Source organism: Parabacteroides bouchesdurhonensis, from assembly GCF_900186615.1.
GTDB classification, from domain to species: domain Bacteria; phylum Bacteroidota; class Bacteroidia; order Bacteroidales; family Tannerellaceae; genus Parabacteroides; species Parabacteroides bouchesdurhonensis.
Genome location: NZ_LT896588.1, coordinates 2535215 through 2650557 on the forward strand (window position 1 = coordinate 2535215; position 115343 = coordinate 2650557).

Genomic DNA, 115343 nt, shown 5'->3' on the forward strand with positions numbered 1-115343 from the left:
AGAAGCCGGCATCCGCCGTATCTTTGGACGTAAGGGCGAAGACATTGTAAATATGAACCTAAAGGCATTGAAGGCCGGTTTCGATGTGGCCCAAAGTGTGCAATAGTGTTGTTAGGGCAGGTAAACTGCCTGTTGTTTTTGTTTGAAGCGTCTATGGCTTTTGCCATGGGCGCTTTTTGATTATAACCGGTACGCCTTTATGTGAATAATTCCAGACCTTGGAGAGTTATAACTCCAGACACTCTGCAAGCATAACTCCAGACACTCTGCAGTTATAACTCCAGACTCTCTGTAAGCATAACTCCAGACTCTCTGGAATTGTATATCGTTAAAAAACACCGCCGCCACACTCGTTTATTCTCACAGGAAAATGTATCTTTGCCTTAAATATTAAACGACAAATGATTATGAAGAAGTACTTGCTATCCTGTATCATGCTCCTGTCCATCCTGTCTGCCGGAGCGCAAAATAACGGCGATATCGTAAAAGTTGGAGATACGATGCCCGCTTTTACAATCGTTTCGGATGACGGAACCCAGCTCCGCTCATCCTCCCTCAAAGGCAAAGTTGTACTGGTGAACTTTTTTGCTACCTGGTGTCCTCCATGCCAAAAAGAACTGGCTGAGATACAAAGCACACTATGGCCTAAATACAAGGATAACGATAAGTTCAAACTGCTGGTGATAGGCCGTGAACATTCCGATTCCGAACTGGCCAAATATAATGAGAAGAAAGGCTTTACCTTCCCTTTGTATCCGGATAAAAACCGTGCCGTCTATGGCGCGTTTGCAACGAGCCTGATTCCCCGCAGCTACCTGATAGGTAAGAATGGGAAAGTGATAGCCGCTACATCCGGCTACACCGAGGAAGAGTTTGCCGGTTTGATGAAAGAAATAGAGGATGCTTTAAAATAACAGCCATGCATTACAACAAAGTCCACTTAATCTACTTTTCTCCTACCCACACCTCGGCAAAGATTGCCTATGCCATTGCCGAAGGACTAGAGGCCGACACTTTTTTTGAAACGGATATAACACATGAAGCTCCGGAGCATATCGAAAATATTGAAGAAGAGCTAACCATTATTGCCGTCCCCGTTTATGGCGGAAGAGTGGCGGAAACAGCCATTGAACGTTTGCAGAAGTTCAGTGCCCATAACACGCCGGTAGTCCCGGTGGTAGTATATGGCAACCGCGATTATGACGATGCCTTGAAAGAGCTTTGCGATACGGTTTCCAAGCTGGGATTTATCCCCGTTGCCGCCGGAGCGTTTATCGGTGAGCATTCCTACAGCCGGGAGAATATGCCGATTGCTGCCGGCCGTCCCGATGCCGCCGACTTGCAGAAGGCTACGGAGTTTGGCAAGGAAATCATGAAGAAGGTCAGCTCCATACAGTCTCCGGAAAGCATATCTGCGGTACAGGTGAAAGGCAATTTTCCCTATAAGCAGAAAGGGCCTTCTACTCCACAAGCCCCTGTTGTCGACGACAGTTTGTGTACACTGTGTGAATATTGCATAGATGTATGTCCTACCCATGCCATTTCAGTTCGAGACGGAGAGATGTTCAGCAACCCTGAATACTGTATAAAATGTTGTGCCTGCGTAAAAGACTGCCTCGAAGGCGCTCGCACGTTTGATACCCCTTATACGGCAATGCTCCATGCCAATTTTAGTGCACGCAAAGAACCCGAACTATTTATTAAATAATCATGAAACAACTTAGACTTCTTTTCTTACTGTTACTTGCGGCATGTACTGTTTCGGCAGCTACACGCGAAGTGAAACTAAAGTTTATAGAAACAAGTGACATACACGGCAACTATTTCCCCTACAACTTTATCAACAAGCAAGAATGGGGCGGAAGCCTGGCCCGGGTGTATAGCTTCGTTCAGGAAGAACGTAAAACCTATCATGATAATCTTATTTTAGTGGATAACGGTGATATCCTTCAAGGGCAGCCATCCGCCTATTATTATAATTATATAGATACAGTATCTACCCATATTACTGCCGATATGATGAACTACATGGGCTATGTTGCCGGGAATATGGGAAACCATGATGTTGAGACGGGCCACGACGTATATGACCGCTGGATCAGTCAATGCAACTTCCCCGTGCTAGGGGCTAATATTATACGTACTTCCGATGGCAGTTCCTACCTGAAACCTTATGAGGTGATAGAGCGGGAAGGCGTTAAAATTGTCATTCTCGGCATGATTACCCCCGCCATTCCCGCGTGGCTTTCCGAGAATCTATGGGCAGGGCTTCATTTTGACGATATGGAAGCTACCGCGCGTAAATGGATGGAGATAATCCGTGAGAAAGAAAAACCGGATGTTGTAGTAGGTCTTTTTCATTCAGGGAAAGATGCCGGTACGATGATGAATAAATATCGTGAGAATGCTTCGGAAGAGGTAGCCCGCAATGTGCCCGGCTTCGATTTCATCCTGATGGGGCACGATCATCGCCGTTCATGCAAGAAGATTATGAATGTGGCGGGAGATTCCGTTCTTATTATTGACCCTGCGAGCAACGGAAATGTTGTTGCCGACGTGGATATGGTACTAACCGTAGATAACGGACGCGTTACAGGGAAAAAAGTGCAAGGTGCCTTGTCTGATATAAACAAGTATACGCCTAGTCCGGATTTTATGCAGAAGTTTGCAAATCAATATAGTGAAGTGAATGATTTTGTATCTCGTAAAATAGGAACGTTTACCGAGTCAATTACCGTACGGCCTGCTTACTTTGGCCCGTCTGCATTTATAGACTTTATCCATACGTTGCAATTACAGCTTACCGGTGCGGATATCTCTTTTGCCGCTCCTCTCTCTTTTGATGCGACAATTCATAAAGGGGTTGTGGAAGTGTGCGATATGTTTAACCTGTATAAGTATGAGAATATGCTTTATACCATGATGCTTTCGGGTGCTGAGATAAAAGGCTTCCTGGAAGAATCGTATGCCATGTGGAGCAACCGGATGAAGTCTCCTGACGATCATCTTTTGCTTTTGAAGAAAAGGGAGGGAGAAGCTAATGGCTACATGTTTGCTAACTTTAGCTTTAACTTTGATTCGGCGGCAGGTATTTTGTACACGGTAGATGTTACTAAACCGGCAGGAGAGAAGATAACGATATTGAGTATGGCCGACGGCACTCCTTTCAAGATGGATAAAATGTATAAAGTGGCTTTGAACTCATATCGTGGGAATGGCGGTGGCGAACTGCTGACGAAAGGCTCGGGCATCCCTGTTGAACAACTGAAAGACCGTATAGTTGCTTCAACGGATAAGGACCTCCGTTTTTATATGATGAAGTATATAGAGGAGAAAAAGACACTTTCTCCACAGCCTTTGAATCATTGGAGGTTTATCCCGGAAGAGTGGACAGTCCCTGCTGCTCGTAAAGATTCTGTATTATTGTTTAGAGATAGCTATAAGAGATAGAAACTGTTATAAAATTCTTCTTGAAAAACATCATGATGGAATATATCAAAACCATCGTGATGTTTTTTTTATTTAGTTACCTTTGGCATTAATTTATCAACAAAATAATTTATGTATGAATTTGAAAGATAAGATTGAAGCGGAATCTACAAACGATGCTATTGTTTTCTTACACAAGGAAGGGATGTTCTGGAAAGCCTATGAGTGGTCGGCTATGCGTTTTGTGAAAGAGATAAAAGCCTATAAGCTGTTGAAGCGATATATTAAGACGTTAAAGACCGATATCGTTTCGCTTGGCTTTCCCAGCCATTCGCTGGAAGATGTTTTGTCCGGAAAAGAATATACGCAGATAGACGATCATTTGGTATCCGTTAAGACAGAGTTTGTATATTCACTTGAAGAATTTGAAGAGTGGAAATCTCTGATACCTTTGATTGAAGACACAGCGGCTACCGGTATCCCTCATGTGCCTTCTTCCGGTCTGACCGCTACGGAGCGTGAGGTTATCAACCAGTTAATGTCTTTTAGTGTTGAGACTGCCTCTCCTATACAGTGTATGATGTTGGTTTCTAATTTGCAAGTTTTGTTGAAAAAATGATATACGATAATCTTCCTGTATATAAAGCCACATACGATTTACTATTGATGATTTTCCAGTTGAACCGGAACTTTCAGCGTGATTATCGTTATACATTAGGAGAGAATATAAAAAATGAATTAATAAACTTGTTGGTTTGTATCTATAACGCCAATTCAAACTCGCAAAAAGCTCCTATACTGGCAAAAGCACGTGAACATGTAGTCATCATCAAATTACAGATACGTTTACTTATGGACTTGAAGCAAATTAGTATAAAGCAATATGCTGCTGCTGCCGAACTCATAGAGTCTGTATCGAAACAACTAACGGCGTGGCATAAGTCCAGTGATAAACTAGTCAAACAGTAATAGTCATAGTTCTTATTGATAGGGTAAAATGTTCAGATGGAATTAATAGAAGATGTTTTTAAAGCCTATTATGATGCTCGTAAAGGAAAACGGAATTCTACCAATCAGCTTCGGTTTGAAATGAATCTGGAAGAAAATCTGGTGGAACTTTATCATGAAATAAAAGAACGTCGATACCAAGTGGGGCGTAGTATCTGTTTTATGGTAGACTATCCTGTTAAGAGAGAAGTTTTTGCTGCGGACTTTAAAGACCGTATAGTTCATCATTTACTATTTAATTACATATCTCCTATCTATGAACGGATTTTTATAGATGACTGTTATTCGTGCCGTAAAGGGAAAGGAAACTTATATGGTATTAAACGGTTGGAAAAACATATCCGCTCATGCTCATTGAACTATACACAAGACTGCTATATATTAAAGCTGGATCTGGCGGGATATTTTATGAATATCAATCGACAGAAACTATATGATATATTAGTCAGGATTCTTAATAAGTATAAAGATTTTCCCATGCCGAATGGCATACATTGGGGAGATTCTGATGAGTTTGATTTAGTAATGTATCTTTTGCCAATAGTTATCATGAACGATCCGGTAAAGAATTGCTATCGTAAAGGTTCTTTGTCAGAATGGGAGGGGCTACCCCCAAACAAAAGTCTTTTCCATTCTCCCGAGGGCTGTGGAATACCTATTGGGAATCTTACATCACAGCTATTCAGCAATGTCTACCTGAATCAGTTTGACCAGTTTGTAAAGCGTACCTTGTGTATGAAGCATTACGGACGTTATGTAGACGATTTCTATTTGGTGCATGCTGATAAACGTTTTTTACTCTCTTTAGTTCCTTTGATCCGTGATTATTTGTGGAACGAACTCGATATAACACTTCATCCTAAAAAGATTGTATTGCAATCCTATCAGAAAGGCGTTGTTTTTCTGGGAGCTGTGGTTAAACCATATCGTACTTACATACATAACCGTGCAACCCGTAAATTTAAGAATGAGTTGTATTTATGGGAGAAACGATTGGCTAATACCCCCGATCCTCCTAAATCCATGCTGTTGCAGATGCGGGCTTCCATTAATTCGTATCTTGGCATTATGCGGCATTTCCGAACAATGAACCTTAAGCGGAGAATACTGGAAAACCGTCCATTCCTTTATAAATACGGATATTTCAACAATCGGATGGAGAAGTATATATTGCTTAAAGAGCATTTGATTAAAAAGTCTTATCCTTTTGAACCCTGACTGTTTCCGGTCTGTTTCATAGGCAAAACAGACTGGATATACAGCAATGAGTGATAAAACATCTGTGCAGGACGGACTTCCTGTTCCTAGCCGTTACTGGGCTATTTTAGCAATTGCTTTAGGAATAACCGTATCTGTGTTGGACGGTGCAATTGCGAATGTTGCGCTTCCTACAATCGCAGGCGACTTACATACAAGTCCGACACTTTCTATATGGGTGGTCAACGCCTATCAGTTAGCTATTACTATATCTTTGTTATCCCTGTCATCAATAGGCGAGATATGGGGATACAGGAAAGTGTACACGTACGGATTATTGCTGTTCAGCTGTACCTCATTGGCGTGCGCTTTGGCCGATTCATTGGTTACATTAATTATTGCCCGTACGTTACAGGGGTTTGGTGCGGCAGCGATCACCAGTGTTAATACGGCGTTGATACGTATTATTTACCCCAAACGTTTTCTTGCACGGGGAATGGGTTTAAATGCACTGGTTGTATCTGTTTCTGCTGCTGCAGGACCTACTATTGCCGCCGGTATCCTGTCAGCTGCCAACTGGCCCTGGCTTTTTGCCGTTAATATACCTGTCGGATTGACTGCTCTGTTATTGAGCTATAAGTTTCTGCCTCCGAATCCGGTAGTAGTAAAGGGAAGACGTTTCGATGTGCCCGGCGGCTTGCTTAATGCTGTAACTTTCGGCTTGCTGATAGCCATTATAGAAGGATTCACGCATGATGTCAACATCTTTATAATCCTGGCAGGGGTGCTTATCGCTGCTTTTTCGGGGTATGTGTATATTCGTAGGGAGATGAAGGAAGACTATCCATTATTCCCCGTAGATTTGCTAAAGATACCTGTCTTTTCCCTCTCTATCTTAACATCTGTATTCTCCTTTATTGCCCAGATGCTGGCAATGGTATCTTTGCCGTTCTTTCTCCAGCGCGTGTTGGGCAAAGACGAAGTAGCTACCGGATTGCTGTTAACCCCCTGGCCTCTGGCTACCATGTTGTTTGCTCCTTTAGCCGGTATTCTGTCTGATAAGATTAAAGCGGGATTATTAGGTGGTATCGGAATGATTATCTTTGCCATTGGTCTGTTTTTATTGGCTACCATGCCAACACACCTTTCCGATACGGAGATCATTTGGAGAATGGCGGTATGCGGATGTGGCTTCGGTTTGTTCCAGACTCCGAACAACAGCACTATTATAGCATCTGCCCCTGATAATCGTGGCGGAGGAGCCAGTGGTATGTTGGGCACAGCCCGTTTGATGGGACAAACCATTGGCGCCTCGCTGGTTGCTCTGATGTTTAAAGTATTTCCCGGACACAGCATGCACACCTCTCTTCTTCTTGGCTCTTTTCTTGCTGTTGTTGCGGCTGTGATAAGTATGTTAAGGGTTAGTAATCGGATGAAATGACAAAGTAACTGCCGTTACTTCTTTTTCCCCTGGTTGGCTACGGCCTCCATCAACTTGCGGATTTCTTCCGGATCACCGAGGAAATAATCATTTACCAATTTCAGGTCATCGTCAAATTCAAAGACATACGGAATGGCTGTCGGTAGATTCAAGCTTACTATATCTTCATCGGATATATGTTTCAAATATTTGATAATACCTCTCAGGCTATTGCCGTGTGCTGCCACGAGGATTTGGTTTGCTGTTCTTAATGTTGGGAAAATAACCTCTTTCCAGTATGGCAGGATACGTTCCACCGTATCTTTCAATGACTCCGTACGGGGAAGCTCTTTTTCGGGAACATTCCGGTAACGGACATCAAACAACGGGTTACGCGGATCGTTTTCCAACAAAGGAAGAGGGGCTATATCATAGCTTCTTCGCCAGATAAGGACTTGTTCGTCTCCATATTTTTCGGCAGTTTCTGCCTTGTTAAGCCCTTGCAACATGCCATAATGCTTTTCATTTAAACGCCAGCTTTTCTCCACCGGAATCCAATCCTGATCCATGCTGTCAAGTACGCAATTCAGAGTTTTCACGGCGCGTTTCAGGTATGAAGTGTAGGCCTTGTCAAACAAGAATCCTTTTTCCCTCAATAGCGCACCTGCCTTATAAGCTTCCTGTACACCTTTTTCTGTCAAATCTACATCCGTCCAACCTGTGAAACGGTTTTCCTGATTCCATATACTTTCGCCGTGACGAAGCAATACTATACTTTTCATATTTACTTTGTTTTAATATTAACCTTATATAATGTAACAATATAGAAGCCTGAAAAGATTTCCGTTCGGATTTGAAAAAATCCTTATCTTTACATCCGGTTTCTAAATAAATGATGTTATGGCATTAAAACGTTTTGGTGTATCACTGGAAGACAACCTGCTGGAATCTTTGGACCAGTATGTGGAAGAGAACGGTTTTGCAAATCGTTCACAGGCAATCCGTTTCCTGATAGAGAAAAACGTAGCAGAGAAGAAGTGGCAGTGTAATCACATTGTAGCCGGTACTATCATTATTATGTATGATCAGGCAAAGAAAGACATCTACTCTAAAATGATTACCATCGAGCAGGCATACAAAGACGTCATCCTCTCTTCTTCTCAATATTACATCAACCAGAATTTCTGTTTACATATCGTTACGGTTATGGGAACAGCTCACAGTCTTACGGAATTATCCGACCGCTTAACTACGCTTAAAGGAATTAAACATGGAAAATTAGTAATGAGCCGTGCTGATTGATTCCTTTTTTTATCTCAAAAGTAACACGAATAACTAAAAAGGTGTTACTTTTGTCTTCGTGTTAGACCGTTAATCACAAGAAACAGATGAAAAAAGAACTTTTACTTTGTGCCGGACTCTTGTCCGTAGTAGCATCGTATGCTACAGATATAGAAAAAATCGACAGTCTGGTTAATTTACATGGGGTCGTTGTAACGGCAAACCGTATACAGGTAAACCGCAATAGCGTTCCTTTATCCATCTCTGTTATAAATCGCGCGGAGATAGAGTCCAGTAGTGAATCGGCTTTGCTTCCTGTCCTGTCGCAGAAAGTGCCGGGACTGTTTGTCACCCAGAAAGGTATCACAGGTTTTGGTGTCTCCACAGGCTCGGCCGGTGCAGTAAATATCCGTGGAGTAGGCAGTGGCAATAAAGTCTTGATGTTGTTCGACGGTCAGCCGCAATGGGCAGGCGTGTTCGGACATGCGTTGCCCGATACATACGTAGCGTCGGACGTTGAGAGGGTGGAAGTTATCCGTGGACCGGGTTCCCTTATCTACGGATCGAATGCGATGGGAGGTGTCGTTAATATCATTACCCGTCAGCATACTCAGGAAGGCCGACGCACGCAAGCACGTGTGATGTTCGGTTCTTACAACACCCAGAAATATATGGTGAACAATGGTTATAATGTTGGAAACTTTAGCAGTTTCATATCTATCAACCACGACCGTACAGACGGTCACCGTCCCAATTCCGAGTTTCATATCACTAATGGCTTTGTGAACTTGGGATATAAAATAGACAAGCATTATAATGTCTCGGGCAACCTGAGCCTTGCTAAGTTCAAGAACCACAATCCCGGAGAGATTACCGCCCCGAAGATAGACAACGTAATGGATATCCTTCGTGGAACTACCTCTTTAGGTATAGAGAATCATTACGATAAGGTAAGTGGTGCATTCCGTGTATTCTATAATTGGGGAGACCATGATATCAACGACGGTTACAGGGAAGGCGCAACTCCCAGTCCTTTTATTTTCCGCTCGGACGACCACAACACAGGCATTCAGTTTTATCAATCGTTCCGTCTCGTGGAAGGAAACAGTTTCACGGCAGGCGTAGACTATAAGAACTGGGGAGGGCATGCCTGGAACGACAGTATCAAAGGGCCGCGCGGAGAAGTGGTAGACAAGACGGTTAACGAAGTTGCCGGATATGTAATCATGCAACAAGACCTGTTCGACAAACTGAGCCTTAATGCCGGCGTACGTTATGAGCACAGTTCGGCATACGGCAACCAGTGGATACCACAGACCGGTTTCGCTTTACGCCTGTTTGAAGGTAATACTATTAAAGGATCATTTTCCAAAGGTTTTCGTAGCCCTACGCTACGGGAGCTATACATTTCGTACCTGCCATATTCAAAGGCAAATCCGGACTTGTTGCCCGAAAGCATGCTTAATTATGAGCTGTCGGTAGGACAAAGTTTCCTTGACAACCGTTTTTCCGCCGAACTTACCGCCTTCTATATAGACGGAAAGAATATGATAAGCGCGGTAAGCGGCCAGTTGCAGAACATAGGCCGTTTCTATAATAAAGGAATAGAAGTGGAAGCACGCTATCAGATTCTCTCTAACCTGGGTTTCGATGCCAATTATAGCTATCTATACACAAACCAACCCATCGAAGCAGCCCCGTCGAACAAGTTTTATGCCGGAGCTACCTATTCACCGGGCCGGTTTACCTTTAACCTGAATGTGCAGTCGATATCCGGATTGTATGTCCGGGTAGATAATAGAGATGCCTCCAATAATTTAAAAGAAAATTATACCTTGTTAAATGCACGGGCGGCGTATCGTTTCGGCACGGAACAGAAGGGCTTGAATTTATTCGTGAAGGGAGAGAATCTTACAGCCGCACGTTACCAGATCAATTTTGGATACCCAATGCCAAAGGCTGTTTTTATGGGAGGAGTGGAAGTAACTTTCTAAACCTTTTCACTTCATAGTTGTTCAAACTAGGTAATAAATCTAAACAATGAACATCTATGAAACTATTTTTACAAGGAGCAGCCATGCTGCTGGCCGCCGGACTGGCCGCCAACGCCCATGCACAGGGCAAGACTCAGAAAGTGATTATTGAAGATGATGATCCGAATGCAATTATGCTGGTCACCATTGATAACGCCGGGGATGAGATCGTGAAGGTAATGAACGAAACTCAACCCCAGCGTTTTCACGATCCGAAAGCACCCCGCTTTATTCTTACGGATCAGAAGGGACGCTTTGCTCTCGGTATTGGCGGATACGTGAAAGCTACCGCCGAGTACGATTTCAACGGTATCTCGGACGATGTGGATTTCTATCCTTCTCTTATTCCCAACAGGGGACAGACTAACGCACGCAATCAGTTCCAGATGGATGCTACCACCAGTACGGTTTTCTTGAAGCTGGTAGGACGCACCAAGAACCTGGGAGACTTTGTAGTATATACCGCAGGGAACTTCCGTGGAGGTGACAAGGTGTTTGAATTGCAGAATGCCTACGCATCCTTCCTCGGGTTCACGCTCGGATATGACTACAGCCTGTTTATGGATGCTGCCGGAGCGCCTCCTACCATAGACTATGCCGGTCCTGCGGGGATGGCCTTCCATCGTGCCACACAGTTCCGTTACGAACACACTTTTATGAACTGCTTGAAAGCCGGAGTAGGAGTGGAGATGACCGTTGTAGACGGTATTACCAACGCTAATGAGCATATCGGCGTACAGCGTGCACCGAGTGTTCCCATATATCTGCAATACAATTGGAACAAAGCTAGTCACCTGCGTGTTGCCGGGATATTACGCGGTATGTCATACGATAACCTGTCTGCCGATAAAATGGAATCGGAAACAGGTTGGGGTATATTGGCTTCCACTACTTTCAATCTGGGTAAGCGTGTACAGTTATTCGGACAAGGTGTCTATGGAAAAGGTATCAGCCAGTATATGAACGACATCAGCAATCTGAATGTAGATATTGTACCAGATCCCGAAAAGCAAGGCAAAATGCAGGTTTTGCCTATGATGGGATGGTATGCCGGTATGCAATACAACATCACCCGGAACCTGTTTGTATCCGGAACTTATAGCCAGTCCCGTCTTTACAGTGAGAAGGATTATCCGCAAACTCCGTCCGAACAATACCGCTACGGACAATATCTGGTAGCTAACATGTTCTGGAATATTACGCCAAACTTGCAAGCCGGTGTTGAATACCTGCGTGGATGGCGTACGGACTTCGACGACATAACCCGTCATGCAAACCGCATAAACCTGTCTGCACAATTCAACTTCTAGACCGGTTCTACCTCCTGGTTGCCCGGAACAAAAGAAACTGCCTGCAACAGCATCCCCACTATCTGAGGGATACCGTTGCAGGCAGAATTGTTTATAGGAACAGGCAAACAATGTAATCTCCACTTATATTGATTACCGTAGATTGCCATGTATCATTCTTGAATCAATAAATATTGGCCATGCTTACCAGCGGTTCATATAACTTCTCGATGTCTTGAGCATCTATTTCTATTTCCACCTGATCTCCCGGAATAAGTGTAAGTCCTTGTGTAGGCAGGCTTTTTCGGTCACGGCGTACGCTTTTGATTATGCAATGCTCAGGAAGGGTGAGTTTATCCACCAGCTTTCCATCAAAATAAGAACCATACATGATCTCCACAGCCAGACTGTATCGCTGCTGCTCGCGATATTGAGGCATGGAAATCATCTCGTCATACAACACGACGTTGAAAGGCTTTATCTGCAACAGTTCCGTGAAGTAATAAGTGAGGCCGCCTACAATAATGGAAGGGTAAAATACATCCAGATGCCCTGTCATTTCAGTAATTAATACAATCCCGGTAAGTGGGGTACGTACAACGGCAACGAGGAATCCCACCATGCTTATCAACATAATATAGCTGATGTTCTCCTGACCTATAAATCCATGGCTCACCAGCAACAATGCCACTACCTGTCCGAACAATCCGCCTGTCACCAGCGTAGGAATGAAGTTTCCGCCCGGTAATCCGGATGAGAAGGAGAAGGCGGTGAATACCAAATGGATCATCATCATAGCCATAACCCATAACACAGGCTTGTAGCTGTCCATAGCCTGAGCAATAAGAAACTGTTCTCCGCCGCCGGTCAGGTTTATTTCAGTTAGTGAAATAACATAAGCCATTATCAGCAGGTAAAGCAGTTTAATATATACAGGTTGTTTGAGGCGCGGGTACATCTGTTTGCTCCATAATGTGAATGTAGAGTATAACTTGGCGAAAACGGATATTACTACCGCCAGCAACAGAAACAATTTGAATTGTTCCAGCATCGGCAGCGAGGGAGCAATGGCGTCTATTTTAAAATAAGGATTCACAGGAAAGAAGAATCCGGCAACGCCGCCTGCCACTACGCCTGCCAGAAGTGTAGTAATAGCGGTCTTGGGTGCATCGAACCGTTCGATAGATTCGATAACGAGCAACGATGAAGCAAGCGGAGCTGCAAAGGCGGCTGCCAGTCCCGCTCCTGCTCCTGCAGCCAGTAATTGCTTACGTTCGCCGGACAGTACCCGTCCCCATTTGGACACAAGATTGCCTATGTATGAGCCGATCTGTACGCAAGGACCTTCGCGTCCCAATGATAGCCCGGCGCTCAACGCCATTACCCCTCCGAAGAATTTGGCAATAAGTTGTAGCAAAGGATTCTTGTATGTAATGCGTCCGTTTATTACTCCACGTGTCTGCGGAATGCCTCCACCGGTGATAAGCGGCATCTTTTTAACCAGCCATGCTACGAACAGGAGGACTCCCCAAAGCAGGGGAAACAGCAGCAGGTGCAGATACCAGTGAGGATTAGAATCGAAGAAAGCCTTACGGCTGTCGAAGAAAAGTTGCAATAAATAGCGATAGGGCACTGCTACCATACCGGTAAGCAGTCCCACAAAAATACTCACGAAGTACAGACGTGCGTCAATGAGTTTCAGTTTTAATATACGCCATTTGCCGAGCTTTTTTAAGTCTGAGATCTTCCAATCCATTCTTGTTGTACTGTATTTCAGTATGATTACGGTAATACAACAATTCCGCGCGGATTGGGTTTGCCGGCTTCACGACAAACAAAGATTATTAACAGAAACCAATATGGAGCAGTGGCCTGTACTATTGGATCAGGTCTGTAAGTTTTACTGCCTGAAAGGTCATGTGCGCTACGCTGGATTCATAGAAGATTCCTACGGTTTCTTTATCTATCATCGAGAGGCAGGTGTAGCCCCATCCTTCACCTTCATCCAGCATGACCTGGTGCTCGGCAGGCCATGTAAGTCCGCCGTCCAGACTGGCTTTGATGGTGATGTGGTTGCGTCCCTTCGTCGTGTTGGGGTTGGAAAAGAGCAGGAGCTTCTTGCCGGTGACGTTATCTTCGGCATCTACTTTGATAAGGCTTGCCATACAGATAGGCTCCTGTAACGCATGACGGCTGGAGGGATGTTCTTCCCAAGTCTTTCCCAAGTCTTTGGTAATGGCAACTGCACGGCTGCCTCCACGGTTATCGCGCATGTTAAGCATGATAACTCCGGACTCTACTTCCACTGCTTGAGCTTCGGTAGTATTGGTACGTGCCAGGTTGTGTAGATGCCAGGTTTTTCCGTGGTCTTTGCTGTACATGATGCCGGCATTGGGTACGCGGGTGGCGTCGATAAACTGAACGGGGAAAACCAAAGTCCCGTCGTACATGGTAATACCTCGTCCCGGACCTTGCAGAAGAAAGTACCAGGAAGGGTCTTTTACCTGTGAGGTGATGTTGATGGGTTCACTCCATGTTTGTCCGTCGTCTTCGCTTTTTACGAGCATCAGTTGTGCGGTTTCATCCGGACTCATGCCCGGCATGGAGTTCCACCAGGCACGTTCATTTCCCATACCATGAGTCCATGCGGCAACAATCCAGATGGTGTTTGTTTGTTCGTCTACCAGAATGGAAGGATCGCCTACGCCGTTTTGTGCGTGAGGAAGTCCGCCTGCTTCTCCCATAGTCATGGCTACGCGCATTGGCTCCCAGCTTTGTCCCTTGTCGGTACTGCGGCTTATGCCTATGTCGACCTTTTCCTGAAGATCGGTGCTGCTGTTATAACGGATGTCGTAAACACCTAGCAGTGTTCCGTTGTTAGTTGTAACAAGTCCCGGTATACGGAAGGCTGCCGAACCATCGTCTCCTGCCTGGCGTACACCGATACCAACACGGCGCAGGTCTGCTTTTCCTTTCCAGGAGATTACAGCCGGCTGATTGTTGATGATAGCTTTAGGTAATGTTGCCGATATTTTGGTCAGTAAGGAGGTCTGCGGATTCATCTCGATGCTTATCCAGTAGTAGTTTACGCCGTTTATCATGGGCTGTGTGGTGGTTAGGGTAATGTCGTTGGAGGGATGTTTCACTTCATCCTTGATAACCGAATAAGAAGGGTTGGCCTTTCTTGTCCAATCACGACTGTGGCTGGATATGTAAGTAACCGGACTGAAATGTTCTCCGCTTTTTGAAGGCGCTTCCACTCCTGCATAAAAAAGGCGGACGGATTTAATATCTTGTGTGTTTACCTCTTTGCCGAACTGCAAGGTAAGTTTGTTCAATATATCTCCCTTTTTGGCAGGAATGCGTATCTCGAATAATACATTGTCCGTGCGGTCTGTCAATAGGGGAATTTGCGGTTCGTGTACAAACAGAGTATCGGTTGCAAACGAGAACAGACGGAAGACGGTTAAGAAACTCAGTAGTAGAAAAAGTTTTTTCATGAATTCAATGTGTTTGATGATATTAGTACATGCGTTCGATATTATGAGGCTAAAGATAAGTTATTTCAGACAATTGCCAAAGAAAAGACGGAAAGTGTCTAAACCTTTTCCGTCTCCTTGTGTTATAATGATATAGTGTTTTTCATGGTATTAGAATTAAGTTAGATTAGGTTATCCGTCTTGTTCGTGAGAATAGGGCGGTTTTCCTTTTTCCGGGATTATGGTTTGTATTTGGATGCTTCCAGAATACTCTGGGCATCGTTATTCTGCATAAGCGCTTCCGGAGTGCTTCCTGTTTCCTTCATATATTTATTGATGATTTGCCAACCTATCCAGCTTCCCAGATTACCGGGCGCTTCATTGGTTAGATAAGTGGAAGGAGAGTCTTCAAAGTACATGGAAGTCGTCATATGGTCGGGGGTATACAAATGCTTACGCTCTATCATCGCTTTCCAGATCGATTCTTCATGCTTCTGACACCATTCCAGGTTCTGTTCGGTATAACCCAGCAGGTCTGCCGGTGCTAAGTTGGGTAAAGCCTGGCTTAACAGGTACTTTATCTTGCCTTCATATATCATACGGTCCAGCAATACATTGTCTTTTCCTACAAAAGGATATTCGGACATGAGCCATCCCGCCAGGTAGTCCGGAACGATATTACTGCGTTGCATCTTTTGCAATTGGAAGTTATAGAAGAAGTCTTGATATAACGGATAGTCTTTCCCCATATATTTATCAATGGAAATAGACAGCAGGCTATCTCCAACCAATACGTTTTGGTTAAGTCCGGAGATGTGCATATAAACTGCCGGTATTTGCATTGTCGGGAAATTAGTATGCAAATAGGCAAAACCTTCGGTTAGGCCTTCTTCTATATCTGAAACAGTATCGTATTGAGTAATTGCATCTTTGTACAGTTCCTTCAAAGTTGGTTCCGAATAAAAACTGAGGAGCTTCGGAAAAAAGTTGGGATCATCCGGCGTTTGTAAGTTCAGGATTCCTTTGCCTAATACATCCAACATTTGAAGATAGGTTTGTTTTAGCTCCTGTTGTTGCATAGTATCGCCCGAATTGATGAAATCGAACAGTTCTTTATCAAAACGCTGAATGTGTATGGGGGTGGCAATCGTATTGGTTGCCGTATTCTGTCCGGTACAACTGAGCAGGGCTGCCGAAAAAAGTATTGTCAGAAAAGTCTTTGCTATCATCTTTTTAAATATATAATATGATATATGTGAAACGGTTCTATTTCTTTTATATTGTATAAACAGTATCAAATCATTACCTTTGCGTCCCTTTTTAACAGACACTATCATGCAGTATACGAATAAACAAATATTACAGATTACCTATCCGGTATTAATCAGCTTGCTAATGGAGCATCTTATCGGGCTGACGGATACGGCTTATCTTGGGAGAGTGGGAGAGGTGGAGTTGGGTGCTTCGGCTTTGGCGGGTGTCTATTATCTGGTGATTTATATGCTGGGCTTTGGTTTCAGCATAGGGGCTCAAGTATTGATTGCCCGTAGAAACGGCGAGCAGGAGTACTTGAAAATAGGCCCGGTATTTACGCAAGGAATCTTGTTCATGCTTTTGTTGGCTGCTATATTATTTACTTTATCAAATGTATATTCGCCTGTATTGTTACATAAGCTGATAGGTTCGGAAGATATTTACCAGGCTACGATGAAGTATATAGACTGGCGCGTGTATGGCTTCTTCTTTTCTTTCATGGCCGTTATGTTCAGGGCTTTTTATGTGGGTACTACGAATACGAAAATATTGACGGCCAATTCCGTAGTAATGGTATTGACAAATGTTATCCTGAATTATATCCTGATATTCGGCAAGTTCGGATTCCCGGCTTTGGGAATTGCGGGGGCAGCTATCGCTTCTTCTGTTTCGGAAGCTGTTTCAGTACTCTTCTTTATTCTGTATACATGGCTGAAAGTGGACTATAAGAAATATGGGCTGTTCCGTTATACAGGAGTGGATTTCCGGATGCTCCATCAGATTCTGGGCGTTTCTATTTGGGTGATGATACAGCATGGCATTGCTTTTTTCGGTTGGTTTATCTTCTTTATCGCGGTGGAACATTTGGGTGAACGTCCGCTTGCTGTAACGAATATTGTACGTAGTATATCTTCTTTTCTGTTTATGTTTGTGAATGCTTTTGCCTCTACCAACAGCTCTTTGGTAAGTAATTTGATTGGTGCGGGAGAAACGGAACAGGTAATGAAGCTTTGCCGGAGAATGATACGTATCTGTTACTGCTTCGTGTTGCCTATTGCTTTGATATTTGCCCTTTTCCCTGAGTTGGTGTTACGTATTTATACCGACAACCAGGCTTTGATAACGGATTCGGTTGCTTCTTTGTGGGTGATGCTGTCTTCGTATCTGCTGGCTGTTCCGGCATTTGTATTCTTTCTTAGTGTCTCCGGTACGGGAAATACGCGTGTTGCTTTGATTATAGATATAGTGAGCATATCGGTATATGTACTTTATACATTCTATATAGCAGTATGGCAAAAAGCCGATATTGCTGTGTGTTGGACTACTGAATATGTTTATAATCTGCTGATACTTTCTTCCTTCTATTACCTGTGGAAAGGAAATTGGAGAAACAAGAAGATTTAATATAACCGGATACATATTACTGTTTGCCGTTAAATAGCTAAGGAATTAATGCCAACGTCACTTCTTTTTAACTGAAAATAGATATCCTGATACCTTTTTCACCCGGGTAGACAAGCTTGTTGACCTGGATGCGTAAGCTTGTTTACCCGGCTGAAAAAGCTTTTCCGGCAGGGTAAACAAGAGAAGATGTGCTATCTTCGTATCTAAATTGTATAATGGATCGTACTAAGAGATGCCCTCTAACTCCTTTAACCATAGGGTGGCCATTGCATCACTCGGCATACGCCAGTCTCCACGGGGAGAGAGGCTGATAGAACCTACCTTAGGACCATCAGGAAGACAACTGCGTTTGAATTGCTGCTGGAAGAATCGCCGGAAGAAGACAGACAGCCATTTTTTTATCGTAATCTTATCATACGTACCGTTAAAGGCTATTTGTGCCAGATAGTATATCTTTGACGGACAAGAGCCAAAGCGTAGAAAATGGTAAAGGAAAAAGTCGTGTAATTCATAAGGTCCTACCAGGTCTTCTGTTTTTTGCTTTATATTTCCGTTCTCATCCGCCGGAATCAATTCCGGACTGATAGGAGTATCTACAATATCCAACAATGTATGCCGGGAGGCATCATCTACTTTATTATAAGCTACCCACTCAACCAGATATTTTACCAAAGTTTTGGGGATGCTGCCGTTTACACCATACATTGACATGTGGTCGCCGTTATAAGTGGCCCATCCCAAAGCCAGTTCGGATAAATCACCAGTGCCTATCACCAGTCCGTTCTCCTGATTGGCTACATCCATCAGTATCTGGGTACGTTCGCGAGCCTGGCTGTTTTCATAGGTCACGTCGTGTGTGTCTATATCATGCTCTATATCTTTGAAATGCTGGATGCAAGCATATTTAATTGAAATCTCTTTTAGGGTGACACCTAAAGAACGAATCAGATTCACGGCATTGTTATAGGTTCTGCCGGTAGTACCGAAGCCCGGCATGGTGATTCCTGTTATTTGATTGCGTGGCATGTTAAGTGCATCGAATGTCATAACCGTAACCAGCAGCGCCAATGTAGAATCCAATCCTCCGGATATACCAACCACCGCCGTTTTCGCATGCGCATGACGGATTCGTTTTGCCAGTCCGGCTACCTGGATATGGAATATCTCTTCGCAACGTTCTTTCAATGCATCGCCGGCAGGAGTGAATGGATGTGGGTCTACAGCGCGTGTAAGATTGCCGGAGAAACCGCGTAGCTTTACAGGTATAACCGTACAGCTTTTTTGTGAAAGTTCTGCAATCCCTTGCATAAAACTGGTGTTTATCAGCCGGTCGTTTTGCAGGTTTTGGATGTCAATCTCACTGATAATAAGTTGTTCATCCATGCAGAAACGTTCCGATTCATTCAATATGTTACCATTCTCCGCAATAATACCGTTGCCTGCAAATACCAGGTCGGTGCTCGATTCGCCGAAGCCTGCCGAAGCATAGATGTAACCGGCCAGGCAGCGCGCGGATTGCTGTGTAATTAATGAACGTAAATAATGATGTTTACCTATCAGTTCATTACTTGCGGATATGTTGAACAGAAGGTTAGCCCCCTGCATTGCCAACCCGCAACTGGGAGGTATCGGTACCCATAAGTCTTCGCATATTTCAATGCCTATCTTGATGTCGTCTTGTCCGAAAATAAGATGCCGGCCTAGCGGATACGTTTCATTGTTGATAAGGATGGCATCGTTGTTCAGGTCGTTTGCCGAAGTGAACCAACGTTGTTCCTGAAACTCTTTATAGTTAGGAAGGTATGTTTTTGGTACAACGCCTAGTATTTTCCCCTGCTGAAAAACAACGGCCGCGTTGATTAACCGATTCTCTGTTACCAGCGGACAACCCACGATAGTAAGCAGGGCCAGTTCTTTTGTTTTGTCTATTAATTGCAGTAATGCTTGCTGTGCGTTATATAGCAGTGCCTGTTGGGCAAACAGGTCGAGGCAGGTATAGGAGGTGACGGATAATTCGGGAAAAGCGATGATCTGTACTCCTTCTTCCGAAGCTTTACGCATCAATCCTTCTATTTGTTGAATATTATAGAAACAGTCTGCTACCTGTACATGTGGTATGGCAGCGGCTACTTTAACGAATCCGTAATTCATAATCTTATCTTTGTTTAGCGACGCTCAAAGATAATGGTTTTTACCGAATTAGGCAGTAGCCCTGACTTATTACTTGTGTAAAGTAAGTTTGTTGAATCTTTTCCAAAGTAAAATGCCTAGTGTTGTAAGGCTGACAGGAAAGCCGCACCAGATGCCGAATGCTCCCCAATTGAATACAAACCCACATAGATAACCGATAGGCAAGGCTAATCCGAAATGGCAAACAAAAGCCATGTAGGCCATATATTTAACATCCGAGATGCCACGTAAGGCATTGGCGAATAATATTTGTAGCCCGTCGCCAAACTGATAGAGTATGGCCGAATAGGCCAGAAGTGCAACCATCCTGACTACTTCGTCTTCGGGTGTAAACAAATAGCCCATGTTATTACGGAACACGAATATAAGTACTACAACCATTATTGCTACAGCTGTGATGAGGTGTAACCCGGCAAAAGACGCTTGTCTGATATTCGTGTAATCATGCCAGTTCTTATATCTGCTTACTCGTATTGTTACAGCAGCGGCAATACCGTAATATACCATGAAACCTAATGTTGTTATTACTCCTAAAACCTGATGTGCTGCCAATGCCGTACTTCCTATCCAACCCATCATTATAACGCTTAAACTGAAAGAGCCGGTTTCTACTCCCATCTGCAATCCAACGGGAAATCCTAACCGTATCAAGTTCCGTAGATTGGTACGGTTAATAGCCCCCTTCCGGAATCCTTCCATGTATTTCCGGTATCTGTTATGGTGGGTGAACAGATAGAAGAAAACTGCAAAAGTGATGATACGGCTTGCCAGGGTAGATATCCCGGCACCGGTTAACCCCAGCTCTGGTATTCCTGCATGACCGTATATCAAGAAGTAATTGCCTATGATGTTTAGCACATTTGCGCTGAGCATGATCCACATAGGGGTTAGAGTATCTGTTGTCCCATCGCTGAATTGTTTAAAGGAATTGAACAACATAGCAAAGAGTATGGAAAATAATTGCAGTATATAATAGGGTATAATATAAGGTATCAGTTCTTCGGGTTGGTTTAACATGTCGATGTTAAACAGCAAAAGCAACATACAAAGACTGAGTAATACGCCGACTATAAAATTAATAAACAGACTGTTCTTTAGGGTCTCGCCGGCTTTGTGGTAATCTTTTCCTGCGAACAGGCCTCCGATAATGGGAGTTAGTCCGTATGAAAACCCCATGCCGAAGATAAATGCCAGGTTGAAGAAATTGTTTACAAAGGATGCGGCAGCCAGTTCGTTCGTGCTGTGATGGCCTACCATGATATTGTCGGCAAATCCCACGATGATAATACCCAGTTGTCCCAACATAATGGGAACACCCAAACGAATGGTTTCTTTGTAATGCTCTTTGTAAACGGATTGCATGAGGAATGGACGTATATACATATTTATGGCATACAAATGAATAAGGCTTTGAGCCGGTATTATCTGTATGCCATTATAAATGTCGTGTTACAATATTTCAACGGAATTGATAATAATATTTTCGGTAGGACGGTCTTGTTTGTTGGTTTTTACATGCTGGATATTATCTACAATGTCCAATCCGTCTACAACTTCTCCGTAAACTGTGTATTGATTATCCAGAAAAGGTACGCCTCCGGTTGTTGTATACACTTTGCGTACTTCGGGAGTCAGTTTTGTTTCATCCTTACGTTTTTCAGCTTCTAATTCGGTCTTGCCGATCAATGTATCTTTAAGGATTGCCAATTCTTCTTTGTTTCCGCTACGGTAAAGCTTCATAATCTTCGATTTGTTTTCTGCTTGCAAGCGGGCAAAAATAGATTGTTTCAGATGATTCTCCATTTGCTTTTCCAGTTGCCCCAGTTCACTCTCTTTATATACTTTACCTGTTACGATGTAGAATTGGGATGCGGAAGAAGCCTTCTCAGGGTTTACTTCATCACCGGTACGGGCTGCACATAGCGCTCCTTTTTTATGGAAGTACTTCGGATAAAGGAATTCTGCCGGAACGGTATAGCCCAAGTCTCCTGCACCTAATTGTTTGGTAATGGGGGCATCTTTTGATGTTATATCACCGCCTTGTATCATAAAGTCTTTAATGACGCGATGGAACAAAAGCCCGTTATATTGTCCTTCTTTCACCAGTTTGATGAAGTTGTCACGGTGCAATGGCGTGTCATTATATAATTTTAGTTTGATATCTCCTTTGCTGGTGTGCATTACCACCCGTGTTTCTGTTGCTTGATTTTCCATGTTTATTTTACGCTCTTTATTTATCAACAATAGTCATCGTTTTAATCTTGATGTTTTTTAAAGGGCGGTCGTCTTCATTTGTTGCTGCAAATTGTATTTTATCTACCACTTTCATCCCTTTAACTACTTCTCCAAATACGGTATAGTTTCCATCCAGATGGGGTGCTCCGCCTTCCAGCATATAGGCTTCTTTCTGCTCGGGGGTAAGCGTAATACCGTTTTCTTTCTCCATTTTATCCAATTCCATTTCCGTATAAAACTTACCTGTTACGATATAGAACTGGGTTGCGGAGGAGGCTTTCTCCGGATTGATATCATCACCGGTGCGGGCGGCGCATAGAGCTCCGCGTTTATGAAAATATTTAGGATAGACAATTTCCGCAGGAATCGTGTATCCGGCATCACCGTCACCAAGATGTTGCTCTATCGGCGCATCTTTCGAGTTAATATCACCTCCTTGAACCATGAATTGTTTTATTATACGATGGAATAACAATCCGTCATAGCGTTTTTCTTTTACATTTTTAATAAAGTTATCCCTGTGTAAGGGTGTGTCATTAAATAACTTTACTTTAATCTTACCCATATCCGTATCAATCAGCACCAATGTCTCAGTCTCTTGCGCATGTATGGGATACAATGACAACATGAATACTGAAACAAACATCATTGTAAGAATCCGTTTCATATTAAATATATTAGGTTTATTGGAGGACAAATGTAAAAATAAATAAGACAAAACGAGCACAGATGAATGCGTATTTTAAATCCGCTCATCTGTGCTCTACTATAAATATTGTATATATATCTGCTTAAAACAGTTTGTTAGGATATTCTCCGGCGTCAACTAATGCCTGTATTTTATTAACTACATCTTGACGATCCGCGGCATATGTAACGCCAAACCATTTGGAAGTCGTATCCAACACTTTTACCCGTGCCGTGTTTTCGGTAATCAGTTTGTTTACCATCAATGGGATAAAGTATTCACTTTTTAAATTGCCCATGTTTGCTTTCAGAAACTCTTTGAAGTACTCTTCCGAATATTCAAAATAATCAGGAGTGAAGCCCCACATATTCATGGATACAGGGGTGTTTTCTTCCAATATGACTTTTTTACCGTTCTCGTCGATGAACTGGATATTTCCATCTATACGTTCGATGGCTGTGCGTTCAACAACTCCTGTAAGATAGCCTTCCGCATTTGTAGAGCAGACACCACGTGCAACAGAACCGCTTTCGCTTAGTGTATTACCTACACGATAGCCTACCATACAATAATCGTTTTTAGTCCCTGCCATTCCGGATAGCTGCTTTCCTAGTACGGCAAAACTATCTCGGCCATAGAAATCATCGGCATTAATAACGGCAAACGGCTCTTTGATCACATCCTTACCCATTAGTACGGCATGATTAGTTCCCCACGGTTTCTCACGTCCTTCCGGACAGGTGAAACCTTCCGGCAGGTCATTCACGTCTTGAAATACTACTTCTACCGGGATATGGTTCTCATATTTGGAAATGATTTTCTCACGGAAATCTTTCTCAAATGATTTACGGATAACGAATACCAACTTACCGAATCCACCACGGATAGCGTCAAAGATAGAGTAATCCATGATTGTTTCACCGTTAGGGCCTAAACCGTCTAATTGTTTTAATCCTCCATAACGGCTACCCATGCCGGCAGCCAAAACAAATAATGTTGGTTTCATAATGTTTTATTTTTGTATTTTTTATTTTGTTGGCAAAGTTAATAATTAATAGATATAAGATACCTTTAATGTTCACCTATTTTGTCTAGAGGGACTAAGGTAGCTTGACTGTTACAGTCTCTCCTTCATTTATTTTTTTATTCAGTAGCGTTTTGCTTCCGGCACATATATTTATGTCTATTTTATTGTTCTTGCGACTTATCTTTATATCAAAAGAAGAACCGAATGCTTTTACGTTCCTTAAATTCATTGTATCCCATTCTACCGGTAGGCGAGGGGTAAGTTTGAATGACTTCAAGCCGGTGGGTCGAATGCCAAACAGCCCTTCCGTTATGACACGGCAATATAATCCGCTTTCTGCTGATAAATGACGTTGGCTACCTTCCGGCCAAGCTTCAATGGCATATGGCACGTGTTCTCCTAAAAGCCGTTGGTTGGAATAGAACTTAAGATATTCTGTAGCCTTTTCGGTTTCTCCGCAGGCATATACGCCCCGTAGTGCATATAAAGTGGAACGATCCCAGTACGTTTCGCTGCCAGCTTGTGTCAACAGTCCGTCTTTTGTCCACAAACGAGGTGAAAACAAGGCTCGGATTGTTTCGTCCTTTCTGTCATAAATACCGACGGTAAGCGGTATGCAAATCCAGGAACGTAATACATCGTTGCCTTCATAATATTGGTAAGTGTCGAATCCTTCTACTTTAGCGCCGAAATATTCTTCAATGTTCTTACGGAGAGTCTTTGCTTGTTTCTCGTATGTAGACAATTGAACGGATGGCTTATGCAGGTCTTTTCCCAGATAAGCTGCCGAGATGAGGGCATCGTAATATAATGAAGAGGTACACAGGTTTGCTTTGCCGGCAGGAAAACGGTTTTCCAATTCATCGGCATCAGAGGCCACAACTCCTTTATCGTTAACTTGGCGACGGCAATATTCGAGGCACCATTCGATCAGCGGCCATAACTCTTCCGCCTCTGCTTTATCTCCTTTTGCTAAAGCATACCGGGCTGCTCCGTATGCAACCATTGCTGCATCACCCCGGTCTCCGGCTCCTCCCCAAGTGTCAAGTCCTTCTGCAATGATGGAACTGGGTATCTTATTATACGCCGGATTCATGAAACGGGCAAAGTGTTTAAAAGAGTTCAGAGCGGAAGCATTCCCTGTTTCATAACCCAGATAAGGGAAGAACGGATTAATATATTCAGCTTGGTCGTTTGCCCAGATGGCGGCATAATAGGATTCTCCTCCCGGACCGTGCAGCAATCCGCCCTTTGTGTCGTAGATACTTTCCGAGCCTCTAATCTTTGCAAATGCGAACATGGTGTTGATTTCCGTATCGGGAGTTTCCAGTATTAAGTTATTCCATAACTTGTCAATAAGGCTCTTGCGCGCTTGCAGTTCTTTTTCTATATCGGGCTTTATTTCGTTTTCTCCGGTTTTATATCCGGAGATGGAAGCATAGAAAATGATTTCTTCATTCGGTTGAAGTTGCCTTGCTGTAAAACCGATAATTTCTGATATTAATTTATAACTGCCGTTTACCCCTTTTGCAGGGTCTGTATTTATGACCGAACGTGAAGCCGGTATTTCTATGGAAGCACTGGCTGTTCCTGTGTTTTTCAGGATATATTTTTCATAAATAGCCGGATTAGATACGGAAGGGAAAATAACTCGGGTTAAGGTTATGTGGGTATTTCCGGGTAAAACAAATGAACTTTCTACGGTCATTGTTCCGTCGAGCGTTATTTTATTCACCTTTTCGTTTAATAATGATAGCCCGTTTACGGTAACCATCTCCGGTGCATTCCACGCAGAACGTCTCATCAAACTGGCATGGGTATTGTTGGGAATGGTGCGAAGCATAGGCCATACCATGCTTTTGTTTAATTCAAAAGAACCGTCCTTATTTACACCGTAACGCAGAACAGTTGAAACTTTTAATCCACTCATTTCAATATGATCGTAGTGAGGTAGACGATCTTTAATGTTCCATGAGATACTTCCATTGTCGTTAATCGCCCAACGATTTTGTGCAAAGAGCATACTTGAACATACACAAAAATAGAGAAATACAATATAAAATTGTCTTTTCATAATAATACTATTTATAGGCTATCTTTTATTTATGTATGCAAAAATCGTGAATTATTTAATGATATGCAATATCAAGGTTGGGTTTAGTGGAAAAATGTCCGGCTTTCTGTTGATCAGGTTAAATAACCATATCCAAATAAACAGCAAGTTATTTAAATAGGTAGAAAAACGTATTTCGGATAACCCCAAGTCACCTCAGAGTAACCAACAGAAAGCTTATGGACATTCGTCTGGTTTATGTTTGGAATATTCGTATTATTTAGTTGTATTCCGAAGATTCCTCTTCTTGAGAAGCTTGCCGGATTTGTATTATGCGTAATATGATCATAACAATGGAAAGTACACCTAATCCGCCCATTATTATGTTCTTTTCTGCCGCATTTGTAAAGTCACTGCTCCCTACTAATACTAAAATGATAAACGACAGCATCATAACTGCATCTACCAGATCTTTATTTATCTTCATCTTCTTAAAGCTTTAAGTTGCGTTTTCTATTTTGTTGCTTCTTCATCAACCACTGCTTCTTCTTTCGAAGTTCCAGTGTTACTGAGACCTTTCATGATACCATATAATCCTACGCAAAGAGTACCCATTACGATGACAAGTTTAAGGTAATCATTTGTAATGATTGAACTGCAAGCAAGTACGCAACCTGCTATAGTAAGAAGAACATAAATATATATACGAGTTTTACCTGATTTGTTATTAGACATAATTGTATGATTTTATAGTGAATAAATGATTTGTTTCGTGTCGGAAAGACACAATTATAGCTGTATAGAAAATATCTTCTATACATACATAAAAGCAATTAGTTCACTATAAATCAAATAATGAGTTTCCGGAAGACATAAATATGGCGTCCCATCCGGCAGAAAAGTGTAGATAGATTAATGGTGTGACAAACAGAATTGGTTGCGAATACTTTACACAAAGTATTCTCACCCTTTATGCGGATAAAATGTAATGTTTTTTCGGCACCTTGCTGTATACGCAGGTTGGATGTATAGCTGGACGTTTGGATGTTCCGGCGAGGAGTAAGGCAATTGCTGCCTTTTAGATCGCTGCTTAGAATCTCCAGGCGATGGTGGACATCCGTAGCGGTTTTCTCTTTCATAACAGTTTCCTGCTTGGAAGCCATAAGCAAATTGTCATTATTCACTCCTTCTTCCGGAACAAATAAGAACATTCCAATCAGCAGACCTACTATGAATAGAATATTTTTCATGTTGCAAATATAAAGGAAATCTTAATAACGTAATGAATTATTGTGCTTTTTGTTTTTACTTTTGCAAACAATTTTATGCGAAGTGAGAGATATGGAAAAAGAAAAGAGCCTTTTTGGTGTTTGGGTAGAAGCTGCAAGGCCTAAGACGCTTCCGGCATCGTTTAGTCCGGTGCTATTAGGAACAGCATTGGCATATAGAGATGGAACATTTCAATTAATACCTGCCATACTTTGTTTGTTGGTCGCTTTATTAGCCCAAATTGCCAGTAACTTTGCCAATGATTATTATGATTTTAAAAAGGGAGCCGATAAAGAAGACCGCTTAGGACCGGAGCGCGCGGTGGCTTCCGGGTGGATATCTCCAAAGATGATGTTGAGAGGTACTTTGGTTACACTGGCCTTTGCCTGTCTTAGCGGTTGCATGCTATTATTTTATGCCGGTTGGGAACTGATCCCTGTAGGTGTGGCCATAGCCATTTGTGTATTGGCCTATTCTGCCGGTCCGTATCCTTTGGCATATAATGGATGGGGAGACGTTTGCGTACTATTGTTTTATGGAATTATCCCGGTATGTTTTACTTATTACGTACAAGCCCTTTCCTTTTCTTTGCTCTCTTTTCTGCTTTCATTGGCATTGGGCTTATTATCCGTGAATATTTTGATCGTAAATAATTACAGGGACTATAAACAAGATAAAGCAGCTGATAAACGAACTACTATTGTTCTATTTGGCCGTACTTTCGGAAGGGTTCTTTATTTGATAAATGGTGTGATAGCTCTTCTTATCGTTGTTCCGTTACTTCTCAACGATATATGGTGGATGACATGTTTGTTTGGCCTTTTTGCTATCCTTTTTGTTTCAACCTGGTTGGAACTGGAGCGATATGAAGGACGCGAACTGAATAAGACTCTGGCGCATACGGCACGTAATGTTTTTATATTTGCTATCCTGCTTTCGGTGCTGTTGCTCTATACCCGTTTTCATTAATATATACTGCTGTTTTTTTTGTTAAAGGCAATAATTTATTGTCTTTATGCCTTTGCTTTGTCGTTAAACATAGGATGATTTAGTAAAAAGTATATGAATATTTATTCTTTTGACCTAGGGCAAAATCAATTACGACCTAGGTCAAAATTAATTTCGAGCCAGGTCAAAAGAATAAAAATGCGGGAATTTTTGCTTAAATAGTCGGGACAAAAGAATTAATATGTGCTATGTTTATCGATAGATGATTAAGTATTATCTATGGTATTGCAGTGGAAGTCATTAAGTTTGATAATGCGGTAACGGCTGTTTTTATCCTTGTATTTGGGGGGTGTTTTACTGTAGGATGATCGTTGAAGGTTATACTCGTTTTCAGTGAAAGTCTATAAAACAAAAAAGGCTATCTATCCCAGACAGCCAATCTCAATAGTTAACCTTAAATCTAATACCATGAAAAACACATTGCAAATATATTATATTTATGTTATATAGCATAATTATACGATATAAATAGTATTGTATTTAACATTATTTTATTCTTGCGTCGGCTCCCCACATTAATTTCTCCCTTAATGTCTGGTAGAAAGTATGGTTATATCGCTTAATAACTTTCGTGGTGTAATCGGCTTTTGTTATTTTTAATTCTATCCCGACCGGAAATACTTCGGAATGACCGTCTAATGCGATTAGGAAGTTGCGGCTTCGGCTTTCAACACCTAAAGTAATTGTATAAGAGTCCGGAATAACAAGTGGACGGACATTCAATGAATGGGGAGCAACAGGACTTAACACAATACTGTTGCTTTGTGGAAGTATGATAGGCCCGTTTACACTCATGGAATAAGCCGTAGAACCGGTTGGGGTGGCTACAACTAGTCCGTCGGCCTGATAAGACGTAAGATATTCATCGTTTAATGAGGTGTGTATGGTTATCATTGAAGATGTATCTCGTTTTAGGATAGCAATTTCATTCAAGGCATAGTTATATCCTTTAAATGTACGTTCCTCTGTGTGTAATCTCAATAAAGTCCGTTCTTCTATCCGGTAATAATTTTTGAAAAGTTCTTCCAGGGTGTCTTCTATTTCGTTGTTACTAACGTCTGCCAGAAATCCCAGTCGTCCGGTATTTATACCGAGGATAGGTATGTCTTGTTTATTTACGCGGGCGGCAGTACGCAGAAATGTCCCGTCGCCTCCGATACTCAATACAACATCCAGGTCGAATTCATCTCCTGTGATTTGCCCTTTCATAGGAGGTTCGTATCCTAGTGCATCAGTAAGGAAAGTGTAGAAAAGGCTGTCTACGTATATCTCCGCTCCCAGAGAACGGAGCTTTTCAAACAAACGTTTGATAAGATTTTGTTTTTCTATCTGATATTCGCTGCCAAATACTCCTACTTTCATTTTCTTTTCTTCTTACATATTCATATAATGCAATAACTCATTCATCCGTTGCTGTAACAAATTGTCTACCATTCCTTTTTCCATGAAATGATATAGAACCGTATAATTAAAACGTTCAAAACTACGTATTACAGGAGATGCATCTTCTAGATCAATCTTGATGGAGATAAGGAGGCGGCCAGTCTCTTTATCTTGGTGTGATAACAGATTCAATACATGAGCATTGTTGGATTCTACCAAACGGGCAATGTCTGAAAGGACGTAATCTTGCGGCATCATTTCAAGAACGATAATACTGCCTTCCGCTTCCGCATTGCATAATTCGGACAGTGCATCTATCAGTTTATCTCTTGTGATAGCTCCTGTGTATACACCGTCTGTTGTTACAACCGGTAAAAGGCTTAACCCATAACGTGTCATTATGGAGAGCGCTTCGTGTAAATGGCTGTTTTTACGTATGCTTGGAGCAAACAGAACGGGTTCGCCGATAGTTCCTGACGGCTCAGGTATCGTTAACAGGTCTTTTTCCGATATTAAACATCTATATATTCCTCCGTCATTCACTAACGGAAGATGTTTGAGTTTATAATCATCCATTATTGCTAACGCATATTCCACTGTGTCAAAACTTTTTAACACCGGAAGTTCTTTCATTATGAAATCTTTTACTAACATTTCTCTATAAATTCACCAAATCCTGCTAAATTTGCCGATACATTTGTGCAAATGTAATCAAGAAAAAGATATAACGATATACGATGACAAATTTAAGTGTAAACATTAACAAGATTGCAACTATCCGTAATGCGCGTGGAGGAAATATGCCGGATATATTGAAGGTCGCACAAGATTGCGAATCATTCGGTGCACAAGGGATTACGGTTCATCCGCGTCCGGATGAAAGGCATATTCGCTATAGTGATGTGTATGCTTTAAAACCGTTGATTAAAACAGAGTTTAACATTGAAGGTTATCCTTGCGATAAGTTTATTGATTTAGTATTGAAAGTAAAACCTTCTCAAGTAACATTGGTACCTGATGCTCCCGATGCTATAACTTCTAATGCCGGTTGGAACGTGAAAGCACATTTCGATCAATTGAATGATTTGGTAGATACATTTACAGGACAAGGTATTCGTACATCTATTTTTGTGGGAACGGATTTGCAAAATATAGAATTGGCGGCTAAAACGGGAACAGATCGTATAGAGCTTTATACGGAACCATATGCCACAAATTACGCAAAGAACCGGGATGAAGCTATTGCGTCGTTTGTTGCTGCGGCAAAACTAGCTAAGAATTTAGGATTAGGAGTAAATGCCGGACATGATTTGAGTTTGGAAAACTTGGCTTTCTTTAGCCTGAATATTCCTTGGTTGGAAGAAGTATCTATTGGACATGCTTTAATTTGTGATGCATTGTACTACGGATTGAAGGAAACCATTTCACTTTATAAAGCTTGTTTGCAAAATAATAATAGATGAGTATTAACTTGAAATAAAAGTACAGAAACAATGAGTATTTTACTTTCTCTCCAGGCTGCAGGAGCACAAGCTGCGGATCAAATGCCTGATTTAACGGCAGTAACACCACTTCCTACAGAGGCTGAAATTAATGTGATAGACCTAGCGTTCAAAGGGGGATGGATCATGGTCGTATTGTTGTTATTGTCTTTGATGGCAATATATATATTTGTACAGCGCCTGATGGTAATTCGTCGTGCTGGTAAAGAAGACGAGTCGTTCATGAATCGTATTAAAGATTATATTCATGAAGGTAAAGTGGATTCGGCTTTAAATCTTTGCCGTAGTACAAATACTCCTTCTGCCCGTATGATAGAAAAAGGTATTACACGTTTGGGACGTCCTATGAATGATGTACTGGTTGCTATTGAGAATGTAGGTAACTTGGAAATTGCAAAACTGGAAAAAGGTTTTCCTTTGATTGCAACAACAGCGGCAGGAGCTCCTATGTTGGGTTTCCTTGGTACGGTAACCGGTATGGTGCGTGCTTTCTTTGATATGGCAAATGCCGGGACAAATGTGGATGTCTCTTTATTGTCTGGAGGTATATATGAAGCTTTGGTTACTACAGTTGGTGGTCTTGTTGTGGGAATTATCGCTTTGTTTGCATATAACTATCTTGTTTCACAGGTTGATAATGTGGTAAATAAGATGGAAGCTCGTACAATGGAATTTATGGACTTGTTGAACGAACCGGCCAACTAATAAAATTATGGCACTGAAAAGAAGAACAAAAGTAAACGAATCTTTCAGCATGGCTTCTATGACTGACGTTATATTCCTGCTGTTGATATTCTTTATGGTTACTTCTACGGTAGTTATTCCGAATGCAATTAAAGTCACTTTACCGCAAGCACAAAAGCAGACAGCTGCTAAACCGCTTACCCGCGTGACAATAGATGCTAATTTGAACTATTACGTAGCATTTGGTAACCAACGAGAGAAAATGGTTTCGTTTGAGGAGATCACTCCATTCTTGCAAGATAGTTATGCGAAAGAACCGGAGATGTTTGTAGCTCTTTATGCAGACGAAACCGTTCCATATAAAGAGATTGTAAAGATTCTGAATATAGCGAACGAAAATAAGTTTAAGATGGTGTTGGCTACTCGTTCGCAGAAATAATATCTATGAAATTAAATAAGGATGACATATACGGTATAGTTGGTACGGTTATTTTCCATTTAGGACTGTTCCTTATTCTTTGGTTTACAGTAATGAAGACTGTTGTGCCCGATGAGGATGGCGGTATATTGGTCAACTTTGGCAATGTAGATGCTGCTTCGGGGACTTTTGAACCTAAATATACCGAACAAGAGCTTCCTCAGGAAACAACTACTCCGCCTCCTCCGGAATCTGCTCCTAAAGTTGAAGCTCCTAAAGAAGAATTGATAACTCAAGATGTTGAAGAGAGTGTAGCTATTCAGGAAGCAAAGAAAAAAGAAGAAAAACGAAAGAAAGAGGAAGCTGAGAAGAAACGTAAAGAAGAGGCTGAAAAAGAACGAATCCGAAAAGAAGAAGCTGAAAAAAAACGATTGGCAGAAGAACAGCGTAAGAAGGAACAAGCTATTAGTAACAAAGTAGCCGGTGCCTTTGGAATAGGAACAGCTGAAGGTAATAGCCAGGGTGATGCTACATCCGGTGTTGGTAACCAGGGAAGTCCGTTTGGAAATTCTGATCATGGAGCTAATGAAGGGGTAGGAGGTTATGGCTCGTTCAATTTGAATGGTCGTTCTATCGGAGCGGGAGGATTACCTCGTCCGGCTTATACTATTCAGGAAGAAGGACGTATCGTGATAAATATCACTGTAGATCCAAAGGGAAATGTGATTTTCGCGGAAATAGGCAGAGGAACTAATATCGATAATGCTTCTATGCGTAAGAGTGCGTTGGAGGCTGCCCGTCGTGCTAAATTTAATAGTATTAACGGAACAAATAATCAGAGCGGAACAATTACTTATGTTTATAAGTTTAAATGATATAAGGAATGGAGCTGTTTCTGTTTCTGCTTAAACTCGGATAAGATCATGAAAAAAGCGTATGTATTCTTAGCAACCGGCTTCGAGGAAATGGAAGCCATTGGAACAGCAGACGTACTGCGTCGTGGCGGTATTGATGCGAAAACCGTTTCTATCACTGGAGAGAAAAATGTAACCGGATCACATGGTATGGTGTTTGTAGCTGATCTTCTGTTTGCCGAAACAAGTTTTTCTGATGCGGATGCCTTAATTTTGCCCGGTGGTATGCCAGGCAGTACGAATCTGAATGCTTTTGAACCATTGAAAGAACTGTTATTGGATCAATATCGGAATCATAAAATTATTGCTGCTATTTGTGCTGCTCCGCTTGTGTTAGGTGGATTGGGGTTGCTGAAAGGACGTAATGCTACGTGTTATCCCGGCTTTGAACCTAAATTAATAGGGGCTAACGTAACCGGTGGAGCTGTGGAGGTGGATGGCAATGTTATTACAGGAAAAGGGCCCGGTCTTGTTTACAATTTTGCTTTGACATTGGTTGCCGCTCTTAAAGGTGAAGCTGTTGAAGAAGAAGTATCGGCAGGTTTGCTTTTGTAACGTAGAATTTATCTGTTAAACACATAAAAAAGTCAAGCTTAATGAACTATTGAGCCTGGCTTTTTTTATACAAAATATTATATACAATGGGTATGAAACGTAAATCAAGTATCTGTATTTTTTGTATGTTTGTAGCCATTTTATCAAAGAGGTTTTTATGAGTAATTTTAAAGGTTTTGCCTATGGTCTCGTAACTTCTGTAACGTTTGGTTTGATACCTCTGTTTACCTTGCCGCTAATGGCAGAAGGAATGCGTTTTGATTCCATCCTTTTTTACCGTTTCCTTTTTGCGACTTTTGCTCTGATAGGAGTGATGATGGTGGAGAAACAATCGTTTCATGTAGATAAACGGGATATTCCCGTCTTTATCTTATTAGGAGGTTTGTATACTATTTCTGCGATGTTTCTGTTTTGGGGATATAGTTTTATGGCTGCCGGAATTGCTACTACATTGCATTTTACATATCCTGTTTTTGTAGCAATTATCATGATGACGGCATTTCGGGAAAAGACATCATGGATTACAGTTGTAGCTATATTGTTAGCCGTTTTGGGAGTAGCCCGTCTTTCAATTGATGGAGGGAAATTATTTGTAGATCCGATAGGTGTGATGATTGTTCTATTTTCTGCTGTGGGCTATGCGCTTTATATCGTGACGGTAAATAAATCGAGAGTGCATGACATGAATGGTAGAAAGTTAACATTTTATGTTTTTATTGTCAGTACTTGTCTGTTCTTTTTTAAAGCGCAGACAAATGGTGGGGTACAATCCATACCGGATGGACAGTCATGGATTAATCTGATTTTATTGGCTGTTGTTCCGACTGTTATTTCAAATATAACATTAGTACAGGCTGTGCACAATATAGGATCGACTCTAACGGCCGTTTTAGGGGCAATGGAGCCTGTAACTGCGGTTTGCGTAGGCGTATTGGTCTTTGGAGAACCGTTTACTTCGCAAATTGCAACAGGTATACTATTGATAATTGTGGCTGTTACTCTTATCATTCTTTCCAAATATATACAAAAGAGTTTACGGACAATAAAACATAAGTTGTTAATGCATCATTAGATTGATTAAGTTTTTCTGCTTGAAAGTTTGTTTTATAAACGAAAAGTCTTAAATTTGCACCCGCTAATACAAACAGCTTAAATTAATTATTCAAACATGGCAACAAAAATTAGATTGCAAAGACACGGTCGTAAAAGCTACGCTTATTATCAGATCGTAGTTGCAGACAGCAGGGCTCCACGTGATGGAAGATTTATTGAAAGGATAGGTTCTTATAATCCGAACACTAATCCTGCTACAGTAGATTTGAACTTCGAAAGAGCTTTGTATTGGTTACAAGTGGGTGCACAACCTACAGATACAACTCGCAATATTCTTTCTCGTGAAGGTGTTTGCTTGAAAAAGCATTTGCTAGAAGGTGTTAAGAAAGGCGCATTCGACGAAGCCGCAGCTGAAGAAAAGTTCCAGGCTTGGTTGAAGAATAAACAAGCTTCTGTTCAAGCTGCAAAAGACAAGGATAGCGAAGCTGCAAGAGCTGCAGCTAAAGCTCGTCTGGAAGCTGAAAAAGAAGCAAATAAGGCAAAAGCAGAAGAAGTAGCTAAGAAGAAGGCAGAATTGGCAGCCGCTGCTGCCGCTGAGAAAGCTGAAGAGGCTGCAGTTGAAGAAGCTCCGGCTGAAGAGACTCCAGCAGCAGAAAGTGCTGAATAATTCATGCAGATGCCACATAAAAAAAGAGAACATTGAAAAATGTTCTCTTTTTTTTATTGCTATAAATCTTATTTCTTACCAAGTAAGAAGCTGTCAATTTGCTTTACGAATTCTTCTCTTGGAAGTGCTCCTTGTGCAACTTGAGGCTGTCCTTTTGCCGGAATAAATAAAAAAGTAGGAATGCTCTGTATGCCGAAAGCTGTGGCCAGTTCTTTTTCTTTATCTACATTGATTTTATAAATAATAATGTCATTCTTGTATTGAACTGCCAAGTCGTTTAAAATAGGAGCTACTTTTTTACAGGGACCACACCAATCTGCATAGAAATCGATAATACATGGCTTATTTCCTTCATAAACCCATTTATCAGGATTCTTTTCGTAATTAAAAACTTTTGAAAGAAATTCTGCTCTATTTAAATGGATAACTTCTCCCTCTGCGGTATTCTCTGCATTATTTCCTTTCGGGTTGGCAGACATTGTGCAACTGATTGAAAGAAGTGCTACCAGAATCATTAATAGACTTTTTAATTTTCTCATATAAAACTATTTACTATATAATTAATACTATCTGCAAAAATAGTAATAAATTACCTATGAGATTCATTTCAATGATTAAAAGAAAGATAATAATAGAAAAAGAAAAAAACAACTTCATATAGTAGGAAATAAAAGAAATATTGCTAACTTTGCACCGCAATTAAGAATATGATTCAAAATATTGGAGAGATGGCAGAGTGGTCGATTGCGGCGGTCTTGAAAACCGTTGAACCGAGAGGTTCCTGGGGTTCGAATCCCTATCTCTCCGCTGAACACTAAAGACAAATGGTGGAAAAGCTAAGACAAGTCCCGTAAAATCAAGGTTTTACGGGACTTTTTCATTTTGTCGGCAGACAAGCAAAAGACAAGAAAATGCCCCGTTTGGACAAAGTAGTGTTACTAAATCGTTACTGAAAATTGAGCGAAATAAAATAATAACGATTTTAATGCTAAGTTGCTGATTTGTCGCTCGTTGTATCTTGGATGTCCGTTCATAAACTAATTGTTAATCGTTCCTTTGCGGTGGGAATTATAAGCCCATTGTTACGGACATAAAAAACAAGGTATATGAGCAAGAGTACATTTAAGATTCTCTTCTATGTTAGAAAGAATCAAGTAAACAAGGATGGAACAGTCTGCATAATGGTTAGACTGACTGTAAGTGGTGATGTTACACAATTCAGTTCAAAATTGAATGTGAATCCAAAAGCGTGGGATGTGAAGTTGGGTAAAGCGGCTGGCAATTCTTTAAAAGCACGTCAGTTGAATGATTTATTGGAGGACATGCGTACTTCTTTGAAAAATCACTATCGTGATATTGAAGTACATGAGTCGTTTGTTACAGCGGAGAAAGTAAGAAATGCGTTCTTGGGTTTTACTGCCAAGCAACGGACTCTTTTGGAATTATTCAAGAAACATAATGAAGATGCACAAAAGTTGGTTGGTATCAGTAAAACAGCTGCTACTATGGCGAAGTATGACCGATGCTATAGGAGAATGGAAGAATTTATGAAAGCAAAGTATAATATCACGGATATTGCTTTGAAGGAAATCAATCATATGTTCATTACGGATTTTGAAACGTATCTGCGTACTGTTAGTTTATGTAATGAGAACACAACCGCCAAATTTATGCAGACTTTTCGAATGATTGTCATTATGGCAAAAAATAACGGTTGGATTTATACTGATCCGTTCATGAATTATAAGATTCGATTGAAACGAGTGGATAGAGGTTATCTGACCGACCAAGAGATACAGAAAATATTGAAGAAGAAGTTTTCAACGAAACGACTGGAACAGGTGCGGGATGTATTTATTTTTTCTTGCTTCACCGGTCTTAGTTATATTGATATAAAGACGCTGAAAGCAAGTGAAATTTGTATCTCGTTTGATGGTAAGCCGTGGATTATGAGGCATCGCCAAAAAACAGATACTCCTGTAAATGTTCCACTGCTGAAAATTCCATTGGCTATATTGAAGAAGTATGAAGGACAATTACCTAAAGGTGAATTATTGCCTGTATTAAGCAACCAAAAGTTAAATTCTTATTTGAAAGAGATTGCGGATTTGTGTGGAATCAATAAAAATATTACTTTTCACATGAGAAGGCATGGCAGTTTCTGTTTCTCCTTGAAAACAAGCAATTTACAGAATTGGAAATCTTGATAGGTAACGATTTAGAAACGAGCAAAATTCCCTTATCTGCTTTGTTTTGCATTATTAATAAGAACGCTTTATTCTAAATGCAAAGATAATACTTTTTCTAATTATGATACTATATCAAGTGGAACTATTGTTTGTTGTAATTACATACAGCCATGCTGGTTAAAATAATCATCAAAATGAGTTCCTAATAACTCATAAAAATAGGTTAAACAATTATATTTCCCGAATAATATTGTCATATCATTGAGCCCTCCTCCTCTGAAACAAGAGAACTCTCGGCCATTGAACATCACTGATTCTTTCCTGAATAAATCCGATGCAGAAGATAAATTATTTTCTTTCATTATCTTCGAATCACTAATATCTTCAATTATAATAACCTTTTCATTAGATGGTATTATGCTTCTAAAATAATGAATGTAAAATATAAATTTATGTCCTGGATCAGAATAGTCTACCAAGACAGAGATAAGATTTCCACCATAAAAAGCATCAAGGTCATTAGCTAATAAAGGGAACTCTGACTGTATAAAATTCTGATATGCTCGTATTGTATTTAAAATTACTATTCGAGATTTATCCAACGCTGTTGTTGGAGAGTAAAAATCATATACCATCCCCGTGTTTCCATAAGAACCTTTAACGGGATAGAGATATGGTATGGTCGTATACCCAATCTCGGATAAAAACTTAATAGCATCATATACAGTGTTTACATATAGAGATTTCCCTCCTGACACTAAGTGTACTGGCATTTTGTCAATGTATGGGTATTTTGATTGAAAGTGTTGAATCAACGAGTACACATTCAATTCAGAATACTTTTTTAAATGTAGGTGCCTCCAATTTGCTTCAATAAACTCATGAATATATTCTACCAAAAAGCTCTCATCTAATGGGATAATTCTCTGCTTTTTGATAAAGCCCTCTACGTGCTTCTTAATGATAGAAATAGAATATAAATTAGGATTTTCTTTGAGCTTATTTTCGGCACAAGAAAATGAAGCATAGTCATGGTCGTGTTTAATCTCAAAAATTGAACACTTGGGTATTTTAACTATTGGTGCGACAAGTTCTCCTACATTTACATTGTATAGAGAATATTCTAATGAACTATCCGAATATGTATATATTGCAATCCCACGTTTCCACACATTAGGGAAAAGAACACTTTTAATGTACCTGAAATCAGATTCTAATAATCCGTTATATGCATCTGTGAAGTTTTGAATCTCCTGAATATCACAAGGCCTTAAATCTGTCGCCATTTTAGGCATGTTTAGAAGATATGACTTTAGTTCGCTATTCTCCTCTAAAATGGCTTCGCCATGAGTTAAGTAATATACACGGCTACTGCATATACTTAACCAATATTTTAATACGGTGTCAATATTATCTTCACGCAGTTCCTCGTTTTGGCTGAAATGTAATGTAATAGTCTCTTGTTGCTCTTTGTCACGATTCTCATTTAAAAGTTTTGGTGAAATATGTTTATATAAGACTTTATCCTGAGAATGGTCTACTGCTAAAAGAAAGACATTATCAGTTGTTGTTTCAGCATATGCAAATAAAGATGTAGGACAAGGGAACTTGTTATGTCCTTTATCCCTTTGAGATACAGTTTTTACCTGAACAGTAATTTTGCCATTAATTCTATTTGATGAATCAAGCAACTCAATATAACCGTCAATATTAGATTGTGTAGTCCCTTTATCAATATTATTTTTAGTTCGGCCAAGTAAAAGAGTCTGTATAAATAGTACCGAACGTTCTTCTTTCACACCGTTTGCATCTATAGAAACTTTAGCTTTAAATGACATAATCTGCACTATAAATTAAACATTTGAGGACTAATATTATCTTCCACAAAGTTAAAGACATTTTCTCTAATCTTTCATATTCAATGGAGAATGTTTACCTTTGTAAGTAAAGAACGTAATTTTCAAGTTATCAATGGATAATATTAATAAGACACCTGAACAGCAAATTGACGAAGTAGTAGAGAGTTTAAAGGCACTACTTCTATCGCAAGCTCGGAACCAGCAGGAGGCAGAAGAAATTAAGCGTAGATTAGATTCTTTGGGACTGTCTTGTATTGATTGTAATTGTCTGAAAATTATTAATCTTTATATAGAATGAAAAGGAGATTTTTGAATTTAGCTTATTTATTGTTAGTTGTTGTATTCGTAACTTCATGTACGGAAAAGAAACAAGCGGAATTTCCCGATTGGGCATGGACTAATTTTCAGCGTCCGGAGGGTATCAATCCTATTATTTCTCCCAATGCGACGTCTGTCTTTTATTGCCCGATGAGACAAGATTCGGTGGCATGGGAGGCAAGCGATACTTTCAATCCTGCTGCTACAATCTATGATGGAAAAGTTGTTGTTCTATACCGGGCGGAAGACAATTCGGCTGTTGGTATCGGTTCACGTACTTCCTGTTTGGGATATGCTTACTCTGATGACGGCTTGCATTTCAAACGAATGCCTGCTCCGGTATTCTATCCGGCAGACGATAGCCAGAAAGAACTCGAATGGACGGGAGGTTGCGAAGATCCGCGTGTAGCTATGACTGAAGACGGGCTTTATGTGATGTTCTATACGCAATGGAACAGAAAGCAGGCACGTCTGGCAGTTGCTACTTCCCGCGACCTGCAATCTTGGGAAAAGCACGGGCCGGCATTTGCCAAAGCATATAACGGCCGTTTCTTCGATGAATTCTCCAAGTCTGCTTCTATTGTTACCAAATTGATGGATGGAAAACAAGTAATTGCCCAGATCGACGGGAAGTACTGGATGTATTGGGGTGAGAAATTTGTAAATGTAGCCACCTCTATAGATTTGGTGAACTGGACGCCTATGCTGGATGAAAAGGGAGATTTCCTAAAAGTAATAACACCCCGTAAAGGCAAGTTTGATAGTTCGTTGACGGAGTGTGGTCCTCCGGCTGTCTTGACGGATAAAGGCATTATGTTGTTTTACAACGGAAAGAATGCCGATGGCACGGAAGGCGATATGCTTTATACGGCCAATTCTTATTGTGCCGGACAAGCCCTGTTTGATGCCAAAGATCCTGCCAAGTTAATAGACCGTCTGGATAGACCTTTCTATATGCCGGAATCCGACTTTGAAAAGAGCGGACAGTATCCTGCCGGAACGGTATTCATAGAAGGACTTGTGTTCTTCAATCAGAAGTGGTATTTGTATTATGGCTGTGCCGATTCGCGCGTGGCTGTTGCTGTGTATGAACCGGAGAACTATTAAATAAAAAGAAGAAGAGCCGGCTAATAAGTTCTTATTAGATACTTTAAGTACCTGGAATAACTTGTTAGCCGGTCTCTTCTCTTTTGTTGTAACCTAATTTATTCTTGTCCTCCTCCTAATACCCTATAAAGATTGACTATACTCTGTATTTCCGTAAAACGGTTTGCCGTTTGTGATAGTTGTGCGCTAAGTAATGTCTGCCGGGCTGTCAATACTTCCAGATAAGTAGTGTTACTATGCTCCATCAGTAAGGACGTGCTTTTCAGAGCTGTTTGCAACGAAGCAACTTGTTTATCGAACAGGATGCTTTTTTCCTTGCTTGTCTGATAAGCAGTCAGGGCATCATTTACTTCACTGCCTGCATTTAGTAACGCTTGCTGAAAGGCAAGAGCGGCTTCTTCCTGTTGCGCGCGGGCTATGCGGTATTGAGCTATGACTTGCCCACGGTTGAATAGTGGTTGTGTCAGTGAGCCTACTGCCGATGCAAGGAACTTACCGGGGTTGACAATCATCATTCCTGCTGAATTGGTCCAACCGGCGCTTCCACTTAAAACAATGGAAGGATAGAAGGCCGAGCGTGCCTGATTGGTCCCATAAAAAGCTTGCTCCAACGAGCGTTCAGCTATGCGTACGTCCGGACGACAGGCAAGCATCTGCATTGGAATGCCTACGGAGAAATTCTCCGGTATTTGTTGTAATTCCAGCTTGCTGCGTTCATAACGCCGTGGTGTTTCAGCCAGCAACAGAGCCAGACTATTCTCCACTTGATTAATCTGTTCTTTCAAACTCAATATGGAGGTTTTCACTTGATAATAGGTGGCTTCCATTTGTGATACGGCAGCCTCATTAACCATTCCTGCGTTCATCATCGCACGGGTTGAAGCAACTGTTTCTTTCCATGCTTCTTCTGTTTGCTGTGAGATGGTCAATTGTTCATCCAGCATCAATAATGTATAATATGTATTGGCTATACCGGATATTAACTGGGTACGTACAGCCTGCCGGTAATCTTTGCTTTGAGCATAAAGGGCCTTAGCTTGCTGTTTTGCGTTACGCATACGACCGAAAACATCAAGTTCCCAACTGGCAGTAACCGGCAGCGAATAGGTTTGTGTTGCTTTATGACTATCAAAGCTGCTTACCGTACCTTGTGGTGACAGGGCAAATGCCGGCAGAAAGGCCAAACGGGCGGAAAGCAACGCTGCTTCTGCTTCTTCTACGCGGAGCTGTGCGGATTGTAAATCGGTGTTGTTCTGCAACCCTTGCTCGATGAGGGATTGCAGGTATGGGTCATTGAAAAGATCGCGCCAGTCCATACTACCCAGACTAGTGGTATCTTCCGCTGTTATCGTCGTCCCATACAAATTGTCCGGTACGGTGGTGGCGGGCTTATATTTACTGTATATGCCGCAGCTACTCAACATGACGGTTGCTGTGACCGATAGAATTATCTTCTTCATACTTTGGTATTTATTGAAATTGATGCAACTTCTCCAATTCTCCTCACAAAAAGAGGAGAATTGGAATAGTTGGACTAAATATATTGAAATCTTATTTTTCCGTTCCATGTTCGGTTTCACTCTTTCCTTTTTCAAGTAATACCTGCACATCAGCCTCTATCTTTTCCGGCTTACGTATTTTCTCCTGTAAGAACTCGAAGATGATGTAGAATACCGGGACTACAAAGAGCAGCGCCAGTGTTCCGATGGCCATACCGCCTACTACACCTGTGCCTAGCGAACTGTTGCCGTTAGCACCTGTACCGGTAGAGAACATCAGCGGAAGCATGCCGAAAATCATCGTAAGGACAGTCATCAAGATAGGACGCAAACGGACCTGAGCTGCCGAATAAGCCGATTCTATAATGCCCATGCCTTTGCGCCGCCGCTCTATAGCGTACTCCGTGATCAGAATGGCGGTTTTAGCCAGCAATCCAATCAACATAATCACACCTGTTTGTAAATATATATTATTCTCCAGTCCGAGTATTTTGGCAAATAAGAAACTACCCATCAGTCCGAACGGTACGGAGAATATAACGGCAAACGGAACCAGGAAGCTTTCATAGAGACAAGACAGGATCAGGTAGATGAGTAATATACATACTCCGTAGATGAAAAGAGTCTTTGCTCCGCCCATGCTTGCTTCCTCACGGGCCATACCTCCATACTCAAAACTATAGCCGGTAGGCAACATCTGTTCGGCCACTTCGCTGATAGCTTTTTGCACTTCACCGCTGGAATATCCATTGGCAGGGTTCACATTTGCAGTGATAGCAGTAAACAGATTGAAACGATTTGCCGATTCTGGACCAAGTACTTTCTTTAACGTTACAAATTGACTTACCGGAGCCATTTCTGTGCCGTTGCGTACAAACATATTGTTCAAAGCCTGTTCCTCCAAACGGAATTCCGGTGCTGCCTGCATCATTACGCGATACACTTTACCGAACTGGTTGTAATTGGAGATATAGGCGCCACCGCAATAACTGCCCAGCGCATCGAGCACCGTAGCCGGTGATATGCCGGCACGTTTACACTTGGCCGCATCTACATCTACCGAAACCTGAGGGAAGTTCATGGCATAAGAAGTATAGGCCATTGCTACTTCAGGCCGTTGGTTCAATGCACCCAGGAATTGCATCACCGACTGGTAGAAGGCTGTCATGTCTCCGCCGGTACGGTCCTGTAAGTTCAGTTCGATGGAGTTCCCCATACCGTAGCCCGGAATCATACCCGGCTGGAAGCTGAATACCCGCGCATCCTTTATATCATAGAACTGTCCGTTAAGTCGTGTTACTACTGCGTCGGAAGAATGCTCCTTTCCCTTACGGTCGTTCCAATCTTTCAGACGGATGATGATGGTGCCGTAAGACGTACCTTGACCTGATACCAGGCCATATCCGGCTACGCGGGCATAATGTTCTATTTCAGGTGTATCTTTTAGAATATTTTCCAGTTTGTCTATTACTTTTGTCGTTTCTTGCAGTGTACTGCCCGGTGCTGTACTCACGTCCACCATGATAACACCTTGGTCTTCCTGTGGCACTAGTCCGGTCTTAGTCGTAGACATCAAGTAAATAAGTAATGCCACCGACACTGCTAATGCCGTCCATACCATCCAGCGATGGTGTATGAAGAACATTACACCTTTCTTATATTTACCTAATACAGCATTGAATGAAGCATTATAAGCAGCACGTACACGTCCGTTGATACTCTTCTCGCTTTTTGTACCGTCTGATGGGCGCATCATCATGGCGCATAAGGCCGGACATAGTACTAATGCCGAGATCATGGAAATACCTACAGCTGTTGCCATCGTAATACCGAACTGCGTATAGAAAATACCGGAAGTACCTCCCATGAATGTTACGGGGATAAATACTGCCATAAACACACAAGTACAAGAAACGATAGCCATTGTTACGTCACCCATTGCATCTTTAGTGGCAAGATAGGCTGACTTATATCCGGTATCGAACTTGGACTGCACCGCCTCCACCACCACAATGGCATCGTCCACCACCGTACCGATGGCAAGCACCAATGCAAATAATGTCAGGATATTTATACTGAACCCGGCAGCTACCAGGCAAGCAAACGTACCTACTAATGATACGATGATGGATATGGAAGGAATGAGCGTACTTTTTAAGTCCTGCAAGAAGAAGTATACCACCAGGATAACCAATATAATGGCAATAATCAGTGTCTCCACTACATTATGGATAGAAGCGAACAAGAAATCGTTTGAACTCATCATGTTGACGAATTCAACACCTTCCGGCAGCGTCTTTTCCATCTCTTTCATTTCTGCAGAGATTTGTTCGTTGACGGCAGTTGCATTGGAACCGGCTGTTTGGAATACGATGAACATTACAGCCGGTTGACCATCCATTTCACTCTCGAAGCTATAGGTCAGTGTTCCCAATTCTACGCTTGCTACGTCTTTCAGGCGAAGCACAGATCCATCAGGTTGGGAGCGGATGACTGTATTTTGGAATTCCTCTACCGTTTTCAGTCGTCCGCGATACTTCATCGTGAACTGGAAAACATTCTTCGAGTTTTCGCCTAATGAACCGGTAGGTGCTTCAATGTTTTGTTCTCCCAGCACAGCTGTCACATCCGAAGGTACTAGTCCGTACTGTGCCATCAGTTCCGGCTTCAACCAGATACGCATACTATACGTATCACCCATTTCCATCACATCACCCACACCTTCTATACGTTTTATCTGCGGAATGACGTTTATGTCCAGGTAATTCGCAAGAAATGTCTTATCATATCGACCGTTCGTACAAACTAAAGAGTTGATTTGCAGAAAACTGGTCTGACGTTTCTGTGTGGTCACGCCAATTCTCGTTACTTCGGCAGGAAGTAATCCCTGTGCTTTGGTCACGCGATTCTGCACGTTGACCGCCGCCATGTCGGGGTCTGTTCCCTGTTTGAAGTAAACTTGTATAATGGCCAGACCGGCATTGGTGGCGGTAGATGTAATGTACATCATATCTTCCACACCGTTGATACTTTCTTCCAGCGGCATGATGACACTATTCAACACAGCCTCTGCATCAGCTCCCGTATAACTGGTAGTAACGTATACCGTAGGGGGGGCAATGTCCGGATATTGTTCTACTGGCAGTGTGAAAAGCGAAATAAGTCCGATAGTCAGAATAAGCACGGAGATGGAAATAGCCATCACCGGCCTTTTTATAAATATGTTTCCTTTCATAATCTTCTATGCTTTATTTTACCACTGTTCCTTCACGCAGCAATCCGGCACCTTCCGATACAATTTCATCGCCCGGTTTCAGTCCGTTCAGCACTACGTATTCGCGTCCGTCGCTTACACCAGCTACAGTAATTAATGTAGAGACTGCTTTACCATCCACGACTTTGTATGTAATAGTTTTATCTTGCATCTGTACAGTAGCTCCCTGAGGAATTACGATGCAGTTTTTATAGGTACTGGGTACCAAAATACTACCGGAAGCTCCGCTATGTAATAGCCGTGATTCGTTAGGAAAAACCGCGCGCGCTACTACCGTTCCTGTCTGTCGGTCGATAACTCCACTGATAGATTCAATAATACCTTTCTTGTCATATATGGAATTGTCGTTCAATTTCAATTCTACTTCCGGCATATTCTTTAAAGCGTCGTCCATATTCCCGTATTGGCGCGTTAATGCTAATAGCTGGTTTTCGGTCATGGAGAAATAGACGTACATATCAGAATTGTCACTTACTGTTGTCAGTGGTTGCGGAATGTTTGGACTAACCAATGCGCCTGCACGAAAAGGTAATGCTCCTACCACACCGTCACTGGGACTTTTTACTTCTGTATATGAAAGATTATTGCGCGCGTTCATTTCCTGAGCTTCTGCCTGTGCCAATTGGGCTTTGGCAGTAAGATAATTGTTTTCTGCGGTTTTCAGGCTGAATTCTGAAACTACAGCCTGTGCATGCAATTCTTTATTGCTGTTGTAGGTTAATTCCGCAGTAGCCAATGTTGCACGGGCTGCTTCTACGTTAGCGGTGGCAGTTTTCAATGCTGCCTTGTAAGGTACTTGGTCTATGATGAACAACAATTGTCCGCGTCGCACTTTCTGCCCTTCGGTCACACAAAGTTTCTCAATGGTACCTGATACCTGCGGATAAATATCAATATCTTGCCGTCCGCGTATCGTTGCCGAATACGAAGTAGAAAGCTCTTTGTCCACCGGAGACACTTTCATTATCGCATAAGAGGGTTTAACCTGAGCATCCGGTGCCTGTTTACAAGAAGCCAACCACATTGTACAACCAATGACAGTCATCAGTCGTATCCATTTTCTGTTTAATGTAATCATATTATTGTTCTTTGATAATATATTTTGGACAAAAGTAGGAGAAAGGGACAGTGGTATTGTGATCAATATTCCTTCAAGGATGTTCTATTTTCTCCGTTTGTGTATTTTTTTGCTAAAGTCTTGCTTATAAATGATATATAGACTAATGAATGAGTGTTTTAGAACATTTTATTTATCCCATTATTCGCCAACTTTGCAAAAAGAAAAAAAGAATATGGGAAAAGAAGAAATCAAAATCATCAATATTGAAGATTTTAAAGCGAACAGAAATGCTATTGACTATGTGGACGATGACTTTGTTGTAGTAAACAGCCTGGAAGAGGTCCCTCATGGTAATGATACGGTAAGACTGGGTTGTTTTCTTCTTGCGTTTTGTATGGAAGGATGTATCCAACTGGATATAAACAACAGAACTTACCAGTTGCAAGCCGGCGATTTGTTGTTGGGACTTCCTAATACGATTGTAAGCCATACAATGTTGAGCCCTAAGCATAAGATAAGGTATGCAGGGTTCTCCACGCGTTTTTTACAACGTATTGTCAGAATAGAGAAGGAGACATGGAATACTGCCATTTATATCCACAACAATCCGGTGAAACATGTTGGCGATGATAATAATGAAGTCTTCAACTATTATAGGGACCTGATTATGATGAAGATTGTTGATACTCCACACTGCTACCATAAAGAAGTGATGCAATATCTGTTTGCCGCTCTTTTCTGTGAGATGTTGGGTGGTCTTAGTAAGGAAGCTGCCTCTCCCGACAGTACGGATGAAATTAAAGAGAATATAAAACAGGCCGATTACATTCTCCGGAAATTTGCGGAAAAATTATCAGAAGATAACGGCATGCATCGTTCTGTTACTTATTTTGCCGATGAACTTTGCTATAGTCCTAAACATTTTTCAAAGATGATCAAACAAGCATGTGGCAGAACTCCATTGGAGTTGATTAACGAGAGTGCTATTGAACACATTAAATACAGGTTAAAGTATTCGGATAAATCCATCAAAGAAATTGCTGAAGAATTTAATTTTCCCAATCAGTCTTTTTTTGGTAAATATGTAAAGGCGCATATTGGTATTTCTCCGGCACGATATAGAAATATATCGGAAGGGTAAACGACTGTTTTCAGCATATTCGTTTAATCAAAACAGTCAGACGTAATGATAAATCAAAGAATACCATTTTGGCATTAACATTCTGCGCAATATCTTTTTCTGCTTTGGCCAGTTCATCCATAATATCGATTACATTTCTTTCATTTACGAAAGGAGCGAATTTTATGGCAAAACTTGCTTCATCCAGATTCATGTAATTCAAATCAGGTGATTGAAAACGATACATGAAGTTTTCCCGAATCAAGTGTTGACAATAAGCCAGAAAGTTTTTCTGGCGTTCACGGCCAATTCCGGCTATCGTGTCGGCCATTGTTTTCATTCCTTTTACATTACGGGCCCATGAATTACGCATCATTCCTTTAAACTGTTCAAGGAAAAATTTATTTTCTTCTCCAAGGCTGATTGCTTCCACCGCTTTTAGAAAGCTGCCGCGGGAAAGGTGGCCTACATGTTTCGCATCATCCGGCGATAATCCGAATTGTGAAATCATGGCTTGCGTAATAGCTTCTGTTTGTATTGCCCGTACGTTGATACGTTGTGCCCGTGATAAAATGGTTCCCAATACTTGATCGGGTGTTTCTGAAACCATTAATATAACGGTGTTTGCAGGAGGTTCTTCTATAATCTTCAAAAGTTTGTTGGCACAAGTCGGATGTAATTTTTCCGGTAACCAAACTAGTAATATACGGTAAGTGGCTTCATATATCTTAAGATTGAGCTTATGGATTATTTCATCACTTTCCTTTGAATAGATCAAAGCTTGTGAATTACCGGCTTCAATATATTCCAGCCAATTATCCAAATTGAAATAGGTATATTCTTTCAGGAAAGACCTCCATTCGGTGAGGTAATCGTCGCAAATTTCTTTTTTTTTCTCTTTTTTTGAGACGATAGGAAATACGAAGTGAAGGTCTGGGTGTGCAAGCTCGTTATACTTCAAACAAGAAGGACATTTTCCGCACGCATCATTTTCTGTACGGTTTGTACAGTTAAGATAACGGGCATATGCAAGAGCTAAGGGGAAAGCACCGGCTCCACCTTGTTCGGTAAAAAGCTGTGCATGCGGCACAATATTCGTTTGCGCCGATTTAATTAATTGCCGCTTTATTTCTCCTTGTCCAATAATATCTTTGAAGTACATACATCCTTATTATTTCGAAAGCAAAGCAAAGGTACAAATAATATCCATTTGCATAGACAAAACAAGCCGAATAAGATGTATAAAACAAAGTCCGTTACAAAAAATACAATATACTTCATGTCTGTAAAATATAATTACGACCTTAAGACATGAACATAACAAAATACCCCTATCGGAAAATGAGATATTTTTGAAAAAAATGAATTGCTGGATAATGTCCTTACTTCTTACTCTATATTCTTCCTTATTTTTGTCAAATATTCTTTCATCGCGCCAGAATCTTTGTCTTTGATAATTTCCTGCAGAATATTCAATTCTTCTTGGATGCGTGATATTTGTTTTGGTGTACGCGGATTGAAAAGGATTTCCGTTAATAGGTAATCGTCTTCGGAAAGAAGCCCACGGGCAATTTTCATGTGACGTTTGAAAGTTGTACCCGGTGCATCCTGGTGTTTCATGGTTGCAGCGAAAACCATTGTCGACGCAAAAGGAATACCTAAAGAATAAGCTACAACTTTATCGTGTTCCTCAAACGTATATTCACAAATATGCAAACGGAGACTTGCATATACGTCTTTGAAAAATATTTTTCCTAAATGATCACCTTCGGAAATGATGATGGTATTTTCCTTTTCCAACTGTCCTAAATTGGCGAAAGTAGGACCGAACATAGGGTGAGTGGATACATACGGAAATCCACATGTTTCATAAAATTCTTTCAAGTAGGTTTTTACTGATGCGATATCCGAAATTATACAATAAGGTTGCAGATAAGGCATAACCGATTTAAATGCTTCAATAGTGTAACTTAATGTAACGCAGTTAATAACCAGTTCGGGATTGAAGTCGGCTACTTCTTCCGGCTTTTGCAGACGAAGAGCATTATATATGAACCGCATTCGTTTTGGATCGCTTTCTAAAACAGCTACTTCATGATCGAAGCTAAGCAAATCGGTGAAGAAAGATCCCATCTTTCCGGCACCTAATATTAATATTTTCATTATGAATAATTATTTAATTGGCTAATGTGCCAATATGCCAATTGCTTTCGTTTATTATTGGCATATTAGCAATTAGCCCATTGGCGTATTATTGTTCGTTCATAATAATCATCTGTTGACGTACAGATTCTTCATGTATCTCTTTTAATATCTCCTTTACAAAGTCTGTGTTAAGATCCATTTGTTCCCCCATGCTGGAACGCTTTTCAAGGATTTCGCTGTAGCGCGGTGATTGGAGGATCGGCATATTATGTTCTTTTTTATAAACACCGATCTCACGCGAAATGCGCATACGTTTTGCCAGTAATTCCAGCAATTGTTCGTCTATGCCATCGATTTGCCGGCGTAAAGCTGCCAAGTTCTCTGTTGTTTGGTTTGCATCACGTATAACCAGAAGGTTTAATACATAGTCCAGAACATCAGGAGTTACTTGCTGGGCCGCATCGCTCCATGCGCAATCCGGATTGCAATGAGATTCAACAATCAGACCGTCGAAGCTCAAGTCCATAGCCTGCTGACAAAGGGGAGCTACTAATTCGCGCTTTCCACCTATATGACTAGGGTCGCAGAATATAGGAAGTTCAGGCATGCGCCGGCGCAGTTCGATAGGAATGTGCCATAACGGAAGGTTACGGTAGATTTTTTTATCGTATGAGCTAAATCCACGATGGATAGCTCCTAGGCGATGGATACCAGCTCCGTACAAACGTTCGAAAGCACCGATCCATAATTCAAGGTCCGGGTTTACCGGGTTCTTGATTAAGATAGGAATATCAACACCCTTAAGGGCATCTGCTATCTCTTGTACCGCGAATGGATTAACCGTTGTACGAGCCCCGATCCATAGAATGTCGATGCCGGCTTTTAGCGCTTCAAATACATGGTCTTTTGTTGCAACCTCAGTAGAAACATACATGCCGGTTTCTTGCTTTACGTGTTTTAGCCATTGTAAGCCTTGTGCTCCGATACCTTCAAACCCTCCCGGTTTTGTACGGGGTTTCCAGATTCCGGCACGGAATATCTTAATACCTTTTGATGCAAGATCTTTAGCTGTTTCGATGACTTGCTCTTCTGTCTCTGCACTGCAAGGTCCTGCTATTACGATAGGACGTTTGGGGTCTACGCCCGGCAATGCAATGGATTCAATTTTCATTTCCATAATTATAGAGTGTTATTTGATTACTTTTTTTATTCTGTTTAAAGCATCTTCCAATGTTTTGTTTTTACAACAAAGTGAAATACGGATGTAGCGTTCTCCGCAGCTACCGAAGATAAATCCGGGAGTTATGAATACATTGGCTTCATACAATACTTTATCTGCAATGACTTCACTGCCCTTTGCATCATCCGGAATACGTCCCCAAAGGAACATACCGACTTGTTTTTCGTCGTATGTACAACCTAAAGCATTCATAATTTGTCCTGCTAAATCCCTGCGGCTCCGGTAGGTGCGATTCATATTGTCATACCATTCTTTCGGGGCTTTCAAGGCTTCTACGGCAGCGTGCTGCATCGGTTTGAACTGGCCGGAGTCGATATTGCTTTTTACTTTCAATATCCATTGCACAAACTGAGCATTTGATGCCAGCATTGCCATACGCCAACCGGGCATGTTGTGGGCTTTACTCATGGAGTTAAGCTCTATGCAAATATCTTTGGCTCCGGGTATGCTTAAGATGCTAAGCGGATGTTCGTTTAATATAAAGCTATAAGGATTGTCGTTGCAGATAATAATACCATGTTTATGTCCGAAAGCAACCAGCTTTTCGTATAGTTCTATACTGGCATTAGCCCCGGTAGGCATATTGGGATAGTTTGTCCACATCAGTTTAACATTCGACAAATCCATTTTTTCCAGTTCTTCAAAGTCCGGTTGCCAGTTTAAATCTTCTTTTAGTTCATAATATTTCAAGTCTGCTCCAACTAATTTGCAGACAGAACTGTAAGTCGGATATCCGGGATTTGGTACCAGAACGCCGTCTCCCGGATTCAGGAATGCCAGCGAAATATGTAAGATACCTTCTTTTGATCCGATTAATGGCTGTATTTCCGTTTTTGGATTCAACTCGACATTATACCATTTCTTGTACCAGTCGGCAAAACCCTGACGTAATTCAGGTATGCCTACATATGGCTGATAACCGTGTTCGTTGGCATTATGTGCATGTTCGCACAATGTTTCGATAGTCTGTTCAGACGGAGGAAGATCCGGACTGCCTACTCCGAGATTAATGACATTTTTGCCTGCGGCATTCATCTCGGCTACTTCTTTTAACTTCTTAGAGAAGTAATATTCCTGTACGCTGTTTACGCGTGCAGCCGGTGTAATATTACACACTTTGTTTTCCTTCTGCATATTCGCCTAATATTTTTAAGTCTTTTGTTAACGGTCTGATAGCATCCAAAGCCTGCTTGTAACGGGTAAAATCTGTAAAGGTCAGATTGATGTAGAACAGGTATTCCCATTCGCGACCGATGATAGGCAAGGATTGTATTTTGGTAAGATTCATATTGTAAAAAGAAAGGACTGAAAGGACTTGCGACAGGCTGCCGGCTGTATGGGGAAGTGCAAATACGAGGGATGATTTGTTTTTATCGACTCCCCGTAGCATCTCATCGGCAGTCCATTGGTCTGCAATGGCAAGAAAACGGGTGAAATTGCGTTTGTTGGTTTCTATTCCTTCGGCAAGAACTTCCATCTTGTATATCTTGGCAGCCAGTTTCCCGCAAATGGCGGCATGTCCTTTTAATTGATTTTCCGATATCCAACGGGCGCTCATAGCTGTGTCTTCTTTCTCAACCACTTTGGCATGAGGTAATGTATCAAGGAAATCGGTACATTGCATCAATGCAATAGGATGAGAATTGACTTCCTTTATATCATGAATGTTGGTTCCCGGAAGAGCAACAAGGGAATGGGAGATGCGTAATTTGTATTCGCCAATAATATTCAATCCGCTTTCCCGTATCAATTCATGATTTTGCAAAAGACTTCCGGCAATTGTGTTTTCGATAGCCATCATACCGAGAATAGACGGGTCTTTCTTGATTGTTGTGATAACATCTCGAAATGTATTACAGGGAATGATTTCTATCTCTCCGTCTTCGAAATAATTACGGGCGGCAATATCGTGATATGAACCGTCTATTCCCTGAATTGCTACTTTCTTTTTCATCTTCTTTCTTTTTACTCAAAACTTGTTTATACAAAAAAAGTCCCACCGAATTCGGCAGGACTTTATATTGTTTTATTGATACATTCAATTAGTCATCATCAATTCTTTACATACAAACTCCTGCCTTCACTTTGCTAAAGTAAAAGTAATAAAAGAAGTATGTAAAGCTAAATCGATTCATTTGTTCTGTTTGTTTTAAATGATGCAGCAAAAGTAACGCTTTTTTGGAAACTACAAACAAAAAGTGATATTTTTTTTACGGATACACTCTTTTTTATACGAGTTTTTGAAAAGCTTGTAAACTAAGCATCTCTTTAGGCACTGATTTCTTGATACTTTCTATTAAAATACCGGCGATGGTATGCCGGATAAAATCTTTGCGTGTGACCCATACTATTTCTCTGGTAGGTTTAGGGATGGCAAACGGGCGAATCAATTCTTTCTGTTCATTGCTGAGCTGGTAGGTGGCCAGTTGAGGAATGAATGTGATACCGTTTCCGCTTTCAACCATGCGCATAAAAGTTTCCAGGCTTCCCAAACGGTAAGAGGCTTGATGTAGTTTTACTTTTTCCATTTGGCAAAAACGCATCAGCTGGTCGCGGAAGCAATGTCCTTCATCCAACAGCCAAAGGCGTTCATCACTGATGTCAGATGTACGTATCAGTTCTTTTTTGAAAATAGGCTCACTCTTCGCTACGTAACCGAAAAATTCCTCATAATATAATATATCGCCTTGCAGTTGTGCTTCTACAGGCTGGTTTGCGATTATTGCGGCATCTATTTCTCCGTTTTGCAAAGCGGCCATTGTAGGAGCGGTTTTCATCTCCAGAATACGAATATCCATATCCGGATGTTTTTCCGTTATCTGTTGAAAAAAACGGGGAAGCAGATAAGGCGCGATTGTAGGCAACACTGCCAGGCGAAAAGTTCCTTTTAGAGTCTGTTCTTCTTCGTTTACAATGTCTTTTATTAAAGAAGCCTGATATAATACATTACGGGCTTGTTCTATTACTTTGCGCCCGGCGGGTGTAGGACGTACGGGTTGGAGATTACGGTCGAATAATTTGATGCCAAGTTCATCTTCCAGCTTTTGTATCATCATACTTAAAGTGGGTTGTGTTACGCGGCAATGTTCAGCAGCTTTGGCAAAATGACGATAAGTATCGACAGCCAGTATGTATTCAAGTTGTTGTATATTCATAAATGTTTATCATATATTGAATAATAAAGCCTAATTGTACAAAGATAAAAATAATCCCTGATATATTGACATGCTCTTTCTGAAAACAACTTGCCATACTTTGATAAAGTGTGTCTATAGTGATATAGAAATTATCTGTTTGACAACGGTTTATTCGTGTCGTATATTTGCAATACAAGAAAACGGAATATATAACAATTAAAAAAAAGTAATAGTATGAAAACATTAGATTTTATCCATTTAAACGAATCAGCAGCAAATAACGTAGTATCAGCTTTACAGCAACTTTTGGCAGACTACCAGGTATTCTATACAAATCTTCGTGGTTTCCATTGGAATATCAAAGGACATGGTTTCTTTGTTCTTCATAGTAAATTTGAAGAATTATATGATGATGCGGCAGAAAAAGTTGATGAACTGGCAGAGCGTATCTTAATGTTAGGAGGAACACCTGTAAATAAATTCAGTGAATATTTGAAGGTTGCGAGAGTCAAAGAAGTTTCGGACGTTTCATGCGGAGATGACGCATTGAAAAATATTCTGGATACGTATAGCCAGTTTATTGCGGAAGAACGTAAGTTGCTTTCTCTTGCTTCGGAAGCAGGCGATGAAGCTACAGTTGCTTTGATGAGCGACTATTTGAAGGAACAAGAAAAGTTGGTTTGGATGTTAGTAGCATATTCTTCTTGCGATTGCAAGAAATCTTAAGTTTATTGGTTACACTATTCATTGTGTAGAGAAAGGGCTGTTTAACAATAAAAAAGTTATTCAGCCTTTTTTATATAGAGTTAAAATATGTATACATCTTTGTTTTTATGAAACCATAAAGAATTTACTTCGATATGGTTTTTTTATTCTCCTTGATTTAAAAAGTCTGAGCTTACCTGTTTCTTTTGTATTTTCAAAATAACTTTCGGTTTTAGGATGAGAATTCCAGTAATGATATAGATTAACTTATTCATATATCATGTTTTACTTGACAGAATTAACGCCATAAAATGAGGTATTTACATATATATATCTTTCATAAAAATTTTTATATTTGTAACATTGGTATCTGTAGAGAATGAACTTTTAATTGTGCTAATCTTAAAAAAATAGTTTGTTTGGGACAAACTGGGCTATTGTATGAAGAAATACAAACTAATTTCGCTTTTTGAAGCGTATTCTAAGAGTAGAATAAGATGGAGGTATATAAACATTCGTTGGCTTTCTTTCAATTTACGGTTGTTATTTGAAGCCAAAGGTTGTGCATGGCCGGTTTATAAGCGGATTGAATCCTTGTTGATGTTTATTTTATGTTCTTCTTTTATTTTTACTCAGAACTGTTTTTCTTTGGATATTGCATTTACGACAAAAGCAATATTTGAAAGAAATATAATAGAAACCAATTTATTTCCAGCTTTAGATGTTCCGGAGCCTCTTTCTCTGAACGAATTATCACAATCTCATAAAATACATTTTATTAAATCTTCTCGAATATCAGTAATACAACAGATTGGAGAAGTAACTTACGATTCAACAAAAGTTGAGTCGGGAGATAGTTATTTGTTTAAATTAGATTATAGTTCTATTGCCGGCATTACAAGTGATAAGGTTATAATGCAAGGAGAGGGGAGTGAAACAGAGTTATATCCTGATGCTAATGGCGTATACACATTGTCACAAGTAAATAATGATATTATAATAAAGATAGCTTTAACTCCATCTATTGTCGTAACCACAGAAGAGTCTGAGTTTGGAGTTTTATCAATTACCCGCCAAAGTGATAAGTTAAAAATACCGGATGGAACGAATAAGAATAGTATAACTGTATATGATAATGAATTTATTCGGTTGGATACAGTTTCTTTTCCCGGCTATTATTGCGATGCTGTTTTTATGCAATCAAAAGAATCATCAGATATTCCGGTAAAAGATAAAGTAGGGAAAGATAACGGAATTCAGGTGAAGGAGGATGTATGTTATAAAGCTGAATTTAAACCTTGCTCTTATCCTGTAATATTGCAGGTAAACGATCCGGATATGGGGCAATTGACTGTAAAGAACAATAAGGATGCAGAAACGTATACATTGCCTCTCGGGTCTGCGAATTTTCAAAAAGCAGTGGAATATAGTGCAGATAAGACATTTTCGATAACCGTTGCTAATAATCCGGGATATGGGATAAAATCGGTCAAAATTTATGATGCCGATGGAGTTTCTAATCCTAAAGACTTAACTTCCGCTGTTGATAGGGTAGCGGATATACGGGTAGGTGGTCTGGTCATCGATGTCGTTTTTGAACCGGTTCAATATACGGTGTACTGGAATTGCAGTAACGGTGACTTGAAAGTTACCCCGGGAACGGAAATAAACATCGATGGTGGTGGCAAGAAAATAGAAACTGCTTACGGAGAGGTGATCACGATACAGCCTTTGGCCAATGTGGGATATGAATACAAGCCTAATTCATTAAAAGTACAACTTGGCGATGGAAGTCAGCAGGCTGTGCCTGATGGTACCAAGCAATGGACCGTATTAGAGAATGTTATCCTTTCCGCACAATTTTCTCGTTTGAGACCTTTGGTTACGATTGAAATTGATCAGCCGACTGGTGCTACTAATGGGGTGAACACCACTCCGGTGTTAGGAGCGGATCAGCGGGTAAGCTATGGTTCTTCACTGACTTTAGAGCCTGCGGCTAAAACGGGTTATCATTGTTCTGAGATTTGGGTGGATGGAGTGAAACAGGTTGGTAATAGTTCTGTAGGCTTGCCGTCGATAGAACAGGATGTGACTGTCAAATTTGTGTTTGTCCCGGATGAATTTCAAATTACTTATGTGAATACTACTCCTTCTTTTGGAACATTGCTGGTGGAAAGACAACAAAACGGAGAAACAGGCTGGACATCTTATACTGGTAGTCCGGGGAAGGCGAATTATTTGGATAAAATCAAAGTCACTGCTACTCCCACCAATGAACACTGTTTGCTGGACGTATTGACTTTGACTTCTACTTCTGCCGGACAAACGAATATTGTTTCAGGGACGGAACAGGAGGTGAAAGAGGCTTTAACCGTGAATGCTTCTTTTAAGCCAAAAGAATATCCGGTTACCTTAAACAAAATTGGGACAGAGAGAACGAGTGGAAAAATTCTTTTAAAGGATATAGCAACGGGAAGTGTGCTTATTGAATTGGATAGAGCGGAGGAAACCTCAACAGCTTATATTCCATATGGTACGGAAATCCTGATCGAATGGGAGTGTGACCGGAGTTATGGAATGAAATCCCTGGATAAGATTACAACAGGGACGGAATCGGTATTAGCTTCCCGTGCGTTTACCGTGGAAGGTCAAACGGAGATCCAGGCTGAAATTTATCAGTCGACGAAAACCTATTCCGTAAAATGGGAGATCGTTCAACCTAACGGCAGTATCGGGAATGATTTAAACGTTTATGAAACGACGGAAGGAGATATCGCTCAAGGAGATACCCGGGTGGAAGGTTCTTTGTTAACAATTAAAACGGAAACGGCAGCGAGCGATACTTTAATATCCTTAACAGACCAAAATGGAAATGCATTGTCTTCTCCATACAGCTTAAATCAAGATTTGGAAATTACAGCGACCTTCGTCAGAAAGTGTACAGTACGGATTGTTTCGCCGACAGGGGCAACTGTGGTGGTAAGTAAAGACGGGGTGAATCTTCCGGACGGTGCTATTGTTCCGACAGGCTCTGTCTTACAAAGTGTAATTACTGCAAATAATAGCTCTATAGGATGTAAATCGCTTACGATAAATAGTGTACCGCAGTGGACAGGGACGATTACCACCACCTCTCCGCCTCCCTCTACTTCCGGGAATATTAGCTATGTCATCTCGACTGCACATAGCGGCGGAGAAATTTGGTTTGGTGGAACAGTGGATACCTATTATAGTGTGAAATATACCGCCGCAAATTTTGGTTCGTTTGCCGTGAAGGTTGAAGCCGATGGTATTACGGAAGAGCTTGTTCCGGATCAAGAATATTGGTATCCCGGTGCTGGTGCGAATTTGATGTTGGAAGCTAGGGAAACCGTTGCCGGTTATGTGTTTAATGCAGACAGGAAGATTGTAAATAAAGCTGTTATACCTAATGAGGATATTAATTTGCTAGAGAACAACGAGGGATATTCATGGTCTGAGCCGTTGAATAAAGATATGGATTTGGCGACTGCCTTTGAAGTAGATCGTTACGAGGTCGCTTTGAATGTGGTATTACCTTCCGGAAAGACATTGGCGGAAGTCGGTAGTATGACTTTAACTGGGGGGACTTCGTCTTTGTATGATAGAGGAAATACGAAAGTGAATTATAATGGGGTTTTGACTTTGAATGTTACTTCTCAGGCCGGATATGCTGTTCGTATCAAGGAGGGAGATATCATAAAACAGTCTGGCTTTTCAGGGACATATGTGTATAGTACACTCCCGGCGAGGGCAAACATAGCATTGGAGGTGGAATATATTCCGCGGTATCAGGTAAATTATGGGACGGACATTGCAAATGGTGAACGGGTGTATGCGGGTGAAATATTAAAGGCTTATTCCGCTGTACCGCCGGAAACAGGGAAAGAATGTAAGGAGGTAGCGGTAAAAGATGCGATATCGGGAAATACTTATGGTTCATCTACAACCCCTCTTGCTAATGGTACGATTGAATATGAATTTCCGATGCCAGGGGCGGATGTCAAGGTAGAAGCCCGATTTGACTGGGTTAATTATGACCTTTCTTTAAACGATCCTGGTAATGCTGCTGTTTTGAAGGTGGTAAAAATTGTGGGAGGAATAGAAATTCCTGTTACCGCAGGGACGGATGTATTGTCTTACGGGGATAATCTGAAAGTTATCATTACTATGCCGTCAGTAGGTGGATCATCGGATACCTGGTATGAAGTAAGTTCTTTTTCTGCTGTTATGGGAGGAAATAATGTACCTGTTCTTTCTTCTGTATCGGGTCTGGATTACGAATATACATTTAATATACCTGTTTCTGGCGATGTTGATATTACCTCGGTGGTTGTACGAAAGATGCGGGATTTGATTGCCAGGGTAACTCCGGCAAACTCAGGTCCTACTATAAAAGTTCAGGTTGAGGATGAAATACCTGTGGAATATGATTCTTATCAGTCCATTCGAGTACCAGTGGGAGTGTCGGTTGAAGCATGGGCACAGCCGGCCATAGGACATGAATTGACTTCTTTTCCCGGAGTAGGAGAAAGAAATACGCATGTATCAAAAACGGTTTCTTTGGTGGATGATTTGTATTTGTCGGCAGTATTCTCCCTTAAACCGTGTACGTTAATCGTAGTACAGCCGGATAATGGGATAATCCGCGTAGAAGTATTCAATCAGGGTCGTTGGGATCCTCTTGATATATCTTCTCTTCGATTCTTAAATTACGGTACACAAGTTAAAGTCCATGTAATTGCAAACTCGGATTATGAAGTAACGAGGGTAACGGCAAATAATATAGATATAGCAAACGGGGGAAGTTTGATAATGGAAGAAGATGTTACAATTGCGGCCGAATGTAAAAGAATGACCCCTCCGGTTTCAAATGAGCGCATTTTAAATCAGAATGTTATATCATTTAATAATAACAAGGTTGAAATAAATACTATAGAATCTTTTATTCAAATAAGTCTTTTTATAATAACACCTGATGGGAGAGTTATTTATAGTAATAGAGATTACAAGAATGATCTTGACGTTCAATGTATACCCAAAGGTGTTTTCTACTATGTTGTCGAAGGAATAACAACAAACAAAATGAAAAAGACGATTGCAAAAGGTGCCAGTGTCATCTGGTGGTAAGATATTGTTTGGGCGTTTGAACTATTTTTAAGGAAATGATTACATTTGCAAGAGTTTATGTATGCATTGCATGATGGAATTGTAACTGAAAAAGAAATAAATGGAAACGAAAATAATAGTACCGGCAGAATGGCATTGTCAAAGCGCCGTGCAACTTACCTGGCCGCATCAAGGCACTGATTGGGCTCCTGTGTTGGATGAAGTAATACCCTGTTTTGTTTCAATCGCAAAGGAGATTATAAAGAGGGAAAAACTGTTGGTTGTTTGTCCGGACGAGGCTTCTGTCCGTAGTCAATTAGGCAATGTGGATTATAGCCGGATTGTTTTTCGTGAAATGGAAACCAATGATACATGGGCTCGAGACCATGGCGGCATTTCTATCTTTGATGATGGAAAACCAATCGTCTATGATTTTGTATTCAATGGTTGGGGAATGAAATTTGCAGCCGGTCTGGATAATCTGATTACCAGAAAGCTATTTCATGCCGAAACCTTTGCAGAGGAAGTTGTCCCGGTAAATATGCAACCAATTGTATTGGAAGGAGGAAGTATAGAATCCGATGGGGAAGGAACTTTACTGACTACGGTGGAGTGTCTTTCTTCCGTCAACCGGAACGAATATTTAAGCCGGGAACAACTTGAGTACCATTTAAAAGAAATTTTTGGCCTTGACCGCATCCTTTGGATTGAAAGTGGTTATTTGGCAGGAGATGATACAGACAGCCATGTCGATACATTAGCCCGTTTCTGCGCTCCGGACACAATTGCGTATGTGCAGTGTACCGATGAAAAAGATGAACATTTTGATGAATTGCAGGAAATGGAATATGAGTTAAAGTCTTTTACCCAAAAGAATGGTGCACCTTATAAACTGATTCCGTTACCAATGGCAGATAAAGTGGAGTGGGAAGGAGAACGTTTGCCGGCAACGTATGCCAACTTTTTGATTATTAACGGTGCCGTACTTGTCCCTTTCTATAATTCTCCCAAAGATGAAGTAGCTAAAGCTGCATTACAAAACGCTTTTCCTGATCGCGAAATTGTTGGCATTAATTGCTTGCCGTTAATCAAACAACACGGATCACTTCATTGTGTAACGATGCAATACCCGGAAGGATTTATTAAATAATTGGAGTTTAAAGTGTAGATAAAGAATGAAAGTAGGATTAATTCAACAGTCGAACGGCAGTGATATAGCTGCAAACATCGAGAAGTTACAGCAGAATATTCGCAAGGGTGCTATGCAAGGTGCGGAACTGGTAGTATTGCAGGAATTGCACAACGGCCTGTATTTTTGCCAAACGGAAAATACGGAGTTATTTAATCAGGCAGAAACGATTCCCGGACCTTCAACGGAAACCTTCGGCGCTTTGGCTAAAGAATTAGGCATTGTTCTGGTCTTATCTCTCTTTGAAAAACGAGCTCCCGGACTTTATCATAATACAGCGGTTGTTTTGGAGAAGGATGGCTCTATTGCCGGAAAATATAGGAAAATGCATATTCCCGATGATCCTGCTTATTATGAGAAGTTCTATTTTACGCCGGGCGACTTGGGCTTTGAACCTATTTCTACATCCGTAGGAATGTTGGGCGTGCTGGTTTGTTGGGATCAATGGTATCCCGAAGCTGCCCGGTTGATGGCTATGCGTGGAGCGGAAGTCCTTATTTATCCTACGGCCATAGGCTGGGAAAGCAGTGATACGGATGATGAAAAGAAACGCCAGTTGGATGCTTGGGTTACGGTTCAGCGAGGGCATGCCGTTGCTAATGGCTTGCCGGTTGTTACGGTCAATCGTACAGGATATGAACCCGATCCTTCGGGGCAGACAAAAGGTATTCAGTTTTGGGGGAATAGTTTCGTTGCCGGTCCGCAGGGAGAATTGCTTACCGTATTTACGAATGACAGGGAAGAAGTACGCATTGTGGATATAGACAAGTCCCGTAGCGAGAATGTACGGTGCTGGTGGCCTTTCTTCCGGGATCGCCGGATAGATGCTTTTGGTGGGCTGACCGAACGTTTTCTTTTATAGGTTTTTATGAATTTATATACGAAACAGGAAGCTGTTTCCCGGATGAACCATTTGGGAACATTGGGAGAGCCTTTTGTATTTATAATAGATTATAAGCAACAACAGGTTTACGTGGAGAAACAACAACAGGTTAATCCCGGAGACTTGTTGTACGATTTGAATGGCTTTTCAAATAGCCCGGATAAAGAAATGAAACCTTTATCTCACCCTATTGTGTGGCATCCTCATCCGATGTCTTTTCCCGCTTATTCAAATTCATTTTGTATTGTTAAACGGAATATTCATGTTGGTAATTCTTATTTGGTTAACCTGACTTGTGAAACACCGGTAGAAACAAATCTTTCACTGGAAGAGATCTTTTATCATTCCGTCGCCAAATATAAACTTTTGTGGAAAGAACGTTTCGTCGTTTTTTCTCCTGAAATATTTATACGGATTAAAAACAATACCATTTGTTCGTATCCGATGAAAGGAACTATAGATGCAACCTTGCCAAACGCACGGACGCGTATATTGGACGACAGCAAGGAAACGGCAGAACATGCTACAATTGTAGATTTGATACGGAATGATTTGAGTACGGCAGCCCGGAAAGTATCTGTCCCCCGCTTTCGATATATTGATGAGCTGCAGACAAATAACGGATGCTTGCTGCAAGTAAGTTCGGAAGTAACCGGCTTGTTGCCGGAAGATTGGCATAGCCGGATAGGCGATATTCTGTTTAATCTGTTACCTGCCGGTTCTATTACCGGTGCGCCTAAGAAAAAGACCATGCAGATTATAGAAGAAGCCGAAACGTACGAACGTGGTTTCTATACAGGAGTGATGGGCTATTTTGACGGCTCAAGTCTGGATAGCGCGGTGATGATCCGTTTTCTGGAACAACGGGATAATTCTATGTTCTTTAAAAGCGGAGGAGGCATTACCGCCCAAAGTGATTTGCAGAAAGAATATGATGAAATGAAACAGAAAGTATATGTACCCATTTATTGAAACAATACGTGTTGAAGACGGGAAGATCTATAATCTTCCGTATCATAACGAACGGATGAACCGGACGCGGAGTGAGGTGTTGGGTGTTATGGACTGTAATTTGGATGTATCGGATTATATCCGTCCGGAGGCTTACGGCGAGAGAACCAAATGCCGGGTTGAATATCTTGAAGATATTGTAAAGGTAGAATATTTTACGTATTACGTGCGTCCTGTCCGTTCATTGCAATTGGTTGTTTGCGATGATGCGGACTATAGATATAAAAGTACGGACCGGCATTTGCTGAATGATTTGTATGCGCAACGCATGGGAAGGGATGATGTTCTGATAGTCCGTAACGGCTTGCTGACGGATACTTCTATCTGTAATGTAGCTTTATGGAATGGTGAAAGCTGGCTGACGCCGGCTCGGCCTTTGTTGCTGGGGACGAAAAGAGCCGCTTTGCTTGACTCCGGGATGATAACATCCAAGGATATTACAGCAGAGGAATTGCGTGAATATTCATCTATTCGCCTCTTTAACGCTTTGATAGACTTTGGAGAAATTGAATTGGATATGACATCGGTTATAGTTTGATGCCTGGTTACCAAAACTTATTATGTTCTTCGCTGTATTCAAAGCCTGCATCTTTCAATTTGTTGATAAGGGAACTTTTGTTTATATGCATATCATCGCACAGCTTATCTAAAGAAGAATAATTATCTCTGAGTTTCATATTGATAACGCTAAAAAGCATCATCGGGTCGTTAGGTAATTCCATGATAAAATAACAATCATAAATTTGCGAATAGAAGTTACGAAAAGAGTGTAATTTATTGGAAATGAGCGTAGGTTAATTGCTCTTGATAGTAATAGGTTACGATTTAGTTAGTTATCTACTGCATTATCCTTCTGCGCGTTGCGTAACCTTCAAAGAACTCTTCGTATGCAAAAGTAGCTATTTAATTCGAGATTTTGATATAAACTCCCGTTTTTTATCCCCTCATTCATAAGAATTTTCCGTAAAAGCGGTATTGTCCGTCGGCACACCATTGCCCAAAACGAGTTTGGAACAAACGTGTGCCGACTACCGCATAGCTGGAGAAAAGGGCATTGCCTCACGCCTAAACGATGTTTAGACAGATGAAGCAATGCCCCTTTCTTTTGCGCCTATGCCAAGAGGTGCTTTTACGGGTTTTCAAATGATTTTTCTTTTTTCGCTGTCTCTTTTGCCGGAAGCGGAAAGTGAATGCAGAGTGTGTCAGCCTGCCCCATGAATGAAACAGGCGCCCACACACAGCCGGACAAACCGGGAAGAATGATTGTTGCCACCCGGCTGAACAAGTTCCGTCGGATCGGAAACAATCATACTTCCTTTGTTGTGGTTTGCCCTTTTCACGCTTCCGGTGATGTCTTTTTCCTTTTGGTGATTCTTTTTTTTACGGATTTTCCCCTGAAGTTTTTTTCTACACAATCTGCCTCTGTTTTCGTTTACCTCCATTTTGCGCCTTTCAGTAAGCCGCATCAGTCAGTCATTTTCGTTCTGGGCGCAAAGGTAATTCCGGGATTGGACGGGAAAGCAAGGTCAAGCCTCCTGTTTTCGGTAAAAATCTCCAGCCCTGCGGGTAGTATTTTGACCGAAAAACCTTGCATTCCCTAATCCCTACCTTTTCAAGCACCCGAAACGAAAACGACCGATGCGACAGAAAGACGCATAAAAAAAATGTCGGATAAACGAGAGGCAGATAAGATAGTTTGAAACTCAACTCCCTCAGCTCTTGAATCCGCATTAAAAACAAAAAAATCAAAAACAGCGAAGATATGACGGCAACGGCAAATTTCAGACAAATGGCGCAACACATCGGGTTGGCGATATGCGGCTTGATGATGCGCACCGCCTTCGGGGTGTTCGGCATCCTTTGGGGCATCATCAGAGAGATTGTAAACGGAGTGTTCCGAGTGGCGATAGGTGTAATCGTGGCTATCCTTTCCACCATTGCCTTCTTTGGCTTCATCCTTTGGTTATTCACCCTTTAACCCTTACCGACATGGCAAAAAGAAACAGCAAGACGGCAGCGCAGCAGTGCAGATATTACGAGGTGGACAACATCTTCGTGTATATGGTGGAAACGTACATCAACGGCAATTTTGAAACTTTCCGAAGATTGTACCACGAACTGAACAAGGACGCACGGAGGGATTTCATGGACTTCCTTCTCAGCGAGGTAGAGCCGACCTATTGGAGAGAGATACTGAAACAGATAATCTAAAAATGACAGCGATATGAAAGGAACAGACCATTTCAAGAGAACGATATATATGTACTTGGAACAGCGTGCGGAGGAAGATGCGCTATTTGCAAAGAAGTACCGCAACCCTGCCAAGAACATGGACGAGTGCGTGACCCACATTCTGAACTATGTGCAGAAAAGCGGTTGCAACGGTTTCACGGACGGAGAGATATTCGGGCAAGCCATCCACTACTATGAGGAAAACGAGATAGAGGTGGGCAAACCGATGGACTGCCAAGTGGTTGTGAACCACGTTGTGAAACTCACGGCAGAGGAAAAGGCGGAGGCACGTCAGAACGCTGTCCGCAAATACCAAGAGGAGGAACTCCGCAAGTTGCAGAACCGCCACAGACCGTCAGCGAGAAAAGAAAACCAACCCCAACCCTCATTATTTGATTTAGGCTTATGAAACCGAAGACCAAGATACAGAAAGAGGTGGCAAGACTTTCCGCCAACCTTCGCCCCATATCAGCGACACAAATAGATTGGGCATACCGCCACTGCGTTGAGCATATCGGCTACCGCACCAAGAAAGGGAACATCACCTGTTCCGACTGCGGTCACGAGTGGCACAGCGACAGCGGACTATGCGACACCCTTGAAGGCTGCACCTGCCCCAAATGCCATGCCGAACTCAAAGTGCAGGACACACGCAGACGCATCTACAAGGAAACGCAGAATTTCAGCGTGATAACCACCTGCAAAGGGTATCAGGTAATCCGCGTGGCGCAGGTCAGATGCGAGAGCAGGAAAGGCGAACCGATGCGTTTCTACTGCCACGAGGTCGTGCAGCGTTGGATTTCACCCGACGGCAAGGTTACGGACATGGCGTTGCTCCGTGGCTTCCTTTTCTGCTATTGCGATGTGTGGGCATTAGGCAGCGATATGGAGGTAAGACCGCACAACAGCCTATACGATGATGTGGTGGCAAGAAGCTGTGCATATCCAAAGATGAGGATATTGCCCCAACTCAGACGTAACGGCTTCAAGGGCGATTTCCACGGCATCTCCCCCGTGCGTCTTTTCAAAGCCTTGCTTTCAGACCCAAGAATTGAAACCCTTATGAAAGGCGGTGAGATTGAGGTCATGAAACACTTTCTTTTCAATACCCGTACTGCCGATGAATGTTGGGCATCATATCTGATTGCCAAGCGTCACAAGTATCAGATAGACAACCTCTCAATGTGGTGCGACTATCTGCGTATGCTCAAAAAACTCGGTCAAGACCTCCGTAACCCGAAGAACATCTGTCCCGAAGATTTCATGGCGGCACACGACAACGCAACCCGAAAAATTGAAGCCATACACGAGAAGGAAAGAGCCGCAGAGCAACGCCGTTGGGAGATTGAAAGGCGTGAGCGTGAGCAACAGCGACAACTCCAACGAAAGAAAGATGCGGAGGATTTCATCGCCAACAAATCCAAATTCTTCGGCTTGGTAATCACGGACGAGGAAATAATCGTCAAGGTGCTTGAAAGCATAGACGAGTATTACAACGAGGGCAAGACGCAGGGCATCTGCGTGTTTGGCAGTGGATACTACAAGAAAGCCGACACCCTCATACTATCGGCAAGGATTGGCGATGAGATTATTGAAACCGTAGAGGTGGACTTGCGAACCCTCGAAGTGGTGCAGTGCCACGGCAAGCACAACCAGGACACCGAATATCACGAGCGCATCATAGACCTTGTGAACAAGAACGCCAACCTTATCCGTGAGCGGATGAAAGCGGCATAGCATAACCCCTAAAACAACATTGATATGGAAGTAAGAATTGAAAGTATGATTTGTGTGTGGGATGATGCAATCCCCACGATGTTCCTTGAATTTGTGAACCTCCTCACTCTCACAACGAGTGAGGGGGAATTGAGAAAGAGCGTAAAGGAGTTTGCCGAGAAGCACGAACTTGACAAGTTTTTCCTTTACGGCTTCGGCTCACACCATTTCTACCTGCACCAACGCTACACAAGCAACCCCGAAATGGTGATGAAGAACAGAGTTCTGTCAGTACATTTTTAACCATCTAAAAAGCAACATTATGACAACACGAATGACCATCAACGGAGTAAGCACCTGCGCGGAAGCAGGTACGGAGAAATACGAGCGTTTCCAATCGGGTATCGGAAGACGCAGGCGGACACTTGTGCAGTACGACTACCGCCACCCCATAGACAGAGAATTGTTCTCTTGTGTCAAACCCACGTTGGACGAGTGCCGAGCCGCACGGGACAAGTGGCTGAACGCAAAGAAGGGAAAGGAGGACAGACTATGAACACGACCTATCAAACGCTGATAGTCAAGTTCAGCGAACCTATCACGGCATTGGACGGTATCTTTGACGATACCGGAGCGTGGGGAACGGACACCCTCAAGGGGTGGATAGATGATTACGAAAGCACACGTTTCACCGCCACCGACAGCCATACGGCAGTCATCACGAGCGAGTACAATATGGAATGTGTGAAAGAGTGGCTACAACGGCAGACCCCCATTTCCGAAATGCGAGAATTTTGAACGGGATGGCGGTGTCCGCACCGCCAATACTTAAAACCCTAAAAACAAAAGATATGATAGCCAAGACGATATTACAGCAGATAGGCGGAAAACGCTTCACCGCCATGACAGGTAGCCGTGATTTCATAGATATGGGCAACGGCTTACGGATGAGCCTTGCAAGGAACAAAACAAGTGCCAACCGCCTTGACATCATCTATGACGAAGGGGCAGACCTCTACAATATGCGCTTCTACCGCAGGACGTTCAGCAAAAAGACCTTTGAGTGCAAGACAAAGGACATTGCCGTACACGAGGGTATCTATTTTGATATGCTGGAGGAAATGTTCACGATGGTGACGGGACTTTACACACGCTTTTGAGTGGCGGGGCGGCGAGAGCCGCCCTACTTTCTTTCAGTGAGCATGATGGCGGACAAAGAAAGTAGCAAAGAAACCTTTGTCCAATCTGCGATAACTAAAAAATCCGCAAGTAAAACTTGCGGAGGCTATATATTGGGTCGTTATTTTTTGGTGGAGGGGAATGATAATCTCGAACCGTTGAACTACACATTTCTGCTTCGTCTCCATTTCCCCCAACGATTTGATACGTTCAATCATTTTTGTTGTTCCTTTCTGAATTTTCCTAAATACTTTCTTCATAATTTCGCTATACTTTTTATGGTTAATAACTATGTTTTGTATTGCTCTCACAACACTTACAACTTGAAGTGTTATTTGGAAACCGATAGGCAAAAATGGCTCAACGATGTCAATTAACGAGAAAATCCTACGATAATCTATCAAGTGATAGAGCAAAAGACGTGCCAAGTTAAATATGGCACGTCTTTTGCCAGTTTTGTCAGTCCTTTTATGGGATATACAACAGCGCAAACTCCGCCTTTCTCCGTTTGAGCAGCATGGCGTGGCGTTTTCCTTTGTAGTTGCAGAAGGCTATATACTCACGGTAGATGTTCCTGTCACCAGCTTCCAGCTTCTTGATTAAGGTGCTTTTGGGGATTGTTTTGCTGCCTAACAGCTTCGCCGGTCCCACATTGTAAGCTAACGTGCCAAGCAAAATCGAATCAACCCCGAATTTACGGAACATGGCGACAAATTTGCGCAGGTCTTTCCGCAAAAGTTCATCCGCATCCCGTTTTGTCATGGTTCGTGCCGAATACTTCTCGTTTGGCAAAAGTTTGTGACCCCAACCGACGTATGGGTAGTGTTTTTCTGAGTGCCAGCCTTCAAAGTAGCGGCAGCATAAAAAAGCACGTTCCATAAGCGGCAGTCGGTAGATTGCCGCCTGCCCGTCCGTTCCCTCTTGGCGGCTGATCTGCGCGGACACAGAACAGACCGTCAGAAGTGAACAGAGCATTGTCATGAATACACGCATCATTTCAACAAGGGGCTGAAGTTGCCGATGGGAACGATGGTAAGATCGTCGTCCTTTACATTCCTGTTGTTGAAGTCAAATTCCAGTTCGTAGGAGTTGCTAAAGTTATCCTCCACCACCACGATGAAATTATGCGCCTCATCACCCGCCGCCGTGTAGTACAGGCGGAATTTTTCGTTCTCCAGCAGGTAGCGGTCGTTAGGCAGGAAGGTGATGCCGTTATCCATTTTGAGCGAGCCTTCCCCCTCGAACTGGAAATAGCGGATGGTATAGAGCGTACCCGAAAAGTCGCCCTCCTTTTTCAGTTCACAGCGGATTTCCACTGTCTGCCCCTTTACTACCTTGTTCGGCACGGGCATGACCTCCACCGTGAAGGGATAGGACTGCTGGATGTCCATGTCATCGTCACATGACACGAGGGTGAATGACATGGCGGCTATCAGGCATAACGCCACTGCCTTGAATATTGATGTTCTCTTGTTTCTGTTGTTCAGTATGTTCATTGTTCTTCGATTTTTAGATGGTTGTTTTTCTGTTTTTTCGTTGTCAGTTGCAGGTACTCGTTCAAGTCCTTGCAACCGTCATAGAGGGAGGAACGGTCGGTGACACGTTCCCCGTATCGCATGGTAAGTGCGGCAAGCGTCCGCCGTCCGGCTTCGTCACGGTCGAGGAAGCAGCCGATGCGCCCGTATCCGTCCAGCAATCCCGCCGCCTTCTCCACGTTGGCGACTGAGTTCAGCACAAGACAGTCAGCGTTACCGGTTACACCAAGCGTCACGGCAGAGAGAAAGTCCATGAAGCCCTCGAACACGAGGCACTCGTCAGCCGGGATGTCATTCGCCTTTACCAGTGATACAGACTTCGGAGGTATGCAACCCTTGAAATATCGGCTTCTGACTTCATAGCCACCTGCCATGTTCGGAAAGCCAACGGCAAAATACCGTTTCCCACGCACACCGTAGTTCAAGCGGCAGCAGTGACGGGATGCGATGGCGTAAGGGATGCCCCGTTCCTCTAAATACTCCGTCAGCAGTGAGCGGAGCAGCGGAGCGACCTCCACATCCTCAAAAACGGATTCGGTCGGCTTCGAGAGATAGACGGGCTTTTCCCATCCGGCAACCGTCATATTGGCGGCTTCCGCTATGAACTTCGCTTGCTTCATGAAGTCATCGCTTTGCAGAAACTCCCCGGCAAGCGTGAAGATGTCGCCGCCCTTGCCCAAACCGAAGTCGTACCAGAGCTGTTTCGCCACGTTCACACGGAAAGAGGATGTGCGCTCGCCCCTGTACGGGGCAAGATACCACAGCTCGTTACCGCTCCTTCTGACAGGCTCATGCCCCAGCCGTGCGAGAAAATCCGCAAGCGGCATCCTTCTGACAGCATCTATTTCCGTCCTTTCCATGCCCGTGTCAGTTGATGATGAACTTGATACCGACCCCGAACTGCGTGTGGAACTTCCGTGTGTCGCCACCCCAAAGGCAACGCTCCCGCAGGTTGGCAAGCAGGGCGATACGGTCTGCCACGTAACACTCCACATCGAGCGTCAGCGCACCGCCGTAGATGAAGGCGTCCCGGTCGTGCAGCGTGGAGCCGTCATGCAGCACCTTCTTCCCCCAATTTACCGCCTCATATCCGGCGAGAGCCGAAGCCCCGGCATAGACGAAAACAATCTTTCGGGCGTCCGACAGTATCTTGAAGTAATAGCCGCCCTCCGCCGTGAACTGCGCCACGGGTATCTTGGTGTCCTTGTAGGGATTGTTCTTCAACAGGTATTCGCCACCGAACACCCACTTGTTCCCCTTCTTCGTGTAGGTGGAGAGAGCCGCCCCGAAGCTGTACCCGCCGTCCTTGCCGCCGAGATTGAAGCCGTCCGCCATGTCCGCCCTCACCTCGATGCCCTGCATCTTCGGCAGACACCGCTGGGCGTGCGCCTGCCCTGTAAAAAGGGCAAGCGACGCGATGATTATTGCGATGTACTTTCTCATGGTCAGCGTACTTGAAGTTCGTTGATGGTACCCGCGCGTACCAAATCCTCGTTCTCAATCACGAAGGACTGGTGACGGCCGCCGTTCTTCTCGTTCAATTCCACCACGAGGCACTTGTCATCGGGGATGGTGAACTTCGCCATCGTGAAGACCGTGCGCTCGCTCTTTTTGCCCGGCACGAGGGTGGCGTAGTTCTGCGCGCGGAGCGGCAGAATAATCTGCTCCTGCACGGCAGTACGCTTCGCAACCTTCTTGTCCACGATTTTCCAAGTGATGTAGTCCACATCGAAAGGCACGTTGCTCTGGTTCTTTATCTCCGTGTGGAAATAAAGCAAGCCGTTGTGCGTGTAGATGCCTTTCAACAGGTATTGGATGCCGAAACGCTTGCAGCCGATATGCTTCACCTCGCGCTTGTTCTGTTTGTGGATGGACTTCATGATAAGGCGCACCAGCATCGGGCTTTCGCTGCCCAGCTCTTTCAGATAGATTTCCTGCGCGTTGTTCGGGCGGTTCACCGTGCTGCCGTCATGGATGAAGTCGCACATCTCCACGTTGAGCAACAGCGGTTCGGCGGCGTACTTCACGTTGAAGGTGTAGAAACTGCCGTCCTCCGTGATGACGGACATATTCGTTTCGTTGGGAAAATTCCTTACGGTAGCCTTCACACGGATGATGTTCTCCGCTCCGTCGGCTTTCCCGGCAATCAGGTCGGGCGAGCCTAAATCGACATAGCGCACCTCCGCCGGAAAAATGACGTGGACGGTCTTGTCGTAGGTCACTTCCAGACCGTGCGGCGGTATCATGCGGTCGAAGGTCAGCTTGCGTGACAGCCCGTGATATAGGTCGCCGTCCGCCTCCTTCTGCGGATAGACCTCCTTCGTCAAGGTCGGTTGTTCACTTCCGTTGGTCGTTTCAACGGTTACATTCTCCTGCGCGTTGGCAGTTATGATGCCCATAGCGAGGGCAAACATGATGATTACTTTTCTCATTACTTTTGGATTTTAGTGGTAATTTTTATTGTTTTCAATATTTTTCTTGGTAAAGCATGACCCTGTACCCGGCTTTCAGATGCACCTTGACGGTTCGCATCTTTTTGGCGATGTACTGGCTCGTGCCTTGTATCAGCCCCTTGCCCAAGTCGGAGGCGAGCTGCGCCCCGGCATTGGTGGAGATGTTGATGCTGCTTCCCAGCGAGCCGCCCATGTTGGCGGCGACCTCCCGGACGGCGTTCATCTCCATCGAGTTCGGGATGAAGATGCCGGGCTGTCCGTCCGTGTCATAGACCGCAAGCTCCACGGGGATAATCGTGCCGTCGTATTCCAGCGAGGTAATCTCGATGTCGAGCCGCTCACCCTGTATCTTGCCCGTGCCGACCACCACCGCACCCCGGGGTATTGTCCTGCCTGCCACCGCCATAGGCTCCAGCAGGCGCAGCCTTACCGTCTGCCCGTCCGTCACGCTCTGCGCCCCATGCACGCACGCCGGTATGGTGTTCCTGTCCAATACCTCCGCCGTGCCGACAGCCGTGTTGAAACCCCGGTTGCGTTCCTGCGATAAGGCGGCGACAAACTCCGCGTTACTCATAGGCTGTGAGAGTGAAGAAACTACTTGATGCTCCACCTGTCTGATAGGCATTGCCTTGTTCTTCTTCCCTTTCTGCACGGTAGTTGGCTCTGCCCTCTGTTCCGCCGATGGCTGTCCTCCGTTCTGACCGCCCATGTACTTTGCCGCCAGCTCGTAGGACTTCTCCATAAGAGCCACCTGCTCGTCCATAGAGGAAGCCTTGCCCCTCTCGCTTTCCAGTTCCGACTCCAGCGATGCGATGCGCTCCAACAATTCGTCCATCTCCGCATTGTCGTTTTTCGGCTGGTCGTAGAAGTTTCCGAGCGTGGCGTTCAGGTCACGGTAGGCGGCTGCGGAGGACTGGATGGTCTGCGGCGTGGCTGGCTTTGCCCTTTCTTCCTTGCCGCCCGGATTGGCGAGGTCGAAGTCCACTCCGTTCTCCGTTCCCGCTATCTCGCGGTCGAACATGTCGCCCAGCTGCCCGATGGCACGGTTGCGGCTCTCCTGACGCTCTTCCATCTCCCCATGCTCGTAGGCTTTCAGCTTGTCGCCGATAATCTGCCGGTTCGCCTTGTCAGCGTCGGGCATCTCGGTGTTGTATCCGTCCGTTCCCGGCGGTTGCTCCTTGCCGGAGGACGGGGCGAATATCAGCCACATCGCCCCGATGAACACCAACACCATAGCGGGCAGCACGATCATCTTCTGCCGTTTCAGCCGTTGCGCCTCTGTCAGCGGTTCGCGCTCCTTTTTCGGTTTCCCCGTTTCGGGAGCAGCTTTGTTCTCTTTCGTCGGTTCATTCTTTGTCTGTTCCATATAAATAAGGTGTTAAGTGATTGCCTGTTTCCGCCGGGGTCGGCAGTTCCACCCGTCCGGCGTGTCCCGTTTCCATATGTGAGCCGTCGTTCCTGCCGATGTCATAGACGGCTCTGCCGAAGGTGTAAAGGGCAAGCACCGCGAAGGCGGCGAACATCCCCAGCACGATGCGGCGGCGTGTTTCCGGCGGCAAGCCGTCCAGATACCCTTTGAGACTTGCCGCCAAGCGTTTCCGTTTGTCGTGGAGTTTCCAATACATGCCCCACATTGATTTTCTGATACTTTTCATGTCCTGTTACCGTTTGATAGTCTGTAAATCCTTGTTCTCAATGATGGTGAAACCCTCGATGGTAAAACCGTTCGGGTTGTCATCCGACCGCGATGCGTTCAGCAGGCGGCAGGTGGTCACGAGGCTGCGCTCGGTGACGTTGCTCTGCCGGATGATTTTCTGTGTGGCGTAGGTCACGGCACGGTAGGGATAGGCGTTGAAGTCGCACACCACGCTGTCCACCTTCAGCACTTGGTTGATGTTCCCGGCGATGATGCGGTTGTAGTACCCCTTCTCCGCGAAGTCCGAATAATAGTGGTACACGCTCTTGTCCGCCAGCAGCAAGGCACGTTTCACGTTGTGTTCAATCGCGCTTTTTTCAGGTGATAGCGTGAAGAACATCTCGTGGAAACGGCGCACATGTTCCCGTGCCTCCGCCGGGCGGTTCTGCGACAAATCCTGAGACAAGGCGAGCATCAGGCTCTTGCCGTTGTCCAGCACATAGATTTTCTCCCGTTGCTTCTCTGCGAAACGGTAGGAGTTCCACACGCTCCACACCGTCACCACGGCGCACAGCGAGAGGAAGACGATACCGAACAGGCGTATCTGCCTGAACGACGATTCGATGTTTCTAAGTGATTTGAATTCCATTTATATTTTCCAATTTATGATTGCACATTGATTATTTCAGCAATTTGCCGACACGTCCGACTGCGTTTCCTGCGGCTGCACCCGCCACGCTGCCCGCCATGCTTCCGGCTCGTCCCGCCATCTGGTTCACGTTGCGACCGTAACCGCCCATGCCTCCGGCTTGGATAATCCAGCCCGCAACGGTGGGAATGGTAAAGTAGCCGATGATGCCGATGCAGAGGAATACGATATACACCCCGTCGCTCGAATCCAGCGAGAAGTTCGGGTCTGCCTGCATCCGCTCGATGTCGTTTTGCAGCATCAGAACCTGTATCTTCGCCAGTATGGTGCTGAACATGTCCGATACCGGTAGCCACAGATAGACCTGTATATAGCGGCATATCCACTGCGTGAGCGTGTTTTGGAAACCGTCCCATACCGACAGGGCGAAGGCTATCGGACCGAGAATCGCCAGCACCACGAGAAAGAAGGTGCGGACGGTGTCTATCACGAGGGCGGCGGCTTGGAACAGCAGTTCGAGTATCTCGCGGAAGAAGTCGCGGATGCTCTTCTTCATGTTGTACATTCCCCGGTCGATATACATTCCCGCCATCGTCACCATGTCGGAGGGCGACCAGCCGAGTTCCTCCAGTTGCTTGTCAAATTCCTCGTTGGACACGAGGTAGGCGGTTTCGGGGTTGCGTACCATCGCCTCGTATTCCAGTTTGTCCTTCTGCTCCCGGTATCGGTTCATGTCCAGCGTTTCCGCCTCCAGCATCTTTGCCGTGCCCTGTACGACGGGTGAGAGGATGCTGTTTATCGTGCCCAGCACCACAGTCGGGAAGAACATGATGCACAGACCGATGGCAAAAGGACGGAGCATCGGGAATACGTCTATCGGTTCAGCTCTCGCCAGCGACTGCCATACCCGGTAGGCGACGTAGAACAGCGCACCCAGCCCGGCGATGCCTTTCGCCACACCAGCCATGTCCCCACACAGCGGCATCATCTGCTCATAAAGTGAACGTAAAATCTGATGAAGGTTGTCGAACTTCATAGGCTACCAGTATCTTTCGTTCATGTTCCCGTACAGCCCCATGATGCGGTCGAGGTCGTTCTTCTTTTTCGCACGCAGGTAACTCACGGAGATGTTCTTGTTCGTGTAGTAGCTCACGAGGTTGCGGTAACGCTTCATCTTCGAGTGGCAGCGTTCCACCACGTCCATGCGCTCCTTGTCGGTCATGGAGAGCGTGGTGATGTTCACCACGTTCCTGAGTTCCGTCAACACTTCGTTGCTTTCCTCCAGCAGTTTCGTGTAGCCGAAAGCGATTGCGGAAAGCTCTTCGGGTCTGAAATTCCCGTCACGGAGCATCCGTTGGAAACTGTTCACATAGATGTCTGTGATGTCGCCCACCATCAGGATGGTCTGCTGCACCTTGCGGGCGTCCTTGACCAGATTGTTCACCGATTTGAGGGCATCGTAATACTTCTTGCCCTGCTGATAGATTTTCACCGTCTCCTGAAAGTTGCTCACCATGTTCGTGGCGGTCTTGGAGGTATGGATGATGTTTTTGGAGGCATTGATGATGCCCTGCGCTAGATTGCCCGGATCGCTTACGACCCACTGTGCGCTTGCCCTGCCCGCGAAAAGCAGGCACAGGCAGATAATCATTGTTATTCTTGTTCTCATGTTACTTTGGATTTTAGTGGTTGTTATTCTTCGGTCGGATGTCCCGGCTGCGGCTTCACCCGCACATAGTCCCCGTTTGGCGAGAAAGTCAGCACATCCGTGGCCTCGTTGTAGGACACGTCGATGCGGAAGCCGGTGTTCATGAACAGGTTGCCGTTCTCCTCCTGCAAGAGATAGGTTTCCGGCTTGAGCTTGCGGCGCAGACCGCTACGACGGAACACCGTCACTTTGTAGGCTTCGCCCTCCTTGTAGATAAGCACGTCAGGTTTTCCCTCCACGCTCTCCCAGTTCCCGCACAGCATGTCGCGGCGGTTGTCGGCCACGTCGCAGGATTGCAGCATCATGACCGCCAATCCGATAAGGCACTTGCTGACTTGCAGCATTTTCACTTTTGGTAAATTCATACGCGTTTTTCTTTTTTGGTTGATACATTCTGTTTTTTAGTTATTCCTTGTTTCTCCGCCTTTCGGCAAGCTGCCGGATGGCGGCTTCGATGTCGTCGCCCAGCTTCTCCGCCAGACGGTAAACCTCCACTTTTTCCGTTTCCTCGGTGGTGTACGCCAGATACTCTTCCGCGCTGACCTCCGTGGCATAGACCGCCGACTGCGTGCCGCCCAAGCCTATCCACACCTCCTTGTAGAGCCGTGAAGGGTTGTTCGCCATGTTGATGGAGAGTATCTGCGACTTCTCCTTTTCCGTCAGTCCGAGCAACGCCTGTATCTGGTCGAACTTGTTCATATATTTCCTTTGGTCAAGCAGGATTTTACAATCCGAGTTGTTGATAATGCTCTCTTTGACCACCGGAGAACTGATAATGTCGTCCACCTCCTGCGTCACCACGATTGCCTCGCCGTAATATTTTCTGACCGTCTTATACATATAGCGCAGATATTCAGCCATGTTCGCCGATGAGAGGGCCTTCCAAGCCTCTTCCACGATAAGCTGTTTCCGCACGCCTTTCAGCCGCCGCATCTTGTTGATGAAGGCTTCCATGATGATGATGGTCACGACGGGGAACAGTTCGCGGTTTTCTTTAATCGAATCTATCTCGAAGACGATGAACCGCTTGCCGAGCAGGTCGATGTTCTCCGTGGAGTTGAGCAGGAAATCGTAACGCCCGCCCCGGTAATACTGCCGCATGGTGGTGAGCATGTTGTCGATGTTGAAGTCGGACTTCTCCACCTTGATGTCACGCTGTGCCAGTTCCTTGCGGTAGTCGTCACGCATATACTCGTAGAAGGTGTTGAACGACGGCACGATGCTACGGTCGGATTGGATGCGCTCAATATAGGCACTCACGGCACTGCCCAGCTCGCCGCTCTCCGTCTTTGTCACCTTGTCGTCCTCCGACTTCCAGAGCGTCAGCAACAGGGTCTTGATGCTGTCCTTCTTCTCCACGTCGAAGATGTAATCGTCGGTGTAGAACGGGTTGAAGCTGATGGGCTTATCTTCCGTGTAGGTGAAATACACACCGTCCGCTCCGCCTGTCTTGCGTCGGATCATGCCGCACAAGCCCTGATAGGAGTTTCCCGTGTCCACCAATACCACATGTGCGCCTTGCTCATAATATTGGCGCACGAGGTGGTTCATGAAGAAAGACTTGCCGCTGCCCGAAGGACCCAGCACGAACTTGTTGCGGTTCGTGGTGATTAATCCGTACCAACATTTATTTATTTAATACTGAATATCAGTTAATTATAGTATAAAACACATCGATATTAATATTTTTAAAGCATACAATTTGCATACAAATAGAGTGATTATAAGAAAACAGAAAAGGATATTTGTTGTTAAGGGGTAAATGTGGTAGGAGATGTTTTTATATCTGTTTTCTCTCGTTTTTCAGTGAAAAATAGACATGATACTGGCAAAAAGAGAAAGAAACTCTGTTTTTCTTTTTTCGCCAGCATATATAATTTGCTGTCTAAATAAGTTTAGTTCGTTTTGGATATACAGACAAAGAAACGTACTAAACCTTTGAACTTAAAAATATAACAAACATGTTATGTTACATACTTTTTTGAATATTTAAACAATGTAGTTAAGTACTATCAAGCATATTTCAGGCATTTTTTATACATTTGCACCAATGACAAGTAAATGATGACTGAATTTAATTCATATATGAGCAATATAGACATAGATTTTTTTAAAGAATTGTGTCTAAAACATGGAGAGTTACGACATTATAAAAAGAATGAGTTTATTCTCCATGAAGATGATGCATGTTCTTTCTTCGGGTTTATCTTGTCAGGTGTAGTCAAATACAGTTGTACCAACCGGACAGAAAACAAGCCGTATAATGTCGGTTTTTCCTTTCCAAATGAATTTATAGGCGATTACCCCACTTGCTTATATGGCATGAAATCAGAATTGAATATACAGGCAATAATCCCGTGCGAGATTTACATCTGTTCTTCTGCATTCTTACAGCAAAAATTCGAGGAGAACAAAGAAAGCCAACGGATAGCCCGTATCGCAGCCGAACAGATGTTTTTCCAATCATATTCACGTTATTTGGATTTATTCAGATTCACACCGGAAGAGCGTTACCTCCAACTTTTAAAAAAATGCCCTGCAATCCTTCAAATGGTATCACTAAAAGAAATAGCATCCTACCTTAAAATTACACCCGTACACATGAGCCGAATCAGACGCAAGCAAAGTCTTGACAACAAAAAATAAACATAGGTTTAGAAATTTACATTCATAACAATATTCCAAGAGTATCTTAATCTGCCAAAGGATTCTTCTTTTTATCTTTGTCTTATCTTTGGTTGGTTCAACGAAGAAACAAAATAAAGATTGAATGAGTTAAACAAAAAATAAAAAAGAGAATATGAAAACAAAAGAAATTCTTGGAATACTTATGCTATTCCTCTGTACATTCTGTTTTATAAACTGCGATGATGATAATGAACAGACAAATGAATTAACCCCCGAAGCACTTTATCAAACTTCATGGCGTGGAACAGGGCATTGTGAGGCTTGGACAGTACAAAATATGGGGGTCGGTATGCAATTTGTAGATACTCAGAAAGGGAAAGTAAATTGGGAAGGTTACGATGAAATTGATATTACTTATACAATAGAAGGGAAATATATCACATTTAATAGCAATGCTTTATATTTGGGTGGAGCCCCTTGGATTATCAAAAGCTATACCCAAAAACATATAACCATTATACAGAATGAAATTAGTCCAGATAAAGAGAAAGTAGCTACGATTGAATTAGAGAAAATAGATTAAACTGAATCATGGAACATTAAGTTGCATAAATGTATGCTATAACAGAACAAAGAGAACCGTGAGATTCGCAAATTGAACAAAGAAAGGATGAAAGAACATATAAATACCTTGTAAACAAAGGGGAAAATGCAGATTCATCTAATATTCCTTTATGTGCTATTATCGAGCTGGTCTATGGGCTGAAATACAAGGAAAAGAGATTCACCTTGTTCTCTTACATAGGATTGGTTATTGGGATAGGATGACAATTTATATGCTACTGCTAATAAGGTCAATGTAAATCAAAGTAATATGAAACTGAAGTATATATTGAATGCTATACTATTTGTTTTGGCATTATCTTTTTTGTCTATGTGTATATTTAAGACTACAGAGTTAAGTTTAAAATGTATGCAATTTGCTGTATCTATCTCTTGTATAGGAGCAATGTTTTCTACAAAAAGCAATAGATACATATTTGCATCTATTGCTTTAATCATTATAGGAATATCTTTTTTACTTTAGATGTCCATAATAACGATAATGATTTGATTGTTGCTAATGTCTTTATAATAGTATCTGTCAAGCATATTTACTTTAGCAAACGCCTCCCCCTCAGGTGCAGTTCCTATTCACTATTAAATCATTGCCTAATCATCATCCAAACAATCCAGCGGATTGGGGATTTTTGCTTTTCAAATTAGACTATCCACAAATATAGAAAAAGTGCAGTACACCACGAAGATGCACTGCACTTTTCTCCACATATTGTGCGGGCTTTAACATTTACAGTTTGTATCCTTTGTTTTCCCGGTTTATGGCTTACCCAGTCGGTTGGCTTCCTTTTTCAACCGCTCGGCTTGTTCATTGAGCAGCCTTGCACGTTCCAACGCTTCCGCCTGCTTCCTGCTGCGGAATTCAAAATCCGTCACCGAATCAGTCAGGTTTTGGATGAAAGCGTTATCCCGTTCCCTACTAAAATTCGTTTCCAGCAAATCAAGGCAGCCCCCGTCCGCTTCCCCTTTCATCAGAATGTAGCGGTATTTCATATCGTTGTCCTGCAACTGCTGCATTCGTCCAGCCAAACGGACATTCAGGAACAAAGAAACGAAACAGACAACCAGCCCTGCCAAAAAAACAAAAAGTTTCGGATGTAACAAACCGCTTATCCTCCGGGACAACGATGCAGGTTCGGTTTCCGCTTTTTCAGTTGTGCGCTCCTTACGGTAAGAATCCAACGCATCCAGCATTTCTTTCAGACAACGGTAGGTAGCCGTTACAAATTTCCTCACTTCTCCGATGGATTGCTGCTGCTCCTGTTCCGCATTCCTTATGTCGGCAAGTTGGCTTTGGATAGCCTGCAATTCCTTTTCGGGAACAGCCGGGCTACTGTGGAGTTCCGATAATGCCTGCTCGATTGCTCCCAACCGTTCGAGAGTTTCCTCCCGGCTGGCTGGCGTTACCTGTGCTTCCTGCTTCCCTTTCAGTTCCGTAACCATAGAGAGAAGCCCCTCTAAAATCAAATAGTCTTCCATGTCTTTACAGTTTAAGTCGTTTTTTCTTCTTCTTTCTCAAATTAAAATTAGGTTCTTCATCCACTGGGGGAGAAGAAGCGGAAAACAGACCGAGCGAACCAGTTATCAACGGACTGTCAGCCTTGCCCGGTACAGGTGCTTGTTCCCGAACGGGCGCGAAAGTTATTTGCCGTTGGCTTCCGGCAACATTCATTCCTGCATACCCGAAACATTTGTCCAGTTTGGAAAAACTGAAACTCCGGTCTATCTCCGAACCCTTGAACGTGTATTCACCTTTGGAAAAGGATATGCCCTGTATCTCGTCGGTCTGTCCCTTTCGTTTGAACCGGACGGTAATACCCTTTTCTGCTAACCGCTCCTGTAACTGCTGCCAGTTACGGGATTTGCCGATTTCGTTCTTCACAGCCGTGTAAATCTCGTATTTCGACTTGTCCGGCTCTTTCAGTCGGTGCTGCTTTACCTGTTCTTTTCCACCAGCGAAATAAAGCCCGTGTTTGGCTTTCAGCTTCTTGCATACCTGTTCGTTACGGTACATATCGTTCCTGTCCGAAATGGTCTTGCCGTTATTGTCTATGCGGTTGAACACGATATGCACGTGCGGATGTTCCCGGTCTTGATGACGCACGATGATATACTGCGTATCGGTGATTTTCATTTCACGCATATACTCCTGCGCAAGCTGTACCATCTTCCCGTCTGTCAATTTGGGCGCATCCACTGTCGAATAACTTAACGCAATATGTCCGACAGGCTTCTTCAAATCGGGATTCATCCCGGTCTGCATACAGAAGCTGCGGATTATATCACCCCGGCTTTCAGTCAGAACCCCGTCCGCATGAAGCAAAACCGCCTGCTCCTTGCCGAGCACATAGTTCACACAGCCCTTAAAACCGCTTCCCTTTTTTATTTTTCCAATCATCCGACAAATGGTTTATGATTCCAATAATCCTGTTTTTGAGCTTCACCAGTTCCACCGCCACCAGTGCGAAACCTCCGGCATTCGCCCGGTGCGCCAACTGGTTGATGTTGTTGGCTTCCCCTGCCAGTTTGCGGATGGTGTCCGCATCCTGCCTGTTCATCCGGGGTATGACCTCTGCCGAAACAACCGCCTGCCTTACATACTCACTGACACGCAACCCGGCTTCCCCGGCTCGCTTCCTGATGGCGTAATACTGCAACTCGGTCAGTTTCGTACTGACAACCCGTTGCTGCTTCTCTATCCGTTTCTTTGCCGGACGTCCCCCCGGCTTGTCCTTAATACTCGTCATGGTTTTTTACGTTTGAATGGTGTCTTAAAAATTGCGACCAACGGGAGAAATTTTCTTTGCGGTGAGCAAAGCAAGGTAGTTTTGGTTTACCGAAACATAACCTTGCTCTCCAAATAAACCGCCAGCCGTTGGTAGTCCTGCCGGATTAAATGCCCCTGCCTCTCTTTTGTCTTGGGGCGGCACGTTGTCCGGTTTCCTGCTTCGTTTCCTGCACTTGGCTGGCTTCGTTTTTCTGTTCCTGCTTCCTGCCGCACAGATAATCGTTCAAGTCCGAATATCCCCTATAATTGTGCGAGAAGTCACGCACACGGTAGGAGTATTCCAATTCGATAGCCCGTGTCGCTTCATATCCAGCCTTGTCATTGTCAAGCATACAGTGGATGCGTTCATACGGGTACAGCACGTCAATGGCTTTCGACACATTGGCGGTAGAGTTAAGAATGGCATAATCCTGCCTGTCAAGGTCGGGCATGGTCGGGCAGTTCTTCATCCGGAGCGTGAGGAAAGAAAGATAGTCCATAAACCCCTCGAATACCAAACACTTCTCTCTCGGCTCTCCCTGCTGCCGTATATGGGTGATGTCTTTCGGGGCGATGCAGCCTTTGAAAAAGGAATTGCGAACCTCGTAACCTCCTGCCATGTTCGGGAAACCGATAGCAAAGAACGGTCTGCCGTTATTGGTAAAATGGAGTTCCTTACATTCTCTTTTTGCCAGTTCGACATTGATACCCCGTCCCTGCAAATAACGGAGCAATGCCGGATGGGTAAGGTCACGGACTTCCAAATGCAGGAAGCTCGGTTCTGTCCTACGCTGGGGAAAAGAAAAACTGACCGGACGGACGTGCGGTGTCTGTTCCGCTATCCGGTTTAAAAGGTATGGCAAGCTGTCTGAACAATAGAGTTCCTTTGCCAGTGCGATGATGTTGCCGCCCTTGCCTGCGCCAAAGTCATACCAAAGGTTGCGGTCAGTGTTCACCTTGAAAGACGGTTCGTGTTCCTCCCTTAACGGTGATTTGTACCATAAGCCGTTACCCTGCTGCTTGACAGGAGAGTAACCTAAACTGTGCAGATAGTCTGCGATGGGTATTTGTTTCACATCTTCGATGTTCATAACATTTTCTTTTTGGGGATTAAAAAATAGTTGAAAAGTGCACCAGTCCTGTTTAGTCCGTTATATATACACCCGTACCATACTAAACCTGCCTGTTCCGATACAGGGAAATAGTAAGTCCGTTCCTCTTGTATATACACCCGGACTAAACCAAACTGACTTTTAATAATGGAAATCGGGATTATAGCGGTAGCCCTTGCCCTCTTTCACAATCATGCGCTTGTTCACAAGAAACTTGTTAAGCGACACAAGAACATTGCGTCCACGCTCGTAACCGATACTCGCATAACCCTGTTTCAATGCCGCTATGACATTGGAATAGCCTTGTACCACCTGCTTGCCGAAACCGTTCTCCAACGCTTCCCGGTGTTGCTGTTCAGTCAGTTCCGTAAGCGAAAAGTTCCTGTCCTGCTTAGGTTGTTGGAATACATAATCATCCACGATTTCGGGTAAAGCGTTGTCATTGATACGGAATGCGAACGGGTCAAATTCCCGGTCACGTATGTGCATCGCCTTTACCTCGCTTATGTTGCCGTCCTGCTGGCTTTTCGTGATTTGCAGGACGGTTTCAGCCTTGTTGTTCAGTTCCGTACCGATATGTCCCCTTGTATTGTCATCCCCCTTGTTTAAATGTAGAACAGTATGGATATGCAGGTTATACCCACTTGACCAGCGCATCAAAAGGTTGATTAGGTCGGTTGATTCGCTGGGGCTGTTGATGTCGTACATCAAGTCACGGATTCCGTCAATGATGAGCAACCCCACATCGGGCATATTTTCAAGCATATAGCCGATAATCTGTTTCCGCTTGTCGGGGGTCTGCTCTCTTAGCACGATGAAAACAAAATCGTCCCTGTCCTTGTCGGTAGGCAGTCCGGCAAGTCGCAAAATACGCTCCATGACCTTATGGCAATGGTATTTGCTCTGCTCGGTATCTACATAGAGGATTTTCCGTTTGTTCGGTGGCAGGTATGCCGAATACTTCAGTACCTCGTCATTCTTCAACGCTGCCGCAACAATGGCGGAAATATTGAATGTCTTTTTGCTCTTGGCTTTGCCTGTGGATGCGCTGAAATTACCCAGCGTGCCAATGGTAGAGCCGTTCACCCAGAGTATTTCGGGCGGCACTTCGTAAGTGTCCGTCACCTTTAAATGAATGGTTTTCCAAAGGGCTGCGAAATCCTCTTTCTGCATGGTAACACCCTGCCCGGCTTCTTCTTTCCTCTTATTTTCCATAGTTACGGATTTTCCGGTTTGCGCTCTTGGCGATGGCGAGTGCCGCCTCGTCCTTGTCGTTCACCCTTTTTGCAAGGTTTTCCGCCCACGTGAGAAGCTCTTTCCGTGAGAAAAGCAATTTGTTCCCGTATTTGCGGAACGGCACTTCCTTTTTTGCGGTCAGCTTGTAGAGCCGTGCCTTTGAAATCAGAAAACCGTGTCGTTCCAGCACCTCTACCGCCACATCGGGCGTGAGGTTGTCGGGTTCGTTCCTCGGCTGGGTGAATCCTGCCAATGACTGGGAAACGGTTTCGCTCACGATAGCCCGGAGTTCTTCGGGCGTTGTCAGAATAATGTTCGTCATATTTTCTTCCTTTTTTAGTTATTACTTGGCTACCGTCATAGCCGTTGCAACCGGTTGATGCCGCAAAGGAAGAATAAAAGAAACCGATTATTCAATTGCTAATCACTTGACACAGACCGGACAACTTGGGACAATGCAGGACATCCGGCAAGATTGGAGCGGGATAAAAAAAGGGACAAACGATGTATTGGTGATTTTGTCCTTCCAACACACCGTTTGTCCTATGTATGTTAAGTGATTATGCGAATGCCGCTATTTCACATCCTTTAACCTTTCAAGTTGGGAAACGACTTCTTTTATTACGAAATATTTGTTTCCCGACAGCCCTATGTCCGAACGGGATATGAAACCGAGTTCCTCCCACCGGGCTACGGTCTGCCTGCTCACGCCCGCCATTTTCGCCAATGTCTTTTGGTCTATCAGTTCCCTGCCCTCGAATACGGGGTACTTGTATTTACGGGTGGCATGGCTGAACCTTATTTTCTCTATCGCCTTGTCCACGTCTTTAACAGTAGGGGGAATATATGATTTCACTTGCAGTACGGCTTCTTCTATTTCGTAGCCTGCGTATTCGGGATTCTGCGCCAGTTCCCCGTAAATGGCACTGAAACATTCAAGGTGTCTAATCTTCACCGTCTTGGTTTTCTTGTTCGGCATGGCTCAATCGAATTTGGTTAATAACTGCGCATTCCTTATCCGCTCCTCCTGCTCGAAACTGGCGAGGTAGTTCTCCGTGATGGCAAGGCTTGAATGCCCCAAACTCTCGGATATGTAAGCGATGTTCGTTCCGCTGCGTTTTAAGACAGTCGCATAGGAATGCCGGGCGGAATAGGTCGTGAAACGGGGGACACCGACAGCTTGGGCTATTTTAGCCAAAGCGATGTTGCAACGGTGCGTTACCCGTCTGACAATATTGGAAATGACAAATTCGTCCTCTGTGTCTTTGGCATACTTGAACAGGAAAGTATCGGGATTCCCATCGTCTGGGTTTCCCCACCGTTTTATAATATCCCGCATTTCGGGAGTAAGCACCGCCCTTATTTCCCGTATATGGTTGGACGTGTGCGATGTCTTGGAGCGTACAAAGCAGATTTCACCGTCCACGATGTTCCCATACCGCAAGAAAAGCATATCCCTGAAATTGATACCGTTGCACAGGTAGGAGAAAAACCAAAAGTCCCGGTACTTCTCAACGGTCTTGCTGCCCTTGTATGTCACGACTTTTTTTATCTGTTCCATCGTCAAGGCTAACTTTCGGCTGTTACCGCTCGGTATCTCGTACTTCCCCCTGCCGAACGGGTATTGGGCTTCTTTTAAAATCCCGTTGCGCCTTGCGTCATTCACCACGCATTTAAGGGCTTTCATATAGAAATTTATGGTGGTGACGGTCTTGCCCTCGTTCCGCAGGAACTTGTCAAGGCGTGACAGCCAGTCCGCAGAAACCGCAGAGAACGGCACGCTGCCGCCTGCGAACCGTTCTATGCTTTTCAACGTGCTGCGGTAGTTATAATAGGAATTTACCTGCCCGTTGAGTTTGAATGCGTCTATTTTCCCCTGTATGGCTGTGTTAAGGGTTGTACCAGTACACCTGCCCAACCTCATGCTGAGCGCATCGAAACAGAAGTCCCCACGTTCCGCAAGGGCTTCCACTTGGCTTTTTATGATGGAGAAACTGTTTTCCACGCTTGCCCGTATCTCAATCAGTCTGCGGCTCTTGCTTTCGGCAAGGATTTCCCAGTCCTCTTTGGACAATTCCTTTCCGGTGGAATAATATTTCTGCTTGCGGTTGTGTATCACTTGTATCTTGACAGGGAACAGACCGCTTTTCTTCGCCCTACGTGCATCCAGTACCGATAGTACGGATATGCCATCTTTTGAATACTTGAACATAGGCTGCCTTGTTTATTGTTATACGTCTATTTTGTACATACGATTTGCATACAAAAATAGAGATTATCGGAAAAAACAGCAAATCAAAAGCCAAATCATTTTCCTAATAATCTCTAAATATCAGTTGTTTATATACAAACTCAAACAATATAAAAATGGTAAAAATATAGGGTATTATTACGGTTGGTCGTGATACCTCGCTTCATGGGCAGGTCGGAGATGTCAAGGTGCAGCGGTTTTCCCGTGAGCCTGTCCACCATCTTGATGCCGAAGGGCGAGAGCGAGCTGCGGTAGTTGGTTTCCTCTGTGAACAGGCACACCGCCTGTTCGATGAAGGTGTGGAAACTCTCTTCCGCCGGGAAGTCCGCCGCATTGCCGGGTATCGCCGCCCAGTAGAGTGTCGGGCAGTCGATGGTGTTGTGGCGCGGCACGCATTCCATGCTTGCCAACTGGCTGCCCACGTCGTTCTTGATATGCTTCAGTTCCTCCGCATCGTCGCTCCACGCCATGACGTTGAAGTGTGCCCGTACCGAGGTCAGTCCGTAGGAATGGGCTTCGTTCAGGTATTGGTCTATCCACTCGCGGTTGATGCTGTTGCTCCTTGAATAGCGAGATAGCGACTGCATGTTACGGGCGGACTTCTCGAACTTCTGCAAGGTTTCCTCACTGTTGTCTATCAGCACATACTGGTTGTAGATATGGTTGCAGGAGAGCAGAAGCCCCACCGGGGAGGCGAATGACAGTCGGCAGTCACTCCGGTCGGTGGAGAGCTTCTCGTAACGGGTGTCGGTAGCCACCTTGCCCGGCAGGTCTTCCGCGTCGGAGAGGGTGTGCAGACACAGGCGGTTGTCGCCGATGCGCATCTCCCTTGCCGAAAGCTCGATGTCCTGCAAGGTGGTGTCACCTTCCGGCATGAGCGAGAAGTAGCGTTCAATAAGTCCCGTCTTTCCCTCAGTACCCACAATCTCATCGGTGGAGAGGCGGCGCAGCCTGACAAGCCCGCTGTCGTTCATGATGCGCTCGAACTGTTCGCAGGCTTCCAAGAACTTGGTCGTGGTTTCCCTGTCCAGCTCCTTCGGGATGATATGTCCCCGGCACAGCGTGCTGAAATTGCTCTGCATCCGGTTACGCTCCTTTGTTGTCTTGGTCAGGTAGAGGTAGCAGGTGTGTTTCAGGTACGGACGCTCGTTGAAGTGACGCTCGAAAGAGCGGCTTAAAAAGCTCATGTCGTCCTTCTGAAGCTCCGGTTTGTAGCGTTCCTTGATGAACCAGTCCTGTTTGTGGACGACGGAGTAGTCCGGCAGCACCTTGATAGCCTTGCACCAGCAACTGTGTATCGCCTCGTACTCCGCACCCGTCACGGTGTAAAGTTCCGGTAGTTCCACCTCGAAAGCCACCGTGATGTCGGCGTCCTTTGAGATGATGCAGCCATGCTCCACCGCTAAAAGTGGGAACCTGTTTTCCAGTGTTGTCATTTTCGATGTATTCCTCATTGTCTTTCTTCCTTTCGTTGTCGTTTGAACAGACGGGTTATCCGCCGCCGGTTGATAAGGTATCGGGGATGGCTCCGTGCCGCTCCTAATTTCATCAGCCCGTGTTCACCGTACCGGGCGTTCAGCGCGAAGGTCTGCCATACAAGGAGGGAGGACGATGCCGCGCCGAAGCCGATACATATCCACTGGTCGATACCGACCATGTAGAGGATGACGAACAGGACGAAGAGAGCCAGCAGACCTCCGCAGAAGATGAAGAGGTACTGTGCCTTCAAGCCCTTGAACTCTACCGGACGGCCGATACCCTTGTTGATTGGGTATTCAGCCATACATTATTTATTAAAGGAAGAATGAGCGCAGGATGGTGGCGGCAACAATCAGGAAGATGCACGCGCCGAACCACGAGGCGGCTGTCTTGCTGGTGTCGGGGTCGCCCGATGAAAACTTGCCGTACACTTTTACGCCCCCGATAAGCCCGACGACTGCACCGATGGCGTATATCAGTTTAGTTCCGGGGTCGAAATAAGAACTCACCATAGAGGTGGCTTCGTTGATGCCCGCGATGCCGTTTCCCTGCGCGAAAGCGGAGGCGGTTGCGGCGATGACAAGTGCCGCGGAGAGGATTGCTTTTCTGTTTTTCAAGATGTTCTTGTTCATAAACTGTTCTTGTTTTTTGCCGTCAAAAGGGTGGATGGTCCTTTGTCGGGCGGTTGATACTTTGTTTCTTTACTTTGGTTTTAGTGGATGCCCGTTTGTTTCCACGGACGTGGGCGTGTCCGTTGCGGATGGGGATGCGCCTTGCGTTTCCTCGCCGCGTGGGTTGATGTCATTCTTTCATGTTCATTTCTTTTATTGTTGTCATACATAGTTGCGAATGTCGAACTCCTCGATGTTGTCCGGCACGACGAACTCCTTTTCAGATTTCTTCAGCCGAATCTCGATAAGCCCCTTGATGCGGATGCCTATCTCCGAAGAGCCTTCCATCATTTTCTCGTACAACTCCGTGCCCTCCATGTCGGTGAACACCTTAGCCGCCTTTTCACGTTCCGCCTGTGTCGCGTCCGGGTTTTTGGCGGTCTTGCAGGCGTCGTCAATCTCGTCAAAGCTGCTGCCCGAAGCCCGTGGCGTGTCCGAGGCGTCCTCTTCCGGTTCGTCGTCCCCGTATCCCAGTTCCTCCGGCGGTATGCTCGTGAAGGTCTCATCGAGTTTTTCCTCCGGGACTTGTGCCGGGCGGGATGCGTTTCCCGTTTTTCCGTCGTCAAAAGTAGCCTCTTCCTCCGACAGCTCAATGCCTTTTTCAATAGTGGCGGCTTCTTGCGTCGGTATGGCAGCGGTTGTCCGGGTGGATGCCATCCTGAAACGGCTCTTGCCGATGATGTCCGCCTTTTCCGCAGGGACTTCCTCGTGTGCCGCTATGCGTTTAGCCTCATTCCCGTCCAGTGACCGCCATAATCCGACAATGCCCTTGAAGAAGCGGACAATCCGCGTGTCCATGATGCGCTCGTAAAGGAGCAGGAACAGGAACCAGAGGTTGCAGCCGACCGATACCGCCAGCAGAATGTCTGTCATGCTGATTGTGTAATTCATATCCTTCCGTTTTTGGTTAGAATACTGAATTGTAATTTCGGGCATAAAGGCTCTTTATCGCATCTTCGCACTGGTTGAAGTGGTGCGTCAGCACATGGTCGATGTAAGCGGACAGCGTAAGCCGGTCATGCCCGATTACACGGGTGATACGCATGATACGCTCGTGGTACTCCGGGCGCACATACGCCATCTTCCCCTCACGTGCCTTTACTTCCGGGTCGCGGATGAACAGGCGTTCATAGTCCTTCTCACTGCATTTGCCGCTTACCGGGACAGGCGACAGTATTTCCACACTCGCCTGCACTTGGGTAAACATACCTCCGCAGTCTTGCTGTGGTCTTTTTTCATTCGGTGTCATTTCTTTTTCCATTTTCAAATCAGATCTTCACGTTGTTTCTTGTACAGTTCGTTGATTCTCTCCTTGTGCTGTTCCAGATGCTGGCGCAGCACGGTATCCACATATCCGCCTACTGAGATTTCCCCTCCGGCGATGTCGTTCACGATTCTGAGGATCTTGCCGTGGACGTCACGGCTGATATAGACACATTGGCGGGTCTTTATCTCGTTGCGGCGCAGGAATAGCTCGTTGTAGTCCTCGTCCTGCCTTTTCCGGCGTCCACTTTCCCTCTGCGCTTTTTCCCGTGTTACGGGTTGCACAGGAGATGGTTCCGGTGCGGCGGTGTCCTCTTCGGTCGGTGCAGCTGCGGGTACTTCCTGTGCGGGGCGCAGTGTCCCGTCCTGTGTGCGCCGCCCGATGGAGGCTAACAGCAGTTCCTCGTCGATGCCTTCCGTGTTCACTTTCCTGCTGCCCATGCTCACTGCGGTCTGATGATGTCGCTTATCTCTTCGGAAAACTCCCGGATGCCACTCCCTTTCAGCAGTGCCGTGTCCATCGGGAAGATGGTGGAGCGGAAAACGCTCTTGCGCTCTTCCGAAAGGTCACGGCGGAACTTCTTGCTGTCGGGCAAGCGGGTGGAAAGTACCGGAAAGCCCATTTCGGCTATCACTTCCTCGTAGATGCCGTACAAGTCGTTCCTCTCCCTGCCGTCCACCATCGTCCAGAACAGATGCAGCCCCTTTGTTTTCGCCTGTCCGGTAGTCATCAGCCTGTCGCGGAACATCGTGACGAATTTCAGGGTACTCTCCACGACAAAGCGGTCGGCACTCAGCGGAGTGAAAATGTAGTCCATCTGCGAGAGCGTCTTTATCACGCCGTTGCTTCGGAGTGTGCCGGGCATGTCGAAGAACACCACGTCGGGTTTCACGTCCTCAGTGGCAATCATCCTCTCGGCATCGTCGAGGGCGTTCACCGCATTGCTTTTGACGATGGTGTAGGCGTTCTTTTTGATCCGGCGGAAATGGTCGCAAGCGAGAGCCTTGAAGTAGGTGCTGCTGTCGATAAGCCCCATTTCGTGTTCGCGCAGCCCGTGGATGCTGTGCTGCGGGTCGTCGCAGTCCACGACGGCGACATTGTAGCCTTTCACGTTGTGCAGGTAGCTGGCGGCAAGTGCCGTGACAGTGGATTTGCCGATGCCACCTTTCTGTGTTGCGAATGCAACGAAGATTTCCTTACTCATAGTTCCATTTATTTTAATTGTTGATGATTTGTTTTTCTGTTTCCATACGGATTTGGCTGTCGCACCATCCGCTTCCGTGACTACACACGCAGGCGGGTCGTCGCGTATCCGGTTCTGTGGTGAAGCGGTGCGTCGGACAAATGGTGATTGACGACATTGCGTCATGAAGTCATTGAATCCATACGTCACCGAATTGTCGGAGAACCGGGTTTCCGACGGTTCGGGTATCCGTTTCGGCAAGTATCCGAAGAAGCGGATTTCCGGGTATTTGAATGTTCCGTTTATCATATCTTCAAATCGTTCGTTTCTTGAATCATGCTGCAAATAAACAAGTATATTTTGGAACCTGTATCACTTCTCCGGCAAGTGGCGGCACGTTGCGCCGGTTGGCAGTCATTGACCGGGTCAAGCATCTGTCCGATACCGCTTTAAGGGCGTAACTTTGCACCCGGACAGCAGGGTTCGCCGATGACGCGCGGCCCGGAGTCCTGAAAGGTATTTTCCCAATCCGTCCCCTGACGGATTTTTATGTTCACCTGAACATAGCAAGATGTCTTTTCAGCCGCTCAAAATATTTTGAGCAGCCACGAAAAGCACTTGCCCTTGCAGGGGGCGGGCTTTCCCTCCGAAGTCGGGAAGCCTTTCAGAACTGCGGTGCTGTAATCCGAAGCGGCGGCTTATGCCGTCAATCCGCTAAATCCAAAGTAATATGAAAGAGAAAAGGAAAAGCAAATCAGGGAGAAATCCCAAACTTGATCCGGCGGTGTACCGGTACACCGTCCGTTTCAACGAGGAGGAACACAACCGTTTCCTCGCCATGTTCGGAAAATCGGGTGTCTATGCACGGTCTGTTTTCCTCAAAGCGCACTTCTTCGGGCAACCGTTCAAGGTGCTGAAGGTGGACAAGACGTTGGTGGACTATTACACCAAACTGTCGGATTTTCATGCACAATTCCGTGCCGTGGGTACGAATTACAACCAAGTCGTGAAGGAACTGAGGCTGCATTTTTCAGAGAAAAAGGCGATGGCGTTGCTCTACAAATTAGAGCAACACACCGTCGAACTCGTGAAACTGAGCCGCCGGATTGTGGAACTTTCAAGGGAAATGGAGGCAAAATGGTCGCAAAAATCAGTGTAGGAAGTTCGTTGTACGGCGCGATTGCCTACAACGGGGAGAAGATTAACGAGGCGCAGGGGCGGCTTCTCACCACCAACCGCATCTACAATGACGGTTCGGGAACGGTGGACATAGGCAAGGCGATGGAGGGTTTTCTCACCTTCCTGCCACCGCAGATGAAGATCGAGAAGCCGGTGGTGCATATCTCTCTCAACCCGCACCCGGAGGATGTGCTGACCGATATTGAGTTGCAGAATATCGCCCGCGAGTATCTGGAAAAACTCGGTTTCGGAAACCAGCCTTATCTTGTATTCAAGCACGAGGACATCGACCGCCACCACCTGCACATCGTGACGGTCAACGTGGACGAGAACGGGAAAAGGCTCAACCGGGATTTTCTCTACCGCCGCAGCGACCGTATCCGCAGGGAACTGGAACAGAAGTACGGATTGCATCCGGCAGAACGTAAAAATCAGAGATTGGATAATCCGTTGCGCAAGGTGGCCGCATCGGCAGGTGATGTGAAGAAGCAGGTAGGCAACACCGTGAAGGCTCTGAATGGGCAGTACCGTTTCCAGACGATGGGCGAATACCGTGCGCTCCTTTCCTTATATAATATGACGGTGGAGGAAGCGAGGGGCAACGTGCGCGGACGGGAGTATCACGGGCTGGTCTATTCCGTCACGGACGACAAGGGTAACAAGGTGGGCAACCCGTTCAAATCCTCGCTTTTCGGGAAGTCCGCAGGCTATGAAGCCGTACAGAAGAAGTTTGTCCGTTCCAAATCGGAAATCAAGGATAGGAAACTGGCAGACATGACGAAACGCACCGTCCTTTCCGTGCTGCAAGGCACTTATGACAAGGACAAATTTGTATCCCAACTCAAAGAGAAGGGCATCGACACCGTACTGCGCTACACAGAGGAAGGGCGCATCTATGGGGCTACCTTCATCGACCACCGCACGGGATGCGTGCTGAACGGTTCGCGCATGGGTAAGGAGCTTTCGGCGAATGCCTTGCAGGAACACTTCACCCTGCCATACGCCGGACAACCGCCGATACCGCTATCCATCCCTGTGGATGCTGCGGACAAGGCACACGGGCAGACCGCCTACGACAGTGAAGATATATCGGGCGGTATGGGCTTGCTCACTCCCGAAGGTCCGGCGGTAGATGCCGAGGAAGAGGCTTTCATCCGGGCGATGAAGCGCAAAAAGAAGAAAAAACGCAAGGGCTTGGGTATGTAATCAGAGTATCAACAATTAAAAAATCAATGTATGTCACAACAAGAAGACGATTTGAGGGCATTGGCGAAAATCATGGATTTTCTGCGTGCCGTGAGTATCATTTTAGTGGTCATGAACGTGTACTGGTTCTGCTACGAAGCCATCCGGCTGTGGGGCGTGAACATCGGCGTGGTGGACAAAATCCTTCTGAACTTCGACCGCACGGCGGGGCTGTTCCATTCCATTCTCTACACGAAGCTGTTTTCCGTCCTTTTGCTTGCCTTGTCCTGTCTGGGTACGAAGGGTGTCAAGGGTGAGAAAATCACTTGGGGGAGAATCTGGACAGCATTTGCCGTCGGGTTCGTGCTGTTTTTCCTGAACTGGTGGTTGCTGCCCCTGCCGCTGCCGCTTGAAGCGGTGACGGGACTGTATGTCCTTACCATTGGAACGGGCTATGTCTGCCTGTTGATGGGTGGTCTGTGGATGAGCCGCCTGTTGAAACACAATTTGATGGAGGATGTTTTCAACAACGAGAACGAGAGTTTCATGCAGGAAACGAGGCTTATCGAAAGCGAGTATTCGGTCAATCTGCCGACACGTTTCTATTACAGGAAACGCTGGAACAACGGTTGGATCAATGTAGTTAATCCCTTCCGTGCGTCCATCGTGTTGGGTACGCCGGGCAGCGGCAAGTCCTATGCCGTGGTAAACAATTTTATCAAGCAACAGATTGAAAAGGGCTTTAGTCAATACATCTACGATTTCAAGTATCCCGACCTATCTACTATTGCCTACAACCATTTGCTGAACCACCCGGACGGCTACAAGGTAAAGCCGAAGTTCTATGTGATCAACTTCGACGACCCGCGACGCTCTCATCGGTGCAATCCCATTCACCCGGATTTTATGGAAGATATTACGGATGCCTATGAGAGTGCCTACACAATAATGCTCAACCTCAATAAAACGTGGGTGCAAAAGCAGGGCGACTTCTTCGTGGAGTCACCTATCATTCTGTTTGCCAGTATTATCTGGTATCTCAAAATCTATCAGAACGGGAAGTTTTGCACGTTTCCCCATGCTATCGAGTTTCTGAACCGCCGTTACGAGGATATATTTCCGATACTGACCTCTTATCCGGAGCTGGAGAACTACCTTTCGCCGTTCATGGATGCGTGGCTTGGAGGGGCTGCGGAGCAGCTCATGGGTCAGATAGCGTCGGCAAAAATCCCGCTTTCGAGGATGATTTCACCGCAGCTCTACTGGGTGATGTCAGACAGCGAGTTTACGCTGGACATCAACAATCCCGAAGAGCCGAAAATCCTCTGCGTGGGTAACAATCCCGACCGTCAGAATATCTACGGTGCGGCACTCGGTCTGTATAATTCCCGTATCGTGAAGCTCATCAACAAGAAGGGGATGCTGAAGTCATCGGTCATCATCGACGAGTTGCCCACAATATACTTCAAAGGGTTGGACAATCTTATAGCTACCGCCCGAAGCAACAAGGTTGCCGTGTGTCTGGGCTTTCAGGATTTCAGCCAGTTAGTGCGTGACTACGGGGACAAAGAGGCGAAAGTGGTGATGAACACTGTCGGCAATATTTTCTCCGGTCAGGTGGTGGGGGAAACAGCCAAGACGCTCTCCGAGCGGTTCGGTAAGGTGTTGCAGAAACGGCAGTCCATCTCCATCAACCGGCAGGATGTTTCCACCTCCATCAACACGCAGATGGACGCGCTCATTCCACCGAGTAAGATTTCCGGGCTTACGCAGGGAATGTTTGTCGGTTCTGTATCCGACAACTTCAACGAGCGTATCGAGCAGAAGATTTTTCATTGCGAGATTGTGGTGGATGCCGAAAAGGTGAAACGGGAAGAAAGTGCCTACAAGAAAATTCCCGTCATTACAAACTTCACGGACGAGGACGGCAACGACCGCATGAAGGAAACGGTGCAGGCGAACTACCGGCGCATCAAGGAAGAGGTGAAGCAGATTGTGCAGGAGGAACTGGAGCGTATCAAAAACGATCCGGTGCTGTGTAAACTGCTACCAGATAATGAGACTGTCTAACAAGTCCCCAAAATTGAAAATTATCCCTATCGAAGTTTGAAGTGACCCCCAAAAGTTGGATACAATTTTTTTGGGGGGCACTTCAGTTCTGACGGGTAAAATCGTAAAATTCGGACTTGTTAGACAAATACTTACGCGGTTTCAACCTCAGGTACTGAATCTATCGAATTGACAAATTTAACCAATTGCGGATCTGAATCTTTTTGTATGAGGTTTCGGAGACTCTTTTTCAATTCATAAGCATCATCCCCTGCTGTATTTATTAAATCCATATAAAAATCTTTGTTTTGCAGAATCAATGAACGGCATGCCCCATCGGAAATTACAGGTTTCACTATTTTATCAATAACGTCTCCAGCTTGACTTTTCAAATTACCATGCGATCTAAGCCATGTTTCGAAAAATTGAAACTTTATTGCATTGATAGTCTTTTTACCGATGCAGAAATCATTTCTTATATCGGTAACTGTCGATTTAATTTTTCGTTTATCCAATCTTTCAACTATATTCTTGAAACAATTAGGGAAAGGATTCAAACTTTGAGTTCCAGAAGCAATATCCATCAGAATCTTTTTGCCAAATTCAGTCAAGTTATCTGGCAAGGATTTGATTTTAGCCAGTAAATGTTTTATTGCGACAAACCAATAATATGATGTATGTGCTGTTCTTTGGGCGTATAATGTATCAACACTTATTTCAGACAACGCTTCGAACGCTATTTTATTGATATGATCGGTCAGGACATTGCTTATTTTAGTGGTCAAATCGTAAAAAGATGCGTCAGGAATTACATCTTTAATATTGTTCTTAGTGATATACTTATCCAAATCGGTATTCCACTCTGCTAAATGCTCGATAAATACCTCATCCGTTACACCTATTCTGTTCTTAATATCTTCAAATTGGGGCAATATGTCTGAGAGCAATAATTTATAGCCAAGTTTATGATTTACCATGTATTGTAGTGTTTCATTTAATAGCGGTATATTCCATCCCACACTATTTACTAATAAGTCTCCATGATCCACATAATAGTCCATGAGTTCTGCAACATATTTTATATCTCCACCCTCTATTAAGGAAACGGAATGACCATGTGCCAATTGCATGGCGACTAAATCGTAATATCCAGACTCTTTAATGTTTCGGCCATCAGTTTCTAATTCAGAATGCAACTGATTTATGTAGGTTGAATCTAACGTTACAGGTAAAGGTCTTTCTTCGTCAGATGCCAATAAACGATAGGTTGTAAATATAGCCCCTATATTATCTTTATTTACATTCTGTTCATCAATGCAATTCGTGATCGCTTGCAAAAGCGTTGGAAACGTATAGGTAGAATTATCTTTTAACGTTTTTACAATATCTGCATGGTCGAAATTATCGGGTAGTAAGTTTGCCAAATAATTATCGAGCGCCTCCGAATTTGTTGCTACTTGATAATATTTATATGCTTTAGTTGTCGCGTTATCCCGATAGGCAGCATCTGTTGCATTTGCAGCTTGAATATAATCGATAAATGTATTTGGCTTGACTGTTTTTGCTTCAATCAATGACGTAAAATCGCACGCCAACTTATTTTGCGCAATAAACCTGTCTATTGCATCTAACGTTTTGAAATAGTCGCCGCCATTGAAGTCATTGAACCGAACTATCTTCTTATATAATTGAGCAATCACATGGTTTTGGCTTTCCGTGTCTAAATGCAACAGCAGTTCTTGGTATTCGACAGGGAACACCTGCTTCTCTATGGATTCTTTTAATTTCAATTGTGCTATTCTTTGCCATACACGCAGAATAACATCGCTCTTTCGAGTTAATTTATGCAAACAATGTATAATCTTATCGATAAGCGCATTGTCCATACATTGTATAACTTCTTCTAATACAGTGTCAAATTGTTTATTAGTCTCTGCATATTGATTTATGTCGTGGTCTTCTTCTCCGTTGATGCAGCCTTCAATATATTTTTTCAATGGAATTTGTCGAGCATCTTCAACATCGACACCATATACCAAAGCTGCAATTTCGCGTTGTGTTTGCAGATCATTGTTAATTATTGTTTGAATGCCATTCAGATAGTCGCCGGACAATATTTGTTCTACTGGATTTGCCAGAATATCCGTCTTCTTCAAACAGAACAATGCTATGTTTATCATCAAAATTTCGTTACACCACTCTTGTTTAAGAGCGACCATCTCATTGATATATGATATAATTTCCCTAACATTGGCATTAGGATTTACCAATCTGAATATCCGATTTTAGTTTCTTTCGCTTCATTTTCTGTTTCTCCAAATGCTTCAACAAACAGTTTGTTGAATATACTTCGATAGTCGGTAATAACAGGAGGAGCAACACGATAAACAATAGGGAAAGTTTTATTGATAAAATACTTGGTCAGTTGTTTCGTTTGTTCGTCGGTCTCATCTCCGAATGCACAAGCTAAATGTGTTTCATCGAAAGGAATAACAGCCCAAACATTTTCAAAACCGCTATCGGCGAAGAACGTATGGATAGAAGACCATAATTCTTTTACTTTTTCAGCGGGGAGACGATCCATGTTGTCAAAAACAAGGACTAATTTACGTTGTCCTTTTTCCTTGATAAAATCAGAAATGTCTTGCATCCATGTTTTGAACTCGTAAACCGTTGGTTCGTCTTCGCTCAAAGTCTCATAGCAAACGTCCTTTTCGACTTTATCTTGATAAATAGCTAACATATAACTCCATCCATATTTATGATCTTTGCTATATGCCCATTTCCAAACGCACAATGCAATAAGAACTGGCAGTGCAGCTATGATAATAGACAATAAAGAAAACCACCATGTTGTGGGTGTAGGTTTTACTGCATACGCAATAAATGTAAATATCGGAGTTAAAACTGCAACCAAAAATGCCGCAACCATACCATTACTGATAAGGGGATATTTTTCGGTTACGGTCTCCGTTTTACGGGCTAATAAATATTTCAGCTTTTCAGACCATGATACGGTTTTCGTACCTCCACCTTTGACTTTTATTGTTGCATTTCCAGATAGGATACCATCATCAATAAGTTTGCTTGTAAGCAATTCCAATATAGAGCGGCGTTGCAAGTCCTCTTGATGTCCCCATGCGTCATACTCAAAAAAGTAATAGTCGTCTGATAATTCACGTTCCAACATTTTAACCACGTTGGATTTTCCAGATCCCCAAATACCTTCGATGCCGATAATTCGAGGTAAAGTACATTCCTCATCCAATGAATCATTCTGACAAAAATGGCGAGCAATAGTTTTTGCCAACCTTTCTTGCGAACCTCCATCGAATTTGTCAATACCACACGGTTTATTTTGGATAAACCGCGGATATTGCTGTTTGGATTGTAGTTTTGTTTCCATATACGTAATTTATTGATTATACGAACTCCAAATAATTCTCCCGATTTACCACATGAAACTCGGCATAGGGATAGGCTTCTTGGAAGGCTTTCGGTGCGGCCGGCATTTTATTTCCCCACTTGAACTCCAAGGCGGTAAGACTGTCGGCACTCTCCTCAATCAGGTCGATTTCCTGTTTGTCGTAGGTGCGCCAGAAATAGAACTCCCTGTGCAGTCCCTCATTGAAGTTCGCTTTGCGCCGCTCTCCGATGATGTAGTTCTCCCACAGCGCACCGACATCCTGCCGAATGGCCAGCGGTGAGAAAGCCCCGATAATGGCATTGCGAATGCCGTTGTCGTAGAAGTACCACTTGCCAGCTTTTGTAACCTCCTTGCGTAGGTTACGCGAATAAGCCCCCAGACGATAGATAACGAAGACCTTTTCCAATAGGTCGAGGTATTTTTCAACGGTCGTCTTGCTCATGCCGAGTTGTTTACCTAACTCTTCGTAAGAAACTTCGCTGCCCAACTGAAAAGCTATCAATCGCAGTAGATCGCGCATCTTGCTCGAATTTTTTAAGCCGTCAATTGCTAAGATATCTTTAAGCAGGTATGCACCGACAATATCACGTAGGTAGTCTGTTTTACGTTCATAGTTCTCCATCATTACTACTTCGGGATAGGAACCGTAAATCAAGCGCGCTTCGAGGTTCTGGCGGGTTTCAAGTGCCGTTTCCGTCTGTGCGATTTCCCGTTGCGAGAATGGTGTAAGGAGAAATTGCGTACTGCGGCCGACCAACGGTTCACCAGTCTTATTCAGCAAATCGAATGACGAAGAACCACTTGCCAAGACACTTATTCCCGGTATTTCATCAACTATCAACTTCAGAATACTACCGATTTGTGGTATGTTCTGTGCCTCATCAATAGCCAGCAAATCAATACCATCCAATAAATGCCGATAATTGGCTATTGAGCGATTCTCCAATAGTGCTAATGTGTCGTAGTCTTCGCCGTTGAGCATCATCGTCCTACCTGAATAGTTGTCCACAATTTTACGCATCATTACCGTTTTACCAACACGGCGAGCACCAAAAATCAGTACTGCTTTATTGGGCGCGATTCGTGCTGTAATCTTCTCTTGAAGTATTCTATTTACTGTTTCCATACCTTATAAAATATAATGCAAAGATAATCATATTTTTTTAATTGGCGAATTTTACAAAAAAAACGGGCTATTAAATGGCGATTTTTACAACCACAATCTTATGGAAGTTGTTTCATTGTTTTTAGTAATGATATATGTTCATACTATGATGACTCAATAATTTACCAGACATACGTTTCTGAAATTTGTCCTTATAGGAATGAAAAACTCACATATATTGTGCTAATTAATATATAATTAAATGAAAATAAAAAGACAGGATACGAGTATTCCTGTCTTCTCATATGTAATGGATATTTTTTTATTTTCTCATCCGCTCCAACTCCTCATCACGCAACATTCTCTCGTTCAGTTTTTCCTGCATCCTGTCAATGAAATAGGTGCGGCTTTCGTTCTTCCGGCGTTTGATATCAGTGTAGAAGCGGTAGCAGTCTTTAGAATCAACCCCGAATATCTTATAGAGAAGTGGGGCGAGCTGTTTGAGCGGCATATTGCCGTTGTTGATGCAGCCCATCACGTCTATGCCGTAGATAAGTTCCACGAGGTCGATGGCATTGCCCGTCCATTGAAGAAGGCTGGCGGTGGTTTCTGTTGCGTTGTTGGCGGATATTAGTGGTGGCACTTGGGGCGTGGCAAGGAATTTCTGCATCTTTCTTACGAAAGACAGAGCCTTGCTGACGTAGGCGGCAATCTCTCTTTTTTCTTCTGACAGATTACGTACGGGATGGTGCTGCAACTCGATTTCGATGTAGGCAAGCGCGATGACGGTAAGGTTCATGTCCATGCCGCCGTTGCACAGTTCGATCACTTGGGTGGCGAAAGCCGTGTATGCCGTTTCCATATTGCAGTCGCCGGCTTCGTTTATCAGGCGGAAAAAGTCGGTTTCCGCCAGCAAGAAATAATTCATGGTTCTGTCAATTTTGAAAATTACACTTTGTTTTCTGCGTGCGCACATGAATATAATTGGCAAAAAACGCGGCAGAAAATAAAAAATCCAACACTCAATTTTACAAAGTGCTGGATTTCAGAGGTATAAAATTCAGTATTTTTTCACAAGGACAAATTATCTCCGACTTAAATTGTTTGTAATCGGAACATTTATTCTATTCCTGAAAATAGAAATGTATGCTTGCCGCACATTTTGGCTATCTTGCTTTTTTATCAAGGATATAGATAATGCGACATACACCGTTGGGATAGCTTTTCAAAGAGGAAAGCGTCCAGTGTTGCTCTGGCAGAGCCGACTTAAAAAAATGTCGTCCGCTTCCGGATATGAAAGGAACGGTGTATAGTATGATTTCATCCACAGCGTGCATCCGCAGCAGTCCGTTTATATAGTCTGCCGTGTCCGGTGTGGCTTCCGCGAGGTAACGGATGTTTGTGCAGTCTTTTCTCCATTCGTGCAGCATTGAAATGGAATAGTCCGGTGTCACACGGTAAAAGGCTTTCTTCCTGATTTCATCAAGACCGCAACGGTCAAGGCACAAATCCTGATGTGCTTTATCATATAACTCTGAAGAAAGACATCCGTCCATCGTCAGTACGGCGAGAATCTGAACTTTACCCATAATCGTTTCCTTTCGTTAGGCAAGGGTAAAAAAGTAGCGTGCAATTCACACTACCTTCAAGCGATGGCTCTGGTAAAGCCTTTACGGAGAGTACGTGAATGCACGCTATGCGTAAGCATAGCATAAGCATCACGCAATCGTCTCCGTAGTTCCAATTTACCAGATTTTCGCTTGAAACGCCTTGCGGTCTTATCCTATATGTTGGCGGCGAAAAGCTCCTGCCAATCGCCGTTTTTCTCAAATGTTATGCAAAGATAGCCAAATTCAGTGAATTACGGGCTATGATTGCTTGAATTTATATTTAAGTCCATACTCTTCAAGTTTGCTGTATAGTGTTGTCCTGCCTATGCCGAGCAGTTCTGCGGCGACACTCCGGTTGCCGTTTGCCTGTTTCAACGCACGCAATATCCGCTCCTTATCCTCCGCGTCATTGCGCAAGGCGAAGCTGACAGTAGAGGTCGGTTTCGTCACGGCAAGTTCCAGATGCTCTTTCATGACAACACCTTCCTGCGCCTGCAATACAGCACCCATAACTTTCTGCCGAAGTTCCCGCACGTTGCCCGGCCATGCGTGTGTCAGCAACGCTTTACGTGCTTCGGAACTGAACCCGCTCACGCTACACTCCAGCTCTCTGTTTGCCATATCACGGAAGAACTCTGCCAGCGGCATAATGTCTTCTTGACAGTCACGCAACGGAGGAACGGTTATCCCGAAGTCGTGCAGGCGGTACAGAAGATCCTGCCGAAAACGCTTTTCATTCACCGATACCTCCAAATCTTCATTGGTAGCAGCGATGATGCGGACATTGAAATTCCGGTCTGCCTTGTCTCCGACCGGGCGATACCGCCTCTCCTGTATGGCACGGAGCAACATCTGTTGGGTTTCCAACGCGAGGTTTCCTACCTCGTCCAGAAACAACGTGCCGCCTTCCGCCTCATGGAAATATCCTTTCTTGGCATTGTCCGCACCTGTAAATGCACCTTTGACGTGTCCGAAGAAAGCCGACGGTGCAAGCTCTTTGGAGAGTGAACCGCAGTCCACCGCCACAAATGGCTTGCCTGCACGTTTGCTCTTGTCATGCAACAGGTGGGCAATATGCTCCTTGCCCGTGCCGTTCTCACCAAATATCATCACGCTCATATCGGTGGCGGCTACCAGCCTTATGCGGTGCATGATTTTCTGAAAGGCGGAACCTTCACGGGCGAATATAGGCATACGGCGTTGTCCTGCCTGACGTTCTTTCAGTATGGAACGGATCAGGGGGACAAGTTTATCCTCCACAAGCTGTTTGGGAATATAGTCTATCGAGCCGAGTTTCATGCTTTCCACGGCGGTATTAACTTCGGCGTAGTCGGTCATAATGATGAAGGGCTGCATCTTTCCCTCCTTTCGCATCCAGCACAAAAGGTCTATGCCACTGCCGTCAGGCAGACGCAGGTCGGCAACCACGATATCATTATCTGTTGCCTGTTGCAGATGTTTCTTCGCGGTTGAGAGGTGGTAAGCCTTCATATTGCGGTAGCCCTCCCGTGACAGCATATTGCAGACATATTCGCAATACACGATGTTGTCTTCCACCACAATTATTTTTGTCTTATTCATCTTCGTATTTTCTCCTTTCCTCTTCTGCCAACCGTATTATTTCCACTCCCTTATCCAGCACGGCAGTCACGGCATGGCTTAACGCTTCACCATCCGGGAGAGCATCGCCACGAAGCAATCCGTAAAGTACATTCAGCGGTTGGTCGGCACGGAGCACCTCCCACGAACTGCGCAGGTGGTGGATCAGGGAATCCAGCTTTTGCAGGTCTTTTTCTTTTGCTGCATCCCGTACCGCCTGCATTTCCTTTTCTGTTTCAGTTATCAACTTTTCCAGCATGACGGCTTCATTGCCATAGGACAATAAGGCGGAAAAGTCCGGTTTCCCGTCCGGTGTCGCTTTTATGGCACACCTGTCGGAAACCTCCATCAGTTCCGATATGGAGAACGGTTTGAACAGGCATCCGGCAAAGCCTTTTGCCAATAGTTCCCCTTTGTTACAACTGCCCGAAGCGGTTGCCACAACCACCGGGATTGTTGGTGAATTGCCCACGTTGGACGAACGCAACAGTTCCAGCAATTCGAAACCGTTTATATCGGGCATATTCAAGTCTGTCAGCAACAGGCTGTATTCTTTCTGGCGTATCATTTCCATCAGTGCCGCAGCATCGGTGCAAGTGTCGCAGTGTATTCCTTCTTGGGAATACATCTCTTTCAGCATCAGAAGTAATACCTCATCATTGTCAATGGCGACAACATCATGGAATTTATTGTTATGATAAACAGGTGTATTGCTTGTATATCCAAGCTGTTCTTCAGCTTCCTGCATAGAAATTTCAACTGTGAAACGACTGCCTTTCCCTTTCTTGCTGTCTAAACGGATTGTTCCGCCAAGCATCGACACAATATTACGCATTATGGCAAGCCCAAGCCCGAAACCCTCCTTTGCGGCGGCATTTGATAGACGTTCAAACGCACCGAACGCTTGTTTCTGTTCCTCTTCTGTCATGCCTGTACCTGTATCTTCAACGACCAGTGTCAGAACTCCATTATCATATTCAGTAATCAAAGAAACACCGCCTTCTTCTGTGAACTTGACAGCGTTTGACAGCAGGTTATTCCCGATTTGTATTATTCGCTCTTTGTCGGTCAATACAATGGCATCGTGTCCAGTCTTCACGGACAAGGACAGCCCTTTGTTCACGGCAACAGGCATGAACTCCGTTTCAAGTGTGTGCGTGATTGCTGAAATCCGGCAGGGTGACAGACGGGGCTGTTCCTTGCCGTTGTCCAGGCGGAAGAAGTCAAGCAAAGTGTTAAGCATATCCCGCATACGGTCGGAGGATTGCAGTATGTTTTGGATATACTGCCCGGACTTATCCTCACACTGTTCTTTCCGTATCAGTCCGGCATAGCCTGTTATTGCTGTCAGCGGTGTGCGCAGTTCATGGGTGATAGTATGTACCGCCTTCTTCCTTGACGTTATCAGTGCCTCGTTCCGTTGTACGGATTGTTCCAGTTGCCTTATCAAATCAGTTGTCTTGTGCTTGTATTGTTTAATGCTTTTTGCATCACGATGTATGATGATGTAGGAAATTAACAACAATAGAAGAACGAATCCCATTAAACCGCCTACTTGCATAAATGACTTTTCACGCATGGCAACTATTTCGTTTTCCCGGCTTTGCAGTTCGGTTTGTACCTTTTCTTCTATTTGGCAAATCAATTCTTGCAGTTGTCTGTTAAGTTCTGCATTACGAGCTGCAAGGCTGTCGGCTTGTTCCGACAATTGGCGATCCTGCACTTTCTGTTCGCTGATTACGTTTCTATTGACCGAATGAAGGATAGTGGTTGATACTGCTGGAGTTACTTCCTTTTTTTTGCCGAATATGCCTAAGAAACCTTTTCGTTTTGGCTTTTTGGACTGTTCCTGCACACTTTTCTGTACAATAACCGGAATTTGATTGGCTATCTTCTTGTTAATAGATTGTTGTTCATCCATTAACCGGACTATCTGGAACATCTGTCGTTCCTTATCCTCTAAAAGACTGCGCACACTATCGATGCGCTCTGCTGGATAGGTGGCCTTGAAACGGCAGAGCATACTGTCCATTGCCATACGCCGTGCATGGTAATGCTCGATATCTTTATCGTTCCATTCCAGTATTGTTTCACCCAATAGAGAAAATTTTATCATTTGAATATTGATATTGTTTATTTCTTTTCGGAGCTCGTCTATTTTTTTATTGCCAAGTTCTAATGCTTCTATCTCCTGCCATTCATAGAGGCTATTATATGCCATACATCCGATAAGAATGGAGATAAGTATATATCCCAACCGTATTGCCTTATAGAAATTTCCTGACCGCTCCATTATTTTAATGACATTGATTTTTGGAACATGAATAAAAGTTTATCTTTTTCGTTCATGCGGATATTATCAGAATAACCGTCTTTTGTTATTTGATACCCACATGGCTTAACCATAAAAATGCCTAAGCCCTTAGTGTACGAACTTACTTCTGAGGCATAGTCTTTACTTGTATTTAATGGAACTTTCCCTTTAATATGACACCACTCATTATTACAACTGATGTCTTCAATCTCAGACATCAGTTTTTGCAAATCTGTAATAGCTTTGGAACTCGCTACTTGGGGTATCTGCAACTCAAAACAGAGCATCGGTTCGAGAATGTCCACACCTGACTGTTGCAAAGCCAGCCTGAAGACATAAGGGGTCAGCTGTCTGAAATCAGCAGGTGTACTTACCGGGCTATAATACTCGGCTTGAGTAAAAGTTACTTTCAGATCTGTCACTTCCCATCCATGTAAACCAGATTGGCAAGACATACGAATCCCTTCAAAAACGGCATTTTGAAAAGAATGGTTCAGATAACCATAGGAGATGTCACTTTCGATTTGCAACCCTGCCCCTAACGGTAAGGGTTCAAGAGTCAGCCCTATTGTGGCCCAGTAAGGGTTGGGTGGTACTTCGATCTGAATAATCTTATTGACCTTTTTTATAGGTCGTTCTTTGTAGATAGTCTTGATCTCATCAAAATGGACCTTTACGGAAAATCGTTCTTCCAGCAATGTCTGTATGATTTCCTTTTGGGTCAAACCATATAACGAGATTTCCAATTCATCACTATATGAGTTTATGGAAAAGGACAAAGACGGGTCTTCAATCCACAATGTATTCAGAGCGGATATCACCTTGCTTCTCTCTTCGGGCTTATTTGGCCGGACGGAGGATTTGAGAGCGGGATGCTGATGAGATAATCCTTGAATCAAACAAGGTTTAGCACCTAAATAATCTCCGATTCGAAAATCTTCTATATCTTCTACAATCGCGATATCATTGGCACCCACTTCATCAACATTTATCTCTCTGCCCTGATAAATAGTCTTTAGATTTTTAATCTTGATGAATTTTTCCGAATCGTTGATTCTTACAACGTCTCGAAGTCTCAGACTTCCGTCAATTATTTTAAGAAAACTTCTTTTATGCCCTTTGGGGTCATGCTCTATCTTATAGAGATAAGCTGAAAGTCTGTTTGAGACTGATGCCGGAGGAAGTATAAAAGAAGAAATGGCGTCCAACAACTCATTGATACCGATATTGAACATTGCTGATCCATGTAGCACCGGATAGACTTTGGCTTTTGCCACAAGAGCGATTATCGTATTCCAATAATCAGCCGGTGAAATTTCGCTATCCGCCAAATATCGTTCTAATATATCGTCGTCATGGTTGCATACAAATTCTTTGTATTCTTCCTTTATATATGTTTGGGAGCAAACCGGATAAACCGATCCATCGACAACAGTTTGCATAAACAGGACATCTTGCGACAGATTTGTTTTTATATCCATATACAAACGCTCCAAATTCACACCGGCACGGTCAATCTTATTGATAAATATAATTGTCGGGATTTGCAGCTTTTGTAAAGTACTGAACAGCAACTTTGTCTGCGCTTGTATGCCTTCCTTTGCGGATAAGATGAGGACTGCTCCATCAAGCATTTTGAATGTCCGCTCCACTTCCGCAATAAAATCCATGTGTCCCGGAGTGTCAATGATATTGCATTTCACTCCATTCCAGATAATAGATGTCGTAGAAGCCCGGACAGTAATTCCTCTACGTTTCTCTATATCCATAGAGTCCGTTATGGTGTCACCATTATCCACACGGCCGCACTTTTCCGTTGCTCCACTGGCAAACAGCAGATTCTCGGTTACGGAAGTTTTTCCTGCATCAATGTGAGCAAGAATTCCTAAATTTATAATATTCATTTGGATTAAGCAATAATATACTACAGTAGATGCATTGTCGAAACGCACCTTTTAATACCTCCTCGTAGCATATGAGAACTACAGGATTACTAACTCGTATTAATATGTATATTATTACTGCCGCATAACGATTACAAAATTACACAAAAAAATATATCTAACAAAAGTGGGAGGATTTTTTAACTTTTTACCATAGACATTTTATTAGGGAAGCGTAGGTTCAACTGGCAAGTACAAATAAGTAGAAATGTTTGAACAACACCGTTTTAGGAAGTTGAAAAATCAAGTTTCTCTCTCGGTATAGCGTTTATTTTGGCCAATATCTTCTTTAGTTTAGCATTTGTGTATTTCCCATTCGTGTTCTATTTAGCTCCTTATTATGAGTATGTAGCAAGTTACTTATCAAATTCAGCCTCTTTGAGGGTCAAATATGGTTTTGCAAATGGTGACTGACAAGACATAAACAAGGTCAGCAGGAATTTTTTACATAAATGGACATGAATGTATATAACCTAAAATAAGAATAAATTTTAATAAGGGCTGCCCAAAAAGAAAAAAATGCAGTTGCCATCCTATAGATACTTGCAGAAAGGATAAAATTTACTTTTAGACCTTTTGGGATAGCCCTTATTAATACTTCAGATAAAATTCCTTAGGTTATATTTTCAATCCTTTGGACCGGGTTTCCTCCTTGGCATACAGTCCCGGACGCCCGATTATGACATGGTTGGCAACGATACTATCCGCCGGACTGCGTATCTGCGGCGGTGCATTTTCGGGATATTGCGCCTGCCTGTTCCTCACATCTTCCGCTTCCGGCTTGAGCTGTTGCCCTTCATTCTCCTTTTCTGCGACTTCGGGCGTGGGTGGCGCAAGCTCCAGCTGAATTTTTCGGTCAAGGGCGGCAAGTTCGGACTTCAACTGCTTCAGCTCGTCCTCCTTCTTCCACACCTTACCCGCTATCTCCTGTAACTGCGGTATCTCCATCTCCAGCACCTCGTTCTTCGCCTTGTACTGGTCGATGATGGAGGGTATCCTCTCCATCGCGTTGAGGAAGTTGCGGGCGGCGGCCAACGGGTCAGCCATCGCCAGATGCCCGTTGTTGTAGGTGTACTTGTAGTTCCCCTCGACCACGAAGCGGTTGTCGGTGAACTCCAATCCCTCTTTGAGTATCCTTTCGCTCACCACCTTTATCGGAAAACCGTAAAGTTCACCGACCTGCGTGTACAACCCTCCGGTCGTGGCATTCTTGGCTATCTCCTGCAAACGCTTTCCGATGACCTTCTCATCGGCGGAATCCACTCCGTCCACCTTTATTATATTAAGGCGGTTGCCCTCCTTGTCGGTCTGCACCACCGACAGGAAGCGGTTCCAGTCCTCCGTCATGGCATCTATGAAAGCCGTGTTGTTGCGCAACTCGCCGGTCTTTGACTCCAGCTTGAACTCCGAATCACGCTTGCCCTTGTTGAACGACTTGCGTTCCCCTTCGAGCGATGCGATCCGCTTTTCCAGTTTCGCCTTGTCCAACAGGTCGGTATTGCCGGAGAGCAACGCCATGTATTCCGAGAAATTCATGCCCGATTTTTCGTCCATTGCCCCCTCGTCGATGGTACGCGCACCCATCGCACCGCTTTTGAGCTGGCTTATGAAAGTCTGCTTGCAGTGCAGGAGGTTGAACTTGTAGCTGTCCAGTGACTTCTCCACCGCGTAGATGATTACATCCACGTTGTTCCCGGCGAAATGTTTGGCAATCTCATTACCTGCCCTAACTCCGCGTCCGTCACGCTGTTGCAAGTCGGACGGTCGCCACGGCGTATCGAGATGATGGATAGCCACACACCGTTTCTGGGCGTTCACACCCGTTCCGAGCATAGAGGTAGAGCCGAACAGCACACGCACCGTCCCGGCGTTCATGGCGTCTATCACCGCCTTCCGCGCCTTGTCGGTCTTGCACTCCTGAATGAAGCGCACCTCGCTTGGCGGTATACCGTAGTCCTCCGTCAGTTTGCGCTTGATTTCCGAATAGACGTTCCACCCGTCGCCCGGCTGGTATGTCCCCAAATCAGAGAAAACGAACTGCGTGCCTTTCTGGGCGTCGTATTTTTGATAATACTCCGCGATCATCTTGGCACAGTGACTCGCTTTGTTGTCGGGATGATCTTCGTAATTCGGGTCTATCATGCGCATGTCGAGTGCCATTTTCCGGGCATAGTCCGTGGCGATGAGCATCTTCGCCTTTTCTTCCGTTTCCGAAAGCGGCAGCCTGCCCAACAAGGTGGCATCGCCCGTCTTGGCGAACTGCATCAGTTTCTGTATGAAGTCCTCCTGTTCCGGCGTGGGCGGTATATGGTGCAGTATCTCGTTCTTGGCAGGACGGTCAACGCCCACATCCTCCGCCGTGCGGTAGTCCGTGATTTCATTATAGAAGGCGGCAAGCTCCGGCACTTTGATGAAGTAGCGGAAACGCTCCTTCTGGACCACATTGTTCGTCACGTTAAATTCAAAATCCGTCGTCTTCTTGGCAAATATCGCCGCCCAAGCGTCGAAACACCTTATGTCCTGCCGTTCCAGCTCCTTCGGGCGCAGGTACTTGAACAGCAGGTACAATTCAGTCAGTGAGTTGCTGATAGTCGTGCCGGAGAGGAAGGTCGCACCCAAGTCTTTTCCTGTGCGCTCCTGTATGGTGCGTATGGCAAAGAGCATGTTAAGTGCCTTCTGGCTTCCCTCGCTGTTTCCCAATCCCGCCACACGGTCGTGGCGCGTGTTGAAAGTCAGATTCTTGAACTGGTGGCTCTCATCTATGAAGATGTGGTCGATGCCCATCTGCTTGAAATCCACCACGTCGTCCGTGCGTGACTTTATGGCGTGTTCCACCTTCTCCAGCTTCGCTTCAAGGTTGTGCTTGCGCTTCTCCAATCCTTTCAGCATCGCCCGCGACACGTTCTTTCCCTGCTGCCGTAGCACTTCGAGGTTTTCCTCCACCGTGTCAAGCTCTGCTTGCAGGATGCGCTGCTGCAATTCCGGCGACTGCGGTATCTTGCCGAACTGGTCGTGCGACATGATGACGCAATCGTAGTCGTTGTTCTTTATATTATTGAAGAAGCGCACACGGTTGGCGGTCGAAAAGTCCTTCTCCGAAGCGTACAGAATACGTGCGTTGGGATATGCCGCCTGATAGGTGGCTGCAATCTCCGCAACGTTGGCTTTCAGCCCGATAATCATCGGCTTGTGTGCCAAATTCAGACGCTTCATCTCATGCGCGGCGATGCACATTATCAGCGTCTTACCGGTTCCCACCTCGTGGTCGCAAATTCCGCCGCCGTTCTGTTTCAACATCCAGACGCAATCCATCTGTGAGGGATAGACGCTCTTGATACCCCGGCTTGCCAGCCCTTTCAGGTTGAGGTCGGGAAAGGTCTGATGGGAGCCGTCGTAGCGCGGGCGCACGAAACAGTTGAACTTGCGGTTATACATCGTCACAAGCCGCTCCTTGAACTGCGGCGACTGCTCTTCGAGCCATTCGGAGAAGCCGTTTCGTATCTCGTCAATCTTGGCGTTGGCGAGTTGTATTCCCTCGCTGTCGCGCATCTTGATGTCGTTGCCATGCTCGTCCTTGCCGATGGACTTCATCATGTCAGGGCAGGTGTTGTGCAGGGCGTGTTTTAGGAGGTGCATACCGTCATAGTTCCGGTAATACCCCTTCACCAGAAACTCGTCCGTGATTTTCATGGTGCGGTAGCCGCACACCACCGAAAACTCGTCCATGCTTGCGGAATAGGCGATTTTCACCTCCGTGTCGAACAGCCGGCTCATGTAGGCGGCATAGACACCCGTCGGAATCCAGCGTTCCCCGAAATTGAAGTCCAGATCCTCGAAGGCGATGCGCTGCGGCTCGGCATCTTTCAGAGCCTCCAACGCCTGCTTCACCTCCGGCATACGCTCATTTTCGGGATTGTCACCCATCCATGCCTCTATGCGTTCCGCTTTCTCTATGACATTTCCGGCGATGAAACGGTCTTTGATTTCGTAACCGGTCACGAGCGGATTGTAGTAGATGCGCCCTTGCAGGGCAGTGAGCAAATCCTCCGCCGTGCTGTCGGTTATCTCCCGCATATAGTCGAGATTGACCGTACCATATTTGTTGAGCGACGCAGACAGGGCTTCTTCGGGAGAGCCTACGTTGGCATGGCTCTCCACCGCGAAGGAAACAGGATGCTCGAAGATGTCCGCCTTGACGAACTTTCCGTTTTCCATCCGTTCCAGCGAAAGGATGTCGCGCCCGCCCGCATCCATCATCACTAACTTCACGTTCTGCTTGGCGTTGAGGTTGCCGTAGCGCATGACAAACTCATCGTAACAGGTATTCAGATGCTCTCGCCACGGAACATTTGCCTCGCGCCGGAGCGATTCATAACGGTACAGACGCTCGTAGGCGTCACGCAGCGACACATACAACAACGCCTTTTCCTTCTGGTATCCTTTCAGGTCGAGCGGCTGGAATGTCGCCCCGTATGGCGTGATGTCTTTCAGGTAGCCGATGTTATGACGCCCCCGGTCAGCCACCAGCGACCCTTCGCGCAGGTGCATCTCCGGCGTGCGGTGGTAGGCACGCGGAGAAAGGTCCACGACTTCCTCCTTCGGCTTTTCCGCTTCGATGTCGGGGAAAAGGAAAGTCCCCACCGCTTCCGATGGGGTATCTGTAACGGCAGGTGCGGCGACTGCCTCCGGCTGTGTTTCCTCCTGTCGTGGCTGCTCACGGGAAGTTTCCGGCACGGCTTTCACTTCCGTCTTTTCCGCCACTTGTTTCTCGTTATGCTGCCTTGCCAGTTCCCGAAGTTCTTTCCTACGCTCCGGCGTCAAACCCATCATCATTTCATAGAAACCGTTGATGGGAGGATTGGTATCCCAGTCCAGTGTGGCATAGATGTCGTCCGGGTCGGCAGGCTTGGCGGTGTTCTCCGCTTTCACCTCCTTATTCTCCATTGCGGGTTTTGCAGTTGGAGCTGTCGGTGTAACCGTGACTTTCGGTTTGGGCGGAGTGGACTTTGCCGTAACTGCCTTTTTCACCGTCTTTTTCTTTTTGGAGGTTTTCGGTTGGCTGACCTCTTCCGTCATCCCCCAGAGGTCAAGCAGGGTGAGCTGCACGCCTGCGGAATATTGCGGGCGCGGTTCTATCTCCGGCTTTTCATCTGCGGGTTGCGGCTTTTCTGTCGGAGTTTCCACCGTCTGCGCCGAGGATACTGTTTCCAATTTTATGGCAGGACGCTCTACTTTATTTTGAACGGCAACTTTTTCTTCCGTTCCTGCCTGCCGGATTGAACCCGAATACAAGCGCATGGCAAGCCTGTAATGGAAATCCTCGTCGAGCATACGGCGCAAATCCCCGGCGATGCCTGCTGCCTTGCCCTCGTGCAGATAAACCATAGCGGGCTTCCCGTAGGGGTCTGTGTCAAGTTTCGCCATCGTATGCACGATGCGTTCCGGGTGGTGGATGAAATAGGCGTTGTCGGTCAGGGCGGTTTTCGTGTCCGTCTGTATCACGGTCATCAGCCGCTCGTCCTGCGACATTTCCTTCTTGCTGAGGTTCTTTTGCAGGACAATCAGGTCACTGCCCACCTCCGTGCCCGCGTTGTCCGTGAACAGGTTGTTGGGCAGGCGTATCGCGGATACCAGATTGGCCTGACTGAACAGCTCGTTACGCACGGAGGTCTTGGTGCTATTCAATACCCCTTGCGAGGTGATGAACGCCACGATACCGCCGTCACGCACGGCATCCAGTCCTTTGAGAAAGAAATAGTTGTGGATGGTTTTCTGGGCGGAGCGTCTGCCGAAAGAGTCGCTCCGCTGAAACTCCGCGTCGAACACGGCAATGTCACCGAACGGAATGTTGGACACCGCCAAGTCGAAATAATTGTTGAACGGTCTTTCGATTTTCTCAAAACCGCAGGTGCGCATTTTCTGGTCGGGATAGAGATGCCTCAAGATTGTACCCGTGAGCAGATCCTTCTCGAAAGCCATCACATCCGCATTGGGGCTGTGCCGCAGCATGGAATCCACGAACACGCCGACACCTGCCGACGGTTCGAGCATACGGGCGGGGCGGACGCTGTAATCTGCCAGCACGTCCGCGATGGTGTCGGTTATCTCTTTGGGGGTGTAGAAAGCGGTCAGCACGGACGCTTTCAGCGAATCCACAAACCGCTTGTACTCTGTTTCGTCCTTGCTGTTCTCACGGATAAGCCTGTGCAGCTCCACCGTCGGGGCGAACAGTTCGAGGTCGGATTTCGCCCACCGGACGGCATCCGTCAGTTCCTTTGCAGGGTTGAGGATACATTTCAGACCGCCGAAACCGCAGTACCTTTGAAGTATGGCACGCTCTTCGGTTGTCGCTGTCCTATTTTCCCTGTCAAGGATGAATGCCGTCCGTATCGCCTCGATGTTGTCCCGCAGTTTCTGTTTGCGGTTAAACGCCATATTCGTCTAAGTAAAGGACGGTTGCTCCCGTCAGCTCCGTGTAGAGCAGGTCGTAATCGGAAGACAGGGCGAAATTGTCATCCGAGAGGTCATAGACGGAGAACACGTTGCCGACAAGCGGCAGCAGTTTCAGGACAAAGGCTTCACGCTTCTCTTCCGGCACTTCATCGGCAAACTCGTTTTCCACGACTTCGCGGAGGATGGCGTAACGGGAATAATGCAGCCCGCGCAGCAGCGTGTCCATCGCCAGTTCCTGCGCACCATCGGCGGGATAGCCTTCAAGCCGTGCCCTCTCATACGTTTCGGCGGCACGGTCGGCCCGTTCCCGTATGAAAGCGGTGTCGTCAGCCTGTTCAAACTTGTTCGTGCGGAGATAGTCCAGCAGGTACAGACCGTAATAGGAAAAGTCGGTCTGACCCTCGTTTTTCTTCTTGTTGTTCATTACTTTGGATTTAGCGGATTGATAATTAACGGGATAATCGGTTGGAAAAAGGAAGAAAAAGGCACTCGGTATCCCTCCGAGTGCCACCACTAAATCCAAAGTATGAGTGTAATCCGGTATCGAAGAACAATTCATTACTCTGAACAAGTGGCAAAGTTAATACTATTTCTTCCGTCCTGAAAATTTCTTGTCCTTTTTAGCCTCCGGGAACACAAAAGTCGTGTTATATTCCCCGTCAAAGGCGACAACAGCATCGAAACTCTTGCCCTGTTTGCTCTTGAACCCTTTGAGCAGCTTGGTATGCCCTTCGGTGAGCAGGTCTTTGATTTCATCGTCGGACAGGGTGCGTCCCGCTTTCAGCCGGAACACGGGCAGTCCGCACTCCGTGTTGTCGCAGCGTACCACCTTGCCGTAGAACCGCATCCTGCCCGTGCC

The 115343-nt window shown here is 44.4% G+C and carries 106 protein-coding genes, 1 tRNA gene and 4 pseudogenes (1 of these 111 cut by a window edge); 45 read left to right on the forward strand and 66 right to left on the reverse strand.

Going from position 1 to position 115343, the window contains the following annotated elements:
- From C1721_RS10920 to C1721_RS10955, 8 genes and pseudogenes are all read left to right on the forward strand, one after another.
- Positions 1–106 (forward strand): annotated as a pseudogene (locus C1721_RS10920) (indolepyruvate oxidoreductase subunit beta); the annotation flags it as partial.
- A gap of 301 nt (positions 107–407) precedes the next feature.
- Positions 408–914, forward strand: a complete 507-nt coding sequence (locus C1721_RS10925; protein ID WP_102409418.1) for a TlpA family protein disulfide reductase — start codon at positions 408–410, stop codon at positions 912–914.
- Positions 915–919: 5 nt separating this feature from the next.
- On the forward strand, positions 920–1708 hold the full coding sequence (locus C1721_RS10930) for a 4Fe-4S binding protein (protein WP_102408373.1): 789 nt from the start codon (positions 920–922) through the stop codon (positions 1706–1708).
- A gap of 2 nt (positions 1709–1710) precedes the next feature.
- Positions 1711–3450, forward strand: a complete 1740-nt coding sequence (locus tag C1721_RS10935; RefSeq protein WP_102408374.1) for a bifunctional metallophosphatase/5'-nucleotidase — start codon at positions 1711–1713, stop codon at positions 3448–3450.
- Positions 3451–3565: 115 nt separating this feature from the next.
- A complete protein-coding gene (locus tag C1721_RS10940; RefSeq protein WP_102408375.1) occupies positions 3566–4048 on the forward strand; it encodes a hypothetical protein in 483 nt (160 codons plus the stop codon).
- A complete protein-coding gene (locus C1721_RS10945; protein WP_102408376.1) occupies positions 4045–4398 on the forward strand; it encodes a four helix bundle protein in 354 nt (117 codons plus the stop codon). Before C1721_RS10940 ends, C1721_RS10945 begins: the two co-directional genes overlap by 4 nt.
- Positions 4399–4434: 36 nt before the next feature.
- Positions 4435–5655 carry an RNA-directed DNA polymerase gene (locus tag C1721_RS10950; protein ID WP_102408377.1) on the forward strand — a complete coding sequence of 407 codons (1221 nt, stop codon included), beginning with the start codon at positions 4435–4437 and terminating at the stop codon, positions 5653–5655.
- A 46-nt stretch (positions 5656–5701) separates the two neighbouring features.
- Positions 5702–7075 (forward strand): MFS transporter, encoded by a 1374-nt coding sequence (locus tag C1721_RS10955; protein WP_102408378.1) that lies wholly within the window; start codon positions 5702–5704, stop codon positions 7073–7075.
- 14 nt (positions 7076–7089) lie between these two features.
- Here the strand turns inward: C1721_RS10955 and gpmA are convergent, their stop codons facing one another.
- Positions 7090–7836: a 2,3-diphosphoglycerate-dependent phosphoglycerate mutase gene (gene gpmA / locus C1721_RS10960; RefSeq protein ID WP_102408379.1), complete on the reverse strand. Its 747-nt coding sequence runs from the start codon at positions 7834–7836 to the stop codon at positions 7090–7092.
- A gap of 118 nt (positions 7837–7954) precedes the next feature.
- Here gpmA and nikR point away from each other — a divergent pair, with 118 nt between their 5' ends.
- The 3 genes from nikR to C1721_RS10975 all read left to right on the forward strand — a co-directional run bounded on the left by nikR (position 7955) and on the right by C1721_RS10975 (position 11678).
- Positions 7955–8356, forward strand: a complete 402-nt coding sequence (gene nikR, locus C1721_RS10965) for a nickel-responsive transcriptional regulator NikR (protein WP_102408380.1) — start codon at positions 7955–7957, stop codon at positions 8354–8356.
- 86 nt (positions 8357–8442) lie between these two features.
- Positions 8443–10329 (forward strand): TonB-dependent receptor plug domain-containing protein, encoded by a 1887-nt coding sequence (locus tag C1721_RS10970; RefSeq protein ID WP_102408381.1) that lies wholly within the window; start codon positions 8443–8445, stop codon positions 10327–10329.
- A gap of 56 nt (positions 10330–10385) precedes the next feature.
- Entirely contained in the window at positions 10386–11678 is a 1293-nt protein-coding gene (locus tag C1721_RS10975; RefSeq protein ID WP_102408382.1) for a DcaP family trimeric outer membrane transporter, read from the forward strand.
- Here the strand turns inward: C1721_RS10975 and C1721_RS16120 are convergent.
- The 4 genes from C1721_RS16120 to gldB form a co-directional block, all read right to left on the reverse strand.
- Positions 11675–11827 carry a hypothetical protein gene (locus tag C1721_RS16120; protein WP_159063576.1) on the reverse strand — a complete coding sequence of 51 codons (153 nt, stop codon included), beginning with the start codon at positions 11825–11827 and terminating at the stop codon, positions 11675–11677. The two genes, C1721_RS10975 and C1721_RS16120, sit on opposite strands and share 4 nt — an antisense overlap.
- Positions 11828–11841: 14 nt before the next feature.
- On the reverse strand, positions 11842–13413 hold the full coding sequence (locus tag C1721_RS10980; RefSeq protein ID WP_102408383.1) for a ClC family H(+)/Cl(-) exchange transporter: 1572 nt from the start codon (positions 13411–13413) through the stop codon (positions 11842–11844).
- A gap of 121 nt (positions 13414–13534) precedes the next feature.
- Positions 13535–15157 (reverse strand): sialidase family protein, encoded by a 1623-nt coding sequence (locus C1721_RS10985; protein WP_102408384.1) that lies wholly within the window; start codon positions 15155–15157, stop codon positions 13535–13537.
- A 218-nt stretch (positions 15158–15375) separates the two neighbouring features.
- Positions 15376–16365, reverse strand: a complete 990-nt coding sequence (gene gldB / locus C1721_RS10990; protein WP_102409420.1) for a gliding motility lipoprotein GldB — start codon at positions 16363–16365, stop codon at positions 15376–15378.
- Positions 16366–16471: 106 nt separating this feature from the next.
- Here gldB and C1721_RS10995 point away from each other — a divergent pair, with 106 nt between their 5' ends.
- Positions 16472–17794 (forward strand): MATE family efflux transporter, encoded by a 1323-nt coding sequence (locus C1721_RS10995; RefSeq protein ID WP_102408385.1) that lies wholly within the window; start codon positions 16472–16474, stop codon positions 17792–17794.
- A 225-nt stretch (positions 17795–18019) separates the two neighbouring features.
- Here the strand turns inward: C1721_RS10995 and C1721_RS11000 are convergent, their stop codons facing one another.
- The 9 genes from C1721_RS11000 to C1721_RS11040 form a co-directional block, all read right to left on the reverse strand.
- The gene (locus tag C1721_RS11000; RefSeq protein WP_102408386.1) at positions 18020–19945 is read right to left on the reverse strand and encodes an NAD(+) synthase; all 1926 of its coding nucleotides are present in this window, start codon (positions 19943–19945) and stop codon (positions 18020–18022) included.
- 69 nt (positions 19946–20014) lie between these two features.
- Complete coding sequence (locus C1721_RS11005) at positions 20015–21346, reverse strand: MATE family efflux transporter (protein ID WP_199830432.1); 1332 nt, start codon at positions 21344–21346, stop codon at positions 20015–20017.
- An 87-nt stretch (positions 21347–21433) separates the two neighbouring features.
- Positions 21434–22198: a peptidylprolyl isomerase gene (locus C1721_RS11010; RefSeq protein WP_102409422.1), complete on the reverse strand. Its 765-nt coding sequence runs from the start codon at positions 22196–22198 to the stop codon at positions 21434–21436.
- 16 nt (positions 22199–22214) lie between these two features.
- Positions 22215–22886 (reverse strand): peptidylprolyl isomerase, encoded by a 672-nt coding sequence (locus C1721_RS11015; protein ID WP_102408388.1) that lies wholly within the window; start codon positions 22884–22886, stop codon positions 22215–22217.
- A 124-nt stretch (positions 22887–23010) separates the two neighbouring features.
- A complete protein-coding gene (locus C1721_RS11020) occupies positions 23011–23913 on the reverse strand; it encodes a glycosyltransferase family protein (RefSeq protein WP_102408389.1) in 903 nt (300 codons plus the stop codon).
- Positions 23914–24007: 94 nt separating this feature from the next.
- A complete protein-coding gene (locus C1721_RS11025) occupies positions 24008–26008 on the reverse strand; it encodes a glucosidase family protein (RefSeq protein ID WP_102408390.1) in 2001 nt (666 codons plus the stop codon).
- A gap of 259 nt (positions 26009–26267) precedes the next feature.
- Positions 26268–26474, reverse strand: a complete 207-nt coding sequence (locus tag C1721_RS11030) for a hypothetical protein (RefSeq protein WP_102408391.1) — start codon at positions 26472–26474, stop codon at positions 26268–26270.
- A 26-nt stretch (positions 26475–26500) separates the two neighbouring features.
- Positions 26501–26722 carry a hypothetical protein gene (locus C1721_RS11035; RefSeq protein ID WP_102408392.1) on the reverse strand — a complete coding sequence of 74 codons (222 nt, stop codon included), beginning with the start codon at positions 26720–26722 and terminating at the stop codon, positions 26501–26503.
- A 113-nt stretch (positions 26723–26835) separates the two neighbouring features.
- Positions 26836–27237, reverse strand: coding sequence for a hypothetical protein (locus C1721_RS11040; protein WP_102408393.1), 402 nt, complete (start codon positions 27235–27237; stop codon positions 26836–26838).
- Positions 27238–27328: 91 nt separating this feature from the next.
- Here C1721_RS11040 and C1721_RS11045 point away from each other — a divergent pair, with 91 nt between their 5' ends.
- Positions 27329–28225: a 1,4-dihydroxy-2-naphthoate polyprenyltransferase gene (locus C1721_RS11045; RefSeq protein ID WP_102408394.1), complete on the forward strand. Its 897-nt coding sequence runs from the start codon at positions 27329–27331 to the stop codon at positions 28223–28225.
- Between the two features lie 525 nt (positions 28226–28750).
- Here C1721_RS11045 and C1721_RS11050 read toward each other — a convergent pair.
- Both C1721_RS11050 and C1721_RS11055 read right to left on the reverse strand, forming a co-directional pair.
- Positions 28751–29626 carry an NAD kinase gene (locus C1721_RS11050; protein ID WP_102408395.1) on the reverse strand — a complete coding sequence of 292 codons (876 nt, stop codon included), beginning with the start codon at positions 29624–29626 and terminating at the stop codon, positions 28751–28753.
- Positions 29627–29638: 12 nt separating this feature from the next.
- Entirely contained in the window at positions 29639–30301 is a 663-nt protein-coding gene (locus C1721_RS11055; protein WP_102408396.1) for a CBS domain-containing protein, read from the reverse strand.
- Between the two features lie 83 nt (positions 30302–30384).
- Here C1721_RS11055 and C1721_RS11060 point away from each other — a divergent pair, with 83 nt between their 5' ends.
- The 7 genes from C1721_RS11060 (at position 30385) to C1721_RS11090 (ending at position 35440) form a co-directional block, all read left to right on the forward strand.
- A complete protein-coding gene (locus C1721_RS11060) occupies positions 30385–31110 on the forward strand; it encodes a pyridoxine 5'-phosphate synthase (protein ID WP_102408397.1) in 726 nt (241 codons plus the stop codon).
- 30 nt (positions 31111–31140) lie between these two features.
- Positions 31141–31854 carry a MotA/TolQ/ExbB proton channel family protein gene (locus tag C1721_RS11065; protein WP_102408398.1) on the forward strand — a complete coding sequence of 238 codons (714 nt, stop codon included), beginning with the start codon at positions 31141–31143 and terminating at the stop codon, positions 31852–31854.
- Positions 31855–31861: 7 nt separating this feature from the next.
- Complete coding sequence (locus C1721_RS11070; protein ID WP_102408399.1) at positions 31862–32272, forward strand: ExbD/TolR family protein; 411 nt, start codon at positions 31862–31864, stop codon at positions 32270–32272.
- Positions 32273–32277: 5 nt separating this feature from the next.
- Positions 32278–33126: an energy transducer TonB family protein gene (locus tag C1721_RS11075; RefSeq protein WP_102408400.1), complete on the forward strand. Its 849-nt coding sequence runs from the start codon at positions 32278–32280 to the stop codon at positions 33124–33126.
- A 48-nt stretch (positions 33127–33174) separates the two neighbouring features.
- Positions 33175–33720: a DJ-1 family glyoxalase III gene (locus C1721_RS11080; protein ID WP_102408401.1), complete on the forward strand. Its 546-nt coding sequence runs from the start codon at positions 33175–33177 to the stop codon at positions 33718–33720.
- 157 nt (positions 33721–33877) lie between these two features.
- On the forward strand, positions 33878–34792 hold the full coding sequence (locus C1721_RS11085) for a DMT family transporter (protein ID WP_102408402.1): 915 nt from the start codon (positions 33878–33880) through the stop codon (positions 34790–34792).
- A 96-nt stretch (positions 34793–34888) separates the two neighbouring features.
- A complete protein-coding gene (locus tag C1721_RS11090) occupies positions 34889–35440 on the forward strand; it encodes a 30S ribosomal protein S16 (protein ID WP_102408403.1) in 552 nt (183 codons plus the stop codon).
- A 68-nt stretch (positions 35441–35508) separates the two neighbouring features.
- Here C1721_RS11090 and trxA read toward each other — a convergent pair whose 3' ends face one another.
- Positions 35509–35979 carry a thioredoxin gene (gene trxA / locus C1721_RS11095; protein ID WP_102408404.1) on the reverse strand — a complete coding sequence of 157 codons (471 nt, stop codon included), beginning with the start codon at positions 35977–35979 and terminating at the stop codon, positions 35509–35511.
- Between the two features lie 183 nt (positions 35980–36162).
- Here trxA and C1721_RS11100 point away from each other — a divergent pair.
- Positions 36163–36247, forward strand: a tRNA-Ser gene (locus C1721_RS11100).
- A gap of 299 nt (positions 36248–36546) precedes the next feature.
- Positions 36547–37647 (forward strand): site-specific integrase, encoded by a 1101-nt coding sequence (locus C1721_RS11105; RefSeq protein ID WP_102408405.1) that lies wholly within the window; start codon positions 36547–36549, stop codon positions 37645–37647.
- A 140-nt stretch (positions 37648–37787) separates the two neighbouring features.
- Here C1721_RS11105 and C1721_RS11110 read toward each other — a convergent pair whose 3' ends face one another.
- Complete coding sequence (locus C1721_RS11110) at positions 37788–39467, reverse strand: DUF4365 domain-containing protein (RefSeq protein WP_102408406.1); 1680 nt, start codon at positions 39465–39467, stop codon at positions 37788–37790.
- 315 nt (positions 39468–39782) lie between these two features.
- On the opposite strand from C1721_RS11110, the gene C1721_RS11120 reads away from it, so the two are divergent.
- Positions 39783–40913: a glycoside hydrolase family 130 protein gene (locus C1721_RS11120; protein ID WP_102408408.1), complete on the forward strand. Its 1131-nt coding sequence runs from the start codon at positions 39783–39785 to the stop codon at positions 40911–40913.
- Positions 40914–41011: 98 nt separating this feature from the next.
- Here C1721_RS11120 and C1721_RS11125 read toward each other — a convergent pair whose 3' ends face one another.
- The 3 genes from C1721_RS11125 to C1721_RS11135 all read right to left on the reverse strand — a co-directional run bounded on the left by C1721_RS11125 (position 41012) and on the right by C1721_RS11135 (position 46764).
- Entirely contained in the window at positions 41012–42373 is a 1362-nt protein-coding gene (locus tag C1721_RS11125; RefSeq protein ID WP_102409423.1) for a TolC family protein, read from the reverse strand.
- Positions 42374–42464: 91 nt separating this feature from the next.
- The gene (locus C1721_RS11130) at positions 42465–45647 is read right to left on the reverse strand and encodes an efflux RND transporter permease subunit (RefSeq protein ID WP_102408409.1); all 3183 of its coding nucleotides are present in this window, start codon (positions 45645–45647) and stop codon (positions 42465–42467) included.
- 13 nt (positions 45648–45660) lie between these two features.
- Positions 45661–46764: an efflux RND transporter periplasmic adaptor subunit gene (locus C1721_RS11135; RefSeq protein ID WP_102408410.1), complete on the reverse strand. Its 1104-nt coding sequence runs from the start codon at positions 46762–46764 to the stop codon at positions 45661–45663.
- A gap of 214 nt (positions 46765–46978) precedes the next feature.
- Here C1721_RS11135 and C1721_RS11140 point away from each other — a divergent pair, with 214 nt between their 5' ends.
- Positions 46979–47887 (forward strand): helix-turn-helix domain-containing protein, encoded by a 909-nt coding sequence (locus C1721_RS11140; protein WP_102409425.1) that lies wholly within the window; start codon positions 46979–46981, stop codon positions 47885–47887.
- 10 nt (positions 47888–47897) lie between these two features.
- Here the strand turns inward: C1721_RS11140 and C1721_RS11145 are convergent, their stop codons facing one another.
- The 6 genes from C1721_RS11145 to C1721_RS11170 form a co-directional block, all read right to left on the reverse strand.
- The gene (locus C1721_RS11145) at positions 47898–49028 is read right to left on the reverse strand and encodes a DNA polymerase III subunit (RefSeq protein ID WP_102408411.1); all 1131 of its coding nucleotides are present in this window, start codon (positions 49026–49028) and stop codon (positions 47898–47900) included.
- Between the two features lie 227 nt (positions 49029–49255).
- Positions 49256–50029, reverse strand: coding sequence for a prephenate dehydrogenase (locus C1721_RS11150; RefSeq protein WP_102408412.1), 774 nt, complete (start codon positions 50027–50029; stop codon positions 49256–49258).
- An 88-nt stretch (positions 50030–50117) separates the two neighbouring features.
- Positions 50118–51182: a bifunctional 3-deoxy-7-phosphoheptulonate synthase/chorismate mutase type II gene (locus C1721_RS11155; protein ID WP_102409427.1), complete on the reverse strand. Its 1065-nt coding sequence runs from the start codon at positions 51180–51182 to the stop codon at positions 50118–50120.
- A gap of 18 nt (positions 51183–51200) precedes the next feature.
- The gene (locus C1721_RS11160; RefSeq protein ID WP_102408413.1) at positions 51201–52385 is read right to left on the reverse strand and encodes a pyridoxal phosphate-dependent aminotransferase; all 1185 of its coding nucleotides are present in this window, start codon (positions 52383–52385) and stop codon (positions 51201–51203) included.
- Positions 52360–53205: a prephenate dehydratase gene (locus C1721_RS11165; protein WP_102408414.1), complete on the reverse strand. Its 846-nt coding sequence runs from the start codon at positions 53203–53205 to the stop codon at positions 52360–52362. The genes C1721_RS11160 and C1721_RS11165 overlap by 26 nt, the downstream gene beginning before the upstream one ends.
- 274 nt (positions 53206–53479) lie before the next feature.
- A complete protein-coding gene (locus tag C1721_RS11170; protein WP_102408415.1) occupies positions 53480–54406 on the reverse strand; it encodes a hydrogen peroxide-inducible genes activator in 927 nt (308 codons plus the stop codon).
- A gap of 216 nt (positions 54407–54622) precedes the next feature.
- Between C1721_RS11170 and C1721_RS11180 the strand changes: the two genes are divergently transcribed.
- The 6 genes from C1721_RS11180 to C1721_RS11205 all read left to right on the forward strand — a co-directional run bounded on the left by C1721_RS11180 (position 54623) and on the right by C1721_RS11205 (position 63841).
- Positions 54623–55114 (forward strand): Dps family protein, encoded by a 492-nt coding sequence (locus tag C1721_RS11180; protein WP_102408417.1) that lies wholly within the window; start codon positions 54623–54625, stop codon positions 55112–55114.
- Positions 55115–55534: 420 nt separating this feature from the next.
- Complete coding sequence (locus C1721_RS11185; RefSeq protein ID WP_102408418.1) at positions 55535–60241, forward strand: hypothetical protein; 4707 nt, start codon at positions 55535–55537, stop codon at positions 60239–60241.
- Positions 60242–60341: 100 nt separating this feature from the next.
- Entirely contained in the window at positions 60342–61370 is a 1029-nt protein-coding gene (locus C1721_RS11190) for an agmatine deiminase family protein (protein WP_102408419.1), read from the forward strand.
- A 25-nt stretch (positions 61371–61395) separates the two neighbouring features.
- Positions 61396–62271 carry a carbon-nitrogen hydrolase gene (locus C1721_RS11195; RefSeq protein ID WP_102408420.1) on the forward strand — a complete coding sequence of 292 codons (876 nt, stop codon included), beginning with the start codon at positions 61396–61398 and terminating at the stop codon, positions 62269–62271.
- Positions 62272–62277: 6 nt separating this feature from the next.
- Positions 62278–63264, forward strand: coding sequence for an aminodeoxychorismate synthase component I (locus C1721_RS11200; RefSeq protein WP_102408421.1), 987 nt, complete (start codon positions 62278–62280; stop codon positions 63262–63264).
- Positions 63248–63841 carry an aminotransferase class IV family protein gene (locus C1721_RS11205; protein WP_102408422.1) on the forward strand — a complete coding sequence of 198 codons (594 nt, stop codon included), beginning with the start codon at positions 63248–63250 and terminating at the stop codon, positions 63839–63841. The genes C1721_RS11200 and C1721_RS11205 overlap by 17 nt, the downstream gene beginning before the upstream one ends.
- 7 nt (positions 63842–63848) lie before the next feature.
- Here the strand turns inward: C1721_RS11205 and C1721_RS11210 are convergent, their stop codons facing one another.
- Positions 63849–64025: a DUF4250 domain-containing protein gene (locus tag C1721_RS11210; protein ID WP_102408423.1), complete on the reverse strand. Its 177-nt coding sequence runs from the start codon at positions 64023–64025 to the stop codon at positions 63849–63851.
- 492 nt (positions 64026–64517) lie between these two features.
- Between C1721_RS11210 and C1721_RS11220 the strand changes: the two genes are divergently transcribed.
- The 9 genes from C1721_RS11220 to C1721_RS11265 all read left to right on the forward strand — a co-directional run bounded on the left by C1721_RS11220 (position 64518) and on the right by C1721_RS11265 (position 68411).
- The gene (locus C1721_RS11220) at positions 64518–64904 is read left to right on the forward strand and encodes a hypothetical protein (protein ID WP_009126113.1); all 387 of its coding nucleotides are present in this window, start codon (positions 64518–64520) and stop codon (positions 64902–64904) included.
- A gap of 161 nt (positions 64905–65065) precedes the next feature.
- Positions 65066–65281, forward strand: a complete 216-nt coding sequence (locus C1721_RS11230; protein WP_004291535.1) for a hypothetical protein — start codon at positions 65066–65068, stop codon at positions 65279–65281.
- A gap of 11 nt (positions 65282–65292) precedes the next feature.
- The gene (locus C1721_RS11235; RefSeq protein WP_004291534.1) at positions 65293–65514 is read left to right on the forward strand and encodes a hypothetical protein; all 222 of its coding nucleotides are present in this window, start codon (positions 65293–65295) and stop codon (positions 65512–65514) included.
- A 13-nt stretch (positions 65515–65527) separates the two neighbouring features.
- Positions 65528–65944 (forward strand): PcfK-like family protein, encoded by a 417-nt coding sequence (locus tag C1721_RS11240; RefSeq protein WP_004291533.1) that lies wholly within the window; start codon positions 65528–65530, stop codon positions 65942–65944.
- A complete protein-coding gene (locus C1721_RS11245; protein WP_004291532.1) occupies positions 65941–67272 on the forward strand; it encodes a PcfJ domain-containing protein in 1332 nt (443 codons plus the stop codon). Before C1721_RS11240 ends, C1721_RS11245 begins: the two co-directional genes overlap by 4 nt.
- A 24-nt stretch (positions 67273–67296) precedes the next feature.
- A complete protein-coding gene (locus tag C1721_RS11250; protein WP_004291531.1) occupies positions 67297–67554 on the forward strand; it encodes a hypothetical protein in 258 nt (85 codons plus the stop codon).
- A 19-nt stretch (positions 67555–67573) separates the two neighbouring features.
- Positions 67574–67807, forward strand: coding sequence for a DUF3873 domain-containing protein (locus tag C1721_RS11255; RefSeq protein WP_004304291.1), 234 nt, complete (start codon positions 67574–67576; stop codon positions 67805–67807).
- Positions 67804–68049: a DUF6956 domain-containing protein gene (locus C1721_RS11260; protein WP_004291529.1), complete on the forward strand. Its 246-nt coding sequence runs from the start codon at positions 67804–67806 to the stop codon at positions 68047–68049. The genes C1721_RS11255 and C1721_RS11260 overlap by 4 nt, the downstream gene beginning before the upstream one ends.
- Before the next feature lie 53 nt (positions 68050–68102).
- Complete coding sequence (locus C1721_RS11265; protein WP_004304290.1) at positions 68103–68411, forward strand: hypothetical protein; 309 nt, start codon at positions 68103–68105, stop codon at positions 68409–68411.
- A 33-nt stretch (positions 68412–68444) separates the two neighbouring features.
- On the opposite strand, the gene C1721_RS16485 is transcribed toward C1721_RS11265, so the two are convergent.
- The 13 genes and pseudogenes from C1721_RS16485 to C1721_RS11325 all read right to left on the reverse strand — a co-directional run.
- Positions 68445–68834, reverse strand: coding sequence for a hypothetical protein (locus C1721_RS16485; RefSeq protein ID WP_004291527.1), 390 nt, complete (start codon positions 68832–68834; stop codon positions 68445–68447).
- Between the two features lie 64 nt (positions 68835–68898).
- Entirely contained in the window at positions 68899–69426 is a 528-nt protein-coding gene (locus C1721_RS11275; protein WP_004291526.1) for a glycoside hydrolase family protein, read from the reverse strand.
- A complete protein-coding gene (locus C1721_RS11280) occupies positions 69423–69926 on the reverse strand; it encodes a DUF3872 domain-containing protein (protein ID WP_004291525.1) in 504 nt (167 codons plus the stop codon). The genes C1721_RS11275 and C1721_RS11280 overlap by 4 nt, the downstream gene beginning before the upstream one ends.
- The gene (locus C1721_RS11285; RefSeq protein ID WP_004291524.1) at positions 69923–70825 is read right to left on the reverse strand and encodes a toprim domain-containing protein; all 903 of its coding nucleotides are present in this window, start codon (positions 70823–70825) and stop codon (positions 69923–69925) included. Before C1721_RS11285 ends, C1721_RS11280 begins: the two co-directional genes overlap by 4 nt.
- 7 nt (positions 70826–70832) lie before the next feature.
- Positions 70833–71408, reverse strand: a complete 576-nt coding sequence (locus C1721_RS11290) for a conjugal transfer protein TraO (RefSeq protein ID WP_004291523.1) — start codon at positions 71406–71408, stop codon at positions 70833–70835.
- A gap of 2 nt (positions 71409–71410) precedes the next feature.
- A complete protein-coding gene (traN, locus tag C1721_RS11295; RefSeq protein WP_004291522.1) occupies positions 71411–72397 on the reverse strand; it encodes a conjugative transposon protein TraN in 987 nt (328 codons plus the stop codon).
- 34 nt (positions 72398–72431) lie between these two features.
- Positions 72432–73784 (reverse strand): conjugative transposon protein TraM, encoded by a 1353-nt coding sequence (gene traM / locus C1721_RS11300; RefSeq protein ID WP_004291521.1) that lies wholly within the window; start codon positions 73782–73784, stop codon positions 72432–72434.
- Positions 73765–74052, reverse strand: coding sequence for a TraL conjugative transposon family protein (locus C1721_RS16190; RefSeq protein WP_018697145.1), 288 nt, complete (start codon positions 74050–74052; stop codon positions 73765–73767). Before C1721_RS16190 ends, traM begins: the two co-directional genes overlap by 20 nt.
- A gap of 27 nt (positions 74053–74079) precedes the next feature.
- A complete protein-coding gene (traK, locus tag C1721_RS11305) occupies positions 74080–74703 on the reverse strand; it encodes a conjugative transposon protein TraK (protein WP_004291519.1) in 624 nt (207 codons plus the stop codon).
- Positions 74704–74734: 31 nt separating this feature from the next.
- Entirely contained in the window at positions 74735–75739 is a 1005-nt protein-coding gene (gene traJ, locus C1721_RS11310; RefSeq protein ID WP_004291518.1) for a conjugative transposon protein TraJ, read from the reverse strand.
- A 3-nt stretch (positions 75740–75742) separates the two neighbouring features.
- Positions 75743–76372: a DUF4141 domain-containing protein gene (locus tag C1721_RS11315; protein ID WP_004304283.1), complete on the reverse strand. Its 630-nt coding sequence runs from the start codon at positions 76370–76372 to the stop codon at positions 75743–75745.
- A gap of 23 nt (positions 76373–76395) precedes the next feature.
- Complete coding sequence (locus tag C1721_RS11320) at positions 76396–76776, reverse strand: DUF3876 domain-containing protein (protein WP_004291516.1); 381 nt, start codon at positions 76774–76776, stop codon at positions 76396–76398.
- A gap of 40 nt (positions 76777–76816) precedes the next feature.
- Positions 76817–78022, reverse strand: a pseudogene (locus C1721_RS11325) (TraG family conjugative transposon ATPase); the annotation flags it as partial.
- Between the two features lie 453 nt (positions 78023–78475).
- Here C1721_RS11325 and C1721_RS11330 point away from each other — a divergent pair.
- Entirely contained in the window at positions 78476–79057 is a 582-nt protein-coding gene (locus tag C1721_RS11330; protein WP_007656457.1) for a Crp/Fnr family transcriptional regulator, read from the forward strand.
- 154 nt (positions 79058–79211) lie between these two features.
- Complete coding sequence (locus C1721_RS11335) at positions 79212–79622, forward strand: hypothetical protein (protein ID WP_007656455.1); 411 nt, start codon at positions 79212–79214, stop codon at positions 79620–79622.
- A 794-nt stretch (positions 79623–80416) separates the two neighbouring features.
- Here the strand turns inward: C1721_RS11335 and C1721_RS11350 are convergent.
- The 15 genes and pseudogenes from C1721_RS11350 to C1721_RS11420 all read right to left on the reverse strand — a co-directional run bounded on the left by C1721_RS11350 (position 80417) and on the right by C1721_RS11420 (position 91806).
- On the reverse strand, positions 80417–81136 hold the full coding sequence (locus C1721_RS11350) for a hypothetical protein (protein ID WP_007656452.1): 720 nt from the start codon (positions 81134–81136) through the stop codon (positions 80417–80419).
- Between the two features lie 4 nt (positions 81137–81140).
- The gene (locus C1721_RS11355) at positions 81141–82055 is read right to left on the reverse strand and encodes a relaxase/mobilization nuclease domain-containing protein (RefSeq protein ID WP_008645850.1); all 915 of its coding nucleotides are present in this window, start codon (positions 82053–82055) and stop codon (positions 81141–81143) included.
- Positions 82021–82404, reverse strand: coding sequence for a MobC family plasmid mobilization relaxosome protein (locus C1721_RS11360; RefSeq protein WP_102408424.1), 384 nt, complete (start codon positions 82402–82404; stop codon positions 82021–82023). Before C1721_RS11360 ends, C1721_RS11355 begins: the two co-directional genes overlap by 35 nt.
- 145 nt (positions 82405–82549) lie before the next feature.
- Entirely contained in the window at positions 82550–83515 is a 966-nt protein-coding gene (locus C1721_RS11365) for a toprim domain-containing protein (RefSeq protein WP_102408425.1), read from the reverse strand.
- 162 nt (positions 83516–83677) lie between these two features.
- Positions 83678–84751 (reverse strand): AAA family ATPase, encoded by a 1074-nt coding sequence (locus tag C1721_RS11370; protein ID WP_007656440.1) that lies wholly within the window; start codon positions 84749–84751, stop codon positions 83678–83680.
- On the reverse strand, positions 84741–85094 hold the full coding sequence (locus tag C1721_RS11375) for a helix-turn-helix domain-containing protein (RefSeq protein ID WP_005856071.1): 354 nt from the start codon (positions 85092–85094) through the stop codon (positions 84741–84743). The genes C1721_RS11370 and C1721_RS11375 overlap by 11 nt, the downstream gene beginning before the upstream one ends.
- A 252-nt stretch (positions 85095–85346) precedes the next feature.
- A complete protein-coding gene (locus tag C1721_RS11380) occupies positions 85347–85751 on the reverse strand; it encodes a MerR family transcriptional regulator (RefSeq protein ID WP_102408426.1) in 405 nt (134 codons plus the stop codon).
- A gap of 3 nt (positions 85752–85754) precedes the next feature.
- Complete coding sequence (locus tag C1721_RS11385) at positions 85755–86984, reverse strand: site-specific integrase (protein WP_102408427.1); 1230 nt, start codon at positions 86982–86984, stop codon at positions 85755–85757.
- A 176-nt stretch (positions 86985–87160) separates the two neighbouring features.
- A pseudogene (locus C1721_RS11390) lies at positions 87161–88477 on the reverse strand (TraG family conjugative transposon ATPase); the annotation flags it as partial.
- Positions 88474–88806: a DUF4133 domain-containing protein gene (locus tag C1721_RS11395; RefSeq protein ID WP_004291514.1), complete on the reverse strand. Its 333-nt coding sequence runs from the start codon at positions 88804–88806 to the stop codon at positions 88474–88476. The pseudogene C1721_RS11390 and the gene C1721_RS11395, both read right to left, overlap by 4 nt.
- A gap of 10 nt (positions 88807–88816) precedes the next feature.
- Positions 88817–89134, reverse strand: coding sequence for a DUF4134 domain-containing protein (locus tag C1721_RS11400; RefSeq protein WP_002560983.1), 318 nt, complete (start codon positions 89132–89134; stop codon positions 88817–88819).
- A gap of 201 nt (positions 89135–89335) precedes the next feature.
- Entirely contained in the window at positions 89336–90064 is a 729-nt protein-coding gene (locus tag C1721_RS11405; protein WP_004304280.1) for a hypothetical protein, read from the reverse strand.
- Positions 90065–90080: 16 nt separating this feature from the next.
- The gene (locus C1721_RS11410) at positions 90081–90434 is read right to left on the reverse strand and encodes a DUF3408 domain-containing protein (protein ID WP_004291505.1); all 354 of its coding nucleotides are present in this window, start codon (positions 90432–90434) and stop codon (positions 90081–90083) included.
- Positions 90435–90436: 2 nt separating this feature from the next.
- Positions 90437–90877 (reverse strand): DUF3408 domain-containing protein, encoded by a 441-nt coding sequence (locus tag C1721_RS11415; protein ID WP_004291503.1) that lies wholly within the window; start codon positions 90875–90877, stop codon positions 90437–90439.
- Positions 90878–90879: 2 nt separating this feature from the next.
- Complete coding sequence (locus C1721_RS11420; RefSeq protein ID WP_005783105.1) at positions 90880–91806, reverse strand: ParA family protein; 927 nt, start codon at positions 91804–91806, stop codon at positions 90880–90882.
- Here C1721_RS11420 and C1721_RS16320 point away from each other — a divergent pair.
- The 4 genes from C1721_RS16320 to mobC all read left to right on the forward strand — a co-directional run bounded on the left by C1721_RS16320 (position 91805) and on the right by mobC (position 96054).
- Positions 91805–91969, forward strand: a complete 165-nt coding sequence (locus tag C1721_RS16320) for a hypothetical protein (RefSeq protein ID WP_196029218.1) — start codon at positions 91805–91807, stop codon at positions 91967–91969. The genes C1721_RS11420 and C1721_RS16320 overlap by 2 nt on opposite strands.
- Before the next feature lie 381 nt (positions 91970–92350).
- Entirely contained in the window at positions 92351–92779 is a 429-nt protein-coding gene (gene mobA / locus C1721_RS11435) for a conjugal transfer protein MobA (RefSeq protein WP_004291488.1), read from the forward strand.
- The gene (gene mobB, locus C1721_RS11440; RefSeq protein ID WP_004291483.1) at positions 92758–94005 is read left to right on the forward strand and encodes a conjugal transfer protein MobB; all 1248 of its coding nucleotides are present in this window, start codon (positions 92758–92760) and stop codon (positions 94003–94005) included. The genes mobA and mobB overlap by 22 nt, the downstream gene beginning before the upstream one ends.
- 30 nt (positions 94006–94035) lie before the next feature.
- Positions 94036–96054: a conjugal transfer protein MobC gene (gene mobC, locus C1721_RS11445; protein WP_004291482.1), complete on the forward strand. Its 2019-nt coding sequence runs from the start codon at positions 94036–94038 to the stop codon at positions 96052–96054.
- 131 nt (positions 96055–96185) lie between these two features.
- Here the strand turns inward: mobC and C1721_RS11450 are convergent.
- The 10 genes and pseudogenes from C1721_RS11450 to C1721_RS11495 all read right to left on the reverse strand — a co-directional run.
- Positions 96186–99439: pseudogene (locus tag C1721_RS11450) on the reverse strand (P-loop NTPase fold protein).
- Positions 99440–99455: 16 nt separating this feature from the next.
- The gene (locus C1721_RS11455; protein WP_004291480.1) at positions 99456–100586 is read right to left on the reverse strand and encodes an ATP-binding protein; all 1131 of its coding nucleotides are present in this window, start codon (positions 100584–100586) and stop codon (positions 99456–99458) included.
- Between the two features lie 301 nt (positions 100587–100887).
- Positions 100888–101493 carry an RteC domain-containing protein gene (locus tag C1721_RS11460; protein ID WP_004304269.1) on the reverse strand — a complete coding sequence of 202 codons (606 nt, stop codon included), beginning with the start codon at positions 101491–101493 and terminating at the stop codon, positions 100888–100890.
- A gap of 238 nt (positions 101494–101731) precedes the next feature.
- Positions 101732–102154 carry a dihydrofolate reductase family protein gene (locus tag C1721_RS11465; RefSeq protein ID WP_004291474.1) on the reverse strand — a complete coding sequence of 141 codons (423 nt, stop codon included), beginning with the start codon at positions 102152–102154 and terminating at the stop codon, positions 101732–101734.
- A gap of 279 nt (positions 102155–102433) precedes the next feature.
- A complete protein-coding gene (locus C1721_RS11470; RefSeq protein ID WP_004291471.1) occupies positions 102434–103756 on the reverse strand; it encodes a sigma-54-dependent transcriptional regulator in 1323 nt (440 codons plus the stop codon).
- On the reverse strand, positions 103749–106067 hold the full coding sequence (locus C1721_RS11475; RefSeq protein ID WP_004291467.1) for a hybrid sensor histidine kinase/response regulator: 2319 nt from the start codon (positions 106065–106067) through the stop codon (positions 103749–103751). The genes C1721_RS11470 and C1721_RS11475 overlap by 8 nt, the downstream gene beginning before the upstream one ends.
- Positions 106067–107992, reverse strand: a complete 1926-nt coding sequence (gene tet(Q) / locus C1721_RS11480) for a tetracycline resistance ribosomal protection protein Tet(Q) (RefSeq protein WP_004291466.1) — start codon at positions 107990–107992, stop codon at positions 106067–106069. The genes C1721_RS11475 and tet(Q) overlap by 1 nt, the downstream gene beginning before the upstream one ends.
- 657 nt (positions 107993–108649) lie before the next feature.
- Positions 108650–114466, reverse strand: a complete 5817-nt coding sequence (locus tag C1721_RS11485) for an N-6 DNA methylase (protein ID WP_004291462.1) — start codon at positions 114464–114466, stop codon at positions 108650–108652.
- A complete protein-coding gene (locus C1721_RS11490; RefSeq protein WP_004304266.1) occupies positions 114456–114908 on the reverse strand; it encodes a DUF1896 domain-containing protein in 453 nt (150 codons plus the stop codon). Before C1721_RS11490 ends, C1721_RS11485 begins: the two co-directional genes overlap by 11 nt.
- Before the next feature lie 162 nt (positions 114909–115070).
- Positions 115071–115343, reverse strand: the final stretch of a protein-coding gene (locus tag C1721_RS11495; RefSeq protein ID WP_004291456.1) for a type IA DNA topoisomerase. It continues 1815 nt past the right edge of the window; 273 of the gene's 2088 nt are visible here — the last part of the coding sequence; its start codon lies beyond the right edge, outside the window — the gene reads right to left on this strand; the stop codon is at positions 115071–115073.

Excerpts from the sequence above, each read along its gene's own strand:
- C1721_RS10925 (WP_102409418.1), top strand. The coding sequence starts at position 408 with ATGAAGAAGTACTTGCTATCCTGTATCATGCTCCTGTCCATCCTGTCT.
- C1721_RS10930 (WP_102408373.1), top strand. The coding sequence starts at position 920 with ATGCATTACAACAAAGTCCACTTAATCTACTTTTCTCCTACCCACACC.
- C1721_RS10935 (WP_102408374.1), top strand. The coding sequence starts at position 1,711 with ATGAAACAACTTAGACTTCTTTTCTTACTGTTACTTGCGGCATGTACT.
- C1721_RS10940 (WP_102408375.1), top strand. The coding sequence starts at position 3,566 with ATGAATTTGAAAGATAAGATTGAAGCGGAATCTACAAACGATGCTATT.
- C1721_RS10945 (WP_102408376.1), top strand. The coding sequence starts at position 4,045 with ATGATATACGATAATCTTCCTGTATATAAAGCCACATACGATTTACTA.
- C1721_RS10950 (WP_102408377.1), top strand. The coding sequence starts at position 4,435 with ATGGAATTAATAGAAGATGTTTTTAAAGCCTATTATGATGCTCGTAAA.
- C1721_RS10955 (WP_102408378.1), top strand. The coding sequence starts at position 5,702 with ATGAGTGATAAAACATCTGTGCAGGACGGACTTCCTGTTCCTAGCCGT.
- gpmA (WP_102408379.1), bottom strand. The coding sequence starts at position 7,836 with ATGAAAAGTATAGTATTGCTTCGTCACGGCGAAAGTATATGGAATCAG.
- nikR (WP_102408380.1), top strand. The coding sequence starts at position 7,955 with ATGGCATTAAAACGTTTTGGTGTATCACTGGAAGACAACCTGCTGGAA.
- C1721_RS10970 (WP_102408381.1), top strand. The coding sequence starts at position 8,443 with ATGAAAAAAGAACTTTTACTTTGTGCCGGACTCTTGTCCGTAGTAGCA.
- C1721_RS10975 (WP_102408382.1), top strand. The coding sequence starts at position 10,386 with ATGAAACTATTTTTACAAGGAGCAGCCATGCTGCTGGCCGCCGGACTG.
- C1721_RS16120 (WP_159063576.1), bottom strand. The coding sequence starts at position 11,827 with ATGGCAATCTACGGTAATCAATATAAGTGGAGATTACATTGTTTGCCT.
- C1721_RS10980 (WP_102408383.1), bottom strand. The coding sequence starts at position 13,413 with ATGGATTGGAAGATCTCAGACTTAAAAAAGCTCGGCAAATGGCGTATA.
- C1721_RS10985 (WP_102408384.1), bottom strand. The coding sequence starts at position 15,157 with ATGAAAAAACTTTTTCTACTACTGAGTTTCTTAACCGTCTTCCGTCTG.
- gldB (WP_102409420.1), bottom strand. The coding sequence starts at position 16,365 with ATGATAGCAAAGACTTTTCTGACAATACTTTTTTCGGCAGCCCTGCTC.
- C1721_RS10995 (WP_102408385.1), top strand. The coding sequence starts at position 16,472 with ATGCAGTATACGAATAAACAAATATTACAGATTACCTATCCGGTATTA.
- C1721_RS11000 (WP_102408386.1), bottom strand. The coding sequence starts at position 19,945 with ATGAATTACGGATTCGTTAAAGTAGCCGCTGCCATACCACATGTACAG.
- C1721_RS11005 (WP_199830432.1), bottom strand. The coding sequence starts at position 21,346 with ATGCAATCCGTTTACAAAGAGCATTACAAAGAAACCATTCGTTTGGGT.
- C1721_RS11010 (WP_102409422.1), bottom strand. The coding sequence starts at position 22,198 with ATGGAAAATCAAGCAACAGAAACACGGGTGGTAATGCACACCAGCAAA.
- C1721_RS11015 (WP_102408388.1), bottom strand. The coding sequence starts at position 22,886 with ATGAAACGGATTCTTACAATGATGTTTGTTTCAGTATTCATGTTGTCA.
- C1721_RS11020 (WP_102408389.1), bottom strand. The coding sequence starts at position 23,913 with ATGAAACCAACATTATTTGTTTTGGCTGCCGGCATGGGTAGCCGTTAT.
- C1721_RS11025 (WP_102408390.1), bottom strand. The coding sequence starts at position 26,008 with ATGAAAAGACAATTTTATATTGTATTTCTCTATTTTTGTGTATGTTCA.
- C1721_RS11030 (WP_102408391.1), bottom strand. The coding sequence starts at position 26,474 with ATGAAGATAAATAAAGATCTGGTAGATGCAGTTATGATGCTGTCGTTT.
- C1721_RS11035 (WP_102408392.1), bottom strand. The coding sequence starts at position 26,722 with ATGTCTAATAACAAATCAGGTAAAACTCGTATATATATTTATGTTCTT.
- C1721_RS11040 (WP_102408393.1), bottom strand. The coding sequence starts at position 27,237 with ATGAAAAATATTCTATTCATAGTAGGTCTGCTGATTGGAATGTTCTTA.
- C1721_RS11045 (WP_102408394.1), top strand. The coding sequence starts at position 27,329 with ATGGAAAAAGAAAAGAGCCTTTTTGGTGTTTGGGTAGAAGCTGCAAGG.
- C1721_RS11050 (WP_102408395.1), bottom strand. The coding sequence starts at position 29,626 with ATGAAAGTAGGAGTATTTGGCAGCGAATATCAGATAGAAAAACAAAAT.
- C1721_RS11055 (WP_102408396.1), bottom strand. The coding sequence starts at position 30,301 with ATGTTAGTAAAAGATTTCATAATGAAAGAACTTCCGGTGTTAAAAAGT.
- C1721_RS11060 (WP_102408397.1), top strand. The coding sequence starts at position 30,385 with ATGACAAATTTAAGTGTAAACATTAACAAGATTGCAACTATCCGTAAT.
- C1721_RS11065 (WP_102408398.1), top strand. The coding sequence starts at position 31,141 with ATGAGTATTTTACTTTCTCTCCAGGCTGCAGGAGCACAAGCTGCGGAT.
- C1721_RS11070 (WP_102408399.1), top strand. The coding sequence starts at position 31,862 with ATGGCACTGAAAAGAAGAACAAAAGTAAACGAATCTTTCAGCATGGCT.
- C1721_RS11075 (WP_102408400.1), top strand. The coding sequence starts at position 32,278 with ATGAAATTAAATAAGGATGACATATACGGTATAGTTGGTACGGTTATT.
- C1721_RS11080 (WP_102408401.1), top strand. The coding sequence starts at position 33,175 with ATGAAAAAAGCGTATGTATTCTTAGCAACCGGCTTCGAGGAAATGGAA.
- C1721_RS11085 (WP_102408402.1), top strand. The coding sequence starts at position 33,878 with ATGAGTAATTTTAAAGGTTTTGCCTATGGTCTCGTAACTTCTGTAACG.
- C1721_RS11090 (WP_102408403.1), top strand. The coding sequence starts at position 34,889 with ATGGCAACAAAAATTAGATTGCAAAGACACGGTCGTAAAAGCTACGCT.
- trxA (WP_102408404.1), bottom strand. The coding sequence starts at position 35,979 with ATGAGAAAATTAAAAAGTCTATTAATGATTCTGGTAGCACTTCTTTCA.
- C1721_RS11105 (WP_102408405.1), top strand. The coding sequence starts at position 36,547 with ATGAGCAAGAGTACATTTAAGATTCTCTTCTATGTTAGAAAGAATCAA.
- C1721_RS11110 (WP_102408406.1), bottom strand. The coding sequence starts at position 39,467 with ATGTCATTTAAAGCTAAAGTTTCTATAGATGCAAACGGTGTGAAAGAA.
- C1721_RS11120 (WP_102408408.1), top strand. The coding sequence starts at position 39,783 with ATGAAAAGGAGATTTTTGAATTTAGCTTATTTATTGTTAGTTGTTGTA.
- C1721_RS11125 (WP_102409423.1), bottom strand. The coding sequence starts at position 42,373 with ATGAAGAAGATAATTCTATCGGTCACAGCAACCGTCATGTTGAGTAGC.
- C1721_RS11130 (WP_102408409.1), bottom strand. The coding sequence starts at position 45,647 with ATGAAAGGAAACATATTTATAAAAAGGCCGGTGATGGCTATTTCCATC.
- C1721_RS11135 (WP_102408410.1), bottom strand. The coding sequence starts at position 46,764 with ATGATTACATTAAACAGAAAATGGATACGACTGATGACTGTCATTGGT.
- C1721_RS11140 (WP_102409425.1), top strand. The coding sequence starts at position 46,979 with ATGGGAAAAGAAGAAATCAAAATCATCAATATTGAAGATTTTAAAGCG.
- C1721_RS11145 (WP_102408411.1), bottom strand. The coding sequence starts at position 49,028 with ATGTACTTCAAAGATATTATTGGACAAGGAGAAATAAAGCGGCAATTA.
- C1721_RS11150 (WP_102408412.1), bottom strand. The coding sequence starts at position 50,029 with ATGAAAATATTAATATTAGGTGCCGGAAAGATGGGATCTTTCTTCACC.
- C1721_RS11155 (WP_102409427.1), bottom strand. The coding sequence starts at position 51,182 with ATGAAAATTGAATCCATTGCATTGCCGGGCGTAGACCCCAAACGTCCT.
- C1721_RS11160 (WP_102408413.1), bottom strand. The coding sequence starts at position 52,385 with ATGCAGAAGGAAAACAAAGTGTGTAATATTACACCGGCTGCACGCGTA.
- C1721_RS11165 (WP_102408414.1), bottom strand. The coding sequence starts at position 53,205 with ATGAAAAAGAAAGTAGCAATTCAGGGAATAGACGGTTCATATCACGAT.
- C1721_RS11170 (WP_102408415.1), bottom strand. The coding sequence starts at position 54,406 with ATGAATATACAACAACTTGAATACATACTGGCTGTCGATACTTATCGT.
- C1721_RS11180 (WP_102408417.1), top strand. The coding sequence starts at position 54,623 with ATGAAAACATTAGATTTTATCCATTTAAACGAATCAGCAGCAAATAAC.
- C1721_RS11185 (WP_102408418.1), top strand. The coding sequence starts at position 55,535 with ATGAAGAAATACAAACTAATTTCGCTTTTTGAAGCGTATTCTAAGAGT.
- C1721_RS11190 (WP_102408419.1), top strand. The coding sequence starts at position 60,342 with ATGGAAACGAAAATAATAGTACCGGCAGAATGGCATTGTCAAAGCGCC.
- C1721_RS11195 (WP_102408420.1), top strand. The coding sequence starts at position 61,396 with ATGAAAGTAGGATTAATTCAACAGTCGAACGGCAGTGATATAGCTGCA.
- C1721_RS11200 (WP_102408421.1), top strand. The coding sequence starts at position 62,278 with ATGAATTTATATACGAAACAGGAAGCTGTTTCCCGGATGAACCATTTG.
- C1721_RS11205 (WP_102408422.1), top strand. The coding sequence starts at position 63,248 with ATGTACCCATTTATTGAAACAATACGTGTTGAAGACGGGAAGATCTAT.
- C1721_RS11210 (WP_102408423.1), bottom strand. The coding sequence starts at position 64,025 with ATGGAATTACCTAACGACCCGATGATGCTTTTTAGCGTTATCAATATG.
- C1721_RS11220 (WP_009126113.1), top strand. The coding sequence starts at position 64,518 with ATGAATGAAACAGGCGCCCACACACAGCCGGACAAACCGGGAAGAATG.
- C1721_RS11230 (WP_004291535.1), top strand. The coding sequence starts at position 65,066 with ATGACGGCAACGGCAAATTTCAGACAAATGGCGCAACACATCGGGTTG.
- C1721_RS11235 (WP_004291534.1), top strand. The coding sequence starts at position 65,293 with ATGGCAAAAAGAAACAGCAAGACGGCAGCGCAGCAGTGCAGATATTAC.
- C1721_RS11240 (WP_004291533.1), top strand. The coding sequence starts at position 65,528 with ATGAAAGGAACAGACCATTTCAAGAGAACGATATATATGTACTTGGAA.
- C1721_RS11245 (WP_004291532.1), top strand. The coding sequence starts at position 65,941 with ATGAAACCGAAGACCAAGATACAGAAAGAGGTGGCAAGACTTTCCGCC.
- C1721_RS11250 (WP_004291531.1), top strand. The coding sequence starts at position 67,297 with ATGGAAGTAAGAATTGAAAGTATGATTTGTGTGTGGGATGATGCAATC.
- C1721_RS11255 (WP_004304291.1), top strand. The coding sequence starts at position 67,574 with ATGACAACACGAATGACCATCAACGGAGTAAGCACCTGCGCGGAAGCA.
- C1721_RS11260 (WP_004291529.1), top strand. The coding sequence starts at position 67,804 with ATGAACACGACCTATCAAACGCTGATAGTCAAGTTCAGCGAACCTATC.
- C1721_RS11265 (WP_004304290.1), top strand. The coding sequence starts at position 68,103 with ATGATAGCCAAGACGATATTACAGCAGATAGGCGGAAAACGCTTCACC.
- C1721_RS11275 (WP_004291526.1), bottom strand. The coding sequence starts at position 69,426 with ATGATGCGTGTATTCATGACAATGCTCTGTTCACTTCTGACGGTCTGT.
- C1721_RS11280 (WP_004291525.1), bottom strand. The coding sequence starts at position 69,926 with ATGAACATACTGAACAACAGAAACAAGAGAACATCAATATTCAAGGCA.
- C1721_RS11285 (WP_004291524.1), bottom strand. The coding sequence starts at position 70,825 with ATGGAAAGGACGGAAATAGATGCTGTCAGAAGGATGCCGCTTGCGGAT.
- C1721_RS11290 (WP_004291523.1), bottom strand. The coding sequence starts at position 71,408 with ATGAGAAAGTACATCGCAATAATCATCGCGTCGCTTGCCCTTTTTACA.
- traN (WP_004291522.1), bottom strand. The coding sequence starts at position 72,397 with ATGAGAAAAGTAATCATCATGTTTGCCCTCGCTATGGGCATCATAACT.
- traM (WP_004291521.1), bottom strand. The coding sequence starts at position 73,784 with ATGGAACAGACAAAGAATGAACCGACGAAAGAGAACAAAGCTGCTCCC.
- C1721_RS16190 (WP_018697145.1), bottom strand. The coding sequence starts at position 74,052 with ATGTGGGGCATGTATTGGAAACTCCACGACAAACGGAAACGCTTGGCG.
- traK (WP_004291519.1), bottom strand. The coding sequence starts at position 74,703 with ATGGAATTCAAATCACTTAGAAACATCGAATCGTCGTTCAGGCAGATA.
- traJ (WP_004291518.1), bottom strand. The coding sequence starts at position 75,739 with ATGAAGTTCGACAACCTTCATCAGATTTTACGTTCACTTTATGAGCAG.
- C1721_RS11315 (WP_004304283.1), bottom strand. The coding sequence starts at position 76,372 with ATGAGAACAAGAATAACAATGATTATCTGCCTGTGCCTGCTTTTCGCG.
- C1721_RS11320 (WP_004291516.1), bottom strand. The coding sequence starts at position 76,776 with ATGAATTTACCAAAAGTGAAAATGCTGCAAGTCAGCAAGTGCCTTATC.
- C1721_RS11330 (WP_007656457.1), top strand. The coding sequence starts at position 78,476 with ATGACTGAATTTAATTCATATATGAGCAATATAGACATAGATTTTTTT.
- C1721_RS11335 (WP_007656455.1), top strand. The coding sequence starts at position 79,212 with ATGAAAACAAAAGAAATTCTTGGAATACTTATGCTATTCCTCTGTACA.
- C1721_RS11350 (WP_007656452.1), bottom strand. The coding sequence starts at position 81,136 with ATGGAAGACTATTTGATTTTAGAGGGGCTTCTCTCTATGGTTACGGAA.
- C1721_RS11355 (WP_008645850.1), bottom strand. The coding sequence starts at position 82,055 with ATGATTGGAAAAATAAAAAAGGGAAGCGGTTTTAAGGGCTGTGTGAAC.
- C1721_RS11360 (WP_102408424.1), bottom strand. The coding sequence starts at position 82,404 with ATGACGAGTATTAAGGACAAGCCGGGGGGACGTCCGGCAAAGAAACGG.
- C1721_RS11365 (WP_102408425.1), bottom strand. The coding sequence starts at position 83,515 with ATGAACATCGAAGATGTGAAACAAATACCCATCGCAGACTATCTGCAC.
- C1721_RS11370 (WP_007656440.1), bottom strand. The coding sequence starts at position 84,751 with ATGGAAAATAAGAGGAAAGAAGAAGCCGGGCAGGGTGTTACCATGCAG.
- C1721_RS11375 (WP_005856071.1), bottom strand. The coding sequence starts at position 85,094 with ATGACGAACATTATTCTGACAACGCCCGAAGAACTCCGGGCTATCGTG.
- C1721_RS11380 (WP_102408426.1), bottom strand. The coding sequence starts at position 85,751 with ATGCCGAACAAGAAAACCAAGACGGTGAAGATTAGACACCTTGAATGT.
- C1721_RS11385 (WP_102408427.1), bottom strand. The coding sequence starts at position 86,984 with ATGTTCAAGTATTCAAAAGATGGCATATCCGTACTATCGGTACTGGAT.
- C1721_RS11395 (WP_004291514.1), bottom strand. The coding sequence starts at position 88,806 with ATGGCTGAATACCCAATCAACAAGGGTATCGGCCGTCCGGTAGAGTTC.
- C1721_RS11400 (WP_002560983.1), bottom strand. The coding sequence starts at position 89,134 with ATGAACAAGAACATCTTGAAAAACAGAAAAGCAATCCTCTCCGCGGCA.
- C1721_RS11405 (WP_004304280.1), bottom strand. The coding sequence starts at position 90,064 with ATGAATTACACAATCAGCATGACAGACATTCTGCTGGCGGTATCGGTC.
- C1721_RS11410 (WP_004291505.1), bottom strand. The coding sequence starts at position 90,434 with ATGGAAAAAGAAATGACACCGAATGAAAAAAGACCACAGCAAGACTGC.
- C1721_RS11415 (WP_004291503.1), bottom strand. The coding sequence starts at position 90,877 with ATGGGCAGCAGGAAAGTGAACACGGAAGGCATCGACGAGGAACTGCTG.
- C1721_RS16320 (WP_196029218.1), top strand. The coding sequence starts at position 91,805 with ATGAAGTCATTGAATCCATACGTCACCGAATTGTCGGAGAACCGGGTT.
- C1721_RS11420 (WP_005783105.1), bottom strand. The coding sequence starts at position 91,806 with ATGACGCAATGTCGTCAATCACCATTTGTCCGACGCACCGCTTCACCA.
- mobA (WP_004291488.1), top strand. The coding sequence starts at position 92,351 with ATGAAAGAGAAAAGGAAAAGCAAATCAGGGAGAAATCCCAAACTTGAT.
- mobB (WP_004291483.1), top strand. The coding sequence starts at position 92,758 with ATGGTCGCAAAAATCAGTGTAGGAAGTTCGTTGTACGGCGCGATTGCC.
- mobC (WP_004291482.1), top strand. The coding sequence starts at position 94,036 with ATGTCACAACAAGAAGACGATTTGAGGGCATTGGCGAAAATCATGGAT.
- C1721_RS11455 (WP_004291480.1), bottom strand. The coding sequence starts at position 100,586 with ATGGAAACAGTAAATAGAATACTTCAAGAGAAGATTACAGCACGAATC.
- C1721_RS11460 (WP_004304269.1), bottom strand. The coding sequence starts at position 101,493 with ATGAATTATTTCTTGCTGGCGGAAACCGACTTTTTCCGCCTGATAAAC.
- C1721_RS11465 (WP_004291474.1), bottom strand. The coding sequence starts at position 102,154 with ATGGGTAAAGTTCAGATTCTCGCCGTACTGACGATGGACGGATGTCTT.
- C1721_RS11470 (WP_004291471.1), bottom strand. The coding sequence starts at position 103,756 with ATGAATAAGACAAAAATAATTGTGGTGGAAGACAACATCGTGTATTGC.
- C1721_RS11475 (WP_004291467.1), bottom strand. The coding sequence starts at position 106,067 with ATGGAGCGGTCAGGAAATTTCTATAAGGCAATACGGTTGGGATATATA.
- C1721_RS11485 (WP_004291462.1), bottom strand. The coding sequence starts at position 114,466 with ATGGCGTTTAACCGCAAACAGAAACTGCGGGACAACATCGAGGCGATA.
- C1721_RS11490 (WP_004304266.1), bottom strand. The coding sequence starts at position 114,908 with ATGAACAACAAGAAGAAAAACGAGGGTCAGACCGACTTTTCCTATTAC.